Below are 115,343 nucleotides of genomic sequence, written 5' to 3' on the forward strand. Positions count from 1 at the left end.
ACTAAGTCCTGAAATGACGCTTCCCGATGGTAGTATAGTCAGTGAATTACTGGACCATTGCCCACAATATGATTTAGTGGCCTTGAACTATGACAAGAATCATCATTGGCATCTCTGAGAAGAAATGCCTGAGCCAGGAGTATTTGAGTGAGTGTAACTTTATCCATACCACACAACTTTATTGCCGTTGAAGGCCCGATTGGCGTGGGTAAAACCACACTGGCTCGCAGACTGTCCGAAGCATTAAGCAGCGACTTGATTCTGGAACAGGCGGAAGAAAACCCATTTCTTGAGCGTTTTTACCAGGATCCTAAGTCTGGTGCCCTGCCCACGCAGCTATACTTCCTGTTCCAGCGCGTGCGTCAGTTGCAGGAAGTGCGTCAATCAGACATGTTCAGTCCGGTTCGTGTGGCTGACTACTTGATGGAAAAGGATCGCCTGTTTGCCCGCTCCACGCTGGATCAGGACGAGCTGAGATTATACGAGCAGGTTTATCAGAACTTGACCATTGATGCGCCGAAACCGGATCTGGTCATTTATTTACAGGCTTCTGTACCGGTACTGCTTGATCGCATCAAAAAACGCGGTCGCGCCTCAGAAAGCCCGGTCACTAAAGAATATTTGCAAACCATTTGCGAAGCTTATACCGATTTCTTTTATTATTATGATGAGTCGCCATTACTGATTGTCAATGCTTCAGGTATTGACCTGGTTGAAAACGAAGCCGACTTTAATCTGCTGCTTGACCAAATCAAAAGCACCACCACTGGCCGTAACTACTTTAATCCTCATCCTGTGTAACCCGAGATTGAACCATGAAAACCTTGACCATTAGCGATATCGAACAACTGAAACAACAAGGCGAGAAATTCAGCTGTATTACAGCCTACGATGCCACCTTTGCGGGTGTTATTTCGGATGCCGGTGTCGATGTCATTCTGATCGGTGATTCGCTGGGAAATGTGATCCAGGGTCAAAAGACCACAGTGCCGGTAACCATTGAAGATATGGAATATCACATAGCCTGCGTCGCGCGCGGTAACAAACGTTGTCTGTTGATTGGTGATATGCCCTACATGAGCTATGCCACGCCTGAGCAGGCCTATCACACAGCAGCCTTGATCATGCAGGCTGGCGCTCACATGGTTAAGTTAGAGGGTGGTGACTGGCTGCACGACACTATTTCTGGCCTGACCGAACGCGGTATTCCGGTCTGTGCTCACCTTGGCTTAACACCTCAATCAGTAGATGCTCTGGGCGGCTTTAAGGTTCAGGGGCGTGATTCAAAGCAGGCCAAACAGATGTTAGCTGATGCTAAAGCACTTGAAGACGCTGGCGCTCGTATGTTGGTACTCGAGTGTGTGCCACAAGGTCTGGCCCAACAAATCACCGAATCGCTGACCATTCCGGTAATGGGCATTGGTGCTGGCGTTGATGTAGACGGTCAGGTTTTAGTGCTGCATGACATGCTCGGTATTTCGCCCTTCCAGGCTAAATTCGTGCGCAATTTCATGGCAGATGCTAAAGGCGATATTAAGGCAGCTTTTGAGTTGTATCACAGCGAAGTCAGAGCGAAAAATTTCCCTGCTGCTGTGCACTCTTTCGACTAAAGGCGAAGCTTATACATGATCGTTGTTAACTCTGTTCAAACCCTGCGTCGCCTGATTCAAACCCACCGTGATATGGGACACCGTATTGGTTTCGTGCCGACCATGGGTAATTTGCATACGGGCCATTTGAGCCTGGTACAAACCGCTAAACAACATGCCGATATTATCGTAGTCAGTATTTTCGTTAACCCCACTCAGTTCGGCCCCAACGAAGATTTCGATTCTTATCCTCGTACTTTCGAACAAGATCGGGTGCTACTTGAGCAAGAAGGCGCTGATATTGTGTTCGCCCCTGAGGTCAAAGAAGTTTATCCTCACTGGCCGAACCTGACCAAAGTTCAGGTAGCTGAGTTAGGTAACAATCACTGCGGAGCCTCCCGTCCGGGCCATTTTGATGGCGTTACCACCGTAGTCAGCAAGCTGTTTAATATGGTGCAACCCGATTGCGCTGTGTTTGGCCAGAAAGACTTTCAGCAACTGGCAATTCTTCGTCGCATGACCAGTGATCTTAATTTCGATATTGAGATTATCGGTGCACCGATTGTGCGCGAAGACAATGGCCTCGCCATGAGCTCGCGCAACGGTTATTTAAGCACAGAACAAAAGCAGCAGGCGTCCTTTATCTACCAGACGCTGGGCTGGATGAAGCAACAAATAGCCAATGGTGAGCGTGATTATCGTTCTCTAGAGCAAGCCGCCAGCCAACGTCTAGCAGAGCACAACTTCAAACCAGACTATGTGCATATCGCCCGCCAGGACAATCTTGAAATGGCTCAGGATGGAGATCAGGAGCTGGTCATATTGGTTGCAGCGTTTATGGATAAGGTCCGGCTGATTGATAACATCACAATTGATATTTAAAGCAATTCAACACTGATTTGCATTAGGTTAACCTCTATTTAGGCCTTATTTATCAGTTGGTTATTCACAATAATCGCAACTGATAACCACTATTCCCGTCAAATACTTTAACACCTTGAATTTTTGTTTTATGCTGGTTCGATAAATGATTAGGAGCCAGTTATGTCTGAAGTGAAAACCTATCCCATAAAACAATTTAGCAGTCATACCCCACACATTGATGAAGAAAAATATTTCCGCATGTACCAACAATCGGTGCAGGAGCCAGAGAAGTTCTGGTCTCGTATGGCACATGAATTTATTGACTGGTTTGAACCCTGGAAAACCGTCAAAGATGTGGATTATAAAACTGCATCCATCAAGTGGTTCGAAGGTGGAAAACTAAACGTCAGCTACAACTGTATTGATCGTCATTTGAAAGACAAGGCAGACCATACGGCAATCATTTGGGAAGGTGATGAGCCGGATCAACAGCGTTACATCAGCTACCAGGAGCTGCATGATGAGGTCTGTAAAATGGCTAATGCGCTGAAAAGTCGCGGCGTTAAAAAAGGCGACCGAGTTTGTATTTATATGCCAATGATCCCTGAAGTCGGTTTTGCCATGTTGGCCTGCGCACGAATTGGAGCAGTTCATTCGGTGGTCTTTGGTGGTTTCTCACCGGAGGCTCTTAAGAGTCGTATTTTAGACAGCGATTGTCGCGTAGTAATTACCGCTGACGCGGGAGTTCGTGGCGGTAAATCCGTTCCTTTAAAAGCAAATACTGATAAAGCCCTTGAGCATTGTCCCAATGTTCACAGTGTTTTTGTGGTCAAACATCGCCTGGCTGATATTCAATGGAATGCTGAAAGAGATATTGATTACAACGAGCTTAAAAAAGAGATGGAAGCCGAGTGTCAGGTTGAAACTATGGATGCCGAAGATCCACTGTTTATTTTATACACCTCAGGTTCAACTGGAAAACCCAAAGGTGTGTTGCATACCAGCGGCGGCTATTTATTACATGTAGCGATGACCCATAAATTCATCTTCGATTACCATGACGGAGACATTTACTGGTGTACCGCTGATGCGGGCTGGATTACCGGCCACTCCTATATATTCTATGGCCCATTAGCCAATGGCGCGACTACATTAGTTTTCGAAGGTGTGCCGAGCTATCCAAGCCCTTCACGCTTCTGGCAGGTTATTGATAAGCACAAGGTTAATATCTTCTACACAGCTCCAACCGCAATTCGTGCGCTGATGGCCGTCGGAGATGATGCGGTAACTTCCACTTCACGTAAATCATTGCGCTTATTAGGTAGCGTGGGCGAGCCGATCAATGTGGAAGCCTGGGAGTGGTATTACAAGGTCGTTGGTAATGAGCGTTGCCCGATTGTTGATACCTGGTGGCAGACCGAAACCGGTGGTATTTTGATTTCTCCACTTCCCGGAGCAACCCCGTTGAAACCCGGTTCAGCCACTCGCCCATTTTTCGGTGTTCAACCAGCAATTCTTGATCAGGACGGCAATGAATTGGAGGGCAAAGCCAGTGGTTATCTGGTGATGAAAGATTCATGGCCGGGCCAGATGCGCAGCGTTTATGGCGACCATGATCGCTTCTTCCAGACCTACTTCTCACAATATTCAGGCTATTACTTTACTGGCGATGGCGCTAACCGAGATGAAGATGGGTACTACTGGATTACCGGTCGTGTCGATGATGTGCTGAATGTTTCAGGGCACCGCATGGGTACCGCGGAAGTTGAAAATGCGCTGAACTTACATCCTAAGGTTGCAGAGTCTGCAGTCGTCGGTTATCCGCATGATATTAAAGGTCAGGGTATTTATGCCTTTGTTATTTTGAAATCGGGTGCTGAGTATAATGATGATATTAAAAAACAATTAATTGATATTATTACCGAAGAAATTGGTCCCATCGCCAAGCCCGATAAAATCCAATGGGCACCTGATTTACCTAAAACACGCTCTGGGAAAATCATGCGTCGCATTCTGCGTAAAATTGCCGAGAATCAGGTAGACAGTATTGGTGATACTTCAACACTTGCTGATCCGTCAGTGGTTCAGCATTTGATTGACAACCGATTGAAATAAGCCTTGCTCCCTTTTGTCGAGGCTCTCAATAACAAGCCCTGATCTAAGACTCATCAGGGCTTGTTATATACAAATAGCATTCGAGCTACTCATCTGTCAGGACTCTTTGCCTGGCTCGCTCTAACCATTCATCCGTCACTACAAAGCCGCGCATCATTTCTTTACCATCTTGCATGGCAACCAGTTTAACCAACTGGTTGTTGCTTAACTGACTGACCTTGCCTAGATTCTCAATGTCATGCGCTGTGATTTCTGAAAGCCAATACATTCTAGGCAGCTGGTACCAGTCATAGCCTGACTGGCTTTGATATTCCCCAAATTCGGGATGTGTCATCCAGAAACCTTTTAAGTGGCTTTCTTCGACTTCTGTAGGGTATTCGAATGCTTGCTGCAGATAGTTTTCCATCGAGTAAAACAAGCGCCCTCTGGTAAAAAGCCCAGCGCGGTCAATGGTTAGTTGCTCCTCTCGTAGCCATTGCTGCACCTCGGGCTTAGACGCCAAGGCTAACTGATGATTCAGCAAGCGCAGAAATTTACGGTCAAACCGATCACGCAGATTAGGACCAACCCAATCCGCCATCCGTTGACCATGGCCAATTTGTAAATAAAACTTAACTGCCAATTCACAATGCAAGGTTTGTTGAGATGAGCGCTGCTGAATAATCGAATCAAATTCACCCAGAGTTTGCTTTTCTATAATCACCTGCTGATTCGAACGTAGCAGGTTAAGCGATGGATTAGAGCGTATCAGGTGATGCCAAAGCTGCTCAAAATAAACACCCAGCCGGTGAGTCGGCTCGAAGGTAAATGCATCACTTTCTACCACCGTATTCTCTAGCAGTTCGCCTGCATTCAGCAGCTCTAGCTTATGCAGCCCATTCACTTCAGCAACAGATAAAAAGTCAGGACTTTCGATGAGCCATTTTAAATCAGTATGAATTCGCTGCTTATCCTGCATTATTTTTTCGGGTCGTTTATTTTCATTTCATGATAGCAAAAAAAAGCCACCCGAAGGTGGCAACATTTCAGAGAGACTCTGAAATAACGTTAGCGTTGATGAGCGAGTCTTATTTACTAGGGAGGGGTATCAACCTACTCAAATACTCAACACTAAGGGGGAGAGGTTTAATCAGTAAATGCTAACTGCGGTCTTCTTGCTTGCGCTGGTTAGCTTTCTCATGCATTTGTTCGCGTTTTTGGTACATCTGAGCTTTCATTTCTTTCATCTTGGCGCGCTGTTCTTCAGATAGCACCTTGTTCACCTTTTGATGATGTTGATGTTTACCTGCCATCATCTCTGCTTTGATATCAGCCTGTTTACGCAGGTTACTTTGCAACTTGGCTTTATCCAAAGTATCTTGCTGCATCAGTTCATGTTGTTGCTGCATTAACTCATGCATTTGTTTCTTATGAGCCTCAACTGCCTCCATACGCTCCTGATGCAACTTATCCATTTGTGCACGCTGTTCATCATTTACGCCTAACTTGTCCATCATCATTTGATGGTGTTCAGCGGAATGACCTTTATGCATACCACCATGGTTTTTTGCCTCAACACCGACATTCAACATAAATAATGATGCGCCTAGTGCTAGTGACAATACTACTTTATTAAGTGACATAACGAACTCCTGTTCGGATTGTTAAATTTCATAAGCCATTCGTTTGGCTAACGTTTGCTACAAAAGAATGCTTTTGCAAATTTCTATTACTCACTATAGACTCTTTTTAACATTAAAAGTTTACCCATGTAACGCCTGTACGCGTAAAGCTTGTGTAAAAGGTGCTGACCAATCTTTACACTTAAATTGCTGGTCCATGCTAAACTTCTTCTCACACCCAATGGTTATGTAAGCTATGCCAAAACTATTACTTGCAGACGACGACACTGAATTGTGTCAATTACTTCAGGAATACCTCACTCAGGAAGGCTTTGATGTTGCGCTTGCTCATGATGGAGCCACTGCCGCTAAGCTGATTCTTGATCATAGTTTCGATCTGATGGTGCTGGATGTCATGCTGCCTAACCTGAATGGCTTTGATGTTCTTAAAGCAGTGCGTAAGGAATCGCAAGTACCCATTTTGATGCTCACCGCTCGTGGCGATGAAATTGATCGTATTGTCGGTCTTGAGCTCGGTGCTGACGATTACATTGCCAAACCTTGTAATCCCAGAGAGCTAACCGCGCGTATTCGAACTATTCTTCGCCGTACTGAAAATGTTTACAGTACCAAACAAAAGAAACTGCAATCCGTGCACCTGGGTGACGTCTATATTAATCCAGCTTCGCGCGAAGTGCTTTTAAACAATGAAGTGGTTAAATTAACCGCCACCGAATTCGATATTTTATATTTATTGATGAGCAATGCCGGCACTTTAGTCAGCCGTGACGAACTATCAGAAGGCTGCCTCGGACGAACCTTAGAAGCTTATGACCGTAGTATCGATATGCACATCAGCAACTTAAGACGCAAGCTTGGTCCTGACACCAAGGGCGATGAGCGAATTAAAACCGTGCGTGGCGTTGGCTATCAATATGTTGCCCTGGATTCGTAATCTCATACGACCCAGCCTGTTCTGGAAGATTTTTCTCTGGTTCTGGTTAGCGACCCTCATCACCCTGACCAGTATAGTGTTTCTCTACAGCCTAACTGCGCAAGACAGTAAGTTAGTACCAGCGTCAGACGAAGAAGCCAAGCAACTACGTCAAGCTGCCATTAACACTCAATTGCGTAAAGTCATTGATAAATATCAGACCGATAGCCTGCTGATGCTCAACAAGGTTGACGAGGAACTTGATAATACGTTTATTATTGATAAAAACGGAGAAGATATAGCAGGCAAAGAAGTTCCTGATGTTCTTTATCACCTCAGTTCTTTTTATCGCAATCGAAACACACCTGCCACAGTCATTATCGATAGCACCGCTTATACTGGCCCAGAAGTTGTTTTTAACCGTGGTCATTATTATTTGCTTTTTCTAAAACAAAAAAGTCCACACCAGTTTTCCGCAGTCGTTTCCTATCTTTACCATTCAGTTTCAATATGGCATCTACTGATCGCGTTAGGGATGAGTGCTCTGGTTTGCTTTGCCTTAACCTGGTATCTCACTCGTCCTATCAGCCAATTGCAAAAAGCCACCCAAGCATTTGCGCGCGGCGATCTGACTGCACGGGCTCAACCTAGTCTTGGTAAACGTCAGGATGAGTTTGCTGATCTGGCCGAAGATTTCGATTTAATGGCTGAACGAATAGAACGTATCATCCAGTCTCAAAAACGTCTGTTAAGCGATGTTTCTCATGAACTTCGCTCTCCCCTGACGCGCATGCAAATCGCAGCCAGTCTGGCCCAGAAAACTGCCAGCCCTGACTCCAAGGGTCATATCGATCGCATCGAGCTTGAAGTCCAACGCTTAGATGAGATGATTGGCGAACTCCTTCAAATGGCCGCTCTTGAACGTGGCCATATCAACGAAGAGCGTGCCAACTTTATGCTGAATGACCTTTTGGACATTATCGTTGAAGATGCAAAGTTTGAGGCTGAAGCACACAATAAAACCGTTGATTACTGCAGCGATCATGAAATTGCCTTCAATGGCTACTACAGTCTGTTAGCACGAGCGATTGAGAATGTGCTGCGTAACGCAATCCGCCATACCCCGGATGATACTTGCGTAACCGTATCAACTTCAGAAACCCAGTTTGGTATTGAAGTCAAAGTATGTGACTCAGGCTATGGCGTCAGTGAGGAGCACCTGGAAAAAATCTTTGATGCTTTCTATCGCCCAACTGACGCACGAGAAAGAACATCAGGAGGAGCCGGTCTTGGTCTGGCTATTGCCAAACGAGGTATCGAGGCTAACGGTGGTAAAATCACCGCCTATAACCAATCCGGCTCAGGCTTGTGCGTGGTATTTCACTTACCCAAAATCCGAGCTTAGTTAACGGTTGAAAACAGTAGCATAATTGCCAATATTATTAGGAAGGCACCGAGTACTCGGTCAATCCAATGTCCAAAGGAAGCAAAAAACTGACGTACTCTTTGTTGCGTTAACATCAAGGATAAGAACACAAACCATACACCGGTCATTACCGACATCCATATCCCATAAAGAGCCTGTATCCTCATAGGGGTTTCAGCACTTACTATCGTTGTAAACAGGGACAAAAAGAAGAGGGTTGCTTTTGGATTTAAGACGTTGGTAATAAAACCTTGTCGGAAAGCTTTCATGCTGGTCATGGTGTCACGACTGACAGGCTTAAACTCTTTTACTTCAGCCTTTTGAACGCGAATTGCTTGCCAGCCGATATAGAGCAAATAAGCAGCCCCGGCAATCTTTATAGTGGTAAATAACCATACTGTATCTCGAATCAGTAAGCCGATCCCTAATACTGCATAAGTCACGTGCACCAAGATTGCTAAACCGATACCAATACTGGTTAAAAGCGCAAAACGACGTCCAAAAACCAAACTTTGACGCATCACAATCGCAAAGTCGGGACCAGGACTCGCCACCGCTAGTGCGTGGGCCGATGCCATCAATAAAAACTCTTGCCAATAATTGATAATCAGTTCGTTTAACATGCTTTATAACTAGATAATGATATACAGGATTTTGTAGCCTAACTGCATCATCAGGCTTCCATAACTCGAAATAACTAAGAAAACGATTACCGCCAAAAAAGCACCCAAAGCCAACAAATTATTGATATGTCGCTTGAGGGGTAAAGTGGTGTGATGTTTTTGTGCATGATGGTGGTCAATAATAAAACGTCCCAATAACCACAAACAAATGGCCATCAGTGCGATACTGCCCACCAATACCCACACCTGTGTCTTATCAAAAGTAAGCGCAGCCCCTAACACAACACCAGGCATCAGATAGACCGGTGCCCAAATCAAGGTTGCGATAATAATTGCGGTGATGAACTTCTTCGGTTGCATGTCAAGTACACCGGCAATCAGCGCAATAACTGCTCGAATCGGCCCAATGAACTGGCCAACTAAAACGCCCGCGAAACCATGTCGCTGAAAAAAATCTTCTGCCGTGTGTAGCATTTTCTGATGGCGCTGAATCCAGCCCCAGTGATGAACTTTGTCCTGAAAATGATAGCCAAACCAATAAGAGACTATTTGGCCACTGGCTGCACCAAGAAAGCAACTAAGCGATATCAACCAAAAATTTAAAGTCCCACCACCGATAAGAGCACCCACTCCCACCAGCAATAACCAACCGGGCATAGCCAAACCGACAATGGCTAAAGATTCTAAAAATGCGATTAGAAATACTGCCGCGCCAGCCAAGTGAGGGTGATTGGATATCCAACCAAGAATGTCATTAACAATTGCTTCCATCGGCGCTAATAATGACGAATGTTTCTGTAAAAGTCGATAACAAATCTTCTATTGGGTTATTCTATTGAGACTTGCTTGTTGTTGTCTGGTCGTTTATCTTCATTAAATACTTTCAATGAATACCCATGATTATGAGCAAGCCTTATCAAACCATTATTCAACAACGCCAGCCTAGTGATGTTGAGATATTCCATAATATTCATCCAGATGTAAAACCACCATGTCTCAATGTTGAAGAAATGGGATTAACCCATCAGGACGTTAACGACTATCGATCCGCTGGCGAACTGATCAGGAGTATCGCCAAAACCATTCACTTGTGGCGTCAACGCATGCCAAAAGATGCCGAACCTACCGTGGTAGCGATGCTTAACGGTGGTTTACAAATCCATGTGTCGCGCCTGGCACAGGAATCGTTCCACGGCATTCGTATTGAAGGTACCGCTGGCGGTAACCCCTGCATGGTGCTCACCCACCAAAGTAATGTAGAGCTATTATGCTATGTTCAGAAGGTTGACGAAGACGAGCCTGAGCGACGTATTGGCTTTGTTATCGATGGCAAGGAAACGAAAGAATAAATTGTCTAGACATAAAAATAGCGCCAAAAGGCGCTATTTTTTTAATATTTACAGATCAAATTGCTTCTTTAATATCTTCTTCTTCATCAAGCATGCTCATATAAAAACCTTCCCTCTCGGCCACAGCTTGCAAATCACGCTCAACCATCTCCATATCAATCACATGATCGGTAGAAACTTTAAAATGCAAAGTATATCCCTGGCGATTAGGTAACGTGTTGGTTTCAATAGAGTCTACCCGCAAAAGATTGCGCGATAAGATTCTTAATAACTCGAGGCTCGCTGCCTGATTTTTCACCCTCCAGATATTAATGCTGAAGGTGACATTTTCAGGATCAAATGGATAGGAAGACTGACAGCCGTCCGTGCTATGAAATTCAAATCTAAGCTTTGTTGACTCTAGGCTTTCAAGACAAGCCATAAACGGCTTGAAATACATGCTGTTTATGGAGACCGCAAATAGGCCACTGAAGTGATCTTTCACTCTATTAAAGCGCGAAACTTCCATAGATCCTTTGAAACGATGGAGGATTTCAGTAATAGTAGTAACTATTTCAGGATGATCGGAACCGGTCACCGTTAAGATGAACTTTTTGTCCAGTTTTAATTTATGATGCGCATTCATCAAAATACTCCATATATTGCGTTAGCGCTACTCCCAAACTACTATAACTGCTATATTACGACAAGCACGAGTGTTTAAAATTCATACAATTATCCTGTTTTTGTTAAATGGATCATGTTTGTACAATGTATCAACACTGGGACACTTGTAACATACTGAATTTAAAAGGAGTTTTAAATGAAACTACTATTATCAACAGGCTTAGCGCTTGCACTTTTCGGTTGCGCCACATCGCCTACAGGAAGAAGCCAATTAACAATCTTTCCCGACTCTCAAATGGCTGAAATGGGCGCGGCAACTTTTACCTCAATGCAGAAGAGTCAGAAGCTCGATACCAGCTCCAGAAATGCCAGTTACGTCAATTGTGTAGTCAATGCCTTAATCCCCGAGTTAAATGCCATAGCACCTGCGATGCGCAGCACACAATGGGAAGTTAAAGTGTTTGCCGACGAATCACCCAATGCTTTTGCATTGCCTGGCGGCAAGATTGGGGTTCACACCGGTATGCTAACAGTAGCTAAAAACCAACATCAACTCGCCGCAGTACTAGGCCATGAGATTGGTCATGTCTGGGCAAGACATAGCAATGAACGAGTTTCGCAAGGGTTTGTCGCCCAAAGCGGAATGCAGCTCGCCGCTGTTGCAGCTGGAGATATGACTTCAGAGAAACAGCAATTGCTTGGATTACTCGGAGTAGGTGCGCAGGTCGGGGTGATACTCCCCTTTAACCGTAAGCACGAGTCAGAGTCTGATGAGATTGGGTTAGAGCTTATGGCAAGAGCAGGTTTTGATCCTCGCCAGAGTGTTGAGCTATGGAAAAATATGCAGAAAGCAGGCGGCAGTTCAACACCGGAGTTCCTATCAACACACCCTGGCACCGACAGCCGTATTCGAGACTTAAATGCTAGAATGGATAGAGCCATGAAGATTTACCAGCAAGCACAGGCATCTGGTAAACGACCTAATTGTCGTTTATAAGCAAATATTCAGCACACACAAAAAAGCGGACCTTATTGGTCCGCCAGATATCCGCCTCGCTCGTATATGGACTCCATATACAAATCTTCAAAATCCTTAACCACGGATTTCTTAACTTCAGGCAAGGATAATAAATTCTCACGCCATTTTTGAATCTTCTTATAGTCGCTGACAGTATCAACACCGGTATTATCGGCGAGCATTTTCGAACGCATCAGAAAAGGAGCAAATGAACTATCAACCAAGCTAAACTCTTTACCGTTAAAGAATCCTTTGTCACCTATACGCTTTTCAAGGTGCGCCAACTTTTTATTTAAGTCTTCTTCGATCTTTGTAAAGGTTTCTTCTCGTCGTGCCTGGGTTAGTTGAAACTGAATATTGTTAATACTACTACTAAACTCAATCCAGGAGCGGTGCTCTGCTTTTTCCAATGGATCCGTTGGTAGCATTGGCTTGCCGTGAGTTTCATCGAGATATTCATTAATCACTGAAGACTCAAATAACACAGTATCTTTAATCCGCAACAAAGGCACTTTGCCTAATGGCGATATCTCAACAAACCAGTCAGGCTTTCGCTCCAGAGAAATATATTCAATGGTGAAATCAATTTTTTTATGCAGCAATGTAATGACCGATCGCTGCACGAACGGGCACAATTTATGGCTGACTAATATCGGTTGTTCTAGAGCACTCATAATGTCCACTCAGACTTAGTAACTAGTCGTAATGTAAATCGTTCTTTTTAGAAAAGCAACAACAAGGTCGTCACAAAGTCACATCTGTTTCAGATATAAAAAAGGCCTTCATAAGAAGGCCTTTCAATGCGCTTAGTGCTCGTGACCACCTGGTCCATGCACATGACCATGTGACAACTCTTCTTCACTGGCATCGCGTACTTCGATAACTTTCACATCAAAATTCAAAGGAACGCCTGCTAGAGGATGATTACCATCCACAGTAACCGTCTCACCTTCTACTTTAGTCACTGTAATAAGCTGTGGGCCGTTTGGCGATTCTGCATGGAACTGCATGCCAGGCTCAACTTTTTCTACGCCTTGGAACGCTTCTGCCGGCACTTCTTTGATCAAATCATCATGACGTTGACCATAAGCATCGTCAGGCTGAACATTAACCGACAACTCGTCATCAACTTTTTTACCTGCCAATGCATTTTCAAGACCAGGAATAATATTGCGATGACCATGCAAGTAAGCTAATGGCTCATTCCCTTCTGATGTATCGACTAATACACCTTCTTCTGTTTTTACTGTGTATTCAATCAATACGACTTTGTTTTCTTCAATTTGCATAATCAACTCTCTTACTCTACTAGGTACATTTACGAAACCAAAATAAAACGGCTTCAAACTTTCAAAAACATTTCTTCAATATCATACTGTCTAAAGTGAGGATTTTGGTTTAAATATCAATCCCTCAACCTTTTCACTTTCATGCCCACTACTTAAAGTTAGGATTTTTGCTCTAGAGCAAGGCTTTTGATTGAAAGTTCGAAGGAGCGTATATCTAATACTCGACCGAGAGCTTTCAAGCATATAACGCAGCTATTAAGTCAATAGACATTTCCGTTTAACTTACTTTCTCGCCTGCCGCCTGCATATCCGCATGATACGACGACCTAACCATAGGGCCACTGGCTACATTGGTGAAACCCAAATCTTCTGCAATTTTACCGAGCTCATCGAACTCTTTTGGCGGCATGAAACGCATCACAGGATGGTGATATTTACTGGGTTGCAGATATTGCCCGAGCGTTAACATTTCAACACCGTGGGCTCGAAGATCTTTCATCACTTCGATAATTTCTTCGTTGGTTTCGCCAAGCCCAATCATTAAACCTGATTTGGTTGGGATTCCTGGGTAACGCTCTTTGAAATTCTTTAATAAATCCAGTGACCACTGATAATCGGCACCAGGACGCGCTTGTTTGTAAAGGCGCGGCACAGTTTCAAGATTATGGTTAAAGACATCGGGCAGACCATCAGCCATCAGGTCGAGCGCTACTTCCATACGACCTCTGAAGTCTGGTACTAGCACTTCCACCTTAAGACCGGGATTCTGCTCTTTAGCGACGCGTACACAGTCTGAGATATGAGCTGAACCACCATCACGCAGATCATCGCGATCAACGGAGGTGATGACCACATATTTTAAGCCCATTGATTTGACCGAGTCTGCCAAGTGTTGTGGCTCTTCTGGGTCAAGCGGCAATGGACGACCATGCGCCACATCGCAAAATGGACAGCGACGAGTACAGATATCACCCATGATCATAAAGGTTGCTGTACCATGGCCGAAACATTCGGGCAGATTTGGACAGGATGCTTCTTCACAAACGGTATGAAGCTTATTGTTACGCAACATGTCTTTGATTTTGGTAATTTGATTACCGTTTGGCAGACGCACACGAATCCAGTCCGGCTTGCGTGGCATCTCTTCGGTTGGCATGATTTTTACCGGAATTCGCGCCATTTTGTCTTCGGCACGCATTTTTTGGCCGGCAATGACTTTCTTTGCCTTGCCGCTAACCTTACCAGTCACACCACCACTAACTGATTGACTTGACTCGTTTTTTACCGATTCAGAATTTGACATTCACTATTACTCAATAGATTCGCTGATTGGCTCAGGTAATCCCGTCATTTCCAGGCGCTTAGTATAGCCCAATTTATCGCATAATTGATCGATGAGATCGGGTTTAATGCGCTCCAGATTCTCCGGACCACCCTTCTCGACTATCTGGGTCATTTGCATGCCCTGATAACCACATGGATTGATACGTGAGAATGGCTCCAGGTCCATATTCACATTTAAAGCAAGCCCATGGAACGACTTGCCTTTTCGAATTCGTAACCCTAAAGAACAGATTTTCTGGTCATCACTATAGACTCCCGGCGCATCAGAGCGCGGATAAGCCTCAATGCCATACATCGCTAACATGTCAACGATGGCATTTTCGATGCCCGAAACCAGGTCTCTTGGTCCCATATTTTTGCGTCGCAAATCGATCATAAAATAAGCAACTTGCTGGCCGGGGCCATGGTAAGTAACTTGTCCGCCGCGGTCAACCTGCACCACCGGAATTTCCCCCGGAAATAGCAAATGTTCAGCTTTTCCAGCCTGACCTTGAGTAAATACAGGGTCATGCTCAACCAGCCAGATTTCATCAGTGGTTGTATCGTCTCGATTATCGGTAAACTCTTGCATCCGCTTCCACACTGGAACATAGGTTTCATGCCCCAGTTCGCGGATAATTACTGTAGATGGGTCGCTCATTGTCTGTTAGATGCCTTATAGAGTCATTTTCACGCCTTCAACGGTGAAGACTTCGCGATACATGGCATCTACTTGCTCTTTGTTTTCAACCACAACCATAAATGACAGTGAAACATAATTCCCATCACGGCTTAGTTTGCTGGCCGGAGAATAATCATTAGGCGCATGGCGATTGACCACTTCCGCAACTTCCATATCAATACCATCGCGGTTTACAGCCATGACTTTAAAACAAATCTCACAAGGAAATTGCCAGAGTTCATCACGATCATGATTTTGCGTCATAACGCTATTTCACCTTCACTATTACTATCGATTTCACCACGATAAAGCTGCACTTTAAGCTGCTGGTAGTGGTCATACATTTGTCGCCAAACGGGGCCTGCAGTGCCATCGCCAATGATAGCATCATTCAAGCGGGTAACTGGGCGGATTTCTTTTGTTGAGCTGGTCAGCCAGATTTCATCCGCTTGCAGCAGCTCATGCTCCGGAATCAAGCGCTCTTCAGTCAGTATTCCGTGCTGTTCTGCCAACCACAGTACGAAATCACGGGTAACCCCAGGAAGTAAGTGCTCACTTAACGGTGGCGTAATAATCACACCATCGCGCACCATGAACAAATTACTTGAGGTTGCCTCAAAAGCGACACCATTGCGGACTAATATGGTGTCATTCGCTCCACATTCAAGGGCCTGTTGTTTTAACAGACAGTTGGCTAATAAGGTAATGGCTTTGATGTCACAGCGTTGCCAGCGAATATCTTCGGCAGTGATCACCGAAATGCCCTGCAGATCCTGGCTACTCGGCTGTCGCTGGATTGACGGCAGTGGCGTAATCATGGCAAAAATAGTCGGTGTTGGATTGGCCGGGAAATCATGATTACGTTCAAGGTATGCACCACGGGTAATCTGCAAGTAGATCGTGGCATTATCCAACTGATTACGCTCCACCAGCTGATGGCACATATCGGCCCAGTTCTGCAGGCTCTGCTCCAGCGGCAAGCTAATACTACGTAAACTGTTCTCCAACCGTGCAATATGCTGCTTAAAGCGAAACAGTTTGCCGGCATAAACCGGTATTACTTCATAAATTCCATCTCCAAACAAAAAGCCCCGGTCAAGTGCCGGGACTTTTGCTTCTTCGATGGGTAAAAACTGTCCGTTTAAATAAGCGATGGACACATGCTTCTCCCTTTACCTATTTTTGAGTCTTAATAAATCAGAACCTTTACGGAACCATGATCTTAGTGAAACCAAAGCTTCATTGAATCCCACATACGACCGAACAAACCGGCCTCTTCTACATTTTCTAAAGCTACCAGCGGCATACGCTTTATTTCCTGCTCACCTACTTTAAAGAACACCTCTCCTACCACCTGACCACGACGAATCGGTGCCATCAACTGCGACTGGATGGTGTAGTTGGCTTGAATCTGGTCTTTTTGACTTTTTAGTAAAGTTAAAGCTGCATCTTGAGCCAAGCCAACCTTAACTTCCTCTTCAGCCCCTTTCCAGACTCTTGCTGTGCGCAGGCTTTGACCTGCTTTAAACGGTTTGATATTGGTATAGAAACGGAAACCAAAATTGAGTAACTTGCGGCTTTCAGCGGCTCTCTGCGCTTCGCTGTCTGTTCCCATGACCACCGAAATTAGACGCATATCTTCTTTTTTAGCCGAAGATACCAGACAGTAGCCAGCCTCTTCTGTGTGGCCGGTTTTTAAACCATCCACATTAAGCGTTGGATCGCCCAGCAATTCATTTCGATTACCCTGCTTGATACCGCCGTAGGTAAATTCACGCTCAGAGTAGATTTTATAATCTTCTGGGAAATCACGAATTAAAGCACGTGCCAGAATCGCTAAATCACGAGCCGTAGTCACATGCCCTTCTGCTGGCCAGCCGGTGCTGTTTTTAAAGTGAGTGTCTTTCATACCCAGCTTTGCCGCGTACTGGTTCATCAAATCAGCGAAAGCTTCTTCGGTACCAGCGATATGCTCAGCCATCGCAATACTGGCATCGTTGCCTGACTGAATGATTATTCCGCGATAAAGGTCTTCAACTCGAACGTATTTATTAACTTCGATAAACATCAGAGAGCCGCCCTTTAACTTCGGGTTTTGCGCCCAGGCGTTTTCACTGACCAATACCTTATCATCCAGATTTAAGTTACCTTTGTGTAATTCGTCACCAATAATGTAGCTGGTCATCATTTTAGTCAAACTGGCAGGAGGCAGCTTTTGATCAGCATTATTCTCCATAATAATTTGACCGGTATCATAATCCATCAATAAATAGGATCGGGCATCAACATTCGGTTTGCCGGGTTGAATTGCAGCACTTGCTGTATTAGCGACAAAGGCTAAAACCAATCCAACAGAGAGTAATATTTTTAGTGTTTTTTCTTGAAAAGACATTGGCGTAACAATCCCAGAATTTAGGTTATTCAGTAACAACTTTTGGAGTACCAAAGTTGTACTCGTTTAATTGACGTAAAATATTTTCAGCAGTTCGTGCATCACGCAAAGGCCCAATACGAACCCTAAGTAACTTTTGGCCATTCACATCGACCGAACTGGTGCTAATCGGTTGACCAAAATGATCGCGCAAACGTGCTGCTAGCGTATCTGCTCTCAACGGATCAGCAAAAGCACCAACCTGCACAAATAACTGAGCATTATCTTTCTGCTCTTCCATTGGTGGCAACTCTAACTCACCAGCTTGTGCCAATTGAGCTGAGTTTACTTGCCCCGCATTACGTGGTGAAGCTAATACCTCAACTTCAACGCGCGCCGTACCCTGCGCTTGATAGCCGAGTTTTTTCGATGCAGCATAAGATAAATCGATAATACGGTTCTTCTTAAATGGCCCACGGTCATTAATTTTCACAATCACTGACTGGCCATTATCCAAATTGGTTACCCGTGCGTAACTGGGCAGAGGAAGCGTTTTATGTGCCGCGGTGAATTGGTACATATCATAAACTTCGCCTGACGAAGTACGACGACCATGGAATTTTTGACCATACCAGCTGGCAACTCCAACATCTTTATAGCCATCACCGGAGTCCTTAACATGATAGACCACTCCATCCACTTCATAATAAGGCGGATTACCTAAGCCGCTTTTAGCCTCGACTTTAGGGGTTGGCTCAGCGATAGGCCCATCGCTCAAGGGCCCCACACTTCCGTCAGGTGCATAATCAGGGCGTAAACGGTCAGCAGGACTACCGTATTCGTACTCATATTCTTCAGCTGGTGGCGTTGTAGTACAGGCAGTCACCAGTAACAAACCCAGACTGGCTAACAATAACTTGCCTGGGTTTACGACATTCTCAGTGGTCATTTTCGTTATCACGACAAATTCTCAACTTTTCTCAATAAATGTAGATTATTCAGTTTCGACCAGCTTTTGCTTAGCATGTTCCACCGCATCTTTAATTTCGAGACTGAGTTGGTGAACCGCCATCGCATATAATGGACTGCGATTATAACGAGTAATCACATAAAAATTGTTGAAGCCTAGCCAATAATCTTCTTTTGTTTCTTGTTTAAAGGCATAAATGCCCGCAATATCACTGTCTTTAAGAGGTCCTTGATAATCTAAGCCCGCTTGCTTCATTTCACCGATAGTGAACTTTGGCTTAAGAGTGTCATTGCGGAATTGTTCAACTAACTTAGCATCAGGCGTCGATAAGTATTCTGCTACCGGCTCACCCATGCGCCAGCCATGCACGTGGAAATAATTCGCCACACTGCCAACCGCATCATCAATATTCTCAAATAAATTAATATTACCGTCACCGTCGAAATCAACTGCATAATGGCGGTATGAGGTTGGGATAAATTGTCCCATGCCCATTGCACCCGCATAAGATCCTTTTGGAGTTGCTAAATCCCAACCCTGCTCGCGAGCCAGTACAAAATACTCTTCCAGCTCACCAGCGAAAAACGCACCACGTTTTGGATAATGGAATGCTAAGGTAGCAATTGCATCAACTACCGGAAAACTTCCCATGACCCGACCATAGCGAGTCTCAACGCCGATAATAGCCGTAATAATTTCTGCCGGCACTTGATACTTTTCTTCTGCACGCTTCAAAATTTCTTCATGCTCAAGCCAAAACTCAACGCCTTGCTTGATCCGTTTTTGCTCGATGAATATTGGACGGTATTCATACCAGTCCTTGCCTTCTGCAGGACGACTGATGGCATCTAAAATACTTTGGCGGACTTCCACTTTATCCAAAACCATCTGCACATAGTCTTCGGTAAATCCGTGTTTCTTATGCATGTAAGAAGCAAATGCTTTTGCCTCAGTTGGAGCTTTACCTAAATCAGTGTTTGTAGAGGCAGCCATACCTGAGAAGGCACAGGAAAAAGCCAACGCTAATGTACCAATTTTCTTTTTTATATTTTTTTTCATAAAGCCTCGCTTTAAAATCAAGTTGAGTGCAGCCGTCGATGGGTTTGTATCGACATTAGTATGCCGAAAGCTGCCATCAGGGTGACGATGGAGGTGCCACCGTAACTTATTAAGGGCAATGGTAGCCCGACTACCGGTAACAAACCACTGACCATGCCTATATTTACAAAAATATAGATAAAGAAAGTTAAGATCAGTGACGCACCTAATAATCGACTAAAAGTTTCCTGCCCCTGCAGGCTGATATAAACACCTCGGACAATAACGAAAGCATAAAGTGCCAATAATAGAACGATGCCAACCAGGCCAAACTCTTCGCCAATTACCGCAAAGATAAAATCTGTGTGTCGTTCGGGCAAAAATTCCAGCTGCGACTGTGTTCCATTGAGCCAGCCTTTACCATAAATTCCACCTGAACCAATCGCAATCTGTGACTGAATAATGTGGTAACCAGCGCCGAGCGGATCGCGCTCAGGATTGAGGAAGGTTAATACCCGTCCTTTCTGGTAATCGTGCATCACGAAATACCACATCAGAGGGATGAGGACTGCCGCCAACAGCAACGCACCCACAATGTAACGCCAACGAATCCCAGCAAAAAAGACCACGAACAACCCGGAAGCTGCGATTAACAAAGAGGTACCTAAGTCTGGCTGAAGCATAATTAACACTACTGGCGTTATTACCAACACGAGACTTCCAACGGTTTGCATGAAATTGGGAGGTAAAGCTTTATCAGCAAAATACCAGGCGAGCATTAGCGGAACAGCCAGCTTCATAATTTCGGAAGGCTGGAAACGAATACCAATATCGATCCAGCGCTGCGCGCCCTTGCTTGACTCACCAAAGAATAAAACCCCTAACAGGAATATAATGCCTACAAGATATAAAGCTGGCGCCCATTGTCGAAATGTCCGTGGTTCAAATTGGGCTAATACAAACATCACAACCAGGCCTGCACCAAATCGAACCGCCTGCCGCTTAACCAGAGCCAGACTTTCTCCACCAGCGCTATAAACTGCCAGCAGACTAAACGCCATCAATAGCAGAATACCCAGCAATAATGGCGCATCAATGTGCCAGCGCCATAACAAACTGTATCGCTCTTTATGGCTGTTTGCGCTACTACCGAGTAGTGACATCGCTTGCATCCTCTGATTGGTGTTCAGTGTCTTCCAACAAATAATAATCCATCAACTCACGCGCTATAGGTGCGGCATTGCTACTACCACCACCCGCATTTTCCATCACTACCACCAGCGCAATTCGTGGACTTTCATAGGGCGCATAACCTATAAACAAAGCGTTATCATGGAATTTCTTTTCTAATGTTTCGGCATCATATTCTTCATCTTCGGCAATACTTTTAACCTGTGCAGTTCCCGTCTTGCCTGCTGCTTCATAAGCTGTATCGGTAAAAGCACCGCGCGCAGTACCTTTCGCGCCGTGGACCACATCATGCATACTTTGCTTAACCAAATCGAGATACTTGCCATCGGCAACATCAATCTGGTGATAGGCCATCACCGGCACATTCTGCTCATGGATAGCGCCATCGACAAATTCTTTAACTAATTGTAACTGATAACGAAGACCATCATTGGCAAGTACTGCAGTGGCATTCGCCAGCTGCAATGGGGTCGCTGTCCAATACCCCTGACCAATGCCAATATTCACAGTATCGCCGTTATACCAAGGCTCTTTACGTGCTTTTCGCTTCCACTCACGAGAAGGCATAATGCCAATCTTCTCTTCTACCATGTCGATGCCAGTCTTCTGCCCAAAACCAAACTGCATCATGCCTTCATTAATTCGGTCTATACCAATTCGTACCGCAAGGTCATAAAAGAAAGTGTCGCAAGATTCAATAATGGAGCTAGCTACATCCATATAGGGAGCATGTCCCCAGCGTTTCCAGTCGCGGTAGCGACGATCATTATTGGGCAACGAAAACCAGCCCGGATCCCGCACCTTGGTTTGTGGCGTAATCACGCCTTCTTTAAGTCCAAGCCATGCCAGATGTGGCTTAATGGTCGAAGCAGGAGCATAAGTTCCCTGCACTGCACGATTATAGAGAGGCCGATCTGGGGTCAGTAATTTCTGATAGTCACTACTGGAAATACCGCCGGTAAACAGGTTGGGATCGTAGCCAGGCTGGCTTACCATCGCTAACACACCGCCAGTTGACGGCTCAACAGCCACGATAGCACCGCTGGCATCAACTTCTTTCAACAGTTGCGTTGCTTTACGCTGTAAATCCAAATCTAAATGTAGATGAATATCCATACCGGTTACTGGATCGGTTCGTTCCAGTACTCGAATGATACGGCCACGCACATCGGTTTCGACTCGTTGACTGCCAACTTCGCCATGCAGAATCTTCTCGTAATAACGCTCTAGACCCAGTTTGCCCATTTTGGATGTAGCGGCATAACGCAAGCGCGTTTCCTCATCCATAGCCTCGAGCTCTTCTATGTTGATCGCGCCCATACGACCCAACACATGCACCATTTCGTCCTTATATGGATAGTAACGTTCCAGACGCGCTTCAAGACTAACACCGGGGTACATGTGCTGCACCACAGAAAATTTGGCAACCTCATCTTCGGTTAGATTAGATTTCAAAACATAAGAGTTGAACTTGGGGCGAAACTTGATTTGCTCTAGAAACTTTAAAACCTGCTCATCACTAATGCTTAAAACCGCTCTTAGCTCATTCACTAATCGCGGTAAATCTTTAGTTTGCTCTGGTGTGATTTCGAGGGTAAATATCGAGCGGTTTTGCGCTAGCAACTTACCATTTCGGTCATAGATTAAGCCACGGACCGGCGCAATTGGCTGAATACTGATACGATTATTTTCTGATTGAGTTTGATACTTCTGATAATCGATGACTTGTAATTTGAACTGACGGCTGATCAAAACAACCAACAGAATAAAAACAATAAACAAAGCCACAATACAACGCACGAAAAACATGGAAGTTTCGCGACCGACGTCTTTTATGGCTTGTCGTTTATACATACCTTATGGACTTAAACCAGCTGAAATAATTTCATATTCCATTCATTAATCTCTGATCGACATTCCTAATCAATCGTTTCGGTCTTACTTCCTGCACTTATTACTTTGGATACTTATTCCGTGTGAGACTCATTCTCTATGATAGGGATGATTCACAGTCACCGACCAAGCGCGATAAAGCGACTCAGCGACAAGAATCCGTACCAGTGGATGCGGAAAAGTCAAAGCTGACAATGACCACTTCTGATTTGCGCGCGCCAGACATTGTTCCGATAAACCTTCGGGCCCACCGACTAACAACACCACATTAGGATAATGCTGTTGCCAATGCTCAATTTGTTGCGCCAGCTGCGAGGTTGAAAAAGATTTTCCTTTAACATCCAGAGCAATCACCCAGTCGCCGGATTGAATTTGCTCCAACAGCGACCGGCCTTCTTTTTCAGTAATCCGTGCAATGTCCGCGTTCTTGCCACGCTTTTCAGCCGGTACTTCGACCAGCTCAAGTTTAAAGTCATTGGGAAATCGTTTAGCGTATTCCTGAAAACCCAGCTCAACCCAAGCCGGCATTTTCTGGCCAACGGTTAATAGACGAACCTGCATTCTATAAAGAGTTCTTGCTTAGTGCTGTGCGCTGACTTCTTTCCAGTTGGGATCCCACAACTTTTCCAACTGATAAAAATCGCGAGTTTGCGGCATCATGATATGCGCCACAACATCACCTAAATCGACTAGCACCCACTCAGCCACATCATCGCCTTCAACCCCTAACGGTTGAACGCCTTCATCTTTAACACTTGATACGAGATTATGGGCTACCGATTTGACGTGGCGGCTGGAAGTACCGCTCGCTATGATCATGTAATCGGTCACTGAACTAAGACCTTTTACATTTAATACTTTGATATCTTTGGCTTTACTGCCTTCTAACTGGTCAATAACCAGATCTTTCAATTGCTCCGCTTCCATTAATTACCTTTGGGTGAATGTGCTTGATAGCCATAGAGGCCATGCTGTTGAATATAGTCTAGTATAACATCAGGCAGTAAAAAACGCGGTGAAAATCCGTTTTTTATTTGCTCGCGAATGTAGGTTGAGGAAATGTCCAACTGTGGCATTTCGCAAAAACCAATCCTGCCGCATGAATGATGCGCCAAATCTTCTGGCTTACTGACCTTGTGCGCCTGATACAGTTCAGCAACAGGGCCCTGTTGTGGCAGTTCGCTACTGGGACGTCCCACCACTAAAATATTGCTTAAATCGAGTAACTCTTGCCAATGATACCAACTGTCTAGTTTGGCAAATGCATCGGTTCCCATCAGAAAAATCAATGGGTTATCACCAATTTCCAAGCGTAGATTACGCAAGGTTACCACGCTATAACTAGGGTCATTTCGTTCCAATTCTCGGCTATCAAGCGTTAACTGAGGCGCAGTCTTGAGCACCAGATTAAGCATCTCAATCCGTTGCGCAGTAGTCGCGCCAGGAGTTGGCCGATGCGGAGGATAAGCCGCTGGCATTAAAGAAACCTGCGCTTCGGGAAAGCGATTGAGCATTTCCTGCGCCATACGCAGATGGCCTAAATGAACCGGATCAAAGGTACCGCCTAGAATGATATGCACCATACCGCAACTGGTACTCATAACTAATTCATTCCTAACGACTTTTTCAAGTCGGACAGGCCCTGCTCGGCAGATACTTTGGTAGTTGCCACTTTAGGCTTCGCTGACTTACCACTTCCTCGCAATGGGTTGCGATTGGTCATCAGACAAACCACATGTGCCAGCTCCTGCCACACATCCGCATCCGCTTGCCCTTTTGCTGATTTATCAAGATAAGTAAGGCGTTGCACCAGCGCATACCATTTCTTGACGCTGCCTTTGCTCATGGCCACTTGCAGTATTTTCTGTCTTTTCGGCCAGACTCGCTGACTTTGCATAATATTAGCCAAGGTTTCGCCCTGCGCCATTTTTTCAGCCCAGTCCGCCAGTAACTGGCATTCACGCAACAGCTGATTGATCGGCACCAGAGGATAAACACCTTCGGCCTGCAAGGTCGCCAACATGCGTAACGCACGATCGGTTTGCCCGCTAAGACAGGCATCCGATAGTTCATACACCGAGTAGCGCGCATTGTCGCCAACGTATTCTTTGATGTTGTCAGAGCTGACTGGCTGACCATCGGACAACAAGGACAGCATCTGCAAATCCTGTTGCGCCGCCAAAAGGTTACCTTCGCAGCGCTCAATGAGGGTCGCCAGTGCATCAGGCTCTAAAGCAACACCAAGCTGGCGTGCCCGAGTCGATAACCAGCCACCTAATCGCTCAGCTGGCACCGGCCAGGCTTCCACCACCAAGCCTTTCTGCTCGACGGTTTTATACCAGGCCAGACGTTTTTCAGAGGAAAGTTTCGGCGCAGTGATCAGCAACACATCCTGCGGCTCACTGTTAATAAAAGATTGAATAAATTCGCCATGCGCTTTTTTGATGCTTTTATCAAAGCGCCATTCAAGCAAGCGGCTCTCGGCGAATAAAGACAGGGTACCAGCCTGGTCAGTCAGCGGACTGCTGGTTCCGGCTTCTTCAATAATTTGTCGTTCGAGCAGACCCTGTTGTTTGCAGTAAGCGCGAATGGCATCAACCGCCTCCATCTTCTGTAAAGGCTCATCCCCAGCAACCAGATAAACCGGATACAGTGTGTTAAGGTTTTTCTCCAGCTGTTCGGGATAAATTTTCACGCTTTATGGGATCTCCTAGTGACTAACCGTACCTGCGATCTGCAATAACAAACGACCAATCACTTCTTCGTGCATATCGGCAATCAATCGCTGCTGTTCACGTTCCTGCCCAGACTCAAGGTTACGCTCATAAGCAAATTCGCGGCGACTGGTCATGCGTTGTGTTGCTGGCTCCTGTTCCGTTACCATTTCAGGTGTCAGCATTTGATATTCGAGTGTAAAAATCATTTCAAGCTCAGCGGCACGACCTAAACTATCGCGCGCCACCGTACGGCGCTCAATACCATAATTCACAATCGCTAACTGCAGCTGAGACAATTCAGGTTCATCAGTCAGTTGCGCCCCTTGATAGGCTAAACGCTGTTGCAAACGACGTTCGAAATCGGCATTCATGTCTTTACTGATCAACCAGACTTTAGTGCTGGATAGGTCAGCGCCTTGCCCACGCAATTGGAAACCGCAGGCACTCAAACCAATGATTACCATTGTTAACATTAACAAAAGACTCAATCGTTTCATCAGTATCTTCCTTTGGTTTCCTTTAGCATCGCTTCTCTACTAGTTTGCGATCCGACTAGTTTGCAACAATATTCACTAGTTTACCCGGTACGACAATCACTTTGCGAACCGTGCTATCGCCAATAAATTTCTGTACATGTTCATCGGCCATTGCTAGTTTTTCAATTTCATCTTTGCTGGCATCAGCGGCCACGGTAATCTTGGCACGAACCTTACCGTTAACCTGCACAATGATCAGTTTCTCGTCCTGCACCATCGCAGACTTATCCGCTGTTGGCCATTCGGCATCCACCACATCACCGCGCTCTTCGTTAACCAATCCGCCTAACGACTGCCACAACACTGTACAGATATGTGGCACGATTGGTGCCAACATGGCAACCGCCGCATCAAGTGCTTCCTGTACTACCGCACGGTCCTGCTCGCTCGACTCTTCGGCTTTGCTGACGTGATTTAATAATTCCATCACCGCAGCAATCGCGGTATTGAAAGTATAACGACGTGCATAGTCATCAGTTACTTTGGCAATGGTTTCGTGGGTTTTGCAACGTAGCGCTTTTTGCTCATTGTTCAAACTCGCCACATCAAGCTTGGCCACCTGGCCTTTTTGCTGATGGCTTTGCACCAGTTTCCATAAACGGCGCAAGAAACGCAACGAGCCTTCAACCGCAGAGTCCTGCCACTCCAACGCCTGATCCGGTGGTGAAGCAAACATGGTATACAAGCGCATAGTATCAGCGCCATATTCATCGACCATCGACTGCGGGTCGATACCGTTATTTTTCGACTTGGACATTTTAGTCATGCCGGCATGAATCACCTCACGACCTTCGCTGTCCACAGCCTTAATAATTCGTCCTTTATCATCACGCTCGACCACTTCAACTTCAAGCGGCGACACCCAATGACGGGCACCTTTTTCATCGGTGTAATAGAAAGCATCCGCCAGCACCATGCCCTGACACAACAATTGCTTGGCTGGTTCATCAGAATTAACCAAACCCGCATCACGCAATAATTTGTGGAAGAAACGGAAATACATAAGATGCATGGTGGCGTGTTCGATACCGCCAATATATTGATCCACTGGCAACCAGTAATTGGCCTGCTCAGGATTTAACATTCCTTCATCATAACCGGTACTGGTGTAACGTGCGTAGTACCAGCTTGATTCCATGAAAGTATCGAAGGTGTCGGTCTCACGAACGCCTTCAACGCCATCAACTATCGCCTTCTTCCACTCTTCGTCCGTATTCAATGGGCTGGTCACGCCATCCATCACCACATCTTCAGGCAAGCGAACTGGAAGTTGATCTTCTGGTGCTGGAACCACTGAACCATCGGGCATATTGATCATCGGGATTGGAGCGCCCCAATAACGCTGACGGGAAACACCCCAGTCGCGAAGACGGTAATTAACGGTCTTCTTACCTTTACCTTCAGACTCTAATTTTGCAGTAATGGCAGCAAATGCTTTTTTGAAATCCAGGCCATCAAACTCACCCGAATTAAACAGAACACCTTTCTGAGTATGCGCCTGTTCGCTGATATCCAGTTCAGAACCATCAGCAGGTTTGACGACAGGTGCAATATCAATGCCGTATTTAGTCGCGAATTCATAATCGCGCTGGTCATGTCCCGGAACCGCCATCACAGCGCCCGTGCCATAATCCATCAATACGAAATTCGCTACCCACACCGGCACTTTTTTGCCGCTTAATGGGTGAATCGCATAAATTCCGGTTGGCATACCTTTCTTTTCCATGGTCGCCATATCTGCTTCGGATAACTTGCTGTGTCGACATTCGTCAACAAATTCTGCCAACTCAGGATTGTTCTTGGCTGCTTTAGTCGCTAACGGATGCGCTGCGGCCACTGCCAGATAAGTTACACCATATAAAGTGTCCGGACGTGTGGTGTAAACGTGCAATGGTTCAACACCATCACCGTTTCCATTGTCCACTGAAAACTCAACTTCGACACCTTCCGAGCGGCCAATCCAGTTGCGCTGCATGGTCTTAACCATCTCAGGCCAGCCATCCAACTTATCCAGATCATTCAACAGCTCTTCTGCATAGGCCGTGATTTTAATAAACCACTGCGGAATCTCTTTCTGTTCAACTGGGGTATCACAGCGCCAGCAAGCACCATCGACCACCTGCTCGTTGGCCAGAACTGTCTGATCATTCGGGCACCAGTTGACCGATGAGGTCTTCTTATAAACCAGCCCTTTCTCATACAACTTAGTAAAGAACCACTGCTCCCAACGATAATACTCCGGCTTACAAGTCGCCAGCTCGCGATCCCAGTCGTAAGCAAAGCCCAGCATTTTCAGCTGACCTTTCATATATTCGATGTTCTCATAGGTCCAGGGTGCAGGCGAAGCTTTGTTCTTAACCGCCGCATTCTCCGCAGGCAAACCAAACGCATCCCAACCAATCGGCTGCAACACATTTTTGCCCTGCATCCGCTGGAAACGCGAAATCACATCACCAATGGTGTAATTGCGCACGTGGCCCATATGCAAACGGCCACTCGGATAGGGAAACATGCTCAGGCAGTAATACTTCTCACGGGATGCATCTTCCACCGCTTTAAAAGTCTTATTTTGCTGCCACTTTTGCTGGATTTTTCCTTCAATTTCAGAAGGTTGATAATGTTCTGGTAGAGATTGTTCTGATAGTTGCATTGCTTGCAGATTCTTGAATTAATGATTCGTTACAGGCCCATCGCTACGGCCCACCGACACAAGCCTCTAAGGATACCTGAGTGACCCAATCGCAACAAGCGCAAATCCCCGTAAAATGAAGGTTTTAGGAGGGTTTGAGGGGGCATGGAAAAGAAGCCGATGTGTGTCGGCTTCTGATTAAGGACCCAATGACTAAACTTTTCGGCATCCAGCTTTTCTAATAAAGTCTGCAAACTCTAAGTTTGTGATCGCTCAAAACTTGATTCTACAAACGACGGAATTGAATTAACTTTAACCAAGCCTGAATGGGGTCACCCATTAATTACCTTCTAGTCATTCTTCACTGGCATATTTCTTGCGGCCTTAGGCTAGACTTTTCTGGCGAAGTTCCTTGCTTATAATTTTCTATAGTTTTTCTATAAAAATACTCTTCCTTAGTTTGACAATAAAAAAACTTATAATGATGACCAATATTATCAAATGCCTCTTTCACGCCATTATTAGCTGCATAATAAAAGTATTTTATTGCATCATCCTCTTCTGTTAGTTGCATTTTTCTTGTATTACTTACTAATATTTCTGCACCATAATTATTGCTTACTACTGGATCGCCATTTTTAGCAGCAACCTTCATCCAATACAGCATTGAGTCTCTTTCATTTTTATGACGGAAATACTTAACCAGGTATTTTTGTGCATCAAGGTAATCTGCATGTGCCAATTCAAAAATATAAGACAGACCTTTTATATCCTTCTCCTTAAGCAGAAATAATGCGAGTTCGAATTTTGCATCCATATTCCCATTTCTTGCAGCCAGTTTTAATAATTCTTTCTCACTGTTTTCCGAACTCAACCTTTTCTCTTTATTAAGTTTTAATAATAAATTACTGGCTCCTTTATATCCTGCCTTAGCTGCAGAAAACAAATCATTCTGTATTTGTTGCTTTACCTTACCTCCAGACGCACCTCTTTCAGCTTCTATAAAAGCCAAAATATATTTTGCAAATAACTGATTATTTGTGTTTTTTGACTTTAAGATCTCTTCTGCTAAGAATTTGGCTTTATCGAAGTTAATTTCGGTAAAACTCCCCAAAAGGTAGCTCTCTGCCAAGTCTATTTTGGCTGAAATGCTGCCTAGCTGAGCTGACTTTGATAGAAACTTTACTGCTTTAGCTTCATCATAATAAGGCCCATCTTTTTGCGCATAAACACCACCAAGATAGTCAAGTGCATATTCATTATCTGCACAGACCTCTAACTCTGAAAGATCTTCCATGGTAAGCTCTTTGACAAAAGAAGCTTCGAATCTTTCTATTATCTTATTACAATCTTTAGCATCTATACTAAAACTACACATGAGTAATGATGTACTTATTATAAAGCTTTTCAATATTGTCATTTTCCAGCCCTCTCAGTATGTGTTGCTCCAGACTCGTCTAATAAGTATCGGTAAACCGCCTCTGGAAACATTGCCATTCTTTCTAAAATACCTATAGGTTTAAATCCAGCATTGAAAGAAACATTTGTGTTTACATTTGTTTGGTTCATTTTACCTAATATTTCTACTGAAAGCTCTGCACCCAGCCTTCCACTCTCGGATGCATACCCCCAGAGGGAACCTTTTTTACTGCCAAACATTGGGCCTGTAGCTATATCACCATTAACAAGATTCATGCTTGTCCGAGAGCCCCAGGCCGCCCCGATATCGATTATGATGCTTGGATCAGACATTACCCACTCCTCAGCCCATATATCGTATTCCATACCCAAAGACTCATATTCTGCAGCAATTACTCTAGCGTCATATTTTGAAGATGAACTTATCTTTAGTTCGGTGTATGTTACCTCAGTTTCTGCATAAGCTTGTTCCAGCTTTTTGCGCTCTCTAACTGGGCCTGCTTCATCATTAAATAATCTACTAAATGCACCAGTTATTGCACCATTTGAGAACTTGCCCCCACCTAACTTAGATGAAGTTCCTCCTACTACGGCAGCAGCAATCGTTCTACCACCGATTGTTTCAAAACTACCGATCTGCTTTGAAAAGCCTTTAGTGAAACCTGCAGATGCAAAACCGTGCCCAAATTTCCCTCCTTGCAGTTCACTCATAACTCCACCAACCGCACCATGGGCGATGACACTTTCGGGGGATAATGTTTGATGTCCGAATGCCTGACCCACACCATAAAAAGCCGCACCACTAAAAGCTCCAAAAACGGCTCCATCTACTACATTACCTCCATTTGCTGCAGCACCAGCTGCACCAGAGACAGCACCAGCTCCCATTGCACCCCAGACAGACTGAGAACAAGGACCACAGTATATTGTCAAAATAACACCTACAATTACTGCCACAAATGGCCGTATCTCATCCCAGAGCTTCTTAAAGAAATACCCTGTCGGATCCGTATAACTGAGCGGATTATTCTTTACATAGCTATAGCGGTTTAGACTTTGCGTATCAGATGGTGACTGAATATGCGGGTCTGCCTGGATAAATCGGCCCAGCTTTGGATCGTAGACACGACCATTCATGTGAATCAAGCCGACTTCATCCATCTGCTCATGGCCGGTGAAACCGCGACTGGTTAACGCGTTACTGGCGGGACTTAAATAGATTTCAGGCGAGTTGAGATAGGTCTTCCAGTCAATAGCGCTGCGCTGTTCGCCAAAGGCATTAAAGCTGAATTGCTGTTTAACGTCGCCAGCAAAGTCGGTTATGACATCGGTTGAGCCCAAATGATCGGTATGTAGATAATGAATCCTCTTGGAACCATTCGTGCGCTCTTCTAGTAATACCCCACCCAGGTTTCTACGATAAATTGTATAGCTTTTATTACTCTTCTTAATGACTTCTACGTTACCGGCATAGTGAGTGGTTGTAATAACACCTTCATTATCATTATCAACACGTTTATAACGGCTCCGGCTAGGCGCATATTCAAATTCCGTTGTGTGCGCTCCCTTGGTGACTTTTGTCAGCTTATCAAAAGTACTATAGACCATGGTTCGGCCATCGCCACTTAGCATATTGCCGTTTGAGTCGTAACAGTAGGATTTACCTCCCGCATTGGTTACTGCATGAGGGCCAGCAGTAACACCATTACAGGTTCCTCCATAAGTATAACTTCCTACGCCTGACTTACTCAGGATATTTCCGCCTGCGTCATAACTTAAGGTCATGCTTTCATTAGGATGGCTTGCGGATAATAAGCGATTCAAACTATCGTAGGTAAAGTCCTCAGCAATTAGCTCATTAGTCACTGAGTCCAGTTCTTCTCTACGCGTTAAGTTGCCTAGATAGTCCCAATAATACTCAAGTTGTTGGACTCGTATTGAACCCTTGGTACTGAGTATCGTTTTAATTCGGCCAGTAGCGGGATAATGAGTGCGAGTGGTTACAACTCCATTACCATAGATTTCAGAAGTCACATTGCCGCGCGCATCCATTGAAACCACCTTTCTAAGATGGTTATTTTCTGCAGGAACAACACGCGCATCATAGGTAGCTTTTAAATAGCCATACTGGTTATAGACATTACGAACGCCAGCATTGGCAAACTCTGAACTTGCGGCATCAAAGGCCTGGAATACTCGTCCATATTTGTCATATACCGTAGAAGCGATATAGAGCTGGCCATCAATATAGGTTTGGGTATCGGTCACTCGCCCGATATCGTCATAGCCGGGGATCATTTGATAACCAGTCTTGAGATCCTTTTCCTCTATCAGCTGACCAATACCATAAGAGCTTGTAGACGTACTATTGTTGTATGTCCAGCGCTGGTCACCTGTGATAGTACCACTGGCATTTCTATCAATTCGCTTGATAGCTCTACCCATGGTGTCCCTGAAAGTCTCTATCGTTTGACCTTTTGCATCAGTCTGCAATACCAACTCGCCAAGAGCGTTATAAGCATAAGTCCAGGACTTACCATTTGCTCCGCCTTTGTCCGCATCCCACATGCTGACTTTTCTACCCATACTGTCATAAGTCATAGCTGACTGGGTTTGGCCATTAAACTTTAAAGTTTTAAGCTCACCTGTTGCAGTATATTCATAGGTAATACTATTACCCTGGGTATCATCTACTCTCGTAACTTTTCCGCTAGCATCAAAGTACTCTTTTTTCGTTTGCTGTAGTGGGTTAGTTGTTATTGTCTGATTCAAATAATAATTAAGATAAGTTTGACCACCATCAGGATTGTTAATAACCTCAGGGCGTCCCAATACATCATAGGATGTTGTTGTACTATATAAGCCACCAGGTGATGAGTTATAGGAGGATTGAATTTCTGGCTCAGTAGCTCTAATAGGCAGTCCTCTGACATTATATTCAGTTTCGCTGACTACATAGTTGCCATCAAAATGGATGCCCGCTTTTTGAACCTCTCTCCCTAACGCATCATAATAAACGTATGACTTTCCACCAGTCGCATTAACTGTTTTCACCCCATAAACTGCTACTGATGGACAGTTACTGGCACACAAGAACTTAGTTTCCTGGCTCCAGGAACCATCCGGAGAGAAGGTAAAATAATGATGACCAAATGCTCCGTAACCTTTGTGGGTTACCGCTCCATTAATACCTTTTATTTGAGTCGGCTGACCTAACTCGTTTCTGGCTAATATTTCAGATGTTGTTTGTCCAAACGCGTTAGTTGTTTTGACAGGGTAGCGCCCAGCTGTGTCGTAGACGGTTTTTGTCCAACGATTAACGTGGTATGGATTACTATCATCTGCCTGTCCAGATGTTTCACAACTCGAAACATGTATTGAGCAGGTTCTTTTCAAGGTAATATTACCGAATGAATCATAACGATAGACTGTCGTTAGGTTCTTGTTTGGATCAGACGAGCCCGGCTCAATAATTTCTTTTAATAAAAAGCCAGTTGCAGGGTCATATTCAAATGCAGAGGTTCGAACAACATCTGGTTGCCCCTGACGAGAATGAGTAACGGTTGCCTGCGTTAAACGACCTAACTGCCATTTAGTAATATTATCGTTGTAGGTATTGACTGTTACGGTTTTTGTAATACCTGATATAGTACTTAAGTCTGGTATACCCGATATATGATTGTACTGCCTTGTGGCTGACTGAACATTTGTGATTTTAGTTACATTTCCAAAATTATCGTAAATGCTTTCAGTTAATGTTTCTGAAACAAATGAAGATCCCCCACCTGTATTAAGACTCCACCTAGCTTCAGCAGACCTTAATAGATATGGGAACCGTATTCTATTGCCATTTGCAAGTGTTATTAATTTCTTCTGCCAGTAATTTATTGCCTCACTCAACACGGTACCATTGTATGTAGTCACCGTTTTTTCTGGACTGCCAATAAACGGATAGTCTTGTCGGTAAGTCGTTTTCGTTTTAATTTGAGTCTGAAGATCTGTTGTTTCCAGCCATTCAAAACCTAAGAAACCACGTCCTTTAGCCTGCATTCTGGCTTTACCGTACTTATATGAAACACCAGCCGTTGCAGACGGATTTTGCTTGGTTGGTGATGAGCTGGTGGCCTGTGATACTACATACATAGGTCCATTCATATCGAAAACTGGAGAACATGCATCTCTCTTTACTTGAGTTCCGCCACCACAATTATCGCTCGCCCCCCAATTTAGAGCAGCAGAACCAGTAGCGTTGGTATAAAGATTAGAATAAGGAAGAGGCCTGTATATAACATTCGTTACATTACCCATTCCATTCTCAAACTTTTTAATGATATAACGGTGCGTATTATTAGGATGATTTGGTTTATCAACTCTTATTGAGTCTTGACTTCCTTCCATCTCAAACCGAATATGCTCTTGAATACCATCACCATTCACATCTGAAAAAGTCGAAACGACGTTACCTGATCCCAGATGAAGGTTTGTATTAGTCGGTGTTCCATAGAATCCCGATTCTGTGCCCGGAAGAATATGAAGTTTTGAATCTTTATTAAAAGCAATATCAAGTCGACCATCATGGTTATAATCGGTGAAACTTGGATATGCAGTTGTTCCTAAACCAATAATTTTCTTTGCAGCTAAAAGCTTCTTGCCTGTACTCAATCGGAAATACCAGTAATTATCACTGCTTTTTTTGTAAAGGTAATCTGCTAGTCCATCACCATTGATATCCACAAACTGGTCAATGCGATTTCCATCATCATCCTTCTTAACGCCTGAAGGTAAGGCATAAAGCTTCTTGAAGACTCCATTGCCTTCTGATGTAAAGGCGTATTCAATATTACTGATAAACTCAGTACAGGTAAGCGGCTCCGCTGGATTACACGTATAGCGCTTTACAATATGACGACTTGCTACTAAATCAACTCTTCCATCTCCGTTAAAATCACTGACCTTGTGTTTCTTCATTATGAAGTTTTCTTCATATTCAGGATATGTTCCCGGTAATGGATCTAGTCCTGAAAAAACTATCTGTCTGCTATCAGTCCATTTGTAAGGTGCTGTGCTATTTCCAGTCCTTTGCATACTAATGACACTCCAGTTATTAGTATAGGCTTGGTTGTTAATTAATATATCAGGCAGTCCATCTCCATTATAATCTTGTGGTCGTGCAACATCATGTGAAGTAGATGTTATGCCGCTTACAATTGATGCGGTACTAAAGCAACCATTAGATTGACCAGGAAAAACCTTAATTGCGTAAGAATTAGTGGTTACATAATCCGTAGTAAATAAATCGGATAGGCCATCGCCATTAAAATCGATCAAGCCCCACGTAAAATCATCCGCCTTGGGCTTTTGTTCCCCGATGTTTACCGTACAGCTCTGTTCAACGTAGCTTCCCCCTGTTACGTCAGAGTTTGTCCCTTTTGATTTAGCCACATAGAATGAAATTTGTTCATTGCTTTTCTTTGCTAAAATTAAATCCTGATTTCCATCTCCATTAACGTCACCAAACTGGAAGTTTCCGTCATAAACTTTTCCGCCAATTGCTACAAACATATATTTTTGACCAAAAGCTGTTGAGTTTGTAGCTTGGTCATAGCCAGTCGCGCTGTCCTGCCATTCAAAGGTTGTTGGTTGTCTAGATACCCAGTTACCTGTATCAGATTTAGCTGATTCTGTAACGCTTAAGAGTCTTAGAGGATAGTCATCGGTAATATATGTATGTTGGGGATCGCCAAATACGCCATCATCAATTTCATCGTAAATGGTTACTTCTTTGGTCTTGTAACCGAAGTCATATTTTCTGACCTCATTGACTCCATCTCTTACAATGATTTGGGTTAGCTTCTTTGAGTTTCGCTGGTAACCACCAACTCCCATTCCACCCTGAATAAAGTTGCGCCCATAAACAAACTCAATTTCATTATTTGGAGAGTAAGATATTTTCTTTAATTTCTGCTCACCAAAATTTTCCTGTTCATCGTACTCGTAGTTTATTTCGTTTGATGTAGCTAGATATGGATTATCAATATATTGGCTCTGAGACCAGACCAAAACTGTATCAAGAACTGTCGTATTAACTGATGTGCCGTCGACGGTATTCACACTGTTTGCTCTTAATTGTGAGTCTGCCGTATTTCCATAGTAACTAAGAGAGCCATCTTTTCTATAGACTTCAAAATAGGATGGGCCATTTCCAGCGGTACCCTTTGCTATTACTTTTGTCTGACTTGCAAGTTCTGTCCGATATGTTGAGCCATTTTTCCCATATTCCCCAGACTCAAGAATCAGTCGCTGCCCATCCAAGCAGAATCTATCGCTGTATGACAGTGATACACCTTTTTCATTTCCATCTAATTCATCAGTTTGTCGGCAACGAGTAATTGCTGAGCCGACTGATAAATTCCAGCCTAGACCAAGAATACCTGGGCCACCTTGAGAAGAGTAAGCGATTGAAACCTGAGGTTTTACTCCAGCACGGCCAGCTGGAATGTAGATCGGGATATTGTAAGTCGCCTGGCCAGACTCATTGACTCTGAACTCTCCAGCAATTGCGCCAACTTCATCTGAGCTTGAGTTTTGTGCTGGAACTCCACCATATTGCGATAAGGTATAACGAGCTGGACCAGATGCAGGTTGCGAGTTACCAAAAGCTTGCAGCACATAAACTTCAGAGCTGTATCCGCTGTAGCTAGAACATGCAAAGTCATTACAAGCTCTCACACGGTAACGATACTTCCCATCAACTTTGTCATTAATAGTTAACTTTGTTGCATTTAAATTATTCGCAGCAACATCATATCCCGTATCGAAATTGTTATACTCAATTAGATCGTAGAAAGTTACTGTCCCAGTTGGCTTTGTCCAACTGACATCAAATGAGTCTTTTACTTCGCCCGCTGGGACACTAGGCGCATTAGGCTTAGCAGGCTTAAAACGAACTTTTACAAGGTTTATTGACGAGTAACCTGAACAGGCCCAGTCCTCATTGTTACAAGCTTTTACTCGGTATTCCCAGTTTGTATTATTAGCTTTACCTGTCACAGATATCGAAGTAGTTGTAACCTTAGTTGCACTTGCTCCACTAACGCTACCCACATCATCCCATGTTCCGCCTACCACTCTTTCTTGAACATAATAATAGCCCACAGTTCCACTCGGTTTTGTCCAGCTGACTGTGTAACTTCCTGTGGTATTGTTTATATTTCCAGGCTTAGCGGGAGTTGATGGTTTGAACCTGACTTTAACTATGTTATTTGAGCTATAACTTGAGCAAGCCCAGGAAAACTGATTACAGGCGCGTACTCGATATTCCCATTGGGTATTATTTGCTTTTCCACTAAAAGAACGGGACGTTGATGAAGTATTAATTGATGAAGAAGGCCAACTTTGCCCAGTTTTTCTCTCTTGCAATAGGTAATGAGTAACAGTTCCAGAGGGTTTACTCCAACTAATAGAATAGCTTCCAGTTGTTGAGTTTTTATCTGCGGGCTTAGCTGGTCTCGATGGCTTATATCGTACGTAATTAATATTGCTTGTTGAGCTGTATGAACTACAAGTCCTTAAGCCTGAGTTCAAATCATTATTACATCCCTTAACTCTATACTGATAATTACCATCCGGATTACCAGAAACAGAGTATGATGTTGATGTAGGAGGTACTTGAATATTTCTTACTACAGTGCCATTTCTATACTCTTGCAAATCATAGCCCCAAGCTTGATACCCACTTGTTTGCATGTCTGATGATGCCGCCCAGCTAACACTATATGTTCCCGATGTGCTGTTTACAGTGGATACTGAAGGTGTGCCTGGCTTGCTTGGAGTTGGAGTTGTTGGAGTAGGGTTATTGCAATAATGCTGAGTTGATATATCTCCGTCAGACTTTTTCCCTTGTTTCCCATTATCGCCTTTCTTTCCATTGTTAGATTTTTCTTTCGTACCGTCTTCAGCAGTTGGATCATCAACACTTAGAGGTTCATAACAAATTTCTGCATAAACCTTTTCAGATGTAAACGGAAGAGTAACCAATAGAGTATAAAAAATGCATACAAAAAGAAGACGGAAAGTTCCCATTGTTGTTCCCTCAGCAAAGTTAGATTTTTTTATTGTGTAGTTTTTGTACTTATAGAAACTACGAAGCGCCGGATTTTATTGAACAAATAACCAGCTGTCAAATCTCAGATGCATTGAAGATAATGCAAATATGACTTAAAGATACCTTCCTTTTCTTTTTTATCAATAAGTTATACTCAAACGTCGTTTAAAAAAATTGTTGGCTGGTAAAATGGCTCGTTGCGCCATTCACTTATATAAGCGGTAGTGTTCAGACAGCAATCTACTATTATCCGCGTTATCAGCATTTGATTTCTAAGGACAACGAATTAACCACAGCCAATTGTTTGTAGAGTAAGCATAACAACACCAATGGAATAGGGCATTTTTGGTAGCAGGCAAAGCAACATTTGCACCAGTTAAAAAGTATTCCAAAGGAGCAGATTCCAGTGTATTTAAATATGTATAGTAAGTGGCGATTTAATTACATGACACAAAATATCAATTAAAACAATGGGTAAAGAGGAAATGGGCTTGCTACCTGGACCAGCCACAAAAGCATAATATACTTACTCCACTGATCACAACAATTTTGACTGGTGCAATGGATATGAATACAGGTTTCCCTTTTTTATTTAATCTCACCACTAAAGAGTCTGTACTAAGGAGCTTTCAGCGATTCTTTTCATTGAGAGCGTTTGGGCTTATCGTAGCAATACTGTGCATCCCAATTGCAAATGCTACCTGTACTACACCTTCGGATGGTGGCACACCTCCTGGCGCATGGGATGCTCATATGGCTGAAATAGCCGACATGGGAGAGCTCCAGCTGGTCGACTTCCAGATAGGCAGTCAGCCCATTTATCGCGTGCGAAAGCAAGCAGATAGACGGACAAGCGATCGTATGCTCGAACGACTACGAACGATTGCCCCTCGAATTGAAGAGCTACAAGCCTACTTTGCTACCGTGCCCGATCGTCCAGTGTTGCTGGTTGAAAGTGAACTTGATCTTCTGGGAGATACTTTAGCCTTCACCAATTGTGCAGGCAAAAATGAAATACATGATTTGGCCAATTTCGTTGAAGTCGATGAAGAAGGCAATGAAATAGAGCGTGAAGTTCCGATACCAAAAGGATTATGCCTAATTGTGGTTCGCCCACACACCATTGATGGTGAGCGAAAGAACCGTTTTGTTTTGGCTCATGAGTGGATGCACACCATGCAGAATGGTGCCTATAAACAAGCAATGAATCAATTATGGTGGGTCGAAGGCGCTGCCGAATGGGCCGCACACAAGGTCGTCGAAGGCGCAACTGAACGTGACCACAAGATCGAACAGTTCTTCGAGCGTCAACCAGATTGCTCACTCACCCAGCATAGCTATGACGCGCAGCCTTTCTTTTTCTGGGGTGATCAGCAGTTTGATACCAGCTGGGGGATTTCACTGGGTATGGGCGGGCGCGAGTATCTAAGAGAACCTGATCGTGCTGCCGAAATCCTGCCGCCGGAGCGTTGGCTTGACTGGGCGATTGCTCAGGCCGAGCAGACCATAATCATGCCGGATGGTCGTCCACTACCCTTTCAGGCCAAGGTTGAGCCGCTGGAGCTTGGCGAATCCTGTGCAGCTAAGATTGAAGGCCCGCCATTGTCAGTCCAGTTACGTGAAGTAACGCTCCCAGAGGATTCGGCATCGCCATTAACCATCGCACCCGGTGGCGCACAGCTAGCCTATAGAGATTCAGAGGACAACTGGATTCGGGTTACCGAAACGGTGATGCTTGAACCATCAAGTTCCCCTGTTTTATTTGCAGCTATCATGCCCTCTGGCGATAATTTGGATGTTAATCTCACGCTGGAAAACACAGACGGTTTAACCTGTGGCTGTCATATCGGTCGCTGGACTGAAATTGCAACGGCGGATTCTGAAGCCGAAGATACTTTCGACGGTGCGTTAGAGGCTATTGAAATGTACCGAGCAATGGTGCCGCCTGATCAGCTTGAAGAGCTGGAAAAAGCCAAGCGCATGATCCAAGCAGCAGACACCAAAGACCGATTTCGTTTCAGAGGTGCCGCGAAACAGATCTTCGAGATGGACGGTGGAGCAGTAACCTATGATAACGACGGCCCAATCGTGACTCTAGAAAGAGGTGGCTCATTCATCATTGAAGACCCACACATGATTAGCGATGGTAAAACCACAGTTGATTACCATACCTACATCCACTCTGGTCTATGGAAGATAGAAGATGGCATTCTTAGGATTGATCTCCAAAAGTTTACTTATGATGGAACAGTCGAAGGACCATTGTCAGATGGGCCACAAGAGATTTCAGGTAGCAACAAACATTCGTCTTATGTCGGAGGTGGAGGTGAATGGGTCGTATCCTGTCAGGAAACGGGTATGAGACTAATTCCAGCCGACGAAAGGGAGCGCGGCCCAGGACGTGATGCAGTATTGAAGCCGCATTAACTAAGTTAGGAAGCGGATTTAGCAAGCTTAGCCTCGAAGAAGCTTGAGCAACTTAGAGGCTAGGTTTACCAACTTTACTACCTGCCAACTTTCGGCGCAGTCTTATGAAACCTCATTAATTCCTGTAAGGTTTCCTCTGGTATCTTATCGATTGTTTTATAGCAAAAATCTCCCACTTCTTGCCCTTTAACCTCTTTGATACCTTTTTCTAAATGCAGTATTAACCCCAAACTTGGATTAAGAAATAGTACTCCGTAAACACTTACTACCCGGTCAGAGCAATTGAGTAATGAATCTTCAAACCCATCCACAGGTAATAGTATAAGCGATGGTGGGATACCTATATTTGGATTATCTAGATGTTTAGCTTGTTCTTTATCGATGTACAACTCAAGTGATGAACTCAAGCCTTCCTGATAATGAGCATATCCTGCTAAGTGAAGTCTTTGCCCTTCATATTTTCGAGGGTCTTCTAGCACATCCTCTAAGTTTGTCAGCTTGTGATAATCGGTTCGTCCTTCCTTGCATGAAGAGACGAAAAATAAAGTTAGAATTAACAGAATCTTGATTACTCTTAACATTCTATGTTTCCTTGATAAACTAATTCACTCTTTTGTTCGAGGAAGTGAGAAATACATAACAACAAGAACCAGACCTACCGCCAAGCCAAACCATCTTATAAATTACCCCAAGTGATATGAATACAAATCAGGGAAATATCCTGTAGAAACAATCAATAATGTTAGTATATATGCCAACCTAGATTTTAACTTTCTTGGTCATTGAGTCACTCCTTTGAAGGATGCATCTGTTTTAAATGTTACCGTTTCGCTTGAAGTAACTTTATGAATAGTACAAATACTACATTCCTTAGCACTCCTTCACTTCACTTTTTCTTCCTATACCAAACACCGAACCCTAATAGCCCTAACAACAATACCAACAAGCTCCAGTACCCATAAGTTCTAAACCAGGTGTTGCGGTTTTCGAGGAGGAAGGCGCCGGCGAGTTCGTTGCTTTGGAAGCGGTCGATTTGGTTGATGACGCGGCCTTTGTCGTCGATGATGGCGGTGATGCCGTTATTAGTGCTACGGATAACGGGCAGTCCGGTTTCGATGGCGCGCATTTTAGCAATTTGGAAGTGTTGAATCGGCCCCCAGGATTCGCCAAACCAGGTGTCGTTACTGATGGTGACGATGGCTTTGAATTGATCTTTATCGGTGCTGGTGGCGAGTTGCTGCATCAAACCTGAGAAGGCGATTTCATAACAAATAGCGGGGATGTAATCCGCTTTGGCGGTCTTCATTGCAGTTTGTTCGCTGCTACCCGGGGTAAAACTCGACATGGGTAAATCAAAGAAGTCGATCATGCCGCGAATCCATGCGCCTAGCGGCACATATTCGCCGAAGGGCACGAGCTGCTGTTTTTGGTAGTCGGCCTGTTGGTTGCCGAGCATTTTTATGCCAGCGTAATATTCATCGCGACTTTCCAATAACGGAATACCGGTAATGAACTGGCTACCACTGTCTTTTGCTAACTCATCCAGTTCAAACAGAATTCCCGGCACTTGAGTATCGAAAGCAGGAATGGCCGCTTCTGGCCAGACAATTAGATCTGCCCCCCAATAGTGCTCCGTTTGATCAAACAGTCCTTTTACGATCGGCGTGAAGTAGTTTCTGTCCCATTTTTTATGCTGATCAATGTTGGGTTGAATTAATGCAATGGTCAGTGTTTTTTGCTGAGCGGTTTCTTTCTTAACTTCGAATAAGCTAGCACTGGTTCCAATGACCAAAAGAACAACCAACGCCATCAATGCATTGGAGCGACCTTGTTTACTGGCATGAGAGAGCGTTAATGTCACCAGGCAGGATATTGTCACCAGCAAAAATGTCACGCCGTGTACACCCAGATAACTGCCAACGCCCAACAGCGGACCGGAGGTTTGGGAATAACCTAAATAGAGCCATGGGAAACTGACGAAACCTGAACCGCGAGCAATATCTAAAATCAACCACGCAGTACTGAAGAAGATGATTTGCGTTATTAGATTATAACGACTGATGAAACGTGCATTAAACCAGCCAAGCAGGACAAAGAATAAGGAGAGTAGCGCAATAAATAGAATGGTTAGCAGTACCGCTAACGGTGGCGCTGCATTGCCAAATGTATTGATCGAAACATAGACCCAGGAAACCCCGACACCGAAAAAGCCCAAGCCATAACTAAAGCCGAGTGCCAGGGCAAATTTTTTAGTTTGCCCGTTGAGCAACCACCAGAAAGTAGCGACGGAGAAGATAGCAATGGGCCACCATTCGAGAGGGGCAAAGCCAAGTGGATAGATTGCACCAGCGATGAGTGCCAGCGTTAATCCCAGCCAGCCTTTTGGGCTTTTAACCAGTGTTATCATTGTTTGTCTCTTAGTTGTTCTTTGAATGGGTGTCGGACTTAATCAAGTGTGTGTTACTTTTTAAAGTATTTTCAGTTAGGCCAATAAAATAAGGTGGGCCAAGGCCCACCTTATTTTATTGTTATTAAGCTTCGACCGGTGCTTCAACTAGTGGCTTGACGCGTAGCAGATGAACTCGCCGTTGGTCGGCGTTGAGTATCGTAAACTCAAAGTCGCCCATGGCAATGGTTTCATCACGCTCAGGCATGTGACCAAATTTATTCACCAACAAACCGCCAATCGTATCAAATTCCTGCTCTGGAAAATCTGCTCCAAGGCGTTCGTTAAAGTCACCGATTTCGGTTTGTGCTTTAACAATATATTCGCCATTGGTGTGTTGTTTGATATTGCTTTCTTCTTCGTCCACATCGAATTCATCTTCAATGTCGCCGACGATTTGTTCCAGCACATCTTCAATGGTAACCAGACCTGAGACACAACCGTATTCATCGACCACGATGGCCATGTGATTACGCTTTGAACGAAACTCTGTCAACAATACATCCAGACGCTTACTTTCAGGAATGATATAGGCTGGGCGTAACACGTCTTTAATATCAAAAGCAGCACGCTCACCATTATCGGAAAAGGCATAGCTTAAGAGTTCTTTGGCTAACATAATGCCTTCGATATCATCTCGATTTTCACCGACCACAGGATAGCGGGAATGGCGCGAATCTTTGACCATTGGAATAATATCTTCCAACGACATGTCTTCTTGAATAACGGCCATTTGAGAGCGTGGAATCATGATGTCGCGCACTTGCATCTCTGCAACCAGCAACACCCCTTCCATCATGGATAAAGAATCGGGTTTGATCAGCTTGTCGTCTTTAGCTGTCCGCAATAAATCGACCAGTTGCTGACGATCTTGTGGTTCTGAAGTGAAGATATCAGTAAAACGTTGAAAAAAGCTTCTCGACGGAGGTTTGTCGTCGCTCATAGCAGTTTATCTTGTCCTCATGTTGCCTATAGAAAATGTCTTAATCACACACTGGAAACGCTAATCGCGCTCTTCGTAGGGATTTTCAACACCCAGTTGCGCCAGGATATCAATTTCTAATGACTCCATTTCCAGCGCTTCATTGTCTTTTATATGATCGTACCCTAGCAAATGCAAGCCCCCATGAACAACCATATGTGTCCAGTGTGAACGCAGTTCTTTTTTCTGTACCGAGGCCTCTTGCTCAACCACTTCAGAGCAGATCACCAGATCGCCCAATATCGACAATTCCAAATCTTCAATGCCTTCTGGCATTTCGAATGGAAAGGATAGAACATTGGTCGACTTATCTTTGCCTCGATAGTCATTATTAAGCGCCTGACTTTCGGCTGACTCAACAATCCGAACCGTCATCTCAAACGGTTGCGCCAACGTTTTTGCCCGGCCATATTGCTCGGCTTCGACGGCAAAGGCTGTTGCTAACCATTGTTTGAAATCGTCTTCGTCGGGGATGTTCGATGAATCGCAGGCGACTTGCAGATCCAGATTAAATAACGGCTTAAAGTCCATCATTAATCTTAATTATTGTCATCAGATGCGCGCTGTTTTTCAGCCTGCTTTTGTTCGGCCTTGGCACGCTTCGCTTCTTCGCTGACGTCGAAGCTTTCGTAGGCTTGCACGATACGTTGCACCACAGGATGGCGCACCACATCTTTTGATTGGAAGAAGGTGAAGCTGATGCCGTCAACTTTTTGCAGAATATCAATCACGTGGCGCAAGCCAGATCGCTGACCGCGAGGTAAATCCACCTGAGTAATATCGCCGGTAATAACCGCTTTTGAATTAAAGCCAATCCGGGTTAAAAACATTTTCATCTGTTCCGGTGTGGTGTTCTGACTTTCGTCTAGAATAATAAAGGCATCGTTTAGGGTACGGCCACGCATATAAGCCAAAGGCGCAACTTCAATCACGCTACGCTCCATTAACTTGGCGACTTTTTCAAAGCCAAACATCTCATACAGAGCGTCATACAGTGGACGTAAATAGGGATCGACTTTTTGTGCCAAATCACCTGGCAAGAAACCTAAGCGCTCACCCGCTTCAACTGCAGGGCGGGTTAATAAAATGCGTCGCACTTGCTGCTTTTCCCAGGCATCTACTGCGCTGGCAACTGCAAGGTAAGTTTTACCGGTACCGGCTGGGCCAATACCAAAACTGATGTCGTGGTGTTTAATGGCCTGGATATATTGTTTCTGGTTCGGGCTGCGAGGTTTAATCAAACCACGCTTGGTCATCAACTTAACATCATCACTTGAAGTCTTGTCACTTTCGAGCGACTCCAGATCCGCCGAAGCTTCCTGAATCGCCAGATGGACATCAGCGCTATCCAGACTACGCTTTTTAGTGGTGTCCTGATAAACCGCTTCGATCACCTGACGCGCTGCTGCTACGTGAACGCCTTCGCCAATCACATTAACCTGATTGCCGCGAATATTCACTTCAACACCAAGACGACGCTCGATGTGTTTAAGATGTTCATCAAGGTAGCCACAAAGTGCTGACAAGCGATTGTTGTCAGCGGGCTGTAATTCAAACGTTTGATTGGTAAGTTGTGACAAGTACTATCCTTTGTTTTTAAAGCGGGCGGTGCAGAACCAGTTCACTGCTTAGTGAACCAGTCCGTCAGTGACAAAATCACCGCGTAATGAATTAGGGAATGCATCAGTGATAGTCACTTCAGCAAATTTGCCGATCAGGCTGTGCGGACCAACAAAGTTAACGATACGATTGTTTTCGGTGCGACCACGCAGTTCCATCGGATCTTTTTTCGACGGGCCTTCAACCAATACTTTCTGCTTAGTGCCAATCATGTTGCGGCTAATCGAGAAAGCTTGTTGATTGATGCGCTGTTGCAATATCGATAAACGCTGCTTTTTAACGTCCATTGGCGTGTCATCAACGATATCCGCTGCTGGCGTACCCGGGCGCGAACTGTAGATAAAGCTGAATGAATGGTCATAACCAATGTCACCAATTAAATTCATGGTGTCTTCGAAATCTTGCTCCGATTCGCCTGGGAAGCCGATAATGAAATCAGAGGACATCGAAATATCAGGACGGATCTGGCGCAGCTTGCGGATTTTTGATTTGTACTCAAGCACGGTATGGCCACGCTTCATCATCGCCAACACGCGGTCTGAACCACTCTGCACTGGTAAATGTAAGTGGCTGACCAACTCTGGTACTTCCGCGTAGACCTGAATCAGGCGCTCAGAAAACTCAACCGGATGAGAAGTGGTATATCGAATACGATCAATACCATCAATAGCTGCCACAAAAGTAATTAACTCTGCTAAATCGGCAGTGTCGCCTTCATGAGTAATCCCGCGGTAGGCATTGACATTCTGACCCAGCAAGTTAATTTCACGAACACCCTGCTCGGCCAGTTGCGCGCACTCGGCTAACACATCATCGAACGGACGGCTGACTTCTTCGCCACGGGTGTATGGCACCACGCAGAAAGAACAATATTTCGAGCAACCTTCCATTACCGACACAAAAGCAGTTGGGCCTTCGGCACGTGGCTCAGGCAAGCGGTCAAATTTTTCAATTTCGGGGAAGCTGACATCAACCACCGCTTTCTTCTGCCCGCTGGCCTGCATAATCATTTCCGGCAGACGGTGCAAAGTTTGTGGCCCAAAAATCACGTCGACATACGGCGCACGCTGACGAATCGCCTCGCCTTCCTGCGACGCCACGCAACCGCCAACACCAATGATCAAATCAGGATTATTCTGTTTCAGGTTTTTCCACTGACCCAGCTGAGAAAAGACTTTCTCCTGTGCTTTTTCACGGATCGAGCAAGTGTTTAGCAACACCACATCAGCCTCTTCCGCTGATGCAGCCGCTTCCAAACCATGAGTTTTATTCAGCAGATCCGACATACGCGACGAATCGTACTCGTTCATCTGACAACCCCAGGTTTTGATAAATAACTTTTTGCTCATGCTTTCAATCACCGCTGTTTGGCTCTTTGGCCGTAAAATCAATAAGATAGAACCAAGCTGGTAAGTTGTTGTACCTACCAGCCTGTATAAAATGGGCGCGAATTATACCATTAGCAAAAGGACATTAGCCAGTGGTGACTGGCTATTTTTTAGGCAGTCTGAAAACCCTTTGCTGGCCCGAAAAAGTGTCGCTCTATTAAGGCTGCGATTATGTAAATCCCAAAGCCGGTTAATAGTGAAATAAAGAATGGAGTCGCCCAGCCGAGCACGAATTCTCCCAGAATCCAAACCGTCGCTGCGCTGACCAAGGTCAAGCCAGCAGTAATTTCACCACCAAAGCGTGTGAACAGGCCAAAAGTACCGACCACAAAGACTCCAGCGCTACCAAAGGCAGAGGCGGTCACTACCAGGTCATAAACACCTTTGGCATGCAGTGCAATGTAATACGCCAGGCTGCCAAGAATCACAATGCCGATCCGCGCGAACAGAACCTTCTGCCGCTCGCTGACGTCATGATTGCGCTTGCTCAGCGGTACCACGATGTTGTGTGAAATCAATGAACTGGAAGCTAATAAGGCACTATCGACCGTTGAAAGAATCGCAGAAACCAATGCACCAGCGAAAATAATATAGAGTACAGTCGGCAAATAGGTTTTTGCCAGTTCAGGCAATAACTGTTCAGAATCAGCGAGGTTTGGCATCAGATTCAAACCCACCAAACCTAAATAAACCGGAATCAAGCCCACCAACAAGTATAAGGTTCCGCCTTTAAGCGTCGAACTACGTGCTTCTTCTGCGCTGCGACAGGCCAGCACCCGAGTAATCAGCTCCTGCGTCAACACCGAACCAAAAATTGGGATCGACCAGGCTTCAAATTTCTGTAGCAGAGTGGAATCTTCTGACACAAAACTAAATCGCGCAGTATCCACTGAAGCCAAGCTGGCATTCGGGTCACCGCTGGCAAAGACAAACACGCCCAGCAGCACCAACCCCAGAATTAAAAAGCCCGCCTGAATCACGTCTGTGACCGCAACTGCCAGCAGACCGCCGAGCATGGTGTAAATAATGACTACCGAAGCGGCGATGGTGATAGCGTATTCAACTTGTAAGCCTGATAGAGATGATAGGATCTGACCAAATGCCCGAATCTGTGCTGCGGCCCACAACATTGAGGCAGGCACTAAAATAATCACCACCAGCTTTTCAATACGCACCGAGTAACGTTGCTTAAACAAGTCCGCAAAAGTGATGAATTTGCGCTTCCATAAAGGTCTGGCGAATACAAAGCCCATAAATAGCAAACACAGCGAGAAGCCAAAGGGGTCGGCAGTGCCGCCCGACAAACCATTTTCATAAATAGACGATGCTGCACCGATACAGGTTTCTGCACCAAACCAGGTCGCGAAAATAGTAAACACCGCCAGACCGGGATTAAGTCGTCGCCCAGCCAATAGAAAGTCAGTCTCATTCTTCGGTTTGCGCGAAGCCCATAACCCCACCGCAAACTGAATAAGAACAAAAAAGATAACCCCTAGAACCACAATATTCATTGTCTGTCTGGTCCGCCTATATCAGAGTCACCCTAACCGTTTAAAAGTTAGGCATCAAAGTTCGCAAAATTAATCCTTTTTTGCAGAAAACTCCAGATTTTTTTCACATCCAGTTTGCTAGAGTTCCGGTCATGCAATACCATATTTAGCCAATAGTGATCCTATGTGATTCAATAGAGTCACTGAAAAAGACAGGAGAATAGTATGTCTAACGCTTTTATAACTAAAGCCATTATTACTTTAAGCGCTGTATTTGCCCTACAAAGCACGCCAGCGTTCGGTTCAGACGACAGTGAGTGGACTATTGATAATGATGCCTCACACCTACATTTTGTGTCCGTTAAAAATAACCAAATTGGCGAAGTCAGCACCTTCGAAACTCTTAAAGGGCATTTAAGCGGCAATGGTCAATTCGCACTTGAGATTCTGCTCGACAGCGTTAATACCAATATTGAAATCCGCGACCAGCGTATGAAAGAGCACTTGTTCGACAGCAAAAAGAACATCGCCTTTATCGTTAATGGCAGTTTTGATTTAAGCAAGATTGACGATCAGAAAACAGGCACAAGCTCACAGCACACACTGGAAGCCACTATCCAGCTCGGCAATGAAACCGTCGACATTAACGCACCGGTTGTCATACAAACACTCGCCGATGATCAACTTCGCGTCACCTCAGTTAACCCAGTCATGATTACCACCAGCAGCCTTAAGCTTGATAAAGGCGTTGTTAAATTAAAATCCCTGGCAGGTTTACGCAGCATCAACCGCGTTGTACCGGTGACTTTCGATTTGTATTTAAAACCGAAGAGTAAGTAGTAGCCAAGACATAAAGCTCTTATAGGATGGGTTAGGCCGTAGCCGTAACCCATCCTATATATTCCATTGTCACCCCTGCCTTTTTTCTGACAGATTTATCCATAACCGGCCTTTTTCAACTCCCTTTCTCTCCATACTGTTGCGCTTTAATAACACCATCGAAAGACAAAACCTTTAAACAAATTTTGGATTGATGGAGAAGCAACATGAAAACTATTTCCCTAAAACGTATTTTTATCGCAACACTTATTGTTTCTGTTTTTTCTGCAGCAGCTGCTGTGGAAGCCGCTGAAGTTGAGCAAGTACCAGCCGGTATTGTGAACTACACGTTGAATGATGAGACTTTCTACCTTGAAGCCGAGTCTTCACGTAGCAATGTTGAAACTCATGGTGATTTGACTCAAGTGACTTTGACCGAAACCTTCGGCAACCCTACTGATCAGCTTATTTTTGCTGAATACCAGGTAGCGCTACCTAATCCTGCGGCTCTGGTTAATTATGAGATTGCGGTGGATTCGGATCTGGGCTGTGAACCTGCAACTGCGGACAACATGGTCATCACACCAGGACAAACGGTTACCGTGACGGTGACTTATAACCTGGTTGAAACTCAATTAGTCAGCTTCCATAGCACTGTACCGACTTTTGACGCTGAAGAGATTATCGCACCTCAAGTCGCAGTAGCGTATTAATTCAAACATTTTTAGTCATAACCCTAACCCCCAACCACATAAGGACTATAACAAGGGCTTGGAAGCCCATTCTCACAGCTAGACATGACTCCTACTCTCTCCTCCGAAGCTGTGCTTAGCGCCGAAAGGCGCTTTTTTTATATTTGAAAACAATTACTAAAACTAATGCAAATGTGAGAGTAAAAGTCGACTCTATCGCAAGCTGAACTCACCTTTAGTCACACCAATAAGCAACAACCCATCACAAGAATACACAAGACTACAATGTACGTCATATTTGCCATTGTTCAACTATTAGCCACTTGCTAGCTTAGCTCTGGTTGCTCAATTCTGGTTTAACACTGCGGGGGTAAATACAGTGTTATGCCAATAAAGAATCGGCAACATTCATAATTATTTCTTATTCCATATAGTTATATTGAAGGAGTTTCAATGAAAACAATCTCTAAGTTTACGCTCAGTGCTTTGTCACTCTGTGTATTGGCTTCTGTTGGCCAAGCCGCGGAACGACAGTCGTTGCGCGATAATACCAACTTACAAAGCGCCATTGCGCAACAGCAAAACATTCCATCCAGCTTGGCGGCCAATGCGGCACAACTGGTTGGCTTGTCTGGGCAGGAAACCTTAAAGCCACGTAAGGTATACCAAAACACTAACGGAACTGTGACCACACGTTACCAACAGTTCTATAAAGGCATTCCAGTAATTGGTGACGATATCATTATCACCACTAATCAAAATGGTGTTTCAAGTTTTGCGCACGGTGCTGTATTACAAGATATTGAACTCGACATTAACGATGTCAATCCTAAGGTTTCTTCTAATCGAGCTTTATCGATTGCTAAAGGCCATCAGCAATCTTCTTTAGCAACCAGCAAACCGCCAGCTTATGAGAACGAATCATCCGAACTTGTTATCTGGCAAGATCCGGACGGTATCGCACGTCTGGTTTACTCTGTCACCTATGTATCACATGCTGATCAACCCTCGCGTCCGCAGATGTTTATTGATGCTAAAACCGGCCAAGTCATTCATTCTTATGAAAACCTGCAAACCGCTGATGCCACCGGTCCTGGTGGCAACCAGAAAACTGGACGCTACGACTATGGCACTGATTTTGGCTATTTAGATGTCACCCAGTCTGGCAGCACCTGCAGTATGAGCAGCAGTAACGTTGATACCATCAACATGAACAACTCTACTTCAGGCGGCAGCATTCACAGCTTTACCTGCCCCGAAAATACCGTAAAACAAATCAACGGTGCTTACTCGCCACTAAACGACGGTCATTACTTCGGTAACGTGGTCTTTAACATGTTCAGCGACTGGTTTAACGATGCTCCATTAACTCAAAAATTACGTGTCCGAGTGCATTACAGCAATAACTACGAGAATGCTTTCTGGGATGGCCAGCAAATGACCTTTGGTGATGGTGCCTCCACCTTCTACCCATTGGTGTCACTCGATGTCATGGCGCACGAAGTCAGTCACGGTTTCACGCAACAAAATTCCAATCTGGTATACAGCGGCAAGTCAGGTGGCTTAAACGAGTCTTACTCGGATATGTCGGGAGAAGCTGCGGAATTCTATATGAATGGTAGCAATGACTTTTTAGTCGGCGAGCAGATCTTTAAAGGCAATGGCGCGCTTCGCTACATGAATAACCCACCACAAGATAATAAATCGATTGATCATCAGTCGGACTTTACTTCAGGCATGGACGTTCACCATAGTTCAGGTGTTTATAATAAAGCCTTCTATCTACTAGCCACAACTTCTGGCTGGGACACTAAGAAAGCTTTCGAGGTCTACACACAGGCAAATCGTAACTACTGGACTTCAAATACTAACTGGGATAATGCCGGTGATGGCGTTCTTGATTCAGCCTGTGATTTAGGCTACGACGTTAATGATGTACAGGCTACTTTGCAAGCAGTAGGCGTTAGTAGTAATGTCAGTCCAGGACGTGATTGTGGCGAAGATCCAACCGACCCACCTCCGGGAGACAATGTCTTAGAAAATGGCGTTCCTGAAACAGGGCTCGCGGCTTCAACTGGCAACGATATTGTTTACAGCATGGAAGTTCCAACCGGAGCCTCTAACATTAACTTCTCAATTAGCGGTGGCTCAGGTGATGCCGACCTTTATGTGAAAAAAGGTAGTATTCCAACTGACTCCAGCTATGACTGTCGTCCTTATCGTAATGGTAACAGCGAGTCATGCTCAGGCAATGGCGGCGGCAGCTACTATATTCGAGTTAAAGCTTACTCAAGCTTCTCTAACGTCACATTAGTGGGTAACTATGATGAGGTCAGCGATCCAGGCGCTCAACCAGTTGACCGTACCATCAGCAACATCTCAGTGGCGCAAAATGCTTGGGCTAACTATAGCCAGGAGCTAGGTGAAGGTTACGCGACTCTTACAGTAACGATTACCGGTGGTTCAGGTGATGCTGACTTGTATGTTCGTCGCGGTTCAGCACCGACAACTTCAAGCTATGATTGTCGCCCATACAAATGGGGCAACGAAGAAGTCTGTACCTTCAATGCGCCGCAATCCGGTACATGGCACATCGGTATTCGCGGCTACAGTGCTTCGTCAGGAGTCACACTTCGAATTGAAGCAACGCCTCAATAATTGATATATTTCTAGCAACAAAAAAGGGAGCCGAGGCTCCCTTTTTTCATCAGTCAAACTGATTGATGGCAATAAGTTACTCAGCGTTAGCTGGAGCTTCTTCTTGCGCAGGCGGGTCAATCATCGCTTTCATACTAAGGCGGATACGGTTTTGACGATCCACTTCCAGTACTTTAACTTTAACAACGTCACCTTCTTTCAAATAGTCGGTTACTTTGTTCACGCGCTCATGAGCGATTTGTGAAATATGAACCAGACCATCGCGTCCAGGAGTAATTTCAACGAAAGCACCGAAGTCCGCTAAACGAACCACTTTGCCTTCGAACTCCATGCCCGCTTCAATTGGCATCGTCATCAACTTGATGCGGCGTACTGCTTCTGCAGCACCTTCAGCATCCGAAGAAGCTACTTTAACCGTACCATCATCGTTGATCTCAATGGTAGCGCCAGTTTCTTCAGTCAAGGCACGGATAGTTGAACCACCTTTACCAATCACTTCAGAAATTTTGTCTACTGGGATTTTAATCACAGTGATACGTGGTGCATATTCAGAAATATCATCACGCGGCTTGTCGAGTGCTTGATTCATCACGCTCAGGATATGTAAGCGACCGCCTTTGGCTTGATGCAAGGCTTGCTCCATAATTTCCTGAGTAATACCCTCAATTTTAATGTCCATCTGAAGTGCTGTGATACCGTTTTCAGTACCCGCAACTTTAAAGTCCATATCACCCAAGTGATCTTCATCACCCAGGATGTCTGAAAGTACCACAAAGTTATCGGCTTCTTTAACCAAGCCCATTGCAATACCTGCAACCGGAGCTTTCATCGGTACACCAGCATCCATCAATGCTAATGAAGTACCGCACACAGAAGCCATCGAGCTTGAACCATTTGATTCGGTAATTTCAGAAACCACACGAATGGTGTATGGGAATTCAGCAATACCTGGAACCATCGCTGCAACACCACGCTTAGCTAAACGGCCATGGCCGATTTCGCGACGCTTAGGAGAACCCATAAAGCCAGTTTCGCCTACACAGTATGGAGGGAAGTTGTAGTGCAACATGAAGTGATCTTTTGCTTCACCCATGATGCTGTCTTTGATTTGCGCATCACGCTCAGTACCCAAGGTTGCGAAAACCATAGCCTGAGTTTCACCACGCGTAAAGATTGCCGAGCCGTGCGTACGAGGGAAAACACCTGTACGAACATCCAACGCACGAACCATATCTGGGTCACGACCATCGATACGAGGCTTGCCGGAAATAATACGTGTACGAACCACTTCTTTTTCAATTGAGTGGAACATATCTTTAACGTCATCTGCAGAAGGTTGACCTTCTTCGTCGCCCGCTAAAGTTTCTACAGCTACACTTTGTAGCTCACTAATTTTATTATAACGCTCAGCCTTATCAGCAATTTGATAAGCATCTTCAATCGCTGCGAAAGAGTGACTCTTAACTGCATCATAAAGCGGTACGTTTTTCTCAGGAGCAGTCCAGTCCCATTTTGGCTTAGCAGCTTCTGCCGCTAACTCTTTAATTGCCTTAATGGCAACTTGAGATTCCTGGTGACCAAACATAACGGCACCAAGCATGACGTTTTCTGGTAATTCATTTGCTTCAGACTCAACCATTAACACAGCACTTTCTGTACCGGCTACCATTAAGTCAAGCTTCGATTCTTTTAATTGAGTTACTGATGGATTCAATACATAGTTGCCATCGATGTAACCAACCTGAGCTGCGCCCACAGGGCCGTTAAACGGAATGCCTGAGATTTCCAACGCTGCAGAAGCACCTAGCATGGCAACGACTTCAGTTGGAACATCTTGGTTGATTGACACAATAGTGATAACAACCTGAACTTCGTTCATGAAGCCGTCTGGGAAAAGAGGACGCAAAGGGCGGTCGATCAAACGTGCGATTAAAGTCTCTTCGTCAGAAGGACGCGCTTCACGCTTCAAAAAGCCGCCTGGGATTTTACCCGCAGCATAAGTTTTTTCAGTGTAGTTTACTGTTAATGGGAAAAAATCCTGTCCTTCACGGACTTCTTTTTTACCAGTTACAGCAACAAACGCTGTTGTACCTTCACAGTCAATTACAACTGCACCGGTCGCTTGACGAGCCACACGACCCGTTTCCATGGTGACTGTACGGCCACCGTATTCAAATGATTTTTTTGTATATTCCACAGTATTTTCCTATTTAAGTTTCAACACTTTCAGAACCTATATCGTCTGAAAGCAAAAAGGGGCCTAAGGGCCCCTTTATTCTTTCTAGCGACGCAGACCTAATTTCTTAATGAGGTCAGAGTAGCGGTCTTGATCTTTGCGTTTCAAATAATCAAGCAACTTACGACGCTGGCTAACCATACGCAACAAGCCACGACGTGAGTGGTGGTCATGCTTATGCACTTTAAAGTGATCTTGCAGATGGTTAATCTGCGCAGTCAACAACGCTACTTGAACTTCAGGAGAACCAGTATCGCCTTCACCGCGCGCGTGTTCTTTAACAATATCAGCTTTCGCTTCAGGACTTAGTGACATATTTTTACTCCAGATTTCAGGGACTTGCCCAAGATTTTAAACAAGACCGGCCAATCACTAATTCAGCCAGTCAAATGAATGCGGGATTTTACCTTAGTCACTAACCTTTCAGCAAGCGATAAAGCGTGAAATCGCCCGATATTATTGAGTTTTCTACTGATTTACTGCGTCTTTAAGCGGCATATCCATACTTGATTCGATAAAACATTGACGCAGAAACTGCTCAAAGCAGGATTCTGTCTCAGACAGCTTCTCACGCAAGCGGTGACCACCATCAAATATATGCAAGTTAGCGCCTGCTGCCTGAGCAAATTTAATCACATTGGCTACCGGCACAATGTCGTCATTCCAGCCATGCACAATAGTTACTGGGCATTTCACTTGCTCCAACTCAGCTTCCGCATAACCATCCAGATAGATAGCAGGTGAAATCAAAAACATACCCAATGGATGATTTTCGATACCGGCAACAGCTGACACATAACCGCCCATACTGGTACCAACCAAGATATAAGGGCGCTGCAAATTGGCTAAGTAATTATTGAGCTTAACGACCCTTTCATTGGTTGGTAAGCGGCGGTAGTCCAATGACTCCACCTCAAAGCCCATGCGCTCAGCAATGTTCGACAATGCCTGGATACGACTTCCTTTCGGACCACTAACTTTACCGTGAGAGAAAATTACTAGTGGCTTTACAATATCAGTCATTACCCTAAATCCTTATTATTGATTCTTTATACATTTGCTTCGTCAGTTCTGACCAAGCGGCTTGGTGCTATGTTGCCATCGTCATTGATTGCGCCAACACCAATAAATTGATTGTCATGCAGCAGACAAACACTACCTTCTACAGGAGCTCCCGGTACTTGTACCGCCTGGCCCATACGTAGGTAATAGGCCTGGTCATCGCTCAACTGGATAAGGGGCATGTGTGCCAATGCTTTTTCTACAGGTAGTAACAGCTCATCCATTTCTAACTTGGCATCAGCCTGCTTTAATTCTTCCAGATGCGCCATTGTTACGGTCTGCTCCAGACCAAAATCACCGACTGCAGTGCGACGTAATTCTAACACATGTGCGCCGCAGCTCAGTTCTTCGCCAATATCTTCGACCAGATTTCGCACATAAGTTCCCTTCGAACAGTGCACATCCAGCACAAACTCATCACCTGAAAAGCTTACTAATTCCAGTGAGTAAATATCCACTTCGCGCGCATCCCTTTCCACTTCAATACCCTGGCGAGCCAACTTATACAGCGGTACACCATCCTTTTTTAAGGCTGAGTACATCGAAGGGACCTGGCTGATAGTACCTTTAAATTGTTGCAGAAGTTTGACAAGTTGCGACTCGCTGACATCAACTGGTCTGGTTTCAATCACTTCGCCTTCGCGATCAGCCGTTGTCGTTTTCTCGCCCAGCTTTGCCGTGACTCGATACTTTTTATCAGCATTCAGCAAATACTGCGAAAACTTGGTAGCTTCGCCAAAACAAATCGGTAACACGCCAGTGGCAATCGGATCCAGGGCACCGGTATGGCCAGCTTTAGCAGCAAAATACAAAAACTTGGTTTGTTGCAGTGCTTTATTGGAAGTGATGTCAGTGGGTTTATCCAATAGCAAGATGCCCGTAATATCGCGACCGCGTTTACGTCGTCTGCCCATGGTCTTTCTCCGGAAATTTATTCTATGACTTTTTCGATTCGTCTTCTGAAATGGCCTTGTCTATCAAAGACGTCATTTTCTGGCCTTCAACAATCGATTTATCAAATAAAAAACGTAGGCTGGGAACGCTACGCATACGAATGGATTTGGCTAACTGAGAGCGCAGAAAACCAGCAGCGCCGGTTAGAACTTCCAGCGCCTGCTTAATTTCCTGTTCTTCATCTTTACCTAAAAAAGTCACAAACACTTTCGCATTCTGTAAATCACTGGTTACTTCGACACCAGAAACTGTGACTATCCCTAAACGCGGATCTTTCATTTCACGTTGTAGCAATACCGCCAAGTCTCGTTGGATCTGATCAGCAACTCTTTTTGCGCGTGCTTGTGACATTTTTTTTACCTAATACCAAGTTATAGAGTACGTTCAACGATAACAATCTGGAATACTTCGATCTTATCGCCAGGTTTCACATCGTTGTAGTTCTTAACACCAATACCACACTCCATATCTTTACGAACTTCGTTGACGTCATCTTTGAAACGGCGCAGTGATTCCAGCTCACCTTCATAGATAACCACGTCGTCACGCAATACGCGGATTGGGTTATGGCGTTTTACGACACCTTCAACCACCATACAACCAGCAATAGCGCCCAGTTTTGGTGACTTAAAGACATCACGAACTTCAGCCAGACCGATAATCTCCTGACGAGATTCTGGTGACAACATACCACCAAGCGCAGCCTTAACTTCTTCAATCGCTTCGTAAATCACGCTGTAGTAGCGAATATCTACCGCTTCTTTTTCAGCTAATTTACGCGACGCCGAATCGGCACGAACGTTAAAGCCGATAATGATAGCATTCGATGCTGCGGCCAGAGAAACATCAGTTTCTTTAATACCGCCAACACCACTTGAAATCACTTTCACTTCAACTTCATCTGTCGAGAAGTCAGTCAATGATTTATTCAAAGCTTCAACCGAACCTTGTACGTCTGCTTTAATAATAATGTTGAGCTGTTTCGTCCCTTCATCATTGCCCATATTGGCAAACATATTTTCAAGCTTGGCTTTTTGCTGACGCGCCTGGAACGCTTCACGCTGCTTTCCTTCGCGACGATCCGCGATCTCACGAGCAGTACGCTCGTCGGCAACTACCGTTGCTTCATCGCCCGCCACTGGCACACCAGATAAGCCCAACACTTCAACTGGAATCGAAGGTCCTGCTGACTCGATTGGCTCACCGTTCTCATCTAACAAGGCACGAACACGGCCATAATGAGTACCAGCCAATAAAATATCACCTTTATGCAACTGACCTTTTTGAACTAGGATAGAAGCAATCGCACCGCGACCTTTATCAAGACGAGCTTCGATAACAAAACCTTTAGCAGCGCCTTCGTCAGTAGCTTTTAATTCCAATACTTCAGACTGCAGAAGAATTGAGTCGAGAAGGTCATCAACTCCTTCGCCGCTTTTCGCAGAAACATGAACAAACTGCACATCACCACCCCAATCTTCAGGGATAACATTATGTTGCGACAATTCATTCTTTACACGCTCTGGATCTGATTCTGGCTTATCAATTTTATTGACCGCAACAATCATCGGAACGCCCGCAGCTTTTGCGTGCTGAACCGCTTCAACGGTCTGTGGCATAACGCCATCATCCGCAGCAACAATCAAGACAACGATATCGGTTACTTCCGCACCACGTGCACGCATCGATGTAAAGGCTGCGTGGCCCGGGGTATCAAGGAAAGTAATCATGCCCTTGTCTGTTTCTACATGGTATGCACCGATATGCTGGGTAATACCACCCGCTTCGCCGGATGCAACATGAGTGGCACGAATATAGTCAAGCAAAGATGTTTTACCGTGGTCAACGTGGCCCATAATGGTCACTACCGGTGCGCGAGGCTTGGTTTCACCCGTTTCATCATTCGCTTCTGACAAGGCGTTTTCTTCCATTTGATTCTCATTGACGAGAACAGGCTTATGGCCCATTTCCTCAACAACCAAACTGGCAGTTTCCTGATCAAGCGACTGATTAATGGTGGCCATTACGCCCACTTTCATCATTGCTTTCATAAGTTCCGGTGCTTTAACCGTCATCGCTTTTGCAAGCTCTCCAACGGTAATCGTTTCCGGAATCTGAACTTCGTGAATAATGGTATCTGTTGGTTTCTTAAAACCGTGTTTTTTCATAGCTTCTGGTGCCTGATATACTCTCTGTTCAATCACTACACCGCGCTTACTGTCTTCAAGTGCACGTGCGACCAAGTCGACGTCTGAAGTTTTCTTCTTACCTTTCTTGCGTTTCTTTTTGCGATGCCCGCTCTTCTCTTCAAAGTCAGCTATAGACATAGGCTTAACTGGGCCTTTTGGCTTGCTAGGCTTTTTAACAACAACTTCATCTTCGTCATCATCATTGCGTGACTTTGATTTAGGCTTAGCCTTTGAAGGCTTGCCTTTCTTCTCATCACGAGCCGGTTCAGCTTTTTTCGCTGGTTTATCTTCTGGCTCGTCTGTTTGAGTTTCTTGCTTTGATTGTTCAGCTTTTTGTTTAGCTTCTTCTTCCGCTTTACGCTTAGCCTCTTCCTCGGCTTTTTGTTTAGCTTCTTCTTCTACTTTACGTTTTGCCTCTTCTTCGGCCTGACGCTTAGCTTCTTCTTCTGCTTTACGTTGCGCTTCTTCTTCTTCCGCTAACTTAGCCAACTCTTCATTTGAACGTTTTACATAGGTGCGTTTTTTCTTTACCGCAACCTGCACTGATTTTCTTTTACCTTCAGAACTGGTCACACTCAAAGTACTTTTTTGGGTACGGTTAAGCGTAATTTTCTTGGGTCCGGTATCTTCAGAACCACCATGACTTTTTTGCAAATAAGTCAACAGGGTCTTCTTCTGCTCATCAGTGATGGCATCATCCGGACCTTTAACTTTTATTCCAGCTGCCGACAATTGCTCCATCAGTTTTTCAACTGGAGTTTTGACCGTATCAGCTAGATCTCTTACTGTAATTTTCGACATTCGCTATCCCCCGCTATATTATTCCTGCTCCTCGAACCAAGGAGCACGCGCGGTCATAATCAACTTCGCGGCACGCTCTTCATCAAGTTCTTCGATTTCTATAAGCTCATCCACTGACTGCTCTGCTAAATCTTCCATAGTCACAATACCTTTGCTCGCAAGAACAAAAGCTAAGTGGCGGTCCATGCCTTCCATATTTAACAAATCTTCCGCAGGCTCTGCTTCTTCCAATTGCTCTTCGCTGGCAATGGCTTTTGTTAACAGCACATCTTTAGCACGTGATTTCAACGCTTCAACCAAATCTTCATCAAAACCTTCAATGTCGAGCATTTCAGATTGCGGAACATACGCCACTTCTTCAAGAGTCGTGAAACCTTCTTGAACCAGTATGTCTGCTAAGTCTTCATCAACACCTAAATCTGCGACAAACATCGAAACAATCGATTCGGTTTCCGATTGATTCTTAGTGGCAAAATCTTCTTCAGTCATCACATTCAATTCCCAGCCGGTTAACTCACTGGCTAGACGAATGTTTTGACCGTTTCGACCGATCGCTTGCGCTAACTGGTCTTCGTTCACAGCAATATCCATGCTGCGACGATCTTCATCAACAACGATAGAAACCACTTCTGCTGGCGCCATCGCATTAATCACATATTGAGCCGGGTTGTCATCGTAAAGCACGATATCAATACGCTCACCGTTTAACTCACCGGTCACCGCTTGCACACGCGCTCCACGCATGCCCACACAAGCACCCACAGGGTCAATACGCTTGTCATTCGTTTTAACAGCAACTTTAGCACGCGAACCTGGGTCACGAGCAGCGCCCTTGATTTCGATAACTTCTTCACCAATCTCAGGTACCTCAATGCGGAACAATTCTTCCAACATTTCTGGACGAGTCCGGCTAACAAATAATTGTGGACCACGATTTTCAGTACTAATCGCGTATAACAAACCACGCACACGATCACCGGTACGAACGGTTTCGCGCGGCATCATTTCTTCGCGTTGAATAACGGCTTCAGCGTTATTACCCAAATCAATGAAAATGTAATCACGTGTTACTTTCTTAACAACACCAGTAACCAAATCGCCAACTCTATCGCGGAAAGCTTCAACCGTTTTAGCGCGTTCAGCTTCACGTACTTTTTGTACGATAACCTGCTTTGCGGTTTGCGCAGCGATACGACCAAATTCAATTGATTCGATCTGCTCTTCAACATAATCACCAATTTGAATCTCAGGATCTTCAACCTGAGCCGCAGACAATGTTGTTTCTGTTAAAGGATCTTCAACATCATCATCGCCAACGACTGTCCAAAGACGGTATGTATCGTAATCACCTGTATCACGGTCAATATCAACACGTACATCAATATCAACACCATGCTTTTTCTTTGTGGCAGTGGCCAAGGCAGCTTCAATCGCACCAAAAATTACTTCAGGCTGTACATCCTTTTCATTGGATACAGCTTCAACCACTAACAAAATTTCTTTATTGCTCATACGTGTTAACCTTTAATCAATACCTGATATTCATCAATTAAGACTAAAACTTAGGGACCAAATGCGCTTTATCAATCTGCTGGCAATTGATCTCATAAACTTCACCATCGACCAGAAGCACTAAAACACCTGCCTCAACTTGCTCGATAGTCCCTTTAAACTTGCGTCGACCATTTAACGGCACTGACAACTTCACCTCAGCATCCTCACCCACATAACGCGCAAATTGTTGCTCATTAAATAGCGGGCGGTCCATGCCGGGCGATGAAATTTCCAGGTTGTAGAGACCTTTAATCGGTTCTTCCACATCCAAAACACCGCTCACCTGATGGCTTACTTCAGCGCAATTATCCACTGAAATACCATTTTCGTGATCAATAAACACCCTAAGCACAGAATGCTTGCCTTGAGCGAGGTGTTCTAACCCCCAGAACTCAAAACCAGCTGCTTCTACTGCAGGGCGGATGATCTTTTCTAACTCAGCGTTTCTAGCCATTAATTACTCTATAACTCTTTGCTTTTTCAAGCTTTTTTTACATACAAAAATGGGCCTAAACAGGCCCATCAGCAAAATCATTAATGTGATGGGTCAAAGGCAGCGCCATTGCCCACTTGAGCCATAAACATAACAAATAGAACAGCTCAGAAAAAATAAGGCCCCTAAAAGGGGCCTTATTATTATATTCATCAATAAAGCTCAGTCAATTTATATTATCTGAGCAAATTAAGGAACTCTTTGTCCTTAATCTAAAAGTGGTAGCGGGGGCTGGATTTGAACCAACGACCTTCGGGTTATGAGCCCGACGAGCTACCAGGCTGCTCCACCCCGCAACAATTCTTTCTGGAGATCTTGCTCATAAGCTTCTGGTAATGCTCATAAGCCTCAGGTCGTATGACCTTCGTCTCTTTCGGTTTGGGAGCCCGACAATTACCAGGCGGCTCCAACCCGCAACAATTCTTTTCGATACTTATAAATATCTGGTCTTATTTATAAGTTGGGACTTACTGAAAAATTTCAAGTCAGCTCCCAATCGACAGAGCGGCATTATACGCATTTATAATGTTTTGACAAGGGGGATTAAGATTTATATTAACTATCTTTTCTGTGTGCTCAAACCTTAGCCTATAATTGACGGCTAAGGTTCTCATCTAAAGCATTTTTACAGATATTGAAAGGCCTGACGACACACCTCAAGTAGTTGTGCCGGGAACAGACCCAGCGCTACTACCGACATTCCTGTAATACCCAGCGCAAGACGCAGTCCACGGTCTGCTTTTAGTTTGCTTTCGTTTTCGGGTTTATCGAAGAATATGGCTTTAACTACTTTTAGATAGTAGAAGAGTCCCACGATAGACATCACCGCAGCCAGAATCGCCAACCATACCAGATCGGATTCTAAAACCGCTCGTATCACTTCCAGCTTCGCCCAGAAGCCCACAAAAGGAGGTAAGCCTGCCATAGACAGGAATAGAAAACTTATTAGCAAGCCGCCCCATGGGCTGCGTTGCCCCAATCCCTTGAGATCGCTAATTAAATTTACTTCCTGCTTACCCTTGGCTAAATAGATCAAACAGCCGAAGCCGCCTAGCGACATTATTGCGTAAGAGATGATATAGAAAAATGAGGCGGAATACCCAGCGCCATTGCCAGCGATTATGCCGAGCATAAAGTAGCCAACATGAGCGATGGCCGAATAAGCCAATAGCCGCTTGATGTTCTCCTGCGCCAGCGCAACCAGATTTCCAATCACCATCGATAAGGTCGCCAGAATTATCAACATACCTTGCCAGTCAATCAGAACCTGCTCAAAGCCATAACCCAGAATCCGTATGATTAGCGCGAAAGCGGCAATTTTTGGTGCAGAAGCTATGAAGGCAGTAACTGAGGTTGGGGCGCCATGATAGACATCCGGTACCCACATCTGGAACGGTACCGCACCAAACTTAAAGGCCATCGCCACCACCATAAAGACCAGACCAAAACGCAAAGTGAGGCTGGCGTCATTGGCTTCAAGGTAAACAGCAATATCTGTGATATGAATTTTACCAGTGACACCGTAAACCATCGACATGCCGTATAACAAAAATCCGCTAGCGATAGCTCCCATGACAAAATATTTTACTGCGGCTTCCGACGACAGACTTGAATGGCGATGCATCGCAACCAGCGCGTAAAGACTTAATGACAGTAACTCAAGCCCCAGATACAAGGTCAACAGGCTACCGCCACCAGCCAGAACCATCATCCCCAACACTGCAAATAAGTGAAGGATAAAATATTCACCGCGCAATATTGGTCTTTGTAAAATGTATGGCCGTGCGAACATCATGGCAACCATGGTTAAGGCAATCACGCTGACCTTAACAATCCCCGCCATCGGATCGAGAATGAAATGTCTGTGGTATAGGTGATATTGCACGTCCGGGAACTGAGCAATCACCATTACGCCAGTTACCAGTAAACTAAGTTGTGCCAACCGGTAGGTTAGCTGACGGTCAAAATCTTTTGCAAAAACATCAATCAACAACACTGCACACGTTGCTGTGAGTAGGAAAATTTCCGGCAGCATTGGCATCAAATCAACTGTCATCCCATACCCCCGGTTTTACTTAAAATCGCTGACTCTATAATCTTTTCCAGACTAGGCTGCATAATTTCTATCAGAGGTTGCGGGTAAATACCCAATGCTAAAATTAAAATTGCCAAGGTAAATAACACAAGACGCTCACGCTTGGTCACATCGTCCAGACGCGCCACCGATTCGTTTGCTGACTTACCAAAAATCACTCGCTTATAAACCCAGAGGCTGTAAGCCGCCGCCAAAATCAATGTTAAACCAGCCACTAGAGCAATCCGCCAATCGGCCTGGAATGAAGCAATAATGACAAAGAATTCGCCCACAAAGCCCGATGTTCCGGGTAAACCGGCATTGGCCAGAATAAACAGCATCAGCAACGACGCAAAAACTGGCATCGAATTGACCACGCCACCGTAATCTGCAATATCCCGACTGTGCATGCGGTCATATAACACGCCAATCGAAAAGAATAAGGCACCGGAGACCAGACCATGAGAAATCATCTGGATCATAGCGCCTTGCAGTGCCATCGATTGTGCTTGAGTTGCGGTGAGATAAACAATAATGAAGGTGCCTAATGTGACAAAGCCCATGTGCGCAATAGAGGAATAGGCAACCAGCTTTTTCATGTCTTTCTGCGCCAGCGCAACCAAGCCAATATAAACGATGGCAATCAGCGAGAAGAGGATAAGCCAGTAAGCATACTCAGCCACTGCATCAGGCGTGATTGGCAAACTGAATCGCAAGAAGCCATAACCACCCATCTTTAACATAATTGCTGCCAGAATTACCGAGCCACCAGTGGGCGCTTCAACGTGCGCATCGGGCAACCAGGTATGCACTGGGAACATCGGAATTTTAACTGCGAATGCGGCCAGGAAGGCAAAGAAGATCCACTTTTGTTCGGTCAGCGATAAGGACAACTGTTGTAGTTTGCTGATCGCAAAACTGTCGGCTTCACGCCCCATATAAATTAACGCCACTAACATGAATATTGAGCCGAAGAAGGTAAACAGGAAGAACTTAACGGTGGCGTATATTCGGTTTGACCCACCCCAGACACCGATCATTAAAAACATCGGAATCAGCATGGCTTCCCACAGGACGTAGAACAAGATGGAATCCTGAGCAGCAAACACACCATTCATCAGGCCTGTCATCATCAGTACCGCAGCGAAGAATTGCGACTGACGTTTCTTTATCGAACCCGTTGCACTGATCAGCACCAGCAAACCAATTAAGCTGGTCAAAACAATGAGAGGCAGAGAAATCCCGTCAATAGCCAGATCATAGCGAATATTAAGCGACGGAATCCAGCGCGCCGTTTCGGCAAACTGCATCTCAGCGGTATCGGTCGCAAATGCCCAGGTTAGCCAGCAGCTAAGCAATAAGGTAATGATGCCGAGCAGAATACCAATCCGCTGGCTCACCGCCAGCAAACGGTCGCCCGGACCAAACATGATCACCAGGCCACCGATAACCGGTATCCAGATCAATAAACTGAGGATGGGTAATTGTTCTAACATAATAAGTTATTATTCATCCTTCTCTTTACGCTTTGCTTTAAATGGGCTGTTGTCATCATCATTCTTCTCATCAACTTCTCAGGATTAACCACAGCAATAGTCCGACCAACCCCAGAACCATCATCAGCGCATAATGATATAAATAACCACTTTGCAACTTTCGGAGCACTTGACCAATCCGCCCCAACGTCTGTGCGCCACTATTGACGATACCGTCATCAATCACTGCCTTATCGCCATATTGCCAGAGCATATCGCCCAGCGAATAAGAGCCTTTGGCAAAGACCTTCTGGTAAACCTCGTCAAAATAATATTTACGTTGCAACAATCGATTGACTGGACTCAACATTTTACCCGCAGCAGCCCCCCAGACTGGTTTAAGCCAAATAAAGATCACCGCTGTCATCACTCCAGCCAACATCAGCCAGAATACAGGTGTCATAAATCCATGCACCGCAAAGCTCATGGCTCCGGTGAATTCGTCACGGAATGCCTGCATGGTGTCGTGGCTGGTTAGTACCATTAAGGACTCAGCAAAATAGTTGCCATCTAACATTGGCTTAGTCATCAGCCAGCCGATCATCAGCGATGGCACTGCCAAGGCAATCAATGGCCAGGTAATCACACGGGGCGACTCGGTTATTTGATTCAAATCTTGTTCATCAATAGTGCTTTTGCCGTGGAACACCACCAGCAACATGCGAATACTATAGAGCGCTGTGACGACGACTCCGGCCATCACCGCAAAATAGGCAAAACTGGCCGCAGGGCCTTGGGCCTGTGACGCTGCCATGATGATGGCATCTTTCGAATAAAACCCAGCAAAGAAAGGCGTTCCGATTAAGGCTAATGTACCCACTAAAGTCGTCCAGTAAGTAAATGGCAATCGTTTATAGAGCCCGCCCATTTTGCGTATATTCTGTTCATGATGCAGCGCCACGATAACTGAGCCAGCACCGAGGAATAACAATGCCTTGAAGAAAGCATGAGTAAACAGGTGGAAAATAGCCGCCGAATAAGCCGAGACTCCAAGCGCCACGACCATGTAACCCAGCTGCGACAGTGTGGAGTAGGCAATAATCCGTTTGATGTCATTCTGCACAATTGCCACTAATCCCATAAACAGCGCGGTTATAGCACCAATAATGGTGACCATGGCTAACGCAGTTTCGGAGAACTCGAATAGTGGCGACATCCGCGCCACCATAAAAACACCGGCCGTGACCATGGTTGCCGCGTGAATCAGGGCAGAAATTGGCGTCGGGCCTTCCATCGAATCTGGCAACCAGACATGCAATGGCACTTGAGCTGACTTACCCATGGCACCGATAAACAAACAAATACAGATAAAGGTAATGATTGGCCAGCTGGTATCGCCCCATGCCACAAAGCTACCATCAAGGCCCATCAGCCCCAACGCATTCTCAGCGCTGCGCTCACTGATCTGCATGATTTCTTCGGCTTGCCCCATGGATTTAAATATCGGTGCATAATCGAAAGTACCGAACAGTAAAAAAATCGCGCCAATGCCGAGAATAAAACCAAAGTCACCCACCCGATTGACCAGGAAGGCTTTCATATTGGCAAAAATTGCACTTTCCTTCTGATACCAGAAACCGATCAAAAGATATGAGACCAGCCCAACAGCCTCCCAACCGAAAAACAGTTGCAGGAAGTTATTGGCCATCACCAGCATCAACATCGAGAAAGTAAATAGTGACAGGTAACTAAAGAATCGCTGATAACCATCGTCATCGTGCATATAACCAACCGAATAGATATGCACCATCAGGCTGACGAAAGTGACAACCACCATCATCAGTGCACTGAGGCTATCAATCATAAAGCCGATCTGAATGGTCAGGTCCGAAAAGCTGGCCCAGTGATAAATGGTCATATCTACTGGTGTGGCATCACCGTACAGGAAGCCCCAGAAAATTCGTAATGACAAGATAAAGGAAATGGCTACGCCAACGATGGTCAGTCGATGTGTTAAACGCTTACCCAGCCGCTTGCCTAACAGGCCCGCCAGCATAGCTCCTACTAAAGGCGCTAGTACTATCAGTAATAGCTGGGTTTGCATGCTCATCAGCCTTTCAACTCCCGCAAGTCTTCTACATCAATGTCTTTATTACTTCGGAACAACACCACCAGAATGGCCAAACCGATAGCCGCCTCGGCAGCCGCTACGGTCAAAATAAAGAACACGAAAATCTGCCCAACCTCATCATTCAAATAACGCGAAAACGCAATGAAGTTGGTATTCACCGCCAGAAGCATCAGTTCGATACACATCAGCAAGGTGATCACATTCTTACGATTAATTATGATCCCCACCACACTGATGGAGAACAAAATTGCACTGACCATTAAATAATGCGTCAAACTCATGATGACTCTCCCTTCGCTTTCTTATTTCTTTTGCTTTTGCGCTTGCCTGTTTCCTCAGACTCCCCCTCATCGGGCTCAGGAACCTCAGCGTCCATTTTGACTATATGCAAACGTTCGTCTTTACTCGCTCGATGCTGGCTGGGAACACTTTGTCCACGGCGTTCGCGACGGCCGCGGAACGTTAGTGAAATCGCGGCGACAATCGCCACCAACAAAATCACACCGGCAATTTCAAAAGCGTAAAAATAATCGGTATAAAGCAGCCTGCCCAGCACTTCGACATTACTATGTTCAACGCCATGTTTGGCAGGTTCCGGCATTGCCTCTAATCCAAACACTTCGCCACGCAATACCCAATACAAACCGATTAACAAACCAATCGCCACCAAAATGCCCAAAGGAACATAGCGCGTAAACCCCTGATTAAGGCTGGCAAAGTCAACGTCTAACATCATGACCACAAACAGGAACAACACCATCACCGCGCCGACATAAACCAGCACCAACGCTACTGCTAGAAACTCCGCTTCCAGCAACATCCATAGCACCGCTGCGGAGAAAAAGGTCAGCACCAGACACAACACCGCCTGCACCGAGTTGCGCACTGTCACCACGCCCAGCGCTGACACAATGGTCAGCGTCGCAAAGACGTAAAATACTATCTGCTCAGCGGTCATATCGGTCCGTTCTCGGCTAGGTATGTCTTAGCTAGGCATGTCTTAGCAATGTTTTTATCGGTACTTAGCATCTTTCGCTCTATCCTCAGCAATCTGAGCTTCATAGCGATCACCGATCGCCAATAATTGTTCCTTGGTTAGAATATTATCGCCCCGTTTCTCAAAGTGATAATCGAAAACTCGCGTTTCAACAATCGAATCTACTGGGCAGGACTCTTCGCAGAAACCACAGTAGATACACTTAAACATATCAATTTCATAGCGCGTAGTACGGCGCGTACCATCACTCTCCCGCGGCCCAGCTTCTATCGTTATTGCAGCTGCAGGACACACCGCCTCACATAGCTTGCAGGCAATGCAACGCTCCTCACCATTTGGATAACGTCGCAAAGCATGAATACCTCTAAAGCGTGGCGACTGTGGTGTTTGTTCTTCCGGATACTGGACAGTAACCTTTCTTTTCCACATGTGCGCCCAGGTGAGCCTTAGGCCGCGGAACAATTCGGTTAGCAGGTAGCTACGGAATAATTGTCGCATTCGACTCATAGCACACCTCGCCCGGCAAACCATGGGCTAACACCCGCTTTAATCATAAAGGTCAAAATGATTAACCAGACCACCGTGACTGGAATGAATATTTTCCAGCCTAAACGCATCACCTGATCGTAGCGGTAGCGCGGGAAAGTCGCCCGCAACCAGATCATCATGAACAGGAACCAAGCCGCTTTCAGCAATAACCAGATGGTGCCCGGAATCCAGTCCGTAGCGCTTTCAAGATAAGGTATTCCCTGAAATGGATTGAGCCAGCCGCCGAAGAAGAACAAGGCAGTCAGCACAGAAATTAAAATCATATTGGCGTATTCGGCGAGGAAGAATAAGGAAAATCCAATCCCCGCATATTCCACATGGAAGCCCGCCACAATCTCCGATTCGCCCTCCGGCAAATCAAAAGGTGCGCGGTTGGTTTCAGCCACCCCAGAAATCCAATAGACCACCAGAATAGGCAGCAATGGAATCCAATACCAGTGCCAGAAACCACCTTCCTGCGCCATGACAATATCGCCCAGATTCATAGTCCCTGACGCCATTAACACCGCCACCAGAGCAAAACCCATAGCGATTTCGTAGGAGATAATTTGTGAGGCAGAACGCAAAGAACCGAGCAGTGCATATTTAGAATTTGAAGCCCAACCGGCAATAATGACGCCATACACCGCAATTGAAGTCATTGCTAATATATAAAGCAAACCCACATTAACGTCGGCCAGAACTATTTCTGCGCTAAAAGGAATCACCGCCCAGGCGGCAAAAGAAGGTGCAATAAACAGTATCGGAGCAAGAAGGAACAGAGTTTTGTTGGCTCCAGAAGGAATCACAATCTCCTTCATCAACAGTTTTACAACGTCAGCAATGGGTTGCAACCAACCTTTAGGGCCGACGCGGTTTGGACCTAACCGCAACTGCATATAACCAATTAATTTGCGTTCGGCAAAAGTGGTGTATGCGACTGCCAGAATTAATGGCAATAAAATCAGATTGATTTTAAAGCCAATAATGAGCGCGTCTATAATGATATCGAGCATCAGACGCCTCCTAAAATATTATGGAAAGGACTCAGTTTTGGTCGCTTAAGATCTTCTTCGCCTTTTGCCAATGCCGTTTTCTGCAAGGCTTTTGAACGACGCGTCCAACAATCCACCTGATAGATGTTTAATGGCTCTGGACAGGAACCCTCATTGGGCAAACTTTCAGGGCATTGCCAACGTGATTTAATGCGGTCACCTACCGCGCCCATGCGGCCTTTCACTTCCTGCATCACATCCTGCGCAGAAACATAGTCAAAGTTCTTCAACTCTAATAAGTTACCCATTACGCGCAATACTTTCCATGCTGGCTTGGCTTGGCCTGGCGCACTGACGCAGGCATTGAAATCCTGCCAATGACCATTAACATTGACATAAGAACCGGGACTTTCGAGATAGCTAGCAATCGGTAAAATGATATCCGCGTATTCAAACGCTTCATCATCGGAATAGCTGCTAAGTGCAACCACAAATTCACTGGCTTGCAAACTTGCTTTTGCCTGCTCTGCATTGACCGCTTCTTTGCCTATTTCCGTTTTCAGTAGAATGAATGCTTTTTTGCCCTCGCGGAGCATTTGCTGAGCAGTCTGACCGCCTTCTTCCACGTCCGCTCCACCTGGGCCGCGATGCGGAATGGCTCCGGCCAGATAGGCACCAGCGCTGTTGCCACCATGAGTCATGATGCCAAAGGTTGCTCCTGATAAGCCGGCTATTGCGCGACAGAGCATTCTTAAGGTTGCCGCATGGCTAAACTCCAGCGCGCTCAAGCCTAGCACCACGCCGGTCTTGTCCGCCTTAGTCAGCATTTTGGCGATATTGATATGCGCCTGTTCAACCTTGATATCTTTGAGTAACTCATCGAGGCCTTCATAACCGAGGCTGTCCGCTGACACATCCTCAGAAGCCATCGCCTCGTCGAGTAAATACTTAGCCACTCCCGCCACCTGCTGTAACCAATCATCGGGCGTAGCTTCAATTTCATGTAACACATTAAAGTTGTTATATAGCTTTCGTGCATTAATGATGGCGATCTGGCCATGCCGAGTCGCTTTACGTACTCGCAAGGCAGCCAATGGTTGGTCTTTGCGTAAATCGCTACCGATCAACAGACAGGCATCCAAAGCTTCCAGTTCCGACAGCTCAATACTCAACTCTGGAAATAATGATTCATTTTCCTGCATCGAGTAGTCGCTGATACGAATGCGATGGTCCACATTATTGGAACCCAGCCCACGAATTAGTTTTTGCAACAAATACATTTCTTCAGTCGTTGCACTCGGGCTGCTGATAGCACCAATATGTTCAGGGCCATCAGTTTGCGCCAACATGTTCAATTTGCTGGCCACTTTTTCAAGAGCTGTTTCCCAATCGGTTGCCTGCCATTCGCCATTGACCTTCATCATCGGTTCAAGCAATCGACGATTGTCATTATCCGGCATCGTCACTGCTTCATAAGAATAACGATCACGATCCGATAACCAGACTTCATTAACCGCTTCATTCTCTTTAGGCACAACTCGAATCACCTGGTTACGGTGAGTATGCACATGCAAGTTAGCGCCAATACAGTCGTGCGGCGACACTGAATCATATTGAGTCATTTCCCAGGCCCGGGCACGATAGCGTGAAGGTTTTGCGGTCAAAGCGCCGACAGGACATAAATCAATAATATTACCGGATACTTCGGAGTCCACTGACTTCTCAATAAAGGTTGTGATTTCCATATGCTCGCCACGACCGGTGGCGCCCATTTCACGAATACCGGCAATTTCACGGCCAAAACGCACACAGCGAGTGCAATGAATACAGCGCGTCATTTCGGTTTCAATTAATGGACCCAGGTCAGTATCGAAAACTGCACGCTTGCCTTCATTAAAGCGTGACACATCACCGCCACAACCCATCGCCAGATCCTGCAACTCACACTCGCCACCCTGATCGCAAATCGGACAATCCAGAGGATGATTAATGAGTAGAAATTCCATCACAGATTTTTGTGCACCCTGCGCCATACCAGAGCCGGTTTTCACCACCATGCCATCAGAGACAGGTGTAGCGCAGGCGGGCAATGGTTTACGGACGCCATCCACTTCAACCAGGCACATACGACAGTTGGCCGCGATGGATAATTTTTTGTGATAACAAAAACGAGGAATGGTGATGCCATTAGCATCAGCCACTTCGATAATCATCGAGCCTTCTTCAGCTTCAATCTTTCGACCATCGACTTCTATCGAAATCATAAAATTATCGTGCCTCGTTATTCATTAACTGCTTGCTTTGCGGCCTGCTCTTGCTCAGCAACCGCTTGCTTAATTTTCGCTTCAAACTCATGCTTAAAGTGCTTGATAAAACTTTGTACCGGCATGGCTGCAGCGTCGCCCAGCGCACAAATGGTACGCCCCATTATATTGCCAGCAATTTCGTCTAAATTCTCAAGGTCGCTCTGTTTGCCCTGTCCATTGGCAATGCGATGAATCATGCGCGACATCCAGCCAGTACCTTCGCGGCAAGGCGTGCATTGCCCGCAAGATTCTTCGTAATAAAAATGGGCAATCCGTCCTAATATTTCCACCATGTCAGTATCTTCATCCATGATAATCACAGCACCCGATCCCAACATGGATCCGGCCTTGCCTATAGCATCATAATCCATGGTGATATCCATCATCACATCGGCTGGCAATACTGGTGCACTGGAACCACCAGGAATAACAGCCTTCAATTTCTTACCATCTTTCATACCACCAGCCATTTCCAGCAAGTCCTTAAAAGGCGTACCTAGACCGATTTCATAATTACCCGGTTTATTGACATGGCCTGACACCGAAAAGATTTTAGTGCCGCCATTATTTTCTTTGCCCAGCTCTAAAAACCACTTACCGCCTTTATCTAAAATCACCGGCACCGATGCATAACTTTCGGTGTTATTGACATTGGTTGGGCGACCATACAAACCATAATTCGCTGGGAAAGGAGGTTTAAAACGTGGCTGCCCTTTTTTGCCTTCTAAAGATTCCAGCAATGCGGTTTCTTCACCACAAATATAAGCACCGCCGCCAATATGACTGTGCAGATCAAAATCAACGTCAGAGCCCAAAATATTCTTACCTAACAAACCCGCTTTATAGGCTTCTTTTAGAGCCTGTTCAAAACGGTCAATCGGTTCGTAAAACTCACCGCGCATATAGTTATAACCCACAGTCGCACCCATTACGTAACCGCCAATCGCCATACCTTCAATCAGCTGATGCGGATTAAAGCGTAAAATGTCGCGATCTTTAAAAGTACCTGGCTCGCCTTCATCAGAGTTACAAACTACATACTTTTGCCCCGGTGCATGTCGCGGCATAAAGCTCCACTTTAGCCCCGTCGGAAAACCAGCGCCACCGCGTCCGCGTAACGCTGACAACTTAAGCTCTTCAATAATTTCTTCCGGAGGCGTTTTTTCTGCCAGAATTTTGCGCCACATGCGATAGCCGCCCTCAGACTCATAAGTCTTAAGCGTCCAAGGCTTATCCAAGTGCAAAGTTCTAAAACAGACTTCATTTGCCATCGGTTAACTAACCTCTAATTCAGATCGCGAACTAAATTCGCCATCTTTTCCACTGTTAAATTTTCGTGATACTGTTTATCCACTTCCAACATTGGCGCACCGCCACAAGCGGCCATACATTCCACTTCTTTTAAGGTAATGCGTCCATCTTTGCTGGTTTGTCCCGGCTCAATGCCAAGCTCATCTTTAAACCACTTTTTTAATTCTTCGCTACCCGCCATCATGCATGAGACATTGGTACACAGAGACACCACATGTTTGCCGCCAGGCTCTAAACGAAATATCGAATAAAAGGTCGCCACTTCATAAGCAGCAATGCGTGGAATTACTAAGTAATCAGCCACTGCATCCATCGCTTCACGACTTAAATGCCCTAACTCTTCCTGCACAATGGTCAGAACAGGAATAATCGCCGAGCGCTTGCGCTCAGTAGGATATTTACCAATCCACAGGTCAATTTTCTTTATTGACTCGGCAGACAGCATACTTGTTAAGTCAGTTGCGCTCATGGTTATCGATCAATCTCTCCAAATACAATGTCCTGGGTACCGATAATGGCCACCACATCGGCCAACATGTGACCCGCCGCCATTTCATTCATCGCTGCTATATGAGCAAAGCCCGCTGCGCGAATTTTCACGCGATAGGGTTTGTTGGCACCATCTGAAACCAGATAAATTCCAAACTCACCTTTAGGATGCTCAATGGCAGCGTATGCCTCGCCTTCCGGCACACAATAACCTTCGGTAAACAATTTAAAGTGATGAATTAAGGCTTCCATATCATCCTTCATGGTTTCGCGATCTGGCGGCGTCACCTTATGGTTTTCTAACATGACGGGGCCTGGGTTTTCACGCAACCATTCCACACACTGACGAATAATCTTATTCGACTGGCGCATCTCTTCGACTCGCACCAGATAGCGATCATAACAATCACCAGTTTTGCCAATCGGAATATCGAAGTCCATCTTGTCATACACTTCGTATGGCTGCTTTTTACGCAAGTCCCAGGCGATACCAGAGCCACGTAACATTGGGCCACTAAAGCCCAGTTGTAATGCACGCTCTGGAGTCACTACGCCAATGCCGACCGTTCTCTGTTTCCAGATTCGATTTTCGGTTAGCAGAGCTTCGTATTCATCAACACGATCGGGGAAGGTTTCGGTAAAGTCCCAGATGAAATCTAACAATGAACCTTGTCGGTTTGCATTAAGCTCATCAACTTTTTTCTCATTACTAAATGGCGACACCTTGTACTGCGGCATTTCATCAGGCAAATCGCGATAGACTCCGCCGGGACGAAAATAGGTCGCGTGCATACGAGCACCACTGACCGCTTCATAACAATCCATCAAGGTTTCTCGCTCACGAAAAGCGTAAAGGAAAACCGTCATGGCACCAATATCCAGTGCATGCGCACCGATCCACATTAAATGGTTTAAAATGCGGGTGATTTCCGAGAACATGACTCGAATGTACTGTGCACGCTCCGGCGGTTTGATGCCCATTAATTTTTCAATCGAAAGAACATAGGCGTGCTCATTGCACATCATCGACACATAATCCAGACGATCCATGTAGCCAATGCTTTGATTGTAAGGTTTACTTTCAGCTAGCTTTTCAGTTGCCCGATGCAACAAGCCCACATGTGGATCAGCTCGCACCACCGTTTCGCCATCCATTTCCAGAATCAGTCGCAAAACACCATGCGCTGCAGGATGTTGTGGGCCAAAGTTAATGGTGTAATTACGAATTTCAGCCACGCTTGCCTCCTTGTTCAGGACTGCTGACGTAGACTGCAGGATCTTTTTCTTTGCGAATCACCCGCGGCACTAGCACACGTGGCTCAATTGAAACCGGCTCATAAACACAGCGTTTTTGTTTAGCGTCATAACGCAATTCAACATTGCCGATTAAAGGGAAATCTTTACGGAAAGGATGACCAATAAAACCATAGTCGGTCAAAATTCGACGCAAGTCTGGATGGCCTTCAAACAAGATACCAAACAGGTCAAAGGCTTCACGCTCATACCAGTTGGCACCATTCCAGACGGGAATGACCGAAGGCAGCATCGGACGGTTTTCTTTAACAAAACACTTAACTCGTAAGCGCCAATTGTGACTGATCGAGAGCAGATGATAGACCACCGCGAATCGTTCACGTTGCCATTCTTGATGAACCGGCGAACTGGTTGACTCACGGGCACGGCCAAAGCCCGTGCCTGTCGCTTCAGTTGTTGCCCACTCATCCTGACCATAGGTCATATAGTCAACCACCGTCAGATCCATGAGTTGCTCAAACTTGAGTTCATCCTGGTCACGTAATTCTTTAGTCACATCCAACAAATCATCTCGCGCCACTTCAATGGTTACTTCACCAAAAGCCTTATCGCAAGCAATCAGCTTGTCGCCGAACATCTGACCCAGTGTGTTAACCAATGATTCAGCCAAGCGACACCTCTTTATTTGAGGACTTAGTTTTCGGTGAGTCGGCCTGCGCAACAGACTCTTCGTTGCTAGCCATAGAACGAGGTATCACTTTTTGCCGGCGAATTTTATTTTGTAATTGAATAATGCCGTAGAGCAAAGCTTCTGCGGTAGGCGGACAACCGGGCACATAAATATCAACTGGGACAATGCGATCACAGCCACGGACTACAGAATAGGAATAATGGTAATAACCGCCACCGTTGGCACATGAGCCCATTGAGATAACCCATTTAGGTTCTGGCATTTGGTCATAGACGCGACGCAGCGCTGGTGCCATTTTATTGGTGAGAGTGCCGGCCACAATCATCACATCGGACTGGCGGGGACTAGGCCTGAAAATCACTCCAAAGCGGTCCATGTCATAGCGCGCAGCACCGGCATGCATCATTTCGATGGCACAACACGCCAGACCAAAAGTTACGGGCCACATTGAGCCTGTACGCGCCCAGTCAAAGAGGTCTTTGATACTGGTCGTTACAAATCCGTCACCCTGTAATTGTTGTTCCAGTCCCATTCTCGTACCTGTTAATTACCATGCTTACCAATTTCAGCACTCACTATTCCCATTCCAGAGCACCTTTTTTCCATTCGTAAGCAAAGCCAATCAAAAGCAATAATAAAAAGACACCCATGCTGACCACACCAAACCAACCTAAATCATCAAATACCACTGCCCAAGGGAATAGAAAAGCAATTTCCAGATCAAAAATAATGAATAGAATAGCCACTAGATAAAAGCGCACATCAAATTTCATTCGGGAATCTTCAAAAGCATCAAAGCCGCATTCAAATGCTTTTTCTTTTTCGGGATCAGGATTGGTTGGGCTGGCAAAGTATCCGACTAACAATAATCCAGTGCCGAATAACAGCCCAATAATGATAAATACGAGGATTGGTGCATACTGTTCTGTCATAGGTTTATGAGTCTCATGCGCGCCCTTGTTTCCTTATTTATCAATAAGTTTCTACTTATTTGGAAATACCTTACCAGCAGTTCAAGGATTTGGCTAGCCCCCAAATACCACCCTATTCCGGTAAGCTAATATGCATTACAACACAAAGTTACAAAATAGCGCCATAGAACACTTTGCTATTTTGAGGAATTATTTTAGTATGGATCAACAAGACTCAAGTGATGTATCTCAATGATTTTTAAACGAAGCAAAAAAGAGCAAGACGATACTTCAACCACTCGGGAGTCGGATACTCAGCGCAAGAAGCGCACCCGTTTGGTCAAAATACAGATCCCTGTCGACGAATTGACGCTTGGTATGCAAATTGCCGAGCTTGATCGCCCCTGGACTGAAGTCCCTGTATTGTTTCAAGGATTCCCACTGCAAAACCAGGAAGATCTGGATACGCTTGCTGTCTACTGTAATCATGTCTATGTCGAGCTTGATGAAGAATATTGGGAGACTATTAAGCACGACTATCCCAGCGCCGAATATAAACAAGCACGCTCGGAAGCCGAAGAAGCGCACCACAGCTTGCATCAAGAGTTGCCCCGCGCCCAGCGAATCTTTACTGCTTCAAAGAAAAGCATCAAAGATCTGCTCGATGCGGTTAAGAACAATAAAGCCATTAACATCGATGAATCCAAGCAACTGGTTTCCGACTGCGTAACCAGTATCCTCGCTAACCCCAACGCAATGTTCTGGTTATCACGCATTAAAGACAGCGATGAATATACCTCCGAACACTGCTTACGAGTCAGTATCATGGCCATTGCCTTCGGCCAGATATTAGGCTTCAGCCATCAGGAACTTGAAAATATTGGCATGTGTGGCCTGTTGCACGATGTCGGTAAAATGAAGATCCCGCCAGAAATTCTCAATAAACCCGGTCCTCTGACAGACGACGAATTCAAAGTCATGAAAGAGCATACGGTACTTGGTTATATCTTCCTGAAACAACATGGCGGCTTTGATGAAATGGTCTCAGATGTTGCGCACGCACACCATGAACGGGTTGATGGTAAAGGCTATCCCCAACGCCTGGAAAGCGAACGCATCGGCTTGTACCCCAAAATTATAGGTATTATAGACGCTTACGATGCCATCACCAGTGATCGTAGTTTCCGTGATGGCTTGGCTCCGCTTGAGGCACTAGGTATCCTGTTTAAAGAACGTGGCACACACTTTGATACCGAGCTAGTGGAAAAGTTTATTCAAATGGTCGGTATCTATCCTCCGGGCAGCTTAGTTGAAATGACCAACGGTGAGACGGGCATTGTTTTAGCTGCCAACCCCGATCAAAAGCTTAAGCCCAAAATTGAGATTATTCTCGACTCTAAAGGCAACTTCCGCCGCCCTATTGTTATCGATTTAACCAAAGAACAATACGATCAAGACAATAACCTCTATGCCATCAAAAAACCGCTAAGAGACAGTTCGCGGGAAATTAACTTAGAGGACTTTATCCGAGGTAATGGCTAAGCCCCTATTTTATATAAAGTAATTTTTTCCTTGCACCCTCCTTTATTACCGAATAGTATAAAAATTCGACACAAGGAGGTTGCCATGAGTTTCTTGGACAAAATCACCCAATGGATGCGCAAAGGCGAACATCGTGATTCGATTCATGAGTCGGCACACCAATATCAGTCTACCAAAGAAACTAATCCCAAGCTCCATCAGAATCTTGAAAAGAAAAAACTCAAAGTTACTGATCTACAAATCGGTATGACTGTAATTCAATTGGACCGCCCCTGGACAGAAGTGCCGGTTGATTTCCAGGAAATTACCATTCACACCCGCAGCGATATAGCTTTATTGCAAAAATACTGTGAAGAGGTTTATGTCGATTACCTGTCTTACACCAGCGTCACCTCCGACAACCTTTTCCACAGCAAGAAACAGAAACGCACTCAACATAAACAAGCTTCTAACGCCAAACAAACCAGTCTTGCTCTCAGAGCAGAGCTGCCTAAAGCTAAAAAAGCATTTGATCGTAGCTTAAAACACATTCATCAAGTTCTTGAGCAGGTCGCACAAGATAGCCAAATTGATATCGAAGCTGCAAGAGAGGTGGTAGCAGACTGCGTTGACAGTATTCTGCGCAATGACATAGCAATGTTCTGGTTAAGTAAAATAAAAAACCAGGATGAATACACCGCAGAACATTGTTTACGTGTAGGCATTCTTGCGATTACTTTTGGTAAGTATCTGCAGCTTGACCGGGCACAACTCGAATTATTGGGTTTATGCGGCATGTTACACGACGTCGGTAAAATGCAGATTCCAACCACCATTTTGAATAAAACCACTCCGCTTACTCAGGACGAGTTTGACCTAATTAAACAACACACTGTATTAGGCTATAACTATCTATCATCCCACGGTGAGGTTGCAACAGAGGTTAGCCAAGCTGCCTACAATCATCACGAACATCTTAGCGGTGAAGGTTATCCACGCCAGATTACAGATGAGAGCCTCTCTATTTACGACCGCATGATTGCCATTGTTGACAGCTATGATGCCATGACCAGCGATCGCTGCTATCGACTTGGCATGCCAGCCTCTCAGGCTGTTTCCATTCTATACAACGAACAACATCATCATTATGATAGCCAGCTGGTACAACTGTTCATTCAAATGGTAGGCATTTATCCGGTCGGTAGCCTGGTCAAAATTTCTAATGGCCAGATAGCGGTAGTGCTTTCAACTAATGAAGATCATAAACTCGAGCCGGTTGTAGAGTTACTGACTGATCATTATCGAAAATTAATCCAACCCGTTGCTGTTGACCTGTCTAAACAAGTCACCGACTCTTATGGAAACATGCTGAAAATCAAGCGCTCCCTGGCCGATCATGAGGTAGACTTTGACTTAAAAGCAGTCCTGTTACGTTCTTCGCCCTCATACCAAGTGGCCTAACTTTTTTCAGACGATATTTTTCAGACGATACCTCGCTTTATTTTTTGTCTGTTTTTTAGGCAGATTTGCTTGTCATTTCCTCGCGATCAGTACTATTATTACTAGTCAGGGAGATTAGGATATGACAGTATTCGACTTATTAGGCTTTAAGCGTAGCAGTAAAAAAGCTCAGGTTAATCAAAGTGATAGTAGCTTAAAACCTAAAGAAACCACAGGAAAACTCATCGAAAAGCGGAAAATCCCAGCTTCCCGCTTACGGGTTGGTATGACGGTTGTTGAACTTGATCGACCCTGGACAGAAGTTCCTGTCATGTTTCAAGAGCTCAAAATATCCACCCAGAATGAAATCCATCTTCTGCAAAAATACTGCCAACACGTGTTCATTGACGCCGAATCTTATCGAACTTACTACAAAACCATCGCAGAATTCGACAATCGTAAAGTTATTTATCCCAAACTGGATTTACGCCCTACCCAAGCCAGCAAAACCCTGCGCGAAGAACTTAAGAAGGTCAAATCCACCTTCGACCGTTCCTATAGCCATATTTATCAGCTTATGAGGGATGTCCAGCGCGACAGCAAAATCGATATTGAAGGCTCCAAAGATCTAGTGTCACAAACTGTTGATAGTATTCTGCGAAATGAAACCGCGATGTTCTGGCTTTCTAAAATTAAGCACCAGGATGAGTACACCTCAGAGCATTGTGTTCGCGTCGGTATTTTGGCCATAGCTTTTGGTAAACACCTTCAGTTACCAAGGGAAAATCTCGAAGTTCTAGGCATGTGCGGCATGCTGCATGATGTCGGTAAAATGAAGGTGCCACAGGACATTCTTAATAAACCCGCCAGCTTAAGCCCGGAAGAGTTTGATGAAGTTAAAAAACACACTATTCTCGGCTACGACTTCCTAAAGCAACATGGTGGTGTCGATGAACAGATTTGCGCCGTAGCCCGCAATCATCACGAGCGAATGAACGGTGAAGGGTACCCCAGAAATGTCGAATCTCAACTACTATCACTTTATGACCGCATGATTGCGATAGTTGACAGTTATGATGCCATGACCAGCGACCGCTGCTATCATAAAGGTATTCCAGCCAGTCAGGCCCTTTCCGTTCTTTATAAAGAGCAAACGAATCATTACGACGCCGAACTGGTGCAACAATTTATCCACATGGTTGGTATCTACCCGGTTGGCAGTCTGGTCGAAATGAACAATGGTCAGCTTGCGCTGATACTATCGGTTAATGAAGAACATAAACTGGAACCAGTTGTTGAGCTTTTAACTGATCCTGAAGGCATACGCATCCAACCGATTGCCAGCGACCTTTCCAAGCATCCTACCGACTCTACGGGTAATATATTACGCATCAAAAAAGCACTGTCCGACTCCGAAGTCGATTTTTGTTACGAATCCTATATCAAAGATGTGGTCTAAATAATCCCCACAAGTTACTGGACAATGACATTTCCGCTTTTTTTGCTTATGCTTAGGGTTACCTTATTTGCCAATCATTTCTATGCAAACTGAGTCAGCAACACCATCTCCCAATACTGTTAATTATAAAGCGCCAACCTGGGCACAAAACCAACACGTTCAATCGCTACTGGCGACCTTTAAATTAAGACGTCGTTTCGTACAGCGCCGCGCCCAGCCCATGTTGCAAGCATCCCAAGAAGTAATCATTGAGTGTGATGATGGTATTAAACTACAAAGCTTTTACGCGCAGTCAAAAGCAGATGCACCGTTGGTCGTTTTAATTCATGGCTGGGAGGGCAGTCATCAATCCCTTTACCTGATTTCCTGCGCCAGTACTTTATTCAATCATGGATACAACGTGGTTAGACTCAACCTGCGCGACCATGGTGATAGCCATCACCTCAATCAGGAGTTATTCCATTCCAATCGGCTCGATGAAGTCGTTAATGCCGTCAAAAAAATTCAAACTCAATATCAACCCAGAAAACTATTTTTAACCGGTTTTTCGCTCGGTGGTAATTTTGCATTGCGGGTAGCCAAACAAGCTAATAAGCATGATATTCAGCTTGCCAAAACCGTTGCTATTTGTCCGGCCCTCGACCCAAAAGACGTGTTAGAGAAACTTGAAAATGGACTATCTCTTTACATTAAATACTTTATGTATAAATGGAAACGTTCATTGCGCAAAAAGCAGGAACTTTTTCCCCATCTCTACGATATAGAAGAGTCATTACAAACCGATTCAATGCGTGAACTTACTGAAGAGTTAGTAAATTTTTATGGTGATTACGACAGCATCAATGAATACTTTGCTGGCTACGATATCACTGGCGACTATCTCAGTGATCTGGATGTTGACACCACCCTATTGTTAGCCAAGGATGATCCAATCATTGATTATCGGGCTATCTATGACTTACCTGTTAACCCCAATATTCAATACTTTTTGTCTGAACATGGTGGTCACTGTGGTTTTATTAAAAACTCAAAGCTCCATAGCTGGTTAGACGATTTCCTACTGGAACAATTCAAGCTTAAAGCTGATTAACATCCTTAACAATCCAGCAAGGCATTGAGCGCTTGGTCCATTTTGCAAACCGCAACTTATCACCTCGGTAAAAGTTGCGATAAGCCTGAACCGCATCATTACATACCTTATATCCATCTGGCATGGCCTGAGCAAACTCGGTTAAGCCACGGTCGTCATAGCTCAAACTTTCAATTTGCGACAATACACTCATAGATTTATGGTCATGCGCCTTATTAAACCGATATCGATATTCATCATTCAATGCTTTGGTTAACTCTGCTAACCACACAAAATTGCAATAAGAATTCTCGACCCAAAGTACACATGGGTGGTTAACATGAGTTGACCTATAAGGCGTCACGAAGCCTTTTTTATTCAACGCGGTACACAGCATTTGCACGCTTTCCAGGATCATCTTCACTACATGCTGATCACAATGATATTGAGCACATTGTTTAATATCGTTATCGAGAACAAATATATTCATTAAAGACATCAACTAAACAAAAGTCACATTATCATCTGACTAATGTGAATTTGGCATAAAAAAACCGCCTTAAAGGCGGCTTTTTTATCTGACTGTTTAGCTGCTTACAGGATATAAACAAAGATAAACAGGAATACCCAAACCACGTCTACGAAGTGCCAATACCAGGCGCCAGCTTCATAGGCAAAATGATCTTGCGGTGTGAAGTGACCCTTTGCACAACGGATAGTCAGAATAATTAAGAAAATCGTACCCACTGTAACGTGCAAGCCGTGGAAACCGGTCAACATAAAGAAGGTTGAGCCGTAAATACCACTACCTAAGGTTAATCCCATTTCAGTGTACGCATGGATGTACTCCCAAACCTGAAGACCCATGAAAATAACACCCAAGGCTGCAGTAATAGCAGTGAACTGGATTAAGGTTGCACGATTTTTCTCTACCAATGCATGGTGCGCAATGGTCAAAGTAAATGAAGAGAATAATAGAATCGCGGTATTGATTGCTGGTAAGCCCCAGGCACCCATACCTTGAGTAGTTTCACCCGCTGGAGTTTTCTCCATTGGCCAGTTAGGAATAAATTCAGGCCATAAGAACTCATGCGTTGCAGCATTGTTGCTTGAACCGCCTAACCATTCCATGACCAGGATACGAACATAGAATAGCGCCCCAAAGAATGCCGCGAAAAACATCACTTCTGAAGTAATGAACCACATCATGCCCTGACGGAATGAACGGCTCATTTGTGCGCTATATAAGCCACTCATTGATTCACGAATGGTAGTTGCCCACCAAGTTGACACCATATAGATCAAGACTGCTAAGCCCACCCATAGAACCCAGGATAGAGAGCCACCTTGAACCATGTGGCCTGCACCAAAAGCAGTTAAAAACAAGCCGATAGAACCGATAAACGGCAGCTTGCTCTGCTCGGGTACATAATACTTTTCGTATTCTGTATTTGTTTGTTCACTCATCGTATGTCTCCGTTAAAGACCGTAGCGCTGACGTCTTAGTCAGCAGCCTGTGTTTGTTGTTCGGCAGGCGTTACGTTATGTAGCGTATAAGCCAATGTAATGGTGTCATACTTTTCCGGCAAATCTTTATCCACAAAGAAACGCATTGGCATTTCTTCAGTGGCACCGGCAGCCAGTGTTTGCTGGTTAAAACAGAAGCATTCTGTTTTATTGAAATACTGGCTGACCAGGTTTGGTGAAAAGCTCGGAATCGCTTGTCCTACAATGGCTTTACCTGCGCGATTTTTAACTCGGAAGTTCACTTCATATTCCTTGCCAGGATAAACCTTTATCTGTGTTTGTACCGGCTGAAAATCCCAAGGCATGTCGTTCTTGGTGATTGTCATAAACTGGACAGTAATCTCACGGCTGGTATCCGGTTCTTGCTGTTCGTAAACAGCAAGACCGTTTGATTTACCATTTAAGCCAGTGATCTCACAGAACACATCGTACAAAGGAATCATGGCAAAACCAAAAGCCAACATAATCAACACCACCATGACCAGTTTACGGGTCATGACCTTGTTTTTATCTTGCTCGGGCTGTTGGTTAATATCACTCATAATCAGTTACTTCGTCAGATTAATCACTATTAGTCCACTTTAGGTGGTGTACTAAATGAGTGGTACGGCGCTGGTGAAGGCAATTGATTAAATTCAAGACCCTCTGCCCCTTCCCACACTTGATCAGTAGCTTTTTCACCTTTCTTCAGCATGCAGGTTTTAACCAGAATCCACAAGAATAGGAACTGAGTCAAACCTAAGCCGAATGCACCAATACTTGACCACATATTGAAGTCAGAGAACATGATGTTGTAGTCAGGAACACGACGTTGCATACCCGCCAAACCTGAGAAGTGCATTGGGAAGAAAGTTAAGTTAACAAACACGATTGATAACCAGAAGTGGATTTTAGCCAACTTCTCATCATACATACGACCCGTCCACTTAGGCATCCAGTAATATACCGCCGCCATGGTGCCGAAAATAGCACCCGGGAATAGTACATAATGGAAGTGAGCTACCACGAAATAGGTGTCATGATACTGCCAATCCACCGGAGTTAGCGCCAGCATAACGCCAGAGAAACCACCGATAGTGAATAGAATCACGAAAGCAATCGCATACAACATTGGCGTTTCGTAAGTAATTGAGCCTTGCCACATTGTCGCTACCCAGTTAAATACCTTCACACCCGTTGGAACCGCAATCAACATGGTCGCAATCATGAAGAATAATTCACCTTTAACTGGCATACCAACGGTAAACATGTGGTGAGCCCAAACGATGAATGATAGGAATGCGATCGATGCTGTGGCGTAAACCATTGAAGAGTAACCAAATAACTTCTTACGAGCAAAGGTTGGAATAATCGCAGAAGCGATACCAAATGCAGGAAGAATCATGATGTAAACTTCAGGGTGACCGAAGAACCAGAAGATGTGTTGGAACATCACTGGGTCACCACCACCTGCAGCATCAAAGAATGATGTACCGAAGTGACGGTCTGTCAGCATCATGGTTACTGCGCCTGCAAGTACTGGCATAACCATGACAAGCAAGAAGGCTGTAATTAACCAGGTCCATACGAACAATGGCATTTTCATCAATGTCATGCCAGGAGCACGCATGTTGAATACAGTCACGATAACGTTGATAGCACCCATGATGGATGAGATACCCATCAAGTGCACACCAAAGATAAAGAAGTCCGTCGATGGAGGGCCATAAGTGGTCGACAATGGCGCATAGAATGTCCAACCGAAGTTAGGCGCACCACCTTCCATAAACAATGATGATAACAATAGGATGAAGGCTGCTGGAAGAATCCAGAAACTCCAGTTGTTCATACGTGGTAATGCCATATCTGGCGCACCAATCATCATCGGAATCAACCAGTTAGCAAGACCGACAGTGGCTGGCATCACGGCACCAAATACCATGATTAAGCCATGCAGGGTTGTCATCTGATTGAAAAAGTTAGGTTCAACAAACTGTAAGCCCGGTTGGAATAGCTCGGCACGGATAACCATTGCCATAGCACCACCAATCAGGAACATGATGAACGAGAAGACCAGGTACATAGTACCAATGTCTTTATGGTTCGTAGTAAATAACCAGCGAGAAATGCCGGTTGGTTTATGATCACCCATAATTATTCCTCCTTACCGGCATTTTTGAAGTCATAGACGTCTTGTGGCTGAGCCTTATCACCCTTATCGTTGCCCCAAGCATTACGCTCGTAAGTCACGATAGCAGCAATCTCAGCTTCAGTTAACTGTTGTCCAAACGCCTGCATCGCAGTTCCAGAAACGCCATTCACTACCACATCAATATGCTTCTCGATGTCGCCTTCAATGATTGGGCTACCAACCAGTGATGGGAATGGACCATTACCCTGGCCATTTGGCATGTGGCAGGCTGCGCAGTATTTGTTGTATGCCGCTTCACCTTCAGTCATCAACTGAGCCATAGTACGCTCATTCAAATCAGGACCAGATTTTGCCTCTTCAACTTTAGAAGCCATCCAAGCGTCATATTCGGCTTGTTCTAATACATGTACCACAATTGGCATAAAGCCATGATCTTTACCACAGAGCTCAGCACACACACCACGGTAAATGCCTGGCTGGTCTACTTTAGTCCATACTTCATTAACAAAGCCTGGAATCGCATCTTTTTTGACGGAAAAGTCAGGTACCCAGAAAGAGTGGATAACGTCTTCTGCAGTAACCAAGAAGCGAACTTTTTGACCCGCTGGAATAACCAGTGGATTATCGACTTCTAGCAAGTAGTTTTCATAATCGATTGGAGTGCCGGAGAAACCTTCACCTGAGTTATCTCTAGTTTTCAGAGACTGCTCATCAAGATTCGAGAAGAAGCTAACATCGTTGCTTGGGTCGTTATCGCCATCGATGTATTTGTATTCCCACTTCCACTGCCAGCCTTTAACCATAACGGTCATATCTGAATCACTGGAATCTTCCATCTTTATCAACAAGCTAACAGCCGGAACTGCTAATGCGATAAGGATGATGAAAGGAATAACGGTCCAAATAATCTCAACAGTGGTACTGTGAGAAAACTTAGCTGGAATAGGATTTTTGCTTTTACGATGCGCAAACATCGAGTAAAACATTGCGCCAAAAGTTAGGACTCCGATCACTACACAGACCCAGATTGCGATCATGTGTAATTCGTAAACTTCTTTACTGATCTCAGTCACACCTTCACGCATGTTATACGCCTGTTCACTACAACCGGTTAGCACTAAAACAGCTAGCGCGGCTACAGCGAGAGCGACTTTGCGGAACAATGACATGCTCTTCTCTCCACTAACGTTAACCCGCAAAATGCGGAAAATTGTTATTAATTAGATAATAAACACTAAGAATTCCTGTCTGCCCTAGCAGGAATTTAGCCAATCAACCTTGATCGGAATCAAGATTTAAGGGCGGCCATTTTATCTGAGAAGATAGGGAAAAACTAGACGGATCTGTAATAAAACCTGACTAAACTAAGGGTTTTCTCGCAGTTTCTGTAGGGTTTTTATACGCTTAAGCAACTTTTCATCCACTTCGAACTCAGGATAGGTGCGCTGAAACTGCCCCCACTCATCTAGTGCGGTTATCTCATCGCCCTGCTCCAGTGCCTGCTCAATTTCCTCGAGCCAGACCTCGGGTAAAGGATATCCGAGCACTGCTTCATCCAATACACCATGCTCATCAAATCCTGCGGTTTGGTTGCTTTCCGTATCGGCTGTAGTCACCGGCTCAGCTGATTCCAACTCTTCTGCTCTAATTCTGGAACCCGTAACAACAATTCTTTCTGAGCTGCTGATGCTATCCGAGGCCATTTCGCTGACCCTGGGCGGCTCCATTTCTAGAATCGGTTCCTGTGGTGTCGCAGGCGCAGCCAGCATTCGCTGTTTATTTTCACGCTTTGCCTCGGTTCTGGCCTGTTCTTCCTTCTGACGCGCACTTTCTATATAGGCCATCTCGGCATCCATCTCTATCGCATAACGCTCTTCAAGCGGCTTTGAGCTGGCTACTTGCGCCATATTATTCATATCTTCACCGCTTAAGGTCACCATCAGGCGGGCGACACCCAGTGTCACCAGTAAGCCCGCGGCCACTGATACCGGCACGCGCAAGCGATGCCACCAGCTTCCGCCACCAGCCTTGGATTCTTTTTGCTTAAGATGCTGTTCAGCCATAGCCAGGATATTCTGATCCAGTTCTGAACTGGTTTCTTCCTCGCCCTGCCAATCGTCGAGCTTCTTCAGCTCAGACTCTTTCTCTTGATCTCTAGCTTTGTCTTTTTCGTTACTCATAATTCCACCTCAAGCGTTGCTTCATTGATTAACTGCTTGAGCTTCTGTACCGCATAACGCAGTCGGCTTTTTACTGCCTCAGCGTTATCCTGTATGGTTTCTGCAATATCTTGCACTGTCATGGCACTTTCGATTTTCAGCACCAGCACTTCTCGTTGCGCTGGCGGTAATTGATTCAGTGCCCATAAGAACTGTTGTTTTGATTGAGCTTCATTGAGCTGCTGCTCAGGCTCGCAGGCTGAGTTAGCCACTGGCTGCATGTCAGTATCATCGTCCAGTGATAAAACCTCGCCTCGTCCTTGCTTACGATAATGGTCGATCAGCTTGTTACGCGCCATGTGATAGAGCCAGGTGGTAAATTTGGCACTGACCTGATAGCCGTCACTGCCTTTAATTACGCTCTGCCAAGTCTCCTGAAACAACTCCTCGGCGGTGGCGCGACTATCCACCTGACGTAAAAAATAGCGTAACAACGGATTTTTATGACGCAAATAGAGTTGCTCGAAAGCACGCATATTGCCTTTGCCATAGCCCAGCATCAAAGCCTCATCGCTCAGCTCGGCTGATTGAGAGGCTTGGCGCTGCTGATTGCTGTCAAAGGTTTCGTTACTTCTGGTCACGCTCGATCTCTTATGAAACACATCCCCAGCGCCATCATGGCTTTTTAGCGTAAGGCTTTCAAGCATATTGTTACCTGTTCAATGCCTGGCTTACTGCAAACTATTGGTTACTGACCTGGCCATCAGCCTGGTCGTTCTGGCCATCCAAAAGCTGCGCCATTTTCATTAACTGAATCATTTCGCCACGATAACCATCTTTATCAGCACCTTTGCTGGTCTGCGCTAACTCGATGGCCTGCTGCCAGTCCCAACCATTCAAGTAGCGACCGCCACGTAACAGTTGTGCAAATCCAGCGACACTGGCAGCGAACTGACGATCCCCAGCAGCAGCATTACTTTGGCTAAACTGTTTACGGTCAATTACATGGCTGATTAGTTTACTGTCATCTTCATCCGGCATCTTGTAGCGAAGCTTGACCAGCGCAGCCTCATCGGCCAGTTTTTGCTGCTGCGCTTCGCGTTCACCATAACGCAGCTCATCCACGCGACGACCTTCGGAACCGACTAACACCACTTCATAGAGCGCGGTCACGGTATGTCCGGCGCCGATTTCACCGGCATCCACCTTGTCATTATTGAAGTCTTCACGGTTCAGGGCACGATTTTCATAGCCCAGCAAACGGTATTCAGCCACAACCTGCGGGTTAAATTCCACCTGGATTTTAACGTCCTTGGCAATGGTCATTAGAGTGCCCGCGCGCTGCTCGACCAATAATTTACGCGCTTCCTGTAAGCTATCAATGTAACCGTAATTGCCATTACCCTTATCAGCCAACTGCTCCATCAGATGCTCATTGTAGTTACCTCGACCAAAGCCCAGTGTAGTGAATGAAATACCGCTTTCGCGTTTACGCTCAACCAGGTCAATCAACTGCTCACGATTGACCGTGCCCACATTAAAGTCACCATCAGTGGTAAGAATCACTCGGTTAATGCCGTCTTTTATAAAAGCCTGTTCCGCTAATTTATAAGCCAGCTCGATGCCTGCACCACCATTGGTGGAACCACCAGCACTTAATCTATCCAGCGCCTGCTCAATCGCCATGCGGTCATTACCTTTAGTCGGCTCAAGCACCACACCACTGGCTCCGGCATAAACCACGATTGAAATTTTGTCCTGGTCGCTGCTTTCCTGCGCTAACAATTTCAATGACTTTTTCACTAACCCAAGCTTATCTTCGCTGTTCATCGAACCCGACACATCAATCAGATACACCAGATTGGATGGCGGCAATTCCTGCTTTTCAGGCTCATAGCCTTTAATACCGATTTCCATCAGGTATGCGTTTGAGTTCCACGGTGCACTAAACACATGAGTATTCACCGCAAAAGGTTGCTCCGTACTGTCCGGCGTTTGATAGTCATAATTAAAATAATTTACGAACTCTTCTAAACGCACCGCATCTTCCGGTGGCAAATAACCATCATTCAACATACGACGTACATTCGAGTAAGAGCCCGTATCTACATCAATACTAAAAGTCGAAACTGGCTGCTCCTTGGCCAGAAAAATGCCTGAATCATCAAAGTGCTGATACTGCTCGCGATTAACTTCAGGTTGTTGCCACATTGCTGGAGCCTGTGGAGCAGGCAAGGCCGCATCATATAGAGAGACACTCCTTTCTTTAGCATTGGCGTTAATCCGCTGCCCAGTCACTACAACTCTTTCCTGCTCATATTGTTGTCGTTTCAATTCCTCAGTTTTTGCAACCTTGACTCGCTTGTCCTGTTCGGCTCTTTGCTCGCTGGTATCAGTGTTTTGGCAGCCTGATATTGCCAATGCGATCATGCTGGCTAAGACGCTGACTTTTAATGATGTTTTCACAGTGTTTGCTTTATTGGTATTCATGTTCGTGCTCCATCCATTCTGTCTATTTATGTTAACAACACTGCTAAAAACGCCGACCAGTTGGAAAAGGGTTAACATTTGCGAAAATATTGTTAGAGTAACCTCTTACTATCTGCAAACCCTTGTGTACCCATGGAAGCCGCTGAACTGCAACAACTGCTGTATAAAGAAATCCCGATCACTCAAGCACTACAAATCAAGGTCGATAACCTGACGAGCAATAGCATTCAGGTGTCAGCACCCTTTGAAGCCAATAAGAACATTCATAACACAGCTTTCGCTGGCAGCATCTACACCACCGCAACACTGGCAGGCTGGTCATTAGTGACACATCTGGTCCAGCAGCGCCAACGTCTCGGTTCAGTAGTCTTGGCAAGCGCAACTATTCGTTACAGCAAACCAATTAATGGTGATATCGTTGCCAGCTGCAAAATTGCAGATCCTGATATTATTGACCACTTTCTTAAGCGGTTTGATAGCAGAGGTCGTGGTCGATTGTCTCTTGAGATAGATGTTATTGAAGCCGGTGAGAGTAAAGCCACCATGCAGGCGGACTTTGCGGTGCTTCGCCAAAGCTGAACATGAATTACAGACCACGCTTGTCATATGAACTCACGAACTAAATAGTAATGTCATAAAACTGTCATTTTACACTCCCTGTTAGATCTTATAATCCTGCGGACTTGTTTCTAACCGCTCGATTGACACTATCAGGAGTGATCATGACATCACTTGTGCGACATTTTGTTCTTGTCCTTTTTACAGCAATGCTTTTGCTGCAACCCACAATTGCCACTGCTAAGACGTTTACCGAAACCGATATTGCTAAAGCGACCATTCTTTTTGAGATGAAAGGTTCGAATACCATTGGCGAATCACTCGCTCCAGGGCTGGTAGAGCAATTTTTAAAAGCAGAAGGCGCTGTCAAAACGGGGATTGTCACCACTCATACTGTAGAGAAAACAGTACTCGGAGAATTTCCTGACGGTTCACTTAAAGGCATTGATATTAAAGCCCATGGTTCCAGCACAGGCTTCAAAGCATTTGCTGCAGAAGATACTGATATAGCGATGTCGTCGCGACGCATCAAAGAAAAAGAGCGCGAGCAACTGCATAATTTGTATGGCGACCTTAAATCAGTAGACAGTGAACTGACCATTGCAGTAGATGGACTGGCAGTCATTGTTCACCCACAACTTGAAGTGAACACTCTGGACACAGAAACTCTTGCGCGGATTTTTGCGGGTGAGATTCGCAACTGGCAAGAGATTGGCGGCCCCAATCAGAAAATCAGCCTGTTTGCACGAGATGATAACTCAGGAACCTTTGATACTTTTAAATCGCTGGTTCTCAAGCGACACAACCTGTCTCTTTCCGATTATGCCAAGCGCTATGAGTCTTCCAGTGAGCTGTCAGACATGGTTTTTAACACGTCCGGAGCCATCGGTTTTATCGGTCTTTCCTACGTCAATAAAACGAAACCATTAGCTTTGTCCGAAACAGGCGTTGCCTTATCCTTTAAACCAAATCTTTTCACCGTAAGCACTGAAGACTATGTATTAAGTCGTAGACTGTATATGTACTACCCTGCAAACAGTCAAAACGCACATGCGCGCCGTTTCATGCAGTTTGTGCAACAGGATCAAGCGCAAACCGTTGTCGAGCAAACCGGGCTGATTTCATTGAAAGTCAACGATGCCACCATTCGCTTTAATCGCAATTACCCGCCGCGGTATCTCAACATGATCACGGATTCAAAGCGCTTATCTATTACTTTCCACTTTGATGAGGGTACTGATGAACTGGATAATAAAGCCAAACTGGATATTCAGCGATTGGTCGACTATGTCGATAAGCACCAACTTGAAGACCTGTTCTTGTTTGGTTTTACCTATGAGTCAGGCACCGAAGAGACCGATAAAGATGACTCCAAGCGACTCGCACGAATCATTGCTCGAGAGCTTGAAAACGCAGGTGTGAAACCGTTTTATGTTCAAGGATTTGGCAGCAAAGGGGCCATTGCTTCTAACAGCACCGAAAACGGTCGTAACAAAAACCGCCGTGTTGAAGTGTGGGTTGGACGTTAGTTCTTATTCAATAAATACTTAGTCAGGGCGTGGCATAAAGCATCAAAGGCTTTATGGTATTCCATTGGAGTGATGGATTCTGCCAGCTGATATTTCGCAATTATCGCGTCAGCTTTATTGTCACCTAATTGAGCCAGCAGAGTTTGCAACCTGGAACTGTCTACTTTGTTTTTACCCATTAGATCTTCGAACAGCATTAAGGCGTCCAATAAAAACAAGACTGCTTGCTGGCTAAATTGAAAGTGGCAGCTGTTTTGATTACTCATCAGCAAGCTTTTGCAGATTAAATTCAACAGCCCATTATTGGATTGGTATAAAACGTCGGATAATAGATTAAATTGATGTGCATCAATCAGATCAGTAAAAGTGCTGTATAAAGTGCCTCCTAAAATAATCGGTAACGAAGCCCCTTTAGCATTCTGGTAGAGATCAAACTCAGGAATAGTTTCGCCACTCTGACGGTAGTGTTCGGAGAGCTTGTGCTTAATATCGAATTGAAGTTGTTGCCCAGTTATTTGATAGCTGCGAGACTCAAATATGTGTTTATAAGGAAAGGGATAGAGCTTTAAAAAGCCTTTGCCATCATTCACCGAGAGCAGCATGGCCAACATAAACTTTAAATCATAAGCTCGGCCACTATTCTTGAATGCCAAGGCAATCAGATCTTTTTCCACGATAAGCTGCCCCAAAGGAGAGCTTAAACTCTCAGCCGGATAAGCACCGAGTGGTGAAAAAATCCGATAGGTATAGTGCTGGTCTGCTGACTGACTGACGTCAACAACTGCTTTATCCTTATCACTGCGCATCCCCCCCTCCTATTTTTTCTTACGCTGTTTTAGTCAGGCTACAGTTCCCCAAAACCATAACCATCTACAGCTTACCGTTTATTCTTCGTAATTAAAAATAGCTGGCACCTGTTTTTTGCTGCTAATGGTCGCTTTAAGATCAGTAATCAAACCATTTTCCAGGCCATAGCACCAACCATGGACACTTAAACTCTGTCCGCGATCCCAAGCATCCTGCACCGTCGTTGTGCGGCAAACATTGCTGACCTGCTCAATCACGTTCAGCTCACACATCAAATTCGATCGCTCTTGCTCATTCTTAATCGGCTTAAACTTGGTTTCATGCTTTAAGTAGACATTCTTAATGTTACTCAACCAGTTATCGATAAATCCATGTTTTTTATTGGTCAAAGCAGCATTGACGCCGCCGCAGCCATAATGACCGCAAACGATAATATGCTCAACTTTCAAGACTTCAACCGCAAACTGCAGCACCGACAAACAATTAAGATCACTGTGCGATACCACATTGGCTACATTGCGATGCACAAAAACCTCTCCTGGCATTAAACCCGTAATCTGGTTCGCTGGCACACGACTATCGGAACAACCAATCCATAAATACTTTGGTGACTGTTGTTCAGACAAGGTTTTAAAAAAACCGGGATTCTCCTTCTCGATTTGCTCAGCCCACTCTTTGTTGTTTTTTAATAATTCTTGAATGTCACTCATTGATGATAAACCTTGTTATCTGTCTGAATCCGTTAATGGCTGAATAATACCACGATTAATCTTGCGAGATCTTCCGACCACTAATTTGCTTTCTCCAAACTTTGACTTCGTTGCAGTATTGTTACAAATAGCAAGTTGCCACTAGCATCCGTTGAGCTTGAGGTATGCGAACCTCTAAACTCCCACCAAGCCTGGTTTCGCATTTGTCCGGTAACCTCTGACCATATATCTCTCTCAGAAGGGTGTTCAGTCCCGATGATTTCACACAAGCTACTCCGACAGTCTACGTGATGTACAATATACTGAGCGCTATCTTTATAAGTCATAAGGAAGTGATTAATCTGTTGCTCCTTCATGGTTGCCCAACTAATATCTTCCGCCTCACTAATTAACTCATCGTGTAGTTCGTAAGTAGCTTTTGGCGTCGATTCAGGGCGGCTTAATAAAGAATGGTGTGTTTCAGGAATGCCATTAAACTTATCTTGGTTACTTGGGGTCTTATCAATCTGGCTGTATTTATCTTTCATACCAGTGATACCTTTCCCAGCTCCATCTAAAATGCTATTGAGCCTTTTGTTCTCTGCCTTGGTTGCTACTAACTCTTGATTCTTTATCTCCATCTGTTGCTTCAATGAATCCATCTCAACAGTCAAACTGTCTATTATCACGTGTTCAGGGCTGTCTCTTTTATTTGATTTTTCACTTTTATCACCATGAGCTATTTTGCCTTCTGGTCGCGCCACTTCCTGATTGAACTGAGTCTGTTCTGCAACATGATCATTGTTGAGTACATATCGCTCAACCATCCAGCATCCTACAACCCCAATAATCACACCAAAAACAATTTTAATTATAGTATCCATAGCCCTTCTTATACCTTTACTTAAATCAACCAATAACTTAAATGCTACCCATTAACAAACAGTTCTAACTTTAACTTTATTGTGGTTTGTACGCCATAAGAAAAAACCCGCTTTCACGAGGCCTTTTAAGGGATGGTTTTAACAGAGGATTTTGCTCTAGTTCGAGGCAGGTTAACTTTGTAAGTGCGGGAGTTGGCTACTAGCCAATGACTAAACGTAAAAGTTAACCTAACAAAGAAATGCAACATATAAAAAAGCCCTACCAACGGCAGGGCCTTTTAATATAGGTGAGTATTTAACGCAGATGTTTTGCTTTGTAACGAGGCGCAGGTCGTAATGAGAAGCACAGTTGGCTGGGTGCCCAATGAGCATCGCAATTAGACCTGCAACAAAGTTACAAATCAAAACAGCAAGTTAAATTACATCATGCCAGGCATACCGCCCATACCACCCATACCGCCCATATCAGGCGCACTGTCTTCTTTCGGTAGATCAGTGATCATGGCTTCGGTTGTGATCATAAGAGCGGCAATCGAAGCAGCGTTTTGTAGGGCGCTACGAGTTACTTTGGCTGGGTCTAGAATACCCATTTCAACCACGTCACCGAATTCACCAGTCGCAGCGTTGTAACCATAGTTATCTTTGCCTGCTTTAACTTTGTCTACGACCACTGCTGGTTCACCACCAGAGTTTGAGACGATTTGACGAAGTGGTGATTCCATAGCGCGTAGTGCGATTTTGATACCGACGTTTTGCTCTTCGTTTTCACCACGTAGCTCACCTAGTCTAGAAAGTACGCGTACTAGTGCTGTACCGCCACCTGCTACTACGCCTTCTTCTACAGCAGCGCGAGTTGCGTGCAGTGCATCGTCAACACGGTCTTTCTTTTCTTTCATTTCAACTTCAGTGGCTGCGCCAACTTTAATCACTGCAACACCGCCTGCTAATTTAGCAACACGCTCTTGCAATTTTTCGCGGTCATAGTCAGATGAAGTGTCTTCGATTTGCGCGTGAATCTGTTTTACGCGGCCATCGATTTGCGCTTTATCACCGGCACCATCAATGATAGTTGTATTTTCTTTAGTGATTTGCACGCTTTTCGCGGTACCGAGTTGCTCAAGAGTGGTGTTTTCAAGACTCATACCGATGTCTTCTGAAATCACTGTCGCGCCTGTTAGGATTGCGATGTCTTCTAGCATAGCTTTACGACGGTCGCCGAAACCTGGTGCTTTAACCGCTGCAACTTTCACGATGCCGCGCATAGTGTTCACAACCAGAGTCGCTAACGCTTCGCCTTCAACATCTTCAGCGACGATCAATAATGGGCGGCTTGCTTTGGCAACGCCTTCCAATACTGGTAGCAATTCGCGAATGTTTGAGATTTTTTTGTCAACCAATAGGATGTATGGGCTTTCAAGTTCAGCCTGCATGCTTTCTGCATTAGTCACGAAGTAAGGAGACAAGTAACCACGGTCGAATTGCATACCTTCTACTACGTCTAATTCGTTGTTTAGGCCTGAACCTTCTTCAACAGTGATAACGCCTTCTTTACCTACTTTGGCCATGGCTTCAGCAATGATTTTACCAACGCTTTCGTCAGAGTTTGCTGAGATGGTACCTACTTGAGCAATTGCTTTTTGATCTTCGCAAGGTACTGAGATGTTTTTCAATTCTTCAACGGCTGCAATAACGGCTTTTTCGATACCGCGTTTCAGATCCATTGGGTTCATGCCCGCAGCAACAGCTTTCAAGCCTTCAGTAACAATTGACTGGGCCAATACGGTTGCAGTAGTTGTACCGTCACCAGCGATGTCGTTAGTTTGCGAGGCAACTTCTTTTAGCATTTGCGCGCCCATGTTCTCGAACTTGTCTTCTAGTTCGATTTCTTTAGCGACTGAAACACCATCTTTAGTAATTGTTGGAGCGCCGAATGATTTATCTAAAATCACATTACGGCCTTTAGGACCTAGAGTTACGCGTACTGCGTTAGCTAGAGTATTTACGCCTTTAAGCATGCGTTGGCGAGCATCATCACCAAACCGTACTTCTTTTGCCATGATAAATTTCCTCTAAAATTAGTTTATTTTCGGTTAATTTCTGTTAATTAGCCTTCAATTACGGCCATGATGTCGTCTTCGCGCAATACAAGAAGCTCTTCGCCATCAGCTTTCACTTCAGTACCAGCGTATTTGCCGAACAATACTTTATCGCCAACCTTAACGTCGACTGCACGTACTTCGCCCGAATCAAGTGGCTTACCGTTACCAACGGCAAGAATTTCGCCACGACTAGGCTTTTCCTTGGCGTTATCAGGAATGACGATACCGCCTGCAGAGGTTGTTTCTTCTTCTAAACGGCGCACAATGACGCGATCATGTAATGGACGTAAGTTCATGTTTTTCTCCTGATATAGAAAGTAGTTAACTCACTATGAAAAGTTTGTTTGAATTAGTTGCGGGATAATATGGGGGCTATTTGCTAGCACTCAAGGGGGTTGAGTGCTAATTTTTACTTTTTTTTGTCTTTTTATTCTAAAGTTATTATAACCTATTGTTTTTTATCGTCTTTGCGTTCGTATTCACCTTCGATAACACGGCTTCCAGTCACTTTTTTATGTTCAGTTTCACTGGTTTCTGAGTGGTGATGGGTTTCGCTGTGTTCAGTGCGGCTTTCGTGATACTCATAATGGAAGTTTCCCTGCCCATTCATCTTTTGGAATTTGAACCAGCCGGCTTTCATCATGCCTCTGGCAAAAGCGCTTCGTGTCACCGGAATCAGCCATAGAAAGCCAATGGTGTCGGTAACAAACCCAGGGGTGATCAGAAAGGCACCAGCGATGATCAGCAACACACCTTCGATGATTTCCTGAGCAGGCGCCTGGCCTTGTTGCATCTTGCCTTTAAAGCGCTCAAATACCGATAAACCCTGATGCTTAAGCAAACCAACCCCAATAACGCCGGTCAGTAGAATTAAACCGATGGTGGCCGGAGCGCCAATCCAGTTGCCGACTTCAATCAGCACAAAGATTTCCAGCACTGCCAGAACAATAAAGATTAAGAAAAAGAAACGAAAAAACATAGGTCTGTCTTTGTTAAACGATAGCTTTATAATGGGGACATTCGAGTAAATCACAAGTTCGGTTGATATGTCACGACTTTCAGAGCAAGAAGACTTCCAGGTCGCCTTATGTACCGCGCCCGATCAGGAAACTGCCGAGCGTTTGGCAGAGTTAATGGTTCATGAAAAATTGGCCGCTTGCGTTAATATAGTGCCCAATGTGACCAGCGTTTATCGCTGGCATGACTCCTCAGGGCAAACATCCGTTGAAAAAGACTCTGAAGTGCTGATGATCATCAAAACTCATGCAGAATTAATGGCTGATCTCGGTGAGTTGCTGGAAAACGAGCATCCTTATGATGTTTTTGAACTGATCAGTTGTAATATTGAGCAAGCATCGTCAGCCTATTTGCAATGGCTGGAAAACAGTTTGAAATTCTAAAACGCTCATCTTTATTAGCTTTTTGCCACTCAGTCCTCATAAACTCTATCTTCTTGAATTAAAAGTTATTTTGCAGACTAGAGATAGTCGTTATAGACATATGCCCCCTATCTTTTAGTGCTTCCTGTGCGCTTTACGCGCATTTGTTCGTTGTTCCAGATCAAGCCTGCACTCATATTAGCCAATATTAATATGATATCAATTTAGGCTTGTTCCATGCGACTTAAAATATCCCAGCTTTTCCCGAGCCTGCTACTGCTGGCCGTTAGTTCACTCGGACCATCTATCGCCACAGCCAGTGATGCTGGACACAACAACGAATTGTTAGAGCAACTCAATCTCGAGCAATATCACGGCAAAGTAGTTTATGTCGATTTCTGGGCTTCCTGGTGTGGCCCCTGCCGTCAGTCATTTCCGGTCATGAATGAACTGCAAGAAAGCTATGGTGACGATAATTTTGTAATAATTGCCATCAATGAAGATTCTGAACCAGGCGCTGCAGAGCAGTTCTTAGAACAGTATCCAGCCAATTTCACAATTTTCTATGACCAAAATGGCGAGTTAGCCAAATACTTTAAAGTTGATGCCATGCCGACCAGCTACCTGCTGGATCAGACTGGCGCAGCCAAATACCGCCATCGTGGATTCCGCCAAAAAGACGTCAGCAAAATTAACAATCAAATTCAATCCTTATTAGCGACAACGGCACAACAATCAACCAGTTTGAGCAACTCAGGAGATACCGAATGAAACATAAATCATTACTGTTACTGGCCATTCTCGGTTTTAGCGTACTGAGTGGCTGTTCAACTATGGGCGTCAATGCGTGGGAAAAGGACCTGCTTGCCAAACCTGAAATGGCACTTGATGAACAGCCTCTGACCGATGCCCTGGATGATCACATTTACTTCAGTAAAGAAGCTTCCAGTGGTGGCCGCGCCTACGCCGGCGGTGGTTGTGGCTGTAATTAATTGCAAGATAAGAACACTATAGTGAGTACTCACCTATGAAAAAAAATCTATTACTCAAATCAGCACTAGCTACTGCGACAATGACCCTGATCGCAGGTGCTGCTAACGCTGAAGAAGAGCAAAATAAAACTGCACCAGCCAGCAAAGAGCAGGCTATTGGCGACTGGAAATTCGACGCAGCATTTCTGTTTTACTCAGAAAGCGACAGTCGTGTTTCTGCGATTGAGCCTGTATTTAATGCCAATAAACGTCTGGATGAAGATGAATACCTCAACTTAAAACTTACCGTTGACTCCCTGACCGGTGCTTCACCTAGCGGCGCGGTTGGCAGCGATCAGCCACTGACTTTTACCCGCCCTTCTGGCAACGCTAGTTATACAGTAAATGCTAATGAGCACCCTTTGGATGACACTTTTAAGGACACTCGCGTAGCTCTGGCTACCAACTGGACTTTCCCTGTTTCCGACACGACCAAGGCGGGCCTTGGCGCCAATATTTCTAAAGAATACGATTACCTGTCAGCTTCTGTAAATGGCAACATCAGTTACGACTTTAATAATCGCAACAGTACCCTGTTTGCCGGTCTATCCTATGCTTTCGACTCGATTGATCCGGTTGGCGGTGCACCGGTTGCTTTTGGTCGGATGCAACCAGTTGGCGATCCGCAGAACAAGCTTAGCGGCAGTCAGGACAAGGACACTCTGGATCTATTGCTGGGCATAACTCAGGTCATTGATCGTGAAAGCCTGTTCCAATTCAATTATTCTTACAGCATGTCGGATGGTTATCACAGTGACCCTTACAAGGTGCTGAGCGTGCTCGATGATCAGGGTAACTACTTTGATGATGGCATTCCGGTTGCTAACGTTTTATTTGAAAGCCGTCCTGACGAGCGCACCAAGCATGGCCTGTTTGGCCGCTATAAACGTTTTATTGACGGCGACATTCTCGACGCTTCCTACCGTTACATGACCGATGACTGGGAAATCGATTCGCATACTGTCGATCTCAAGTATCGCTTCACTCTTGATAATGGCGACTACTGGCAGCCGCATGTCCGCTATTACACGCAAACTCAGGCCGATTTTTACCAGCCATATTTGCGCCAGGATCAGGCTTTACCGCAATTCGCTTCAGCGGACTATCGACTGGCTGAGTACGATGCGATCACTGTGGGTTTGGAATACGGCATGAAGACAGCCGCAGGCAATCAATGGCGCTTCTCGCTAGAGATGTATAACCAGACTCCAACAGAGCCGGAAAAATTTGGTGCGCTACAGCAGCAAACCTTGTTACCGGATTGGAATGCCGTTATGTTAAGAGTCAATTATTCTTTCTGACAACATTTTCGCCCATGAACGAGGCATTGCACTCAATTGCCTATAAAGACTCGCAAGGTTTCATTACTGGCCACTTTACCGCCATGGCGGGACCTTGCGAGGTCATTATCGAAACTTCGGATCAGGCTCTGGCCGACAAAGTGACCAAGACTGTTGCCGACGAAGCCTGGCGCATTGAAAGCACCTTCAGTCGTTACCGCACAGACAATATCATTTACCGAATCAACAATGCGAACGGTGAGCCTGTTGGGGTCGATGCGGAAACGGCGCGACTGCTGGATTTCGCCGATCTCTGCTTTCAAGTGAGTGATGGTATGTTTGATATTACATCAGGTGTACTGGGCAAGCTCTGGAAGTTTGATGGCAGCTCCAATATCCCGGCCCAGTCCGAGATTGATAAACTGCTACCTAAAATTGGCTGGGATCAGGTGTCATGGTCAAATCCAAAACTGCAGATTCCAGCGGGCATGGCGCTCGACTTTGGCGGTATCGGCAAAGAATATGCGGTAGATTCTGCCGCCACACTAGCGCGTGCGATAACTGATTGTCCTGTGTTGATCAATTTCGGCGGCGATATTGTGGCAACTTCAGCCCCCATCAGTCGTCAGCATTGGCTGATTGGAATTGAGCCATTGGTGCTTGGGCAAAACAAAGTTCCGCCCAAAGTCGCCTTAAAGCATGGCGGTGTTGCCACCAGTGGCGACAGCAAGCGCTTTTTGCTGCATCAGGGCAAAGTGTTAAGTCATGTGCTTAACCCGAAAACCGGTTGGCCAGTTGCCGATGCACCAGCATCAGTTACGGTTCTGGCCAGTAACTGCACCCAGGCAGGCATGCTATCGACCCTCGCCATGCTGCAGGGAAAGGACGCCGAACAATTTCTCACTGCGCAGGAAGTTGAGCACTGGATACAGAGGCGATAACCGCAAATCGCTTATATTTACGCTGTTTTAGCGGATTATTTACAGAAAGCTGACACTGGCTTTCATGAATTTACATACAGTTCACCTGGCTTTGCGTAAAATAGCTCGCTATAACACTGAGTGAACTGCAATTAACCGTCACCAATAGGCCATTCTAGACATGATAATCGGCATGAAAAATTTGATTCAATTCTTATTCCTGATACTCATCAGCTTCGCTTCTTTGAACTCTCAGGCGGCTCAGATTGATCTGAACAGCCTGCTTGGTGAAGAGGAGGAGTTGCTACGAGTCGACGATGCTTTCGTACTTCAGGCCGAAGTTCTCGATAACACCGTTCTGGTCAAATTCGAAATCGCCGAAGGCTACTATATGTACCGTGAGCGCTTTGGTTTCAAAAGTGACGATGCCACTCTTGGCGAGCCATTGATTCCAGAAGGCCTGGAAAAAGATGATCCTTATCTGGGTCAGACTGAGGTTTACTACAACTTCATCGAAATTGCGGTGCCTTTTTCAGATGCAACCAATCCAATGGCTCTTAGTATCGATTTTCAGGGATGCGCCGAAGATCGCCTTTGTTATCCGCCAACTACTCGCGAGGTAGTGCTTGAGGTTCCCGCCTCTACATTGGCGCTAGTTAATAGTAGTGGTGAGCGTGCTATTGGTGAAAAGGACACAAGCAACAAAAAAGCATTCGTCAGCGAACAGCAAAGCTTAATAGATGACCTTGAACAAAAGAATGCGTTCTGGAACTTCTTTAAATTTATTCTGATTGGTTTAGGGCTGACTTTCACCCCTTGTGTGTTCCCGATGATTCCTATCATTTCAGGCATTATTGCTGGACAGGGCAAAGATATCACCACCCGCAAAGCCTTTGGTCTTGCATTGAGCTATACCCAGGCGATGGCCATTGTCTACGCCATTCTCGGTGTTCTGGTTGCTCTGGCGGGACAATCCTTATCCGGTTACCTGCAAAATCCCGTTTTCGTTATTGGAGCAGCGATTGTCTTTGTCCTTCTATCGTTATCCATGTTTGGTTTTTACGAATTACAACTTCCAGCAGGGTTACAGGCAAAGCTTGCCGCCAAAAGCAATAGTCAAAAATCAGGCAGCTATATTGGCAGCGCCATCATGGGCGCAATCTCAGCGTTGATTGTTTCACCCTGTGTTACTGTGCCACTGATCGCCATATTAATTTACATCGCACAATCCGGCGATGTGGTTCTAGGCGCTGCTTCACTCTATGGACTCGGTGTTGGAATGGGGATTCCGTTAATCCTGATTGCCGTCACTGAAGGCCGTTTCTTGCCAAAAGCTGGCAACTGGATGAACGCCATAAAAGCGGTGTTTGGTGTCGCCATGTTGGCCGTTGCTTTGTACTTGGTAAAACACCTGCTGGCAAACAGTATCTATATGTATGGCTGGGCATTACTGGCACTGATTCCGGGTTATTACCTGCTCAAGAACCAGCTTCCTAATCTTGGCTGGAGAAATCTTTTTGCCGGACTTGGTCTAGCCTTAATGATTTACGGAGCACTACTAGTAATTGGCGGCGCGCAAGGTAACCGCAACCTGTTACAACCGCTTGGCCAATCGTACTCCATGATGACCACAGAATACTCAGAGATGGCTGAAGGCCCAGCCCAGATGAAATCCTCAAGCACACTGACAGATAGCTCTAAGCCGCACCTTCAATTTGAACGAATTAAAACTCTATCTCAGCTGGAGCAACGTGTCGCCGAAGCGAACGCTCAGGGTAAAACCGTGATGGTCGATTTCTTCGCCGAATGGTGCGCGTCATGCTATGAATTCGAAGCCCTTGTATTTACTGACGCAGCCGTTCACGATGCCTTAAGCAATACACTGTTATTGCAGGCAGACGTCACCGCCAATGATCAACAGGATGTCGAACTCATGAACGCTTTTAAAATACTCGGCCTGCCCAGCATTATATTTTTCGACCTGCAAGGAAATGAACTTCCTCAATACAGAGCTAATGGCTTTGAAGAAGCGGATGTTTTTGTAAGGAGAATTGAAGCGGCGTTTGGGTTGTAGGTTTTCACCTCTTTTCATCTCCGCGAAAGCGAGTGACCGTAAAAGCCACTCAAAGAGAAGGCTTCGCTCGGATTCATAAACTCATTCCAACTTCCTTGCAAACTAACTTTCATAAAAAAAAGCCGGCTTACGCCGGCTTTCTCCTTGGCTTATTACACACTAAGGGGTTTTTACTAAGCCAAAACTGTTGCGGATTTTTTGCTTTGCCTTATCACGCAATGAACGAGTAACCATTTCTTGCTCGATGAAGACTGTTTTCTGACGTGGTTTGGTCTGTGACCAGATGACGCCAAACAGGACCAGTCCTGCTGCTAGATATTGTACGCCGTTGAGGGTTTCGCCTAATAAGGCCCAACCAAAGAACAAGGTACCTAGTGGTAACAGGTTCATAAGACTACCGACCTGGCTTGCCGGCATGGTTTTGAATGCAAAGTTGTAGCAGGTGAAGGCGAAGATGTTGACGCCGAAGGCGAGGAACATGATGGCCAAGACTGCTTCGGCTGATACATCAAAACTTAATGGTGCACCTTGCACGAAAATTAACGGCAGGAAGAAAATACTACCCATCACAGTTTGCAGTAATGTTAAGAATATTGGCGAATAACGTTGCGCTAGTTTACGCGCCAATAAACAGTAGCCAGTTGCCGCTAAAATGGCGCCAAACTCAAGGGCGTTACCCAGCATGGGGTTGGAAGCATGTTCGCTGGAGGTACCAGCCAGTGTTAACCAAACGACGCCAACAACCGCGATAACACAGCCAATTAGCAAGCGGCTATTGAGCTTCTCTTTCAACAAATAGTAAGCACCCACTGCCACTAGAAGCGGCTGTAGTGCTGTGACCATGCCGGCTTCTGAGGCGGTAGTGTAGGTTAGTGCATAGCTTTCAAAGATAAAGTAGAGGCACGGCTCGCACAACGCTAATAGAAGCAGTAGCCACCAGTCGCCTTTCTGATATTGCTGCTTTTTGGCCATTGGCGGCAAAAAGAAGATCAGTACGGCGGTGGCCAGTATCATGCGCAGGAATACCGTCATAATCGGCCCAAACTCGGCAATAGCTAACTTCATCGCTACAAAAGATGCCGACCATAGTACGACTGCCAGGATTAACCCTGCCATCGCCAGTTGTTTCTGAGGTAGTTTTGTCATGATATGCCCTGCCCAAACTAATCAATAACATGAAGGCGGGCATTGTATGAATTTCGTTCAGATAAGAAAAACGATCTTTTTTCATCTCTATCATAAATTAAAGTTATGGCAGGCCTTGTAAGATATAAGCAAATACAATGAAGGATGTTAGATAAGTTGAGGGGAGGCAATCTTTACTGGGTAGCTATTAAGCAAAAGCATGGCTCTTCCTTCTCACAAGGAAGGCCATGGGCGGATAAATTAATAACTCAATCTACTATGGCAAATTTTCAAGCCACAGCTTCTGTTTCTTCTAGTAGCTCTAAGCGGTATCCATGCTGATAAACCGTTTTAATCCGATACAGACCATCACCTTTAATATTCAGCTTCTTTCGTAATGAGCTGATATGAGCATCCACCGTTCGCGTACTGATGTCGCAATCGATGCCCCATATCTTCTTTAGCAGAAACTTTCTTGAATAGAGGCGTCCCGGGTTGCGTAGGAATAAGGCACCCAGCTCGAACTCTTTTGAGGTGAGGTTAATCGGTTTTCCTTTCAAAGAAATCTCTTTGAGCCCCAAAGAAACCTGATATGGGCCAAACTCAAAACAATCCTGATGCATGGTATAACGGGCATTTTGTACCAACTTATTGGCACAACTCAGTAACGTATTGGGTTGGATGGGGCGGGTTAGGAAATTATCTCGATGGTGTGCACAGGCTTGATGCAATCCTTCCTCATCATCTTTATCGGCGATAAAGAGTATCGGCCCATGCCATTGTAAGAATTCACGAACCTGTTCTAACATCCAAACTGTGGTGTCGTCATTACGCCACTCTATAATCAGCAGGTCGAACTCTTCAGCTTCGAGTTGCTTGAGAAGATGTTTTCTATCAATTCCGACATAACATTGATAGCCAGCATCTTTTAATACTGCTAAATAAGGTTCGTCAAACTCCAGCTCTTGAACCAAATGTAGCACTTTTGGTAACTTTGACATCGTTAAGTACTCCCTTTCTTGTTCTCTCTTTACTGCTCGCTTGAGAATCCGTGTAAATGTGTCATCTCCGCTTTGTCATTCCGTAAAAGTCTGATGCCTTTTTGTGCTGTATAAAATTTATACGCATCTACTACACTAGCAGATTCTATTGAAATGTAAAATTATTCATTTGGTCATTTTTTTATTGAACTAAATCCCGCATCAGCAAGCCACTTTATTACTACTCCGACCATTAAGATTAAATGTGGTTATTTGCGTCTAACTTACTGTAAAATGCACCATCTTATTTTTTGCTTACTGCGTCACAATGGAACGGCTTTAAATCAGCGTTCCAAGTCGATAAACTGGCTTTTCAGCGAAAATAACCGAAAATAAGCTAACTTTACTGTTACTTTGCTCTTGCTTTGGTACTTATATGTCTCATATTTTGCTTTTACATGGTCCAAATTTGAATCTTCTCGGTCAGCGCGAGCCTGATGTTTATGGCAGTGACACCCTGGAGAGCATCAATCTGGCCGCTAAAAAGCAAGTGGAAGCTGCAAATTTACGCTTTTCAAGCCTGCAAAGTAACTCAGAAGCTGAGCTGATTAACGCTATTCAGCATGCAAAAACCGACAATGTGTCGCTAATTGTTATCAACCCTGCTGCTTTCACTCATACCAGCGTTGCTTTACGTGATGCTCTGTTAGCAGTCGATATTCCTTTTATTGAAGTGCATCTATCCAATCCCCATCGCCGCGAAGCTTTTCGACGTCACTCTTATTTTAGTGATGTTGCGCAAGCCGTGGTGGCCGGTTTTGGGTCGGACAGCTACCGCTACGCCATTGATGCAGCCATTAAAACCCTACAACATTAATAGGTAGTGATTATGGATTTACGAAAAATTAAAAAGTTAATTGAATTGGTCGAAGAATCAGGCGTTGCCGAACTTGAGATCCAAGAAGGCGAAGAGTCGGTTCGTATTTCGCGCCACAGCTCTAGCGCACCTGCGCCAATTCATTACTCAGTCCCACAAGCAGCACCGCAGCAACAAGCACCAGCACCACAGCAAGAGAGTGCTCCTGCTGAAGCTGCTGAGCCTGAAATGAGTGGCCACATTATCCGCTCACCAATGGTCGGTACTTACTATGCTGCTCCATCTCCAGGCGCTAAAGATTTTGTCCAGGTTGGCCAACAAGTTAAAGCAGGCGATGTTCTGTGTATTGTTGAAGCCATGAAAATGATGAATCAAATCGAATCGGATGTTACCGGTACGGTTAAAGCAATCCTTGTATCCAATGGCGAGCCTGTTGAATATGACGAGCCAATGTTCATCATTGAGTAAATCCTGTGGCTTGAATTAGCCCGATGAATTAATAGGACACTGAATATGTTAGAAAAAGTGGTCATAGCCAATCGCGGTGAAATTGCCTTGCGCATATTGCGTGCCTGCCGCGAGTTGGGAATCAAGACCGTCGCCGTGCACTCAACCGCCGACGAAGACTTGATGCACGTACGTCTGGCCGATGAGTCAGTCTGTATCGGTCCCGCTTCAGCGCAATTGAGCTACCTGAATATCCCTGCGATTATTTCGGCAGCAGAAATTACCGATGCCGTTGGTATTCACCCAGGTTACGGCTTCCTTGCCGAGAATGCTGATTTCGCCGAGCAGGTCGAGCAAAGCGGCTTTACCTTTATCGGTCCCAAGGCAGATACCATCCGCCTGATGGGCGACAAGGTTTCTGCAATTGCTTCGATGAAGAAAGCCGGTGTACCTTGCGTGCCTGGCTCAGACGGTCCATTAGGTAACAACGAAAAAGAAAATATAGCCATGGCAAAACGCATTGGCTATCCGGTGATCATCAAGGCTGCCGGTGGCGGTGGTGGTCGTGGTATGCGCGTAGTACGCAAAGAAAGCGAATTAGTCAAAGCAATTGAGTTGACTAAAGCTGAAGCTGGATCTGCTTTTAATAATGACATGGTTTACATGGAGAAATTCCTGGAAAACCCACGTCATATTGAAATTCAGGTTTTAGCAGACAGCCACGGCAATGCTATTTACTTAGGTGAGCGCGACTGTTCGATGCAGCGTCGTCACCAGAAAGTAGTTGAAGAAGCTCCAGCTCCAGGTATTTCTGAACAAATGCGTCGTCATATTGGCGAGCGTTGTGTTCAGGCCTGTAAAGAAATTGGCTATCGCGGTGCCGGTACTTTTGAATTCTTGTATGAAAAAGGTGAGTTCTTCTTTATTGAAATGAACACCCGTGTTCAGGTTGAACATCCAGTAACTGAACTGATCACCGGCGTTGATATCATCAAAGAACAATTGCGTATTGCCAGTAACCAACCTCTGTCATTCAAGCAAGAAGATATTAAGTTGAATGGTCATTCGATTGAATGTCGTATTAACGCAGAAGATCCGGATACTTTTATACCATCACCGGGCGTTATTCAGCGTTATCATGCACCAGGAGGCCCTGGTATTCGTATCGACTCGCATATTTATGCAACCTACAAGGTGCCGCCTTACTACGACTCAATGATCGGTAAATTGATCACGCATGGTGAAACTCGTGAAGTTGCTATTGCGCGTATGCAGATGGCCTTAGAAGAAATCGTTATTGATGGAATCAAGACTAATATTCCATTACAAAAACGAATTCTTGCTGACGCTAATTTCCAGAAAGGTGGTACGAATATTCACTATCTGGAACAGCATATGTTTGCTGAGAAAGAGTAAGCTTCTTTAGCTAAGTAACTACTGCACCTCATTAAGCCGCTCACTGCCTTATTGGAATCAGTCGAGCGGCTTTTTTTCTTTAAAGAATAAAGGCTAGGAAGCCTTAGATTTACCTGCCTCAATCTCTTGTTGTTCTTGATAAGCCGTTAATAATAAATCCCGTACATAATCATTTCGTGCCGACGACACTTGTCGGCGACTCGATTCTTCTGCTGCAGATTTCCAGTCTTCAATTTTAATAGCGCCATTAAACTTCGGCCAAGCTGAACGTAAGTTGGTCATGCCTAAATTAAAAATCATATCGAACAAGGTCATTTGCACTTCATCGGGAAATTTGTCGAAGTCTCTGTAAAAGCCGTTCTTTCGGTTATAGAACCGGGATAATTCACTATGGAAACTTTTGATATGATTTAGCAGTAATTTATCGATATCCTCATCAAGCATGAGCAGTCGAGTAAATTGCTTGTAGTAGCTGGCTTTATAGCGGTACAGAGTGTCAGGTCCATTCAATTGCACAAACTGGTATTCGGCTTGTTTCTCTTCAGCGGTAGCCTTACGCAACCACCAGCCAAACATTCGAGGTATATACAGGGGAAGTTCTGCGGCGGCGGCTTCAGAAGTAACCTGATGACCGATGCCAATGGTTACTTTGCCAACAGAATCTAAATAGAAATGATCGACACGACCTTCGAGCCTTTCTATCTGCTCGAGCAATACATCCTTTACGCTGTCCTTAAGCGACATAATGACTCCTTGTTCCGTATGCAGCCTTCACTCTTGGTGAAGGCGACTAACTTCTCTGTCAGCCTTACTTAAGTTATAACAAGTTACCCATTCTAATACAATGAGCCGATTAGTAGATCCGGCTCTTTCCCTCAAAATAGCCGCAAATTCTCATTTTACAATTAAACGTCATTACGAGAGAGATTATTAGTCATGACAATCTGTTAATAGGATTTACCTTAATCTCTTCCCATACGAACTCCTTTCCAATGCTCGCAACGACAAGATTTTCCGACATGATGAGGCCTTTATATAAAGTCGAACCAAATTTGGAAAAGCATTCTTAACTATCTTCATCCATCCTTATTCTAAAAGATATATTCTCAAAATTGCTTTCTGGATCGGAGATTTTATTTTGTTCACTTAATAATCCCTCTGCCCCTAGTTTGATAGCAATATCCAGAATAAGGTCATTGCGTAAATCCTCGTCGTTATATAGTGGCACGGTAGAATAAAATTCAATATCACACACTGCATCTTTGCATTGAACCTGATTCACTTGCAGTTTTTTTTCAGCAAAAAATTGTTCGAAATCATCTTCCGTAAAACGTATGAGTAGGTCATTTCGGTAATCACCGTCATACTTAACTGTTGCCTCCTCATAACCAGCTTGATCATCAAGATGCATCCCATTATTCTCATTAACCGCCATAGAGTCGTGAGCCTTACCTTGATTTCCTTCATTCGTTTCTTTCTTGTTATTCGCCATTTTCGGTTCATGGTGTGACGGCTTTTCTACTTCACTTTGTTCTTTTTCAATCTTTGGCGACACTTCTAAATCTACCTCTTTAGAAGGTACAGCTAATTTCTTTCCGCTTTTTTCATCCTCATAGATAAAAAGAATAAAGCTAGCAGTAATTGCTGCTAGCATTAAAAACATTAATATTTTTTTATTCATAAAGACAAATCCTTACGGCTCTCTTGTATAAAATGTCTTTACATAAAGGTTTCCGTCATCTCCCCTCATCAAACATGTCATATTGCCTTGAGGGGTAGGTTTGCACTCTACAACCTCATCTGCATGAGCGACTTGAGACAAGTTACTCAGTAAAAACAAACTAAAAGCCAATATTGATAGAAACTTCATTAGATTCTCCCTGCTATATGATATTATTTATAAGTTTTATTAGTGCCATAAATATATGGACTTTGCAAAATTACACTATCTCAAACCCTGTTGCAACTTAAAGCTTTTGCTCAATAATTAACTATCACTTATTTGATATTTTCTTATAATACATTCAAACTCAATACCCACAGACTCTGCATGGCCTGGATTCAACTCAAACTCGATTACAAAAACCCTGATGCTGATTCATTAAGTGATTATTTAATGGAGCTAGGGGCGCTGGCGGTAACCTTTCTGGATGCCGAAGATAAACCTATTCTCGAACCGAAACCAGGCGAAACACCGCTATGGGAACATCTTGTGGTATTAGCGCTATTTGAGGCTGATACTGACACAAACTCCATCGACAGCGACATTCAGTCTCATGAATTTGCGAAGCATATTGGTGAGCAATACGAATGGGAAATTATTCGCGATCAAGATTGGGAGCGCTCATGGATGGAGAACTTCAAGCCAATGCAGTTTGGCGAGCGGGTCTGGATCGTGCCCAGCTGGTGTGAAGTGCCTGAGCCTGATGCGGTGAATATCAAGCTCGATCCAGGCTTGGCTTTTGGCACCGGAACTCATGCGACAACCGCATTGTGTCTGCAGTGGCTTGATGGAGCAGATTTGACCGACAAGACAGTCATCGATTACGGCTGTGGCTCCGGTATTCTAGCCATTGCCGCTCTGCTACTTGGAGCAGAAAAAGTCTATGCGGTCGATATTGACCCGCAGGCGATAGAAGCCACCAAGCAAAACCTTGAACGTAATGGCATTCACAGTAACCGACTGGTGTTAGGTCTGCCTGAACAGGTAGAGCTACCTCAGGCAGATATTCTGGTTGCCAATATTCTGGCCGAACCTTTGCGCCAGTTGGCAGAATCTATTGCAAATTCGGTGCAAGTCGGCGGTAATCTGGTATTATCAGGCCTGCTTGAAACTCAGGCTGATGAATTAAACAGCCTTTACAGTCAATGGTTCGAGATGGATGATGCCAAAGTTCAGGAAGACTGGGCGCGTTTATCAGGAACCAAAAAATCTTAACCATGTGGTTTTGAGCTTTTTATTATTTAAGCTGTTCTATGGGGTAGTCATTTCAGATCTATGAGCGAAACCTTTTTAACCAACTGTCCGCACTGTAAATCAGTGTTCAAATTGCGTCGCGAGCACCTTGAGGTGGCGTCCGGGCATGTACGTTGTGGTAATTGTCATTCTTTATTCCTAGCCACCGATTCCTTGGTGTCGCTTGATAAAGAAACGCAAAAAGCACAAATGGAGGATACGGTTGAACAGGCAGAAGACAAGATCATTAACAAGTCTATCCCAGAGTTAACCGACGAAGACAAAAGCGAACATTACGAGCTAGCGATAGAAGCCACTCCAAGCATGGCTCCGTACCTTTTTAAATGGTTCTTCTATACAGTTGCTGGCTTAATCATGATTTTTATTGCGCTATGGTTTCTCTATATTTGGCCCAATAAAATGGTCTTATCACAAGATACCAGCTGGCGTCCCGTACTGCAGACTTCCTGTAAAGTATTCCAGTGTGTAGTACCGCCGCTGCAAGACTTGAAGCAATATCGAGTCAGCTCAATTGATGTCTCCGAAAACCCTGGAGGGCAAAAAGAAGTTAGCATGGTATTAAAGAACTTAGCCAACTTTGCCCAACCGTTCCCTAAAATTCAGGTTATTTTGAGCGATATTAAAGGCAATCAATTCAAAAGCCCGATTTACTCACCCGAGCAATATCTGCCCGAAGTGAACCATAATGCCCTGATCCAGCCGAACCAATCGGTACAAATAGGCTTCAGCTTCACCAGCAGCCTTGAGCATTATAGTGGCTACCAAGTAAAATTGGTTCAGTAGGTTTGGTGCTGTTGACCGCACTCTGCATTGATTGAGATTAACCTACCTTCGAAGGGATTCCCTTCAGCCACACATTTTGATTGCTACATACTATAAGCCATGATTTTGTGGGCAAGGGACAACGAACAACTAAATTGACATTTGATAAGTGCTTTCCCCATAAGCCTTTGAACTCTTTATTGTCAAGCAAAAAATTGACGCTTTTTTATACAATTTCCGTTCAAAAAACAATTTAAAGCGTGTATGATCGGCCACCTTAAATTCAACCCTGATGGCGCTTATGCGAATTGGTCCTTATCAACTAGACAATCCGTTGATCCTGGCGCCGATGGCGGGTGTGACTGATCGTCCGTTCCGTCAACTTTGCAAAGAGCTTGGGGCTGGCCTGACCGTTTCTGAAATGATCGCTGCCAATCCAAAGCTTCGTAATACGCGAAAGAGTATCCAGCGTAGCAATCATCAGGGAGAGCCAGGCATCCGCTCTGTGCAGATTGCCGGTGCTGAGCCAGATATGTTAGCTCAGGCCGCGCAATACAATGTGCAAAATGGTGCTGAAATTATCGATATTAATATGGGATGTCCCGCCAAGAAGGTCTGTAAAAAGGCCGCTGGTTCAGCGCTTTTACAAGATCCGCAACTGGTGGAAGACATCCTGAATGCCGTTGTGGCCGCGGTTGAGGTTCCGGTCACTCTTAAGATCCGCACTGGCTGGAATCATGATAACCGTAACGGTGTTCAGATTGCGCAGATCGCGGAACAGGCAGGCATTCAGGCGCTGGCGGTTCATGGCCGCACCCGCGCCGATAAATATCTGGGCAGCGCTGAGTACGATACGATTGCAGCGATTAAGCAATCAGTATCCATCCCAGTGGTTGCCAATGGCGATATCACCAGCCCCGAAAAAGCCAAGTTTGTTTTGGATTACACTGGCGTTGATGGGTTGATGATTGGTCGCGGCGCACAGGGTAACCCGTGGATTTTTCGCGAAGTCTGGCACTATCTGCAGACTGGCGAGAAACTGACACCACCCAGCTGGCAGGAAGTGCGTCAGGTGTTACTCGGCCATATCGCCGCTTTGCACGAGTTTTATGGCGCTGTGATGGGTCCTCGTATCGCACGCAAACATGTTTCCTGGTATTTGCAAGAACAGGCAGATGCCAATGAGTTTCGTCGAACCTTCAATGCCATCGACGATGGTACTGAACAGTTGGGCGTTTTAGACCGTTATTTTGAACAAAAGCAACAGGCTATAGCAGCATGACTATCTTTGATACAAATCTAACTCGAGAAAGTAACAACCAAGACAACCCTGTAGACGGTAACTCGTTTGCATCAAACCCAACTTTGCGTGAGCACGTTGCCATGTCAATGCAGAACTATTTAAAGCAGATGCATGGTCAGCCGCTAAGCGAAGTATATGACTTGGTTCTAACGCAAGTTGAAGAGCCATTGTTACGCGCCATTATGGACTATACGCGCAACAATCAGACTAAAGCCGCCCAGGTTTTAGGTCTTAATCGCGGAACCTTGCGTAAGAAGCTTAAACGCTACAATCTTCTGTAACACAAACAGTCACCTCAAATTAGGGTTCGTATCAGAACCCTAAATTTTTTAAGGAGCTACCATGTCTAACTATCGCCCAGTCAAGCGCGCGTTGATTAGCGTTTCTGACAAAACTGGTGTAGTTGAATTTGCCCAAGCCCTTGCCGATAAAGGCATCGAAATATTATCAACTGGTGGTACTGCAAAATTGATGCGCGACAATGGCATCACAGTCACCGACGTTGCGGATTACACTGGCTTTCCTGAAATGATGGATGGCCGTGTTAAAACCTTACATCCTAAAGTTCATGGCGCTATCCTGGGTCGTCGCGGTATGGACGATGACGTCATGCAAGAACATGACATCATTGGTATCGATCTTGTGGTCGTGAACCTCTATCCTTTCGAAAGTACTATTGCTCGCGCCGATGCGACCCTTTCTGATGCGATTGAGAATATTGATATTGGCGGACCAACCATGGTTCGTTCTGCCGCCAAAAACCATCAAGACGTGACTATCGTCGTTGAAAATGATGATTTTACCGAAGTGGCACGTCAAATCACTGATAATGGTGGCGTTGATCTACCGACTCGCTTCCGTTTAGCGGCTAAAGCTTATGCGCATACCGCTCGTTATGACGCAGCGATCTCCAACTATCTTGGTGTGCAGGCAGCTGACGATAACAGCGAATTCCCGCCGACTTATTCTGTGCAATACAAGAAAGCGCAGGATATGCGTTATGGCGAAAACCCGCATCAGACTGCTGCTTTCTATGTTGAGCACAATCCACAGGAAGCCAGCGTGGCGACCGCCAAACAGATTCAGGGTAAAGAGCTATCCTTTAATAATGTGGCTGATACCGATGCTGCGCTTGAATGCGTAAAAAGCT

General features: G+C 45.0%; 103 protein-coding genes, 1 tRNA gene and 1 pseudogene (2 of these 105 cut by a window edge). 33 read left to right on the forward strand and 72 right to left on the reverse strand.

The genetic code is table 11. The features are described from left to right. From folK to acs, 5 genes are all read left to right on the forward strand, one after another. Positions 1–118 carry the 3' portion of a 2-amino-4-hydroxy-6-hydroxymethyldihydropteridine diphosphokinase gene (gene folK, locus ACN0VI_RS00295; RefSeq protein WP_417445369.1) on the forward strand. 413 nt of this gene lie to the left of the window's left edge, so only the last 118 of its 531 coding nucleotides appear in the window; the start codon falls outside the window, past its left edge; its stop codon occupies positions 116–118. A gap of 29 nt (positions 119–147) precedes the next feature. Then, positions 148–801, forward strand: a complete 654-nt coding sequence (locus ACN0VI_RS00300; RefSeq protein ID WP_417445370.1) for a deoxynucleoside kinase — start codon at positions 148–150, stop codon at positions 799–801. Between the two features lie 14 nt (positions 802–815). Next, positions 816–1,610 carry a 3-methyl-2-oxobutanoate hydroxymethyltransferase gene (gene panB / locus ACN0VI_RS00305; protein ID WP_417445371.1) on the forward strand — a complete coding sequence of 265 codons (795 nt, stop codon included), beginning with the start codon at positions 816–818 and terminating at the stop codon, positions 1,608–1,610. Positions 1,611–1,625: 15 nt separating this feature from the next. Then, on the forward strand, positions 1,626–2,471 hold the full coding sequence (gene panC / locus ACN0VI_RS00310) for a pantoate--beta-alanine ligase (RefSeq protein WP_417445372.1): 846 nt from the start codon (positions 1,626–1,628) through the stop codon (positions 2,469–2,471). A 162-nt stretch (positions 2,472–2,633) separates the two neighbouring features. Further along, positions 2,634–4,568, forward strand: a complete 1,935-nt coding sequence (gene acs / locus ACN0VI_RS00315) for an acetate--CoA ligase (RefSeq protein ID WP_417445373.1) — start codon at positions 2,634–2,636, stop codon at positions 4,566–4,568. An 85-nt stretch (positions 4,569–4,653) separates the two neighbouring features. Here the strand turns inward: acs and ACN0VI_RS00320 are convergent, their stop codons facing one another. After that, complete coding sequence (locus tag ACN0VI_RS00320; RefSeq protein WP_331892418.1) at positions 4,654–5,526, reverse strand: DUF1853 family protein; 873 nt, start codon at positions 5,524–5,526, stop codon at positions 4,654–4,656. 181 nt (positions 5,527–5,707) lie between these two features. Next, complete coding sequence (locus ACN0VI_RS00325) at positions 5,708–6,190, reverse strand: periplasmic heavy metal sensor (protein ID WP_331892419.1); 483 nt, start codon at positions 6,188–6,190, stop codon at positions 5,708–5,710. Positions 6,191–6,425: 235 nt separating this feature from the next. On the opposite strand from ACN0VI_RS00325, the gene ACN0VI_RS00330 reads away from it, so the two are divergent. Next, complete coding sequence (locus ACN0VI_RS00330) at positions 6,426–7,124, forward strand: response regulator (RefSeq protein WP_417445374.1); 699 nt, start codon at positions 6,426–6,428, stop codon at positions 7,122–7,124. After that, positions 7,066–8,508 carry an ATP-binding protein gene (locus ACN0VI_RS00335; RefSeq protein ID WP_331892421.1) on the forward strand — a complete coding sequence of 481 codons (1,443 nt, stop codon included), beginning with the start codon at positions 7,066–7,068 and terminating at the stop codon, positions 8,506–8,508. Before ACN0VI_RS00330 ends, ACN0VI_RS00335 begins: the two co-directional genes overlap by 59 nt. Here the strand turns inward: ACN0VI_RS00335 and ACN0VI_RS00340 are convergent. Together ACN0VI_RS00340 and ACN0VI_RS00345 are read right to left on the reverse strand one after the other, a co-directional pair. Further along, the gene (locus tag ACN0VI_RS00340) at positions 8,505–9,152 is read right to left on the reverse strand and encodes a LysE family translocator (protein WP_331892422.1); all 648 of its coding nucleotides are present in this window, start codon (positions 9,150–9,152) and stop codon (positions 8,505–8,507) included. The two genes, ACN0VI_RS00335 and ACN0VI_RS00340, sit on opposite strands and share 4 nt — an antisense overlap. Before the next feature lie 9 nt (positions 9,153–9,161). Continuing rightward, on the reverse strand, positions 9,162–9,923 hold the full coding sequence (locus tag ACN0VI_RS00345; protein ID WP_331892423.1) for a DedA family protein: 762 nt from the start codon (positions 9,921–9,923) through the stop codon (positions 9,162–9,164). A gap of 125 nt (positions 9,924–10,048) precedes the next feature. On the opposite strand from ACN0VI_RS00345, the gene ACN0VI_RS00350 reads away from it, so the two are divergent. After that, positions 10,049–10,501 (forward strand): hypothetical protein, encoded by a 453-nt coding sequence (locus tag ACN0VI_RS00350; protein ID WP_331892424.1) that lies wholly within the window; start codon positions 10,049–10,051, stop codon positions 10,499–10,501. A 55-nt stretch (positions 10,502–10,556) separates the two neighbouring features. Here ACN0VI_RS00350 and ACN0VI_RS00355 read toward each other — a convergent pair whose 3' ends face one another. Then, positions 10,557–11,126 carry an ACT domain-containing protein gene (locus ACN0VI_RS00355; RefSeq protein WP_331892425.1) on the reverse strand — a complete coding sequence of 190 codons (570 nt, stop codon included), beginning with the start codon at positions 11,124–11,126 and terminating at the stop codon, positions 10,557–10,559. Positions 11,127–11,303: 177 nt separating this feature from the next. Between ACN0VI_RS00355 and ACN0VI_RS00360 the strand changes: the two genes are divergently transcribed. Further along, the gene (locus ACN0VI_RS00360; protein WP_331892427.1) at positions 11,304–12,104 is read left to right on the forward strand and encodes a M48 family metallopeptidase; all 801 of its coding nucleotides are present in this window, start codon (positions 11,304–11,306) and stop codon (positions 12,102–12,104) included. Positions 12,105–12,136: 32 nt separating this feature from the next. On the opposite strand, the gene ACN0VI_RS00365 is transcribed toward ACN0VI_RS00360, so the two are convergent. The 19 genes from ACN0VI_RS00365 to ACN0VI_RS00455 all read right to left on the reverse strand — a co-directional run bounded on the left by ACN0VI_RS00365 (position 12,137) and on the right by ACN0VI_RS00455 (position 38,265). Next, positions 12,137–12,799, reverse strand: a complete 663-nt coding sequence (locus tag ACN0VI_RS00365) for a glutathione S-transferase family protein (RefSeq protein WP_417445376.1) — start codon at positions 12,797–12,799, stop codon at positions 12,137–12,139. A gap of 132 nt (positions 12,800–12,931) precedes the next feature. Then, a complete protein-coding gene (locus tag ACN0VI_RS00370) occupies positions 12,932–13,414 on the reverse strand; it encodes a peptidylprolyl isomerase (RefSeq protein ID WP_331892429.1) in 483 nt (160 codons plus the stop codon). A gap of 277 nt (positions 13,415–13,691) precedes the next feature. Next, a complete protein-coding gene (gene lipA / locus ACN0VI_RS00375; RefSeq protein ID WP_331892450.1) occupies positions 13,692–14,612 on the reverse strand; it encodes a lipoyl synthase in 921 nt (306 codons plus the stop codon). Between the two features lie 111 nt (positions 14,613–14,723). Continuing rightward, positions 14,724–15,398, reverse strand: a complete 675-nt coding sequence (lipB, locus tag ACN0VI_RS00380; RefSeq protein ID WP_331892430.1) for a lipoyl(octanoyl) transferase LipB — start codon at positions 15,396–15,398, stop codon at positions 14,724–14,726. Positions 15,399–15,413: 15 nt separating this feature from the next. Beyond that, positions 15,414–15,683: a DUF493 family protein gene (locus ACN0VI_RS00385; protein WP_331892432.1), complete on the reverse strand. Its 270-nt coding sequence runs from the start codon at positions 15,681–15,683 to the stop codon at positions 15,414–15,416. After that, on the reverse strand, positions 15,680–16,579 hold the full coding sequence (locus ACN0VI_RS00390) for a D-amino acid aminotransferase (protein WP_417445377.1): 900 nt from the start codon (positions 16,577–16,579) through the stop codon (positions 15,680–15,682). The genes ACN0VI_RS00385 and ACN0VI_RS00390 overlap by 4 nt, the downstream gene beginning before the upstream one ends. A 62-nt stretch (positions 16,580–16,641) precedes the next feature. Next, a complete protein-coding gene (locus ACN0VI_RS00395) occupies positions 16,642–17,811 on the reverse strand; it encodes a D-alanyl-D-alanine carboxypeptidase family protein (RefSeq protein WP_331892434.1) in 1,170 nt (389 codons plus the stop codon). Between the two features lie 25 nt (positions 17,812–17,836). Then, positions 17,837–18,751 (reverse strand): septal ring lytic transglycosylase RlpA family protein, encoded by a 915-nt coding sequence (locus ACN0VI_RS00400; protein ID WP_331892435.1) that lies wholly within the window; start codon positions 18,749–18,751, stop codon positions 17,837–17,839. Between the two features lie 33 nt (positions 18,752–18,784). After that, positions 18,785–19,819 (reverse strand): lytic murein transglycosylase B, encoded by a 1,035-nt coding sequence (gene mltB / locus ACN0VI_RS00405; RefSeq protein ID WP_417445379.1) that lies wholly within the window; start codon positions 19,817–19,819, stop codon positions 18,785–18,787. A gap of 17 nt (positions 19,820–19,836) precedes the next feature. After that, positions 19,837–20,961, reverse strand: a complete 1,125-nt coding sequence (gene rodA, locus ACN0VI_RS00410) for a rod shape-determining protein RodA (RefSeq protein ID WP_331892439.1) — start codon at positions 20,959–20,961, stop codon at positions 19,837–19,839. Beyond that, positions 20,945–22,843 (reverse strand): penicillin-binding protein 2, encoded by a 1,899-nt coding sequence (gene mrdA, locus ACN0VI_RS00415; protein WP_417445380.1) that lies wholly within the window; start codon positions 22,841–22,843, stop codon positions 20,945–20,947. Before mrdA ends, rodA begins: the two co-directional genes overlap by 17 nt. A gap of 129 nt (positions 22,844–22,972) precedes the next feature. Beyond that, the gene (rlmH, locus tag ACN0VI_RS00420) at positions 22,973–23,443 is read right to left on the reverse strand and encodes a 23S rRNA (pseudouridine(1915)-N(3))-methyltransferase RlmH (RefSeq protein ID WP_417445381.1); all 471 of its coding nucleotides are present in this window, start codon (positions 23,441–23,443) and stop codon (positions 22,973–22,975) included. Between the two features lie 18 nt (positions 23,444–23,461). Continuing rightward, positions 23,462–23,809 carry a ribosome silencing factor gene (rsfS, locus tag ACN0VI_RS00425; protein ID WP_331892445.1) on the reverse strand — a complete coding sequence of 116 codons (348 nt, stop codon included), beginning with the start codon at positions 23,807–23,809 and terminating at the stop codon, positions 23,462–23,464. Then, a complete protein-coding gene (gene nadD / locus ACN0VI_RS00430; RefSeq protein WP_417445382.1) occupies positions 23,809–24,483 on the reverse strand; it encodes a nicotinate-nucleotide adenylyltransferase in 675 nt (224 codons plus the stop codon). Before nadD ends, rsfS begins: the two co-directional genes overlap by 1 nt. A gap of 2 nt (positions 24,484–24,485) precedes the next feature. Beyond that, positions 24,486–25,577, reverse strand: a complete 1,092-nt coding sequence (gene holA, locus ACN0VI_RS00435) for a DNA polymerase III subunit delta (protein WP_417445383.1) — start codon at positions 25,575–25,577, stop codon at positions 24,486–24,488. A gap of 15 nt (positions 25,578–25,592) precedes the next feature. After that, the gene (gene lptE, locus ACN0VI_RS00440) at positions 25,593–26,096 is read right to left on the reverse strand and encodes an LPS assembly lipoprotein LptE (protein ID WP_331890779.1); all 504 of its coding nucleotides are present in this window, start codon (positions 26,094–26,096) and stop codon (positions 25,593–25,595) included. Positions 26,097–26,151: 55 nt separating this feature from the next. Further along, positions 26,152–28,785 carry a leucine--tRNA ligase gene (gene leuS, locus ACN0VI_RS00445; protein WP_417445384.1) on the reverse strand — a complete coding sequence of 878 codons (2,634 nt, stop codon included), beginning with the start codon at positions 28,783–28,785 and terminating at the stop codon, positions 26,152–26,154. Positions 28,786–29,125: 340 nt separating this feature from the next. Continuing rightward, complete coding sequence (locus ACN0VI_RS00450; RefSeq protein ID WP_417445385.1) at positions 29,126–30,184, reverse strand: hypothetical protein; 1,059 nt, start codon at positions 30,182–30,184, stop codon at positions 29,126–29,128. Beyond that, the gene (locus ACN0VI_RS00455) at positions 30,181–38,265 is read right to left on the reverse strand and encodes an FG-GAP-like repeat-containing protein (protein ID WP_417445386.1); all 8,085 of its coding nucleotides are present in this window, start codon (positions 38,263–38,265) and stop codon (positions 30,181–30,183) included. The genes ACN0VI_RS00450 and ACN0VI_RS00455 overlap by 4 nt, the downstream gene beginning before the upstream one ends. Positions 38,266–38,854: 589 nt before the next feature. Between ACN0VI_RS00455 and ACN0VI_RS00460 the strand changes: the two genes are divergently transcribed. Next, a complete protein-coding gene (locus tag ACN0VI_RS00460; protein ID WP_417445387.1) occupies positions 38,855–40,714 on the forward strand; it encodes a hypothetical protein in 1,860 nt (619 codons plus the stop codon). Positions 40,715–40,791: 77 nt separating this feature from the next. Here ACN0VI_RS00460 and ACN0VI_RS00465 read toward each other — a convergent pair whose 3' ends face one another. The 7 genes from ACN0VI_RS00465 to ACN0VI_RS00495 all read right to left on the reverse strand — a co-directional run bounded on the left by ACN0VI_RS00465 (position 40,792) and on the right by ACN0VI_RS00495 (position 48,661). Continuing rightward, positions 40,792–41,295 (reverse strand): hypothetical protein, encoded by a 504-nt coding sequence (locus ACN0VI_RS00465; protein ID WP_417445388.1) that lies wholly within the window; start codon positions 41,293–41,295, stop codon positions 40,792–40,794. A gap of 305 nt (positions 41,296–41,600) precedes the next feature. Then, a complete protein-coding gene (gene lnt / locus ACN0VI_RS00470; RefSeq protein ID WP_417445389.1) occupies positions 41,601–43,121 on the reverse strand; it encodes an apolipoprotein N-acyltransferase in 1,521 nt (506 codons plus the stop codon). A 124-nt stretch (positions 43,122–43,245) separates the two neighbouring features. Beyond that, on the reverse strand, positions 43,246–44,103 hold the full coding sequence (locus ACN0VI_RS00475; RefSeq protein ID WP_417445390.1) for an HlyC/CorC family transporter: 858 nt from the start codon (positions 44,101–44,103) through the stop codon (positions 43,246–43,248). A gap of 60 nt (positions 44,104–44,163) precedes the next feature. Further along, a complete protein-coding gene (ybeY, locus tag ACN0VI_RS00480; RefSeq protein WP_417445391.1) occupies positions 44,164–44,673 on the reverse strand; it encodes an rRNA maturation RNase YbeY in 510 nt (169 codons plus the stop codon). A gap of 8 nt (positions 44,674–44,681) precedes the next feature. Beyond that, entirely contained in the window at positions 44,682–45,722 is a 1,041-nt protein-coding gene (locus ACN0VI_RS00485) for a PhoH family protein (protein ID WP_331891102.1), read from the reverse strand. 48 nt (positions 45,723–45,770) lie between these two features. Beyond that, positions 45,771–47,111: a tRNA (N6-isopentenyl adenosine(37)-C2)-methylthiotransferase MiaB gene (miaB, locus tag ACN0VI_RS00490; RefSeq protein WP_417445392.1), complete on the reverse strand. Its 1,341-nt coding sequence runs from the start codon at positions 47,109–47,111 to the stop codon at positions 45,771–45,773. Between the two features lie 149 nt (positions 47,112–47,260). After that, entirely contained in the window at positions 47,261–48,661 is a 1,401-nt protein-coding gene (locus tag ACN0VI_RS00495; protein ID WP_417445393.1) for a sodium:solute symporter family protein, read from the reverse strand. A gap of 204 nt (positions 48,662–48,865) precedes the next feature. Between ACN0VI_RS00495 and ACN0VI_RS00500 the strand changes: the two genes are divergently transcribed. From ACN0VI_RS00500 to ACN0VI_RS00510, 3 genes are all read left to right on the forward strand, one after another. After that, on the forward strand, positions 48,866–49,480 hold the full coding sequence (locus ACN0VI_RS00500) for a YceI family protein (RefSeq protein ID WP_417445394.1): 615 nt from the start codon (positions 48,866–48,868) through the stop codon (positions 49,478–49,480). Between the two features lie 206 nt (positions 49,481–49,686). Then, positions 49,687–50,172: a hypothetical protein gene (locus ACN0VI_RS00505; RefSeq protein WP_417445395.1), complete on the forward strand. Its 486-nt coding sequence runs from the start codon at positions 49,687–49,689 to the stop codon at positions 50,170–50,172. Between the two features lie 432 nt (positions 50,173–50,604). Then, positions 50,605–52,809, forward strand: a complete 2,205-nt coding sequence (locus ACN0VI_RS00510; protein WP_417445396.1) for a M4 family metallopeptidase — start codon at positions 50,605–50,607, stop codon at positions 52,807–52,809. Positions 52,810–52,885: 76 nt separating this feature from the next. Here ACN0VI_RS00510 and pnp read toward each other — a convergent pair whose 3' ends face one another. The 23 genes and pseudogenes from pnp to ndhC all read right to left on the reverse strand — a co-directional run bounded on the left by pnp (position 52,886) and on the right by ndhC (position 77,281). Further along, complete coding sequence (pnp, locus tag ACN0VI_RS00515) at positions 52,886–54,958, reverse strand: polyribonucleotide nucleotidyltransferase (protein ID WP_417446546.1); 2,073 nt, start codon at positions 54,956–54,958, stop codon at positions 52,886–52,888. 132 nt (positions 54,959–55,090) lie between these two features. Beyond that, positions 55,091–55,360 carry a 30S ribosomal protein S15 gene (gene rpsO, locus ACN0VI_RS00520; protein WP_012800245.1) on the reverse strand — a complete coding sequence of 90 codons (270 nt, stop codon included), beginning with the start codon at positions 55,358–55,360 and terminating at the stop codon, positions 55,091–55,093. A 153-nt stretch (positions 55,361–55,513) separates the two neighbouring features. After that, the gene (locus tag ACN0VI_RS00525) at positions 55,514–56,068 is read right to left on the reverse strand and encodes an alpha/beta hydrolase (RefSeq protein WP_331890723.1); all 555 of its coding nucleotides are present in this window, start codon (positions 56,066–56,068) and stop codon (positions 55,514–55,516) included. 26 nt (positions 56,069–56,094) lie between these two features. Beyond that, positions 56,095–57,021, reverse strand: coding sequence for a tRNA pseudouridine(55) synthase TruB (truB, locus tag ACN0VI_RS00530; protein ID WP_417445397.1), 927 nt, complete (start codon positions 57,019–57,021; stop codon positions 56,095–56,097). Between the two features lie 22 nt (positions 57,022–57,043). Continuing rightward, positions 57,044–57,412 (reverse strand): 30S ribosome-binding factor RbfA, encoded by a 369-nt coding sequence (gene rbfA / locus ACN0VI_RS00535; protein ID WP_012800242.1) that lies wholly within the window; start codon positions 57,410–57,412, stop codon positions 57,044–57,046. A gap of 20 nt (positions 57,413–57,432) precedes the next feature. Beyond that, positions 57,433–60,051 carry a translation initiation factor IF-2 gene (infB, locus tag ACN0VI_RS00540; RefSeq protein ID WP_331890719.1) on the reverse strand — a complete coding sequence of 873 codons (2,619 nt, stop codon included), beginning with the start codon at positions 60,049–60,051 and terminating at the stop codon, positions 57,433–57,435. Positions 60,052–60,069: 18 nt separating this feature from the next. Then, the gene (nusA, locus tag ACN0VI_RS00545; protein ID WP_331890718.1) at positions 60,070–61,563 is read right to left on the reverse strand and encodes a transcription termination factor NusA; all 1,494 of its coding nucleotides are present in this window, start codon (positions 61,561–61,563) and stop codon (positions 60,070–60,072) included. A gap of 43 nt (positions 61,564–61,606) precedes the next feature. Beyond that, positions 61,607–62,059, reverse strand: a complete 453-nt coding sequence (gene rimP / locus ACN0VI_RS00550) for a ribosome maturation factor RimP (RefSeq protein WP_331890717.1) — start codon at positions 62,057–62,059, stop codon at positions 61,607–61,609. Between the two features lie 258 nt (positions 62,060–62,317). Next, positions 62,318–62,394 (reverse strand) — tRNA-Met (locus tag ACN0VI_RS00555). A 329-nt stretch (positions 62,395–62,723) separates the two neighbouring features. Then, complete coding sequence (gene nuoN / locus ACN0VI_RS00560) at positions 62,724–64,154, reverse strand: NADH-quinone oxidoreductase subunit NuoN (protein ID WP_417445398.1); 1,431 nt, start codon at positions 64,152–64,154, stop codon at positions 62,724–62,726. After that, complete coding sequence (locus ACN0VI_RS00565) at positions 64,151–65,668, reverse strand: complex I subunit 4 family protein (RefSeq protein ID WP_417445399.1); 1,518 nt, start codon at positions 65,666–65,668, stop codon at positions 64,151–64,153. Before ACN0VI_RS00565 ends, nuoN begins: the two co-directional genes overlap by 4 nt. A gap of 70 nt (positions 65,669–65,738) precedes the next feature. Next, the gene (nuoL, locus tag ACN0VI_RS00570; protein ID WP_417445400.1) at positions 65,739–67,757 is read right to left on the reverse strand and encodes an NADH-quinone oxidoreductase subunit L; all 2,019 of its coding nucleotides are present in this window, start codon (positions 67,755–67,757) and stop codon (positions 65,739–65,741) included. Then, complete coding sequence (gene nuoK / locus ACN0VI_RS00575; RefSeq protein WP_417446547.1) at positions 67,757–68,062, reverse strand: NADH-quinone oxidoreductase subunit NuoK; 306 nt, start codon at positions 68,060–68,062, stop codon at positions 67,757–67,759. The genes nuoL and nuoK overlap by 1 nt, the downstream gene beginning before the upstream one ends. After that, entirely contained in the window at positions 68,056–68,736 is a 681-nt protein-coding gene (locus ACN0VI_RS00580) for an NADH-quinone oxidoreductase subunit J (RefSeq protein WP_417445401.1), read from the reverse strand. Before ACN0VI_RS00580 ends, nuoK begins: the two co-directional genes overlap by 7 nt. A 54-nt stretch (positions 68,737–68,790) precedes the next feature. Then, positions 68,791–69,282, reverse strand: coding sequence for an NADH-quinone oxidoreductase subunit NuoI (gene nuoI / locus ACN0VI_RS00585; RefSeq protein ID WP_417445402.1), 492 nt, complete (start codon positions 69,280–69,282; stop codon positions 68,791–68,793). Further along, a complete protein-coding gene (gene nuoH / locus ACN0VI_RS00590) occupies positions 69,279–70,319 on the reverse strand; it encodes an NADH-quinone oxidoreductase subunit NuoH (RefSeq protein WP_417445403.1) in 1,041 nt (346 codons plus the stop codon). The genes nuoI and nuoH overlap by 4 nt, the downstream gene beginning before the upstream one ends. Next, positions 70,319–72,562, reverse strand: coding sequence for an NADH-quinone oxidoreductase subunit NuoG (gene nuoG / locus ACN0VI_RS00595; RefSeq protein ID WP_417445404.1), 2,244 nt, complete (start codon positions 72,560–72,562; stop codon positions 70,319–70,321). The genes nuoH and nuoG overlap by 1 nt, the downstream gene beginning before the upstream one ends. 17 nt (positions 72,563–72,579) lie before the next feature. After that, a complete protein-coding gene (nuoF, locus tag ACN0VI_RS00600; protein ID WP_417445405.1) occupies positions 72,580–73,875 on the reverse strand; it encodes an NADH-quinone oxidoreductase subunit NuoF in 1,296 nt (431 codons plus the stop codon). Between the two features lie 14 nt (positions 73,876–73,889). Next, a complete protein-coding gene (gene nuoE / locus ACN0VI_RS00605) occupies positions 73,890–74,384 on the reverse strand; it encodes an NADH-quinone oxidoreductase subunit NuoE (protein ID WP_417445406.1) in 495 nt (164 codons plus the stop codon). 2 nt (positions 74,385–74,386) lie between these two features. Beyond that, complete coding sequence (locus tag ACN0VI_RS00610; protein WP_417445407.1) at positions 74,387–75,640, reverse strand: NADH-quinone oxidoreductase subunit D; 1,254 nt, start codon at positions 75,638–75,640, stop codon at positions 74,387–74,389. After that, positions 75,633–76,328, reverse strand: a complete 696-nt coding sequence (locus ACN0VI_RS00615) for an NADH-quinone oxidoreductase subunit C (RefSeq protein WP_417445408.1) — start codon at positions 76,326–76,328, stop codon at positions 75,633–75,635. Before ACN0VI_RS00615 ends, ACN0VI_RS00610 begins: the two co-directional genes overlap by 8 nt. A gap of 76 nt (positions 76,329–76,404) precedes the next feature. Next, positions 76,405–76,881, reverse strand: a pseudogene (locus tag ACN0VI_RS00620) (NuoB/complex I 20 kDa subunit family protein); the annotation flags it as partial. Positions 76,882–76,924: 43 nt separating this feature from the next. Further along, positions 76,925–77,281 carry an NADH-quinone oxidoreductase subunit A gene (gene ndhC / locus ACN0VI_RS00625; RefSeq protein WP_417445409.1) on the reverse strand — a complete coding sequence of 119 codons (357 nt, stop codon included), beginning with the start codon at positions 77,279–77,281 and terminating at the stop codon, positions 76,925–76,927. Between the two features lie 231 nt (positions 77,282–77,512). Here ndhC and ACN0VI_RS00630 point away from each other — a divergent pair, with 231 nt between their 5' ends. The 4 genes from ACN0VI_RS00630 (at position 77,513) to ACN0VI_RS00645 (ending at position 82,770) form a co-directional block, all read left to right on the forward strand. Next, positions 77,513–78,802 carry an HD-GYP domain-containing protein gene (locus tag ACN0VI_RS00630; protein ID WP_331890544.1) on the forward strand — a complete coding sequence of 430 codons (1,290 nt, stop codon included), beginning with the start codon at positions 77,513–77,515 and terminating at the stop codon, positions 78,800–78,802. An 84-nt stretch (positions 78,803–78,886) separates the two neighbouring features. After that, positions 78,887–80,242, forward strand: a complete 1,356-nt coding sequence (locus ACN0VI_RS00635) for an HD-GYP domain-containing protein (RefSeq protein ID WP_417445410.1) — start codon at positions 78,887–78,889, stop codon at positions 80,240–80,242. Between the two features lie 121 nt (positions 80,243–80,363). Further along, complete coding sequence (locus ACN0VI_RS00640; protein WP_417445411.1) at positions 80,364–81,680, forward strand: HD-GYP domain-containing protein; 1,317 nt, start codon at positions 80,364–80,366, stop codon at positions 81,678–81,680. Between the two features lie 67 nt (positions 81,681–81,747). After that, complete coding sequence (locus ACN0VI_RS00645; RefSeq protein WP_417445412.1) at positions 81,748–82,770, forward strand: YheT family hydrolase; 1,023 nt, start codon at positions 81,748–81,750, stop codon at positions 82,768–82,770. Here ACN0VI_RS00645 and ACN0VI_RS00650 read toward each other — a convergent pair. The 8 genes from ACN0VI_RS00650 to ACN0VI_RS00685 form a co-directional block, all read right to left on the reverse strand. Beyond that, positions 82,757–83,239, reverse strand: coding sequence for a pyrimidine dimer DNA glycosylase/endonuclease V (locus ACN0VI_RS00650; RefSeq protein ID WP_417445413.1), 483 nt, complete (start codon positions 83,237–83,239; stop codon positions 82,757–82,759). The two genes, ACN0VI_RS00645 and ACN0VI_RS00650, sit on opposite strands and share 14 nt — an antisense overlap. Before the next feature lie 104 nt (positions 83,240–83,343). Next, positions 83,344–84,216: a cytochrome c oxidase subunit 3 gene (locus ACN0VI_RS00655; RefSeq protein ID WP_417445414.1), complete on the reverse strand. Its 873-nt coding sequence runs from the start codon at positions 84,214–84,216 to the stop codon at positions 83,344–83,346. 35 nt (positions 84,217–84,251) lie between these two features. After that, positions 84,252–84,818, reverse strand: a complete 567-nt coding sequence (locus ACN0VI_RS00660) for a cytochrome c oxidase assembly protein (RefSeq protein WP_331890556.1) — start codon at positions 84,816–84,818, stop codon at positions 84,252–84,254. A 29-nt stretch (positions 84,819–84,847) separates the two neighbouring features. Beyond that, a complete protein-coding gene (gene ctaD, locus ACN0VI_RS00665) occupies positions 84,848–86,407 on the reverse strand; it encodes a cytochrome c oxidase subunit I (protein WP_012800215.1) in 1,560 nt (519 codons plus the stop codon). Between the two features lie 2 nt (positions 86,408–86,409). Beyond that, the gene (coxB, locus tag ACN0VI_RS00670) at positions 86,410–87,576 is read right to left on the reverse strand and encodes a cytochrome c oxidase subunit II (RefSeq protein WP_331890784.1); all 1,167 of its coding nucleotides are present in this window, start codon (positions 87,574–87,576) and stop codon (positions 86,410–86,412) included. Between the two features lie 195 nt (positions 87,577–87,771). Continuing rightward, complete coding sequence (locus ACN0VI_RS00675) at positions 87,772–88,587, reverse strand: hypothetical protein (RefSeq protein ID WP_331890785.1); 816 nt, start codon at positions 88,585–88,587, stop codon at positions 87,772–87,774. Next, positions 88,584–89,273 (reverse strand): RNA polymerase sigma factor, encoded by a 690-nt coding sequence (locus tag ACN0VI_RS00680; protein WP_417445415.1) that lies wholly within the window; start codon positions 89,271–89,273, stop codon positions 88,584–88,586. Before ACN0VI_RS00680 ends, ACN0VI_RS00675 begins: the two co-directional genes overlap by 4 nt. Positions 89,274–89,307: 34 nt before the next feature. After that, positions 89,308–91,056, reverse strand: coding sequence for a VWA domain-containing protein (locus ACN0VI_RS00685; protein WP_331890788.1), 1,749 nt, complete (start codon positions 91,054–91,056; stop codon positions 89,308–89,310). 132 nt (positions 91,057–91,188) lie between these two features. On the opposite strand from ACN0VI_RS00685, the gene ACN0VI_RS00690 reads away from it, so the two are divergent. Continuing rightward, positions 91,189–91,635, forward strand: a complete 447-nt coding sequence (locus tag ACN0VI_RS00690) for a YiiD C-terminal domain-containing protein (RefSeq protein ID WP_331890790.1) — start codon at positions 91,189–91,191, stop codon at positions 91,633–91,635. Positions 91,636–91,778: 143 nt separating this feature from the next. After that, on the forward strand, positions 91,779–93,143 hold the full coding sequence (locus ACN0VI_RS00695) for a phosphate ABC transporter substrate-binding/OmpA family protein (RefSeq protein WP_417445416.1): 1,365 nt from the start codon (positions 91,779–91,781) through the stop codon (positions 93,141–93,143). On the opposite strand, the gene ACN0VI_RS00700 is transcribed toward ACN0VI_RS00695, so the two are convergent. From ACN0VI_RS00700 to ACN0VI_RS00725, 6 genes are all read right to left on the reverse strand, one after another. Beyond that, positions 93,140–93,949 carry a hypothetical protein gene (locus ACN0VI_RS00700; protein ID WP_417445417.1) on the reverse strand — a complete coding sequence of 270 codons (810 nt, stop codon included), beginning with the start codon at positions 93,947–93,949 and terminating at the stop codon, positions 93,140–93,142. The two genes, ACN0VI_RS00695 and ACN0VI_RS00700, sit on opposite strands and share 4 nt — an antisense overlap. A gap of 78 nt (positions 93,950–94,027) precedes the next feature. Then, entirely contained in the window at positions 94,028–94,660 is a 633-nt protein-coding gene (can, locus tag ACN0VI_RS00705) for a carbonate dehydratase (protein WP_331890796.1), read from the reverse strand. Positions 94,661–94,740: 80 nt separating this feature from the next. Continuing rightward, positions 94,741–95,523, reverse strand: a complete 783-nt coding sequence (locus tag ACN0VI_RS00710; RefSeq protein WP_417445418.1) for a hypothetical protein — start codon at positions 95,521–95,523, stop codon at positions 94,741–94,743. Positions 95,524–95,942: 419 nt separating this feature from the next. Next, positions 95,943–97,583, reverse strand: coding sequence for a chaperonin GroEL (gene groL / locus ACN0VI_RS00715; RefSeq protein WP_417446548.1), 1,641 nt, complete (start codon positions 97,581–97,583; stop codon positions 95,943–95,945). A 44-nt stretch (positions 97,584–97,627) separates the two neighbouring features. After that, entirely contained in the window at positions 97,628–97,918 is a 291-nt protein-coding gene (gene groES / locus ACN0VI_RS00720; protein ID WP_012800203.1) for a co-chaperone GroES, read from the reverse strand. A 152-nt stretch (positions 97,919–98,070) separates the two neighbouring features. Beyond that, entirely contained in the window at positions 98,071–98,601 is a 531-nt protein-coding gene (locus ACN0VI_RS00725; protein ID WP_417445419.1) for an FxsA family protein, read from the reverse strand. A 67-nt stretch (positions 98,602–98,668) separates the two neighbouring features. Here ACN0VI_RS00725 and cutA point away from each other — a divergent pair, with 67 nt between their 5' ends. The 6 genes from cutA to dsbD all read left to right on the forward strand — a co-directional run bounded on the left by cutA (position 98,669) and on the right by dsbD (position 104,306). Continuing rightward, a complete protein-coding gene (cutA, locus tag ACN0VI_RS00730; protein WP_417445420.1) occupies positions 98,669–99,022 on the forward strand; it encodes a divalent-cation tolerance protein CutA in 354 nt (117 codons plus the stop codon). A gap of 216 nt (positions 99,023–99,238) precedes the next feature. After that, positions 99,239–99,772, forward strand: a complete 534-nt coding sequence (locus tag ACN0VI_RS00735) for a TlpA disulfide reductase family protein (RefSeq protein ID WP_417445421.1) — start codon at positions 99,239–99,241, stop codon at positions 99,770–99,772. Continuing rightward, positions 99,769–99,993, forward strand: coding sequence for a DUF4266 domain-containing protein (locus ACN0VI_RS00740; RefSeq protein ID WP_417445422.1), 225 nt, complete (start codon positions 99,769–99,771; stop codon positions 99,991–99,993). The genes ACN0VI_RS00735 and ACN0VI_RS00740 overlap by 4 nt, the downstream gene beginning before the upstream one ends. 35 nt (positions 99,994–100,028) lie before the next feature. Beyond that, positions 100,029–101,333, forward strand: coding sequence for a DUF3570 domain-containing protein (locus tag ACN0VI_RS00745; protein ID WP_417445423.1), 1,305 nt, complete (start codon positions 100,029–100,031; stop codon positions 101,331–101,333). A 14-nt stretch (positions 101,334–101,347) separates the two neighbouring features. Continuing rightward, positions 101,348–102,253, forward strand: a complete 906-nt coding sequence (locus ACN0VI_RS00750; RefSeq protein ID WP_417445424.1) for an FAD:protein FMN transferase — start codon at positions 101,348–101,350, stop codon at positions 102,251–102,253. A gap of 172 nt (positions 102,254–102,425) precedes the next feature. Then, entirely contained in the window at positions 102,426–104,306 is a 1,881-nt protein-coding gene (dsbD, locus tag ACN0VI_RS00755) for a protein-disulfide reductase DsbD (RefSeq protein ID WP_417445425.1), read from the forward strand. A gap of 159 nt (positions 104,307–104,465) precedes the next feature. Here dsbD and ACN0VI_RS00760 read toward each other — a convergent pair whose 3' ends face one another. Next, positions 104,466–105,452 carry a DMT family transporter gene (locus ACN0VI_RS00760; RefSeq protein WP_331892235.1) on the reverse strand — a complete coding sequence of 329 codons (987 nt, stop codon included), beginning with the start codon at positions 105,450–105,452 and terminating at the stop codon, positions 104,466–104,468. A gap of 269 nt (positions 105,453–105,721) precedes the next feature. Continuing rightward, positions 105,722–106,432, reverse strand: a complete 711-nt coding sequence (locus tag ACN0VI_RS00765; protein ID WP_417445426.1) for a winged helix-turn-helix transcriptional regulator — start codon at positions 106,430–106,432, stop codon at positions 105,722–105,724. Between the two features lie 415 nt (positions 106,433–106,847). Here ACN0VI_RS00765 and aroQ point away from each other — a divergent pair, with 415 nt between their 5' ends. From aroQ to accC, 3 genes are read left to right on the forward strand one after another with little or no spacing between them, the layout of a single operon-like run. After that, a complete protein-coding gene (gene aroQ, locus ACN0VI_RS00770; RefSeq protein ID WP_417445427.1) occupies positions 106,848–107,288 on the forward strand; it encodes a type II 3-dehydroquinate dehydratase in 441 nt (146 codons plus the stop codon). A 12-nt stretch (positions 107,289–107,300) separates the two neighbouring features. Beyond that, positions 107,301–107,756 (forward strand): acetyl-CoA carboxylase biotin carboxyl carrier protein, encoded by a 456-nt coding sequence (accB, locus tag ACN0VI_RS00775; protein ID WP_417445428.1) that lies wholly within the window; start codon positions 107,301–107,303, stop codon positions 107,754–107,756. A 45-nt stretch (positions 107,757–107,801) separates the two neighbouring features. Next, entirely contained in the window at positions 107,802–109,151 is a 1,350-nt protein-coding gene (accC, locus tag ACN0VI_RS00780) for an acetyl-CoA carboxylase biotin carboxylase subunit (protein ID WP_417445429.1), read from the forward strand. Positions 109,152–109,244: 93 nt separating this feature from the next. Here accC and ACN0VI_RS00785 read toward each other — a convergent pair whose 3' ends face one another. Together ACN0VI_RS00785 and ACN0VI_RS00790 are read right to left on the reverse strand one after the other, a co-directional pair. Then, a complete protein-coding gene (locus tag ACN0VI_RS00785) occupies positions 109,245–109,895 on the reverse strand; it encodes a hypothetical protein (protein WP_417445430.1) in 651 nt (216 codons plus the stop codon). Between the two features lie 322 nt (positions 109,896–110,217). After that, on the reverse strand, positions 110,218–110,832 hold the full coding sequence (locus tag ACN0VI_RS00790) for a hypothetical protein (protein ID WP_417445431.1): 615 nt from the start codon (positions 110,830–110,832) through the stop codon (positions 110,218–110,220). A gap of 369 nt (positions 110,833–111,201) precedes the next feature. Between ACN0VI_RS00790 and prmA the strand changes: the two genes are divergently transcribed. From prmA to purH, 5 genes are all read left to right on the forward strand, one after another. Continuing rightward, on the forward strand, positions 111,202–112,089 hold the full coding sequence (gene prmA, locus ACN0VI_RS00795) for a 50S ribosomal protein L11 methyltransferase (RefSeq protein ID WP_417445432.1): 888 nt from the start codon (positions 111,202–111,204) through the stop codon (positions 112,087–112,089). A gap of 60 nt (positions 112,090–112,149) precedes the next feature. Then, complete coding sequence (locus tag ACN0VI_RS00800) at positions 112,150–112,911, forward strand: zinc-ribbon and DUF3426 domain-containing protein (RefSeq protein WP_417445433.1); 762 nt, start codon at positions 112,150–112,152, stop codon at positions 112,909–112,911. A gap of 280 nt (positions 112,912–113,191) precedes the next feature. Beyond that, positions 113,192–114,172 (forward strand): tRNA dihydrouridine synthase DusB, encoded by a 981-nt coding sequence (gene dusB, locus ACN0VI_RS00805; protein WP_417445434.1) that lies wholly within the window; start codon positions 113,192–113,194, stop codon positions 114,170–114,172. Beyond that, positions 114,169–114,474: a DNA-binding transcriptional regulator Fis gene (gene fis / locus ACN0VI_RS00810; RefSeq protein ID WP_012800185.1), complete on the forward strand. Its 306-nt coding sequence runs from the start codon at positions 114,169–114,171 to the stop codon at positions 114,472–114,474. The genes dusB and fis overlap by 4 nt, the downstream gene beginning before the upstream one ends. A gap of 61 nt (positions 114,475–114,535) precedes the next feature. Then, a protein-coding gene (purH, locus tag ACN0VI_RS00815) for a bifunctional phosphoribosylaminoimidazolecarboxamide formyltransferase/IMP cyclohydrolase (RefSeq protein ID WP_331892244.1) crosses the window boundary here: on the forward strand, positions 114,536–115,343 show its 5' portion. The gene runs 758 nt beyond the window's last position; only the first 808 of its 1,566 coding nucleotides appear in the window; it begins with the start codon at positions 114,536–114,538; the stop codon falls past the right edge of the window.

The organism is Kangiella sp. (assembly GCF_048265365.1).
Taxonomy (GTDB): Bacteria; Pseudomonadota; Gammaproteobacteria; order Enterobacterales; family Kangiellaceae; genus Kangiella.

What these genes read in the sequence shown, in the direction of transcription:
- ACN0VI_RS00465 (WP_417445388.1), bottom strand. Translation starts at nt 41,295, where the DNA reads ATGTTAAGAGTAATCAAGATTCTGTTAATTCTAACTTTATTTTTCGTC.
- rodA (WP_331892439.1), bottom strand. Translation starts at nt 20,961, where the DNA reads ATGTCACTACTCGGTAGTAGCGCAAACAGCCATAAAGAGCGATACAGT.
- fis (WP_012800185.1), top strand. Translation starts at nt 114,169, where the DNA reads ATGACTATCTTTGATACAAATCTAACTCGAGAAAGTAACAACCAAGAC.
- ACN0VI_RS00365 (WP_417445376.1), bottom strand. Translation starts at nt 12,799, where the DNA reads ATGAGTGCTCTAGAACAACCGATATTAGTCAGCCATAAATTGTGCCCG.
- mrdA (WP_417445380.1), bottom strand. Translation starts at nt 22,843, where the DNA reads ATGTATAAACGACAAGCCATAAAAGACGTCGGTCGCGAAACTTCCATG.
- miaB (WP_417445392.1), bottom strand. Translation starts at nt 47,111, where the DNA reads ATGAGCAAAAAGTTATTTATCAAAACCTGGGGTTGTCAGATGAACGAG.
- ACN0VI_RS00475 (WP_417445390.1), bottom strand. Translation starts at nt 44,103, where the DNA reads ATGAGCGACGACAAACCTCCGTCGAGAAGCTTTTTTCAACGTTTTACT.
- leuS (WP_417445384.1), bottom strand. Translation starts at nt 28,785, where the DNA reads ATGCAACTATCAGAACAATCTCTACCAGAACATTATCAACCTTCTGAA.
- ACN0VI_RS00685 (WP_331890788.1), bottom strand. Translation starts at nt 91,056, where the DNA reads ATGAATACCAATAAAGCAAACACTGTGAAAACATCATTAAAAGTCAGC.
- ACN0VI_RS00710 (WP_417445418.1), bottom strand. Translation starts at nt 95,523, where the DNA reads ATGGATACTATAATTAAAATTGTTTTTGGTGTGATTATTGGGGTTGTA.
- mltB (WP_417445379.1), bottom strand. Translation starts at nt 19,819, where the DNA reads ATGAAAAAAAATATAAAAAAGAAAATTGGTACATTAGCGTTGGCTTTT.
- aroQ (WP_417445427.1), top strand. Translation starts at nt 106,848, where the DNA reads ATGTCTCATATTTTGCTTTTACATGGTCCAAATTTGAATCTTCTCGGT.
- ACN0VI_RS00460 (WP_417445387.1), top strand. Translation starts at nt 38,855, where the DNA reads ATGAATACAGGTTTCCCTTTTTTATTTAATCTCACCACTAAAGAGTCT.
- nuoN (WP_417445398.1), bottom strand. Translation starts at nt 64,154, where the DNA reads ATGACAGTTGATTTGATGCCAATGCTGCCGGAAATTTTCCTACTCACA.
- ACN0VI_RS00655 (WP_417445414.1), bottom strand. Translation starts at nt 84,216, where the DNA reads ATGAGTGAACAAACAAATACAGAATACGAAAAGTATTATGTACCCGAG.
- ACN0VI_RS00750 (WP_417445424.1), top strand. Translation starts at nt 101,348, where the DNA reads ATGAACGAGGCATTGCACTCAATTGCCTATAAAGACTCGCAAGGTTTC.
- lipA (WP_331892450.1), bottom strand. Translation starts at nt 14,612, where the DNA reads ATGCGTGCCGAAGACAAAATGGCGCGAATTCCGGTAAAAATCATGCCA.
- ACN0VI_RS00800 (WP_417445433.1), top strand. Translation starts at nt 112,150, where the DNA reads ATGAGCGAAACCTTTTTAACCAACTGTCCGCACTGTAAATCAGTGTTC.
- infB (WP_331890719.1), bottom strand. Translation starts at nt 60,051, where the DNA reads ATGTCGAAAATTACAGTAAGAGATCTAGCTGATACGGTCAAAACTCCA.
- nuoH (WP_417445403.1), bottom strand. Translation starts at nt 70,319, where the DNA reads ATGCTCGATATCATTATAGACGCGCTCATTATTGGCTTTAAAATCAAT.
- ACN0VI_RS00450 (WP_417445385.1), bottom strand. Translation starts at nt 30,184, where the DNA reads ATGACAATATTGAAAAGCTTTATAATAAGTACATCATTACTCATGTGT.
- ACN0VI_RS00350 (WP_331892424.1), top strand. Translation starts at nt 10,049, where the DNA reads ATGATTATGAGCAAGCCTTATCAAACCATTATTCAACAACGCCAGCCT.
- ACN0VI_RS00725 (WP_417445419.1), bottom strand. Translation starts at nt 98,601, where the DNA reads ATGTTTTTTCGTTTCTTTTTCTTAATCTTTATTGTTCTGGCAGTGCTG.
- ACN0VI_RS00630 (WP_331890544.1), top strand. Translation starts at nt 77,513, where the DNA reads ATGATTTTTAAACGAAGCAAAAAAGAGCAAGACGATACTTCAACCACT.
- truB (WP_417445397.1), bottom strand. Translation starts at nt 57,021, where the DNA reads ATGGGCAGACGACGTAAACGCGGTCGCGATATTACGGGCATCTTGCTA.
- ACN0VI_RS00735 (WP_417445421.1), top strand. Translation starts at nt 99,239, where the DNA reads ATGCGACTTAAAATATCCCAGCTTTTCCCGAGCCTGCTACTGCTGGCC.
- dusB (WP_417445434.1), top strand. Translation starts at nt 113,192, where the DNA reads ATGCGAATTGGTCCTTATCAACTAGACAATCCGTTGATCCTGGCGCCG.
- ACN0VI_RS00505 (WP_417445395.1), top strand. Translation starts at nt 49,687, where the DNA reads ATGAAAACTATTTCCCTAAAACGTATTTTTATCGCAACACTTATTGTT.
- ACN0VI_RS00640 (WP_417445411.1), top strand. Translation starts at nt 80,364, where the DNA reads ATGACAGTATTCGACTTATTAGGCTTTAAGCGTAGCAGTAAAAAAGCT.
- ACN0VI_RS00360 (WP_331892427.1), top strand. Translation starts at nt 11,304, where the DNA reads ATGAAACTACTATTATCAACAGGCTTAGCGCTTGCACTTTTCGGTTGC.
- cutA (WP_417445420.1), top strand. Translation starts at nt 98,669, where the DNA reads ATGTCACGACTTTCAGAGCAAGAAGACTTCCAGGTCGCCTTATGTACC.
- ACN0VI_RS00635 (WP_417445410.1), top strand. Translation starts at nt 78,887, where the DNA reads ATGAGTTTCTTGGACAAAATCACCCAATGGATGCGCAAAGGCGAACAT.
- nuoG (WP_417445404.1), bottom strand. Translation starts at nt 72,562, where the DNA reads ATGATTTCGATAGAAGTCGATGGTCGAAAGATTGAAGCTGAAGAAGGC.
- ACN0VI_RS00650 (WP_417445413.1), bottom strand. Translation starts at nt 83,239, where the DNA reads ATGAATATATTTGTTCTCGATAACGATATTAAACAATGTGCTCAATAT.
- ACN0VI_RS00385 (WP_331892432.1), bottom strand. Translation starts at nt 15,683, where the DNA reads ATGACGCAAAATCATGATCGTGATGAACTCTGGCAATTTCCTTGTGAG.
- ACN0VI_RS00330 (WP_417445374.1), top strand. Translation starts at nt 6,426, where the DNA reads ATGCCAAAACTATTACTTGCAGACGACGACACTGAATTGTGTCAATTA.
- ACN0VI_RS00765 (WP_417445426.1), bottom strand. Translation starts at nt 106,432, where the DNA reads ATGTCAAAGTTACCAAAAGTGCTACATTTGGTTCAAGAGCTGGAGTTT.
- ACN0VI_RS00340 (WP_331892422.1), bottom strand. Translation starts at nt 9,152, where the DNA reads ATGTTAAACGAACTGATTATCAATTATTGGCAAGAGTTTTTATTGATG.
- lnt (WP_417445389.1), bottom strand. Translation starts at nt 43,121, where the DNA reads ATGATAACACTGGTTAAAAGCCCAAAAGGCTGGCTGGGATTAACGCTG.
- ACN0VI_RS00690 (WP_331890790.1), top strand. Translation starts at nt 91,189, where the DNA reads ATGGAAGCCGCTGAACTGCAACAACTGCTGTATAAAGAAATCCCGATC.
- ACN0VI_RS00325 (WP_331892419.1), bottom strand. Translation starts at nt 6,190, where the DNA reads ATGTCACTTAATAAAGTAGTATTGTCACTAGCACTAGGCGCATCATTA.
- coxB (WP_331890784.1), bottom strand. Translation starts at nt 87,576, where the DNA reads ATGTCATTGTTCCGCAAAGTCGCTCTCGCTGTAGCCGCGCTAGCTGTT.
- lptE (WP_331890779.1), bottom strand. Translation starts at nt 26,096, where the DNA reads ATGAAACGATTGAGTCTTTTGTTAATGTTAACAATGGTAATCATTGGT.
- acs (WP_417445373.1), top strand. Translation starts at nt 2,634, where the DNA reads ATGTCTGAAGTGAAAACCTATCCCATAAAACAATTTAGCAGTCATACC.
- accC (WP_417445429.1), top strand. Translation starts at nt 107,802, where the DNA reads ATGTTAGAAAAAGTGGTCATAGCCAATCGCGGTGAAATTGCCTTGCGC.
- ACN0VI_RS00760 (WP_331892235.1), bottom strand. Translation starts at nt 105,452, where the DNA reads ATGACAAAACTACCTCAGAAACAACTGGCGATGGCAGGGTTAATCCTG.
- ctaD (WP_012800215.1), bottom strand. Translation starts at nt 86,407, where the DNA reads ATGGGTGATCATAAACCAACCGGCATTTCTCGCTGGTTATTTACTACG.
- nuoI (WP_417445402.1), bottom strand. Translation starts at nt 69,282, where the DNA reads ATGAGTCGAATGCGACAATTATTCCGTAGCTACCTGCTAACCGAATTG.
- lipB (WP_331892430.1), bottom strand. Translation starts at nt 15,398, where the DNA reads ATGAGCGACCCATCTACAGTAATTATCCGCGAACTGGGGCATGAAACC.
- ACN0VI_RS00790 (WP_417445431.1), bottom strand. Translation starts at nt 110,832, where the DNA reads ATGAATAAAAAAATATTAATGTTTTTAATGCTAGCAGCAATTACTGCT.
- ACN0VI_RS00510 (WP_417445396.1), top strand. Translation starts at nt 50,605, where the DNA reads ATGAAAACAATCTCTAAGTTTACGCTCAGTGCTTTGTCACTCTGTGTA.
- rsfS (WP_331892445.1), bottom strand. Translation starts at nt 23,809, where the DNA reads ATGGAAGCGGAGCAATTGAAAGATCTGGTTATTGACCAGTTAGAAGGC.
- panB (WP_417445371.1), top strand. Translation starts at nt 816, where the DNA reads ATGAAAACCTTGACCATTAGCGATATCGAACAACTGAAACAACAAGGC.
- ACN0VI_RS00695 (WP_417445416.1), top strand. Translation starts at nt 91,779, where the DNA reads ATGACATCACTTGTGCGACATTTTGTTCTTGTCCTTTTTACAGCAATG.
- ACN0VI_RS00345 (WP_331892423.1), bottom strand. Translation starts at nt 9,923, where the DNA reads ATGGAAGCAATTGTTAATGACATTCTTGGTTGGATATCCAATCACCCT.
- ACN0VI_RS00700 (WP_417445417.1), bottom strand. Translation starts at nt 93,949, where the DNA reads ATGCGCAGTGATAAGGATAAAGCAGTTGTTGACGTCAGTCAGTCAGCA.
- ACN0VI_RS00785 (WP_417445430.1), bottom strand. Translation starts at nt 109,895, where the DNA reads ATGTCGCTTAAGGACAGCGTAAAGGATGTATTGCTCGAGCAGATAGAA.
- nusA (WP_331890718.1), bottom strand. Translation starts at nt 61,563, where the DNA reads ATGAGCAATAAAGAAATTTTGTTAGTGGTTGAAGCTGTATCCAATGAA.
- can (WP_331890796.1), bottom strand. Translation starts at nt 94,660, where the DNA reads ATGAGTGACATTCAAGAATTATTAAAAAACAACAAAGAGTGGGCTGAG.
- dsbD (WP_417445425.1), top strand. Translation starts at nt 102,426, where the DNA reads ATGAAAAATTTGATTCAATTCTTATTCCTGATACTCATCAGCTTCGCT.
- ndhC (WP_417445409.1), bottom strand. Translation starts at nt 77,281, where the DNA reads ATGACAGAACAGTATGCACCAATCCTCGTATTTATCATTATTGGGCTG.
- prmA (WP_417445432.1), top strand. Translation starts at nt 111,202, where the DNA reads ATGGCCTGGATTCAACTCAAACTCGATTACAAAAACCCTGATGCTGAT.
- ACN0VI_RS00675 (WP_331890785.1), bottom strand. Translation starts at nt 88,587, where the DNA reads ATGAGTAACGAAAAAGACAAAGCTAGAGATCAAGAGAAAGAGTCTGAG.
- rlmH (WP_417445381.1), bottom strand. Translation starts at nt 23,443, where the DNA reads ATGCAGGTTCGTCTATTAACCGTTGGCCAGAAAATGCCGGCTTGGGTT.
- ACN0VI_RS00320 (WP_331892418.1), bottom strand. Translation starts at nt 5,526, where the DNA reads ATGCAGGATAAGCAGCGAATTCATACTGATTTAAAATGGCTCATCGAA.
- ACN0VI_RS00580 (WP_417445401.1), bottom strand. Translation starts at nt 68,736, where the DNA reads ATGACCGCTGAGCAGATAGTATTTTACGTCTTTGCGACGCTGACCATT.
- ACN0VI_RS00395 (WP_331892434.1), bottom strand. Translation starts at nt 17,811, where the DNA reads ATGTCTTTTCAAGAAAAAACACTAAAAATATTACTCTCTGTTGGATTG.
- ACN0VI_RS00745 (WP_417445423.1), top strand. Translation starts at nt 100,029, where the DNA reads ATGAAAAAAAATCTATTACTCAAATCAGCACTAGCTACTGCGACAATG.
- groES (WP_012800203.1), bottom strand. Translation starts at nt 97,918, where the DNA reads ATGAACTTACGTCCATTACATGATCGCGTCATTGTGCGCCGTTTAGAA.
- ybeY (WP_417445391.1), bottom strand. Translation starts at nt 44,673, where the DNA reads ATGGACTTTAAGCCGTTATTTAATCTGGATCTGCAAGTCGCCTGCGAT.
- ACN0VI_RS00680 (WP_417445415.1), bottom strand. Translation starts at nt 89,273, where the DNA reads ATGCTTGAAAGCCTTACGCTAAAAAGCCATGATGGCGCTGGGGATGTG.
- nuoE (WP_417445406.1), bottom strand. Translation starts at nt 74,384, where the DNA reads ATGAGCGCAACTGACTTAACAAGTATGCTGTCTGCCGAGTCAATAAAG.
- panC (WP_417445372.1), top strand. Translation starts at nt 1,626, where the DNA reads ATGATCGTTGTTAACTCTGTTCAAACCCTGCGTCGCCTGATTCAAACC.
- rimP (WP_331890717.1), bottom strand. Translation starts at nt 62,059, where the DNA reads ATGGCTAGAAACGCTGAGTTAGAAAAGATCATCCGCCCTGCAGTAGAA.
- pnp (WP_417446546.1), bottom strand. Translation starts at nt 54,958, where the DNA reads ATGGAAACGGGTCGTGTGGCTCGTCAAGCGACCGGTGCAGTTGTAATT.
- ACN0VI_RS00335 (WP_331892421.1), top strand. Translation starts at nt 7,066, where the DNA reads ATGAGCGAATTAAAACCGTGCGTGGCGTTGGCTATCAATATGTTGCCC.
- ACN0VI_RS00355 (WP_331892425.1), bottom strand. Translation starts at nt 11,126, where the DNA reads ATGAATGCGCATCATAAATTAAAACTGGACAAAAAGTTCATCTTAACG.
- ACN0VI_RS00565 (WP_417445399.1), bottom strand. Translation starts at nt 65,668, where the DNA reads ATGTTAGAACAATTACCCATCCTCAGTTTATTGATCTGGATACCGGTT.
- rbfA (WP_012800242.1), bottom strand. Translation starts at nt 57,412, where the DNA reads ATGTCACAAGCACGCGCAAAAAGAGTTGCTGATCAGATCCAACGAGAC.
- ACN0VI_RS00525 (WP_331890723.1), bottom strand. Translation starts at nt 56,068, where the DNA reads ATGACTGATATTGTAAAGCCACTAGTAATTTTCTCTCACGGTAAAGTT.
- nadD (WP_417445382.1), bottom strand. Translation starts at nt 24,483, where the DNA reads ATGAGTACCAGTTGCGGTATGGTGCATATCATTCTAGGCGGTACCTTT.
- nuoL (WP_417445400.1), bottom strand. Translation starts at nt 67,757, where the DNA reads ATGAGCATGCAAACCCAGCTATTACTGATAGTACTAGCGCCTTTAGTA.
- rpsO (WP_012800245.1), bottom strand. Translation starts at nt 55,360, where the DNA reads ATGTCACTAAGTCCTGAAGCGAAAGCTGATATTGTTAAAGAACACGCG.
- ACN0VI_RS00660 (WP_331890556.1), bottom strand. Translation starts at nt 84,818, where the DNA reads ATGAGTGATATTAACCAACAGCCCGAGCAAGATAAAAACAAGGTCATG.
- nuoF (WP_417445405.1), bottom strand. Translation starts at nt 73,875, where the DNA reads ATGGCAAATGAAGTCTGTTTTAGAACTTTGCACTTGGATAAGCCTTGG.
- ACN0VI_RS00500 (WP_417445394.1), top strand. Translation starts at nt 48,866, where the DNA reads ATGTCTAACGCTTTTATAACTAAAGCCATTATTACTTTAAGCGCTGTA.
- ACN0VI_RS00370 (WP_331892429.1), bottom strand. Translation starts at nt 13,414, where the DNA reads ATGCAAATTGAAGAAAACAAAGTCGTATTGATTGAATACACAGTAAAA.
- accB (WP_417445428.1), top strand. Translation starts at nt 107,301, where the DNA reads ATGGATTTACGAAAAATTAAAAAGTTAATTGAATTGGTCGAAGAATCA.
- ACN0VI_RS00495 (WP_417445393.1), bottom strand. Translation starts at nt 48,661, where the DNA reads ATGAATATTGTGGTTCTAGGGGTTATCTTTTTTGTTCTTATTCAGTTT.
- ACN0VI_RS00455 (WP_417445386.1), bottom strand. Translation starts at nt 38,265, where the DNA reads ATGGGAACTTTCCGTCTTCTTTTTGTATGCATTTTTTATACTCTATTG.
- ACN0VI_RS00740 (WP_417445422.1), top strand. Translation starts at nt 99,769, where the DNA reads ATGAAACATAAATCATTACTGTTACTGGCCATTCTCGGTTTTAGCGTA.